A 101,441-nucleotide genomic window follows, 5' to 3' on the forward strand; every position below is an offset into this window, starting at 1 on the left:
GGCGCCGGGCAATCACACAAAGTCGTCATCATAGGCGTCGCCCGAAAACTCGTTAGAAACGCGAATGTCCTCAGCCAGGCAAACGGTCCGTGGACATCAGGTGCTCAGCCGTTGACCGCCCGAGACCATGATCCGGATGGAAACCAGGCGGTTTTTGCACTAACAGGGAAAATGGCTCTGGCAGACCGGAAAAATCAGATCGTCGCATCGCAAGGCTGTGCCCGGCGCCAGAACGGCCTGCCTCCGATGGCCCTTACATTCATTCCTCTGGCCGCATGAGAACAGCCGACCTTCCCTTTCTGGCCGAACACAGCGCGGATTTGGTGCTGCTGATCGATGCCTTGCCGGGAACCGGCAGGGCCGAAATCCTCACGGCGATGCGCCGCAAACTGGGCGGACCGGACGGGGGCTGCCAATGCTCCATGTTGTCGACAGAGGATCCGCCCGTCGTGATATCCGTCACCCCGGCGGTGATATGCGCCGGGGCCGACCAGGTGGCGAACCTGTCCGCGCTACGGGACATGGGTCACGTGCAGGAGATCGGCAACCGCGACCTGTTCCTAGGACCGGGACAGGATCCGCATTTCGCCAAAACCGGCGGCTGGCCCGCATTGTCCGACCACCTCGCCCAGGCGCCGCTGGATGACCGCGCACTGACAGAAAAAGCGGGCGCCCTGTTGCGGCAGACCCCCAGGGCCATTCGCGACATCGTGGCCCGGCTCTGCCGCGCCGAAGGCGGGTTTGACGACGCCGAACTGCCGGCGGAGCAGCGCAAGTTGTTGCATTGGCTGGACCCCCTCTCGGAATGTCGGGGCGGCACTTGGCGGATCCGAACGCCGGGACTGGCGGCAGTCCTGCGCGCGGCGACCGACGCCTGGTCCGCGGCAGCGCTTGCGGCACCACCCGCCCCCGGCGCCGCGAAAGCCGCGCGGATCGCGGCGCTGCTGCACGCCGGGGATCGCGCCGGGGCCCTCGATCTCCTGCACCGTGAAGGTGGTCAATATTTCATGCACTTGCACGGGATGGAGGCCGGGCGCCGGGTCGCGGATGCCTTCGGAGAGGATCCAGCGCCTGCGGTCATGGCCCTGCAGTTCATGATCGCCGTTAAATCCGGCGACATCGAACGGGCTGCCTATATCCTCTCGGGCTATGAAAACGGTGTGCTGCTCGACCTCGGGCGACGGATGCCGCGCGCCGGCGACGTGCCGGTGCCGCTGGCGTTCTGCCGGATCGAACTAGCGGTTTTTCGTGGCGAGGCACGGGGCTATCACATCACAGACGAGGCATCGGACCTGCTGGCCAGGACCGATCCGCGCGCGCACCTGATGCGTGGCGGCATCTACAACCTTCTGCTCGACCATCACATTCGCGGAGAACGCTTTGCCGCGGCCGAAGAGGCGGCCACGCGGGCGCTGGCGCATTACGAGGCGGCGGATGCGCCCTACCTGAGTTTCTTCATTCACCTGCACCGATCCATCATCAAGGTGCGCTCTGGAGAACCTGCCGCCGCGGCGCCGCACCTGCAGGCGGCGGAAAAGGCCCTTGCGAAAACGCCTTTTGAGATACCGCAGGACGCCCGTTTCCTGGCACTGATGCGCGCGGTCACCGCCTATGAGACGGGGGACGCGTTGCCGATGGTGGACTTTGCAGAATCCGCGTTCGAGGGGTTCGCCTACGGGGAGATCTGGCCCTCCATCGCCGCGCTGGCGCTGGCGCATGGCGCGGAGGCACTGCTTCAGGAGCGGGGGTTGCAAGCGGCGACTCATTATATCGACAGCTGGCGGGTGCCCGCCTGGCGCACGCGGAATTTCCAGGTGATGGTGGCCCAACGCAGGGTTGCCACGCTGCAAAGCGCGCGCCGTTGGCGCGAAGCTCGCCAGCAACTAGAAAGCATGGCATCGCGGATCGGGTTCCTCTGGATGGAAAGCTCCGGCGCCAATCTCGCCGATCTGCGCGCACCAGAGGACATCTCGCAAGCCCTCCTCTGGCTGCGCCAGCAGGTCTTCGAGACGCCGCGCAACCCGGCCCTGAACGAGCGGTTGGCGGCCATGATGGACAGCACGCATGTTTCGACGCGACAAAGGCTGTGCCTGCGCATCTGGAAATCCTGGGTGGATCGCCGCCAGAACCGGCCCGGCCAGGCCAGACGCGGGCTGGCGGACCTGTTGCAGCTCTGCGCCAGCCGGAATTCCTTTGCGCCGGTTCTGGAAGAACGCGCGTTTGTGCTGCCCTTGCTGGAAGATCCACGGGTCATGCAGCGCGAGATGATCGAGGCGCCCTTGCCGCGCAACCTGCGCCGTGGCGCTGTCATGGCGTTCGGAACCGGCCCCCTGTCAAGGCAGGAATGGCGCGCATTGCTGCTGCTGGGGGAAGGCTGTTCGAACAAGGACATTGCCCGCGAGATGGCGGTCAGCCTGCCGACGGTGAAATTCCACCTCAAGAATCTGTTCAAAAAGCTCGGGGTCAGTGATCGCCGAGAGGCCGTGGAAGAAGCCCGGCATCGCGGAATGTTGTCTGAGTAGGACAAAACCTACCCCTTTTTTTACAAAACCTACCCCCAACCTCTATGGATCGACTGCGGGTGCAGGCGTCAAACTGATCCAAAGCTGGATGGGAGACCCCGCAACATGACTTCTGGATTTGCAGAGTTCTTACTTCGGCGCATCGTCGGCTTTGCCGGTGTGCTGCTGGTCCTGGCTCTGATGATTTTCATTCTCGCCCGGGTGGTCCCCGGCGACCCCGCGCGGATCGCCCTGGGACCGACGGCCAGCGCCGAACAACTGGCCGAGCTGCGCGAGGAAATGGGGCTGGATGATCCGCTGCCGCTGCAATTCGTGAATTTCCTTGGCGGGGCCATACGCGGGGATTTTGGCAATTCGCTGATCTCGGGCCGGCCAGTGGCCGAGGAAATCGCCGGACTGTTGCCCGCGACGCTTGAACTGGTGCTGGCCACCTTGATCATCATGCTGGCGCTTGGCCTGCCTCTGGGGATCCTGGCGGCGCGTTATCGAAACAGCTGGTTCGACGCCGTGCTGCGGATCGTCTCGCTTGCCGGTGTGACGATGCCAAGCTTTCTCTTCGCCATTCTGCTGCAACTCGGCGCCGCCTACTACCTGACGGACTGGCCCATCCTCGGGCGCATGTCGCGCGAGTTCTCCGATTTCTCCGGCGCGACCGGGCTCCTGATCATTGACGGCCTGCTGGCCGGACGCCTGGACATCACGCTGGACGCGCTGCGGCACCTCGCCTTCCCGGCCCTGGCGCTGTCGATGTCCGGCATCGGGCAGATCATGCGGATCACCCGGTCCGCCATGATCGAACACCAGCGCCGCGACCATGTGCAAACCCTGCGCAGCTTTGGCGTGCCGGGCCGCATAGTCACCTTTCGCTACCTGCTCAAGCTCTCGGCCATCGCACCGCTGACCATCATGGGCCTCGAATTCGCCTCGCTGATCGGCAACGCCTTTGTCGTCGAGATGGTCTTTTCCTGGGGTGGGTTCGCCTCTGCCGGGCTGGAGGCCGTGATGCAGAAGGACCTGAACGCCGTGATGGCGGTGGTGCTGGTCTCGGGCTGCTTTTTCGTGGTGGCCAACCTGCTGATCGACATCCTGATCGGCCTGATCGACCCCCGCCTGCGCATGAAGGAGGCCCGCTGATGTCCGCAAGCTCCGAAGAAATCAAGGTGCTCTCCGCTCGCCGCATGGCCTGGATGCGGTTCAGCGCCAACCCCGTGGCGATCATGGGCGCGCTGATGGTCGCCTCGGTGATCCTGGCCGCCATCTTTGCCCCGGTGATCGCCCCGTTCCCGGACCACGCCGGGGCCGTGATCGACTTTCGCAACAAGCACGCGGCCCCCGACGCCACCTATCTGCTGGGGGCCGACAAGGTCGGGCGCGACATCCTGAGCCGGGTGATCTTCGGCTTTCGCGTCTCGCTCTTGCTGGTGGCCGGTGTCCTGATCGTCGCGGTGCCGATCGGCGGCGGCCTGGGCCTGTTGGCCGGCTATTTCTCGGGCAAGATCGAGGCCGTGATCACCGGCTTCACCAACGTGATGCTGGCGATCCCGCCGCTGGTGATGGCCCTTGCGGTGGGCAACGTGCTGACGCCCAGCCTGACCAACGCGATGATCGCGATTGCGCTGCTGTGGTGGACCTGGCACGCGCGGCTTGTCTACCGGGTGTCGAAATCCGTGGCGGCCGAGGATTTCGTCGAGGCCGCGCGCCTGGCCGGGGCCTCGCACTGGCACATCCTGACGCGAGAGATCCTGCCCAACTGCATCGCGGTGATCTCGGTCAAGACGACGCTGGATGCGGCTTTCATCATCCTCTTCGGCGCCACGCTCTCCTTCCTTGGCCTGGGCGTGCAGCCGCCGACACCGGACCTCGGGACCATGGTCGCCGACGGGCGGCAGTTCCTGCCGGAACGCTGGTGGGGCGTGCTGGCGCCGGGCCTGGCCATTTTCTACGCAACGCTCGGGTTCAACCTGCTTGGCGACGGGCTGCGCGACATGTTCGACGTGGAGGTCTGAGACATGGATCTGCTTGAAATCCGCAACCTCGATCTCTCTTTCACCAGCTACAAGCAAACAGCCCATGTTCTGAAGGATGTCTCGCTGAAGATCGCCGAAGGCCAACGCGTGGCGCTGATCGGCGAGACCGGGTCAGGCAAGTCGGTGACCTCGAAGGCGGTGCTGAACACTTTGCCGGGCAATGCCTCGGTCGACGCGGGCCAGATCCTCTGGCGCGGCGAGAACCTGCTGGACAAGACCGAGGGCCAGCGCGAGGCGCTGAAGGGCATCGAGATGTCGGTGGTGATGCAGGACCCGCTGTCCTCCTTCAACCCGGTCTTTACCATCGGGCGGCACCTCGAAGACGTGCTCTACTGGGCCGACCGCCGGTCCGGCCGCAAATCCACGAGCAAAGACAGGCGAGAGCGCATCGCGCAGACTCTGCTGAAGGTTCAGCTGGCCGACCCGGAACGGGTGATGCGCGCCTACCCGTCGCAGCTCTCTGGCGGGATGCGGCAGCGCGTTCTGATCGCCCTCGCCCTGATGAACAAACCGGCGCTGCTGATCGCGGATGAACCGGGCACCGCGCTGGACGTGACCACCCAGGACGAGATCCTGCGCCTGATCAACGAACTGGTCGCCGAAGAGGGCCTGTCGCTGCTGATGATCACCCACAACCTGGGCGTCGTCCGCATGACCGCCGACTACGTCTACGTCATGCGCAAGGGCGAGATCGTCGAACACGGGCCTTTGAACCAGATCTTCGACAACCCGCAGACCGACTATGCGCGGGAATTGATCGGGGCCATCCCGCCGCTCTATGGCGAGGGCGTCAAGGATCAGCCCGCCTCGTCCGAGCCGCCCATGCTGCAGCTCGAAAACGTCACCAAGACATTCACCGCCAAACATATCCTGCGGCCCGATCACGTCACCAGGGCGGTGCAGGACGTCAGCCTCGACATTCGCAAGGGCGAGATATTCGGCCTTGCCGGCGAAAGCGGGTCCGGGAAAACGACTGTCGCGCGGATGCTGATGGGCATCATGCAGGCCAGCAGCGGGCGCATCACCATCGACGGCGTGCCGCTCGAAGCGATGCAGGGCGGCCGCGTCGACCGCGCGCTGGCGCAGATCGTCTACCAGAATCCGGGCACCTCGCTGAACCCGAAACGCACGGTGGCGCAGACCCTGTCGGTGCCGCTGAACTTTTCGGGTCTGGAAAAGCGCGCGCACAGCCACCGCATGGAAGAACTGCTGGAGCTGGTCGGCCTGCCCCGACATTACCAGGCGCGCTACCCGCATGAATTGTCGGGCGGGCAGAAACAGCGCGTGGCGATTGCCCGGGCGCTGGCGGCCAATCCGCGGCTGCTGGTTCTGGATGAACCGACCTCGGCGCTGGATGTCTCGGTCCAGAAGCGGGTGATCAAGCTGCTGGAGGACCTGCGCGGCGAACTGGGGCTGACCTATCTGTTCATCAGCCACGACCTCTCGCTGATGCGCAACTTCTGCTCGCGTATTGCCATCATGCTGCGGGGCGAACTGGTTGAACAGGGCACCCCGCGCGAGGTCTTTGCCGACCCGCAGCACCCCTATACCCGCGCGTTGATCGCGGCGATCCCGGTCATCACCGATGCCGAGGAAGCCGCCAAACCGCTGGTCACACCTGAAGAAAAGCAAAGGTTCCTCGTGTCCTCGGCGGCATGAGAGAAGAGGAGAAAACATGGTTTTGAGACTGGGAATCGACGTTGGCGGGACCAATACCGACGCTGTGATCCTGCGTGGCCGCGAGGTGCTGGCAGGGGTCAAGAGCGCCACCACCGAAGATGTCATGAGCGGCATTTCCAACGCGTTGGAAGCCGTGCTGGAAAAGGCGGGGGTCGCCCGCGAGGCAATCGACGTCACGATGATCGGCACCACGCATTTCACGAATGCCGTGGTCGAACGCAAGGGGCTGGACCAGGTCGCGGCCATCCGGCTGGGCCTGCCCGCGACCGCCTGCCTGCCGCCGATGGTGGACTGGCCCGAGGACCTTGTCGAAATGGTCGGCGGGCACCGCTACCTGCTGCGCGGCGGCTATGAATTCGACGGGCGCGAGATTGCCGCGCTGGACGAGGACGAGTTGATCCGCATCGCCGGGGAGATCACCGAGAAGGGGATCAAGGCCGCGGCCATCTCCTCGGTGTTTTCGCCGGTGAACCGGGACATGGAGGAACGCGCCCGCGACATCCTGCAGGAACACTGCCCCGGCCTGCCGGTGGTCCTGTCCTGCGAGATCGGCCGCCTTGGCCTTCTCGAGCGGGAAAGCGCGGCGATCATGAATGCCTCGCTTCTCAGCCTGTCGGACCGCACGGTAGAGGCCTTCGGCCGCGCGCTGTCCGAGGCAGGCCTGACCTGCCCCTTCTACGTCACCCAGAATGACGGAACACTGATGGCTGCGGACATGGTGCGCCGTTTCCCGGTGCTGACCTTTGCCTCCGGCCCGACCAACTCGATGCGCGGGGCGGCCTTCCTGACGGGTGTGAAAGAGGCCATCGTGATCGACATCGGCGGCACGACGACCGATGTTGGCTCGCTGCATCACGGCTTTCCGCGGCAGGCGGCCACCGTGGTCGACGTGGGCGGTGTGCGCACCAACTTCCGGATGCCCGATGTCTTTTCCATCGGCCTGGGCGGCGGCACGATGATTACCGGCGATGCCGATAACCTTCAGATCGGTCCGAAATCCGTCGGTTACCGTCTGCCGCAAGAGGCGCTGGTCTTTGGCGGCAAGACGCTGACCACAACCGACATCGCGGTACGGGCCGGCATGGCCGAGGTGGGCGATGCCGCCAAGGTTGCGGAAATCGACCCGGCACTGGTCGAGGCCGCAAAGGCGCAGATCGCGGAGATGCTGGAAATGGCCGTCGAACGCAGCCGTGTCAGCCCCGATCCGATCCCGGTCATCGCCGTCGGCGGTGGCTCGATCCTGGCGCCCGACCGGATCGGCGACCTGGAGGTCCTGCGGCCCGAGAACTTTGCCGTCGCCAACGCGGTCGGCGCGGCGATTGCCCAGATCTCCGGCGAGGTCGACCGGATCTATGCGCTCGAAGGCACGACCCGCGAGGAATGTCTTGCCAATGCCGAGCGCGAAGCAAGCGATGCCGCGGTCTCTGCGGGCGCCAAGCCGGAAACCCTGATCGTGATCGAACGCGAGGACGTGCCGCTGGCCTACCTGCCCGGCAATGCCACCCGTATCCATCTCAAAGTCGTCGGTGAAATGGGAGAGAACCATGCGTGACTATCAAAGCCAATGCCGGGTCTTGACCGAAGAAGACATCGACGCGCTGGAGATCGGCTCGGGCATCCTGGGTACCGGCGGCGGCGGCAATCCCTACATCGGCAAGCTGCGAGCCCGCCAGGCGATCCGCGAAGGCCATGAGCTGAAGATCCTGCCCATCGAGGCGCTGGAGGACGATGCCAGGATCGTCGCGCTTGGCGGCATCGGCGCGCCGCTGGTCTCCTTCGAGCGCCTCAAGGAAGGGCGTGAAGGCGTCCGTTGCCTGCGCGCGCTGGAGGAACGGCTCGGGTTCAAGGCGGACGCGATCGGCTGCGAGGAGATCGGCGGCCAGAATTCGATGGAACCGCTGATCACCGCCGCCTTTGCCGGGCTGCCTGTGGTCGACGGTGACGGCATGGGCCGCGCCTTTCCCGAGATGCAGATGACCACCTATGCGATCTACGGCCATAATTCGACGCCCTCGGTCATGTGCGACCCGCATGGAAATGCGGTCTGCTTTGAACATGCCATCACCGAGAAATGGCATGAAACCATGGCGCGGGCCTGTGTCATTGCACAGGGCGGGGCCTCGGTTCTGGCCTCGGCCCCGATGAGCGGGGCCTTCTTCAAGGCGCACGCGATCCCGCACAGCTACACCCAAGCCATCGGCCTTGGCCAGGCGGTGCTGGACGCGCGCCGGGCGCATGAGGACCCGATCAAGGCGATCTGCGAACGCGAGGGCGGCAAGCATGTCTTCTCGGGCAAGATCAACGACCTCAAGCGGCACTTCGAACGCGGCTTCAACGTCGGCGTGGCCAGCATCGAGGGGCTGGACGATTGCCGCGGGTCCGTGGGTGAGATCACCATTCAGAACGAATTCCTGATCTTCCGCCGCGACGGAGAGATGCAGGCCTGCGTGCCCGACCTGGTGGTTGTCCTTGACCTGGATAGCGGCCTGCCGATCACCACAGAGGTTCTGCGCTACGGCCAGCGGGTCGCGGTCCTCGCCCTGCCCTGCCACGAGCTCTTGCGCACGCAGCAGGCGCTCGACGTGATCGGCCCCGCGGCCTTCGGCTTCCCGGAACTGGTCTACCGCCCACTTGCGGAAACCGCGTGATGGGGTTCACGGTATCCTCTGCCGACATGGAGGCCATCGCCCTTGGCGGTGCCTTCCTCGGCACCGGGGGCGGTGGCGATCCCTATATCGGCAAGCTGATGGCGCAGGCCGCGCTGGACGCGCACGGCCCGGTCACCGTTACCGACGTGGCGGAAGTGCCGGACGATGCGGTTTGCGTGCCTGTCTGCATGATGGGCGCGCCGACCGTCATGGTCGAGAAACTGCCCAACGGTGAAGAGGCCGCTGCCGCGCTTACCGCGCTCGAAGCGTATCTCGGAACCAAGGTCGATTACCTGATCTGCATCGAGGCGGGCGGCCTCAACTCGACCATTCCCTTTGCGGTCGCCGCGGCGACGGGGCTGCCGCTGCTGAACGGTGACGGCATGGGCCGCGCCTTTCCCGAATTGCAGATGGTCAGCTTTACCCTGCATGACATCAAGGCCTCGCCGATGGCACTGGCCGATGACAAGGGCAACACCTCGATCCTGAACGCGATCAGCAACCAATGGACCGAACGTCTTGCCCGCGCGCAGACGGTCGAGATGGGCGGTGCCGCGCTGGTGGCGCTCTATCCGATGAACGGGGCGCAGGCGAAACAGGGGCTGCTGCGCGGCACCCTGGGCCTGATCCGCGAACTGGGCGAGAGTATCGCCGCCGAACGGCAGGCCAACCGCCACCCGGGTGACGCGCTGATCCGCCGCTGCGGCGGGATGCAGCTGTGCACGGCGCGCGTGGTGGACATCGAACGCCACACTACCGGCGGTTTCGCCCGCGGACGGGCGGTTCTCAAGGGGCTGGACGAGGACCAGGGCCGCAGCTTCACCCTGGATTTCCAGAACGAATTCCTGTGCCTCGAAGACGGAGAGGGCCAGCCGATGGCCCTGACCCCCGACCTGATCTGCGCACTGGATGCGGACGGGGGCCTGCCGGTCACCACCGAAAAGCTGCACTACGGCCTTGGCCTGCGGCTGATCGGACTGCCGGCGGATCCCCAGTGGCGCAGCGCGGGTGGGCTGGATCTCGTTGGTCCCGGCTACTTTGGCTACAGCCACGCCTTCGCACCACTCGAAACACTCAACCCAACAAATACCAACACCTGAACAGGAGGTCTCTGACATGAAAAACCTACTTGCAGCAACGGCGCTTGCCGCGCTGACCGCCCTTCCGGCGGCGGCCCAGGACGACAAGGTGGCGATCACCGTCAATGCCGTGCAGATTTTCGGCACGATCGACCCGGCCAAGATCAACGACTACACGGAATACATGGCCGCCGTGAACCTTTACGACGCGCTGACCACCGTGGATGCGGCGGGCAACGTGATCCCGCAGCTTGCCGAAAGCTGGGACATCTCGGACGACAGTCTGACCTATACCTTCCACCTCAAGGACGGGGCGACCTTCTCCGACGGCACGCCGGTCGACGCGCAGGACATCCTCTATTCGATCCGCCGCCTGCTGGCGATCAACGAGGGTCCGTCCTACCTGTTCTCGGACCTGATCGACGCAGAGTCCGTGACCGCCCCCGATGACCGGACCGTGGTCATCACGCTCAACAAGGTCTATGCGCCCTTCATCTCGATCACCCCGCTGCTGCTGGCGGTGAACGAGGAGGCCGTCCAGACCAATGGCGACGATCCCTGGGGCGAGACTTTCCTCGCGGAGACCCCGGCCGGCGCCGGCCCCTACACCCTGTCCAGCTGGGACCGCGGCGCACAGATGACCCTGGCCCGCAATGAGGCCTATCACGGCGGCTGGCCCAACGCGCGGCCAATCGACGAAGTGCGCTTTGTCGTGACCCGCGACGAGGCCACGGTGCGCGCCCTGGCACAACGCGGCGATCTGGGCATCTCCTCGCAGTACCAGTCGACCGAAACCTACGAGGGCATCGCCAAGCTTGACGACTACGTCACGCTGACCACGCCCACCGCGACCGGCCTCTACATCAAGCTGAACAATCAGGTTCCGCCGACCGATGACGTCCATGTGCGCCGTGCCATCGCGATGGCGATGGATTATGCCACCGTGCGCGAGGTGATCTATCCGGGGGCACCGCTGCGTGGGCCGCTGTCGGACATCTTTGCCGCCGCCGTGCCCGAAGACGCCGCCGAACCGGTCTTTGACATCGCCGCGGCGCAGGCGGAACTGGCCAAGTCGAAATACGCGGGCCAGGGGCCGATTCAGCTGACCCATACCTATGTGTCCAAGACCGCCTTCGAGGAAGAAATCGCACTGCTGCTGAAATCGACCTTGGACATGATCGGCTTTGACGTGACCATTCAGCCGGAACCCTGGAACCGGATCACGGATCTGGCCACCTCGGTCGAGACCACGCCGCATACCACACAGGTGTTCTACGGGCCGACCTACCCCTCCCCGGACTCGGTTTTCTACGTCCAATACGCCTCCAGCGCCGCAGGCAACTGGGCCAGCATGGACTGGGTGCAGGACCCCGAGATCGACCGCTTGATCGAGGTGTCGCGCGCGGAAACCGACACCGCCAAGCGCAACGGCATCTACCAGGACATCTACCGCAAGCTGGTGGACGATCAGCGCTCTGTCTGGCTGCTGGCACAAGAGCGCCGCTTTTCCGTTCACAAGTGCCTGAAGGGCTATGAATGGGTGCCGATGCAGAGCTGGGACTTCGACTTTTCGCGGATGAGCTGGTCCTGCGAGTGATCCCCAAGGTCTGCCCGGTCGCCAGTGAAATGCGTGACCGGGCAGAGCCGTGACACGGCAACCGCCCCAGGGCCGAAGCCTGTGAGATCCGGTCGGCGCGAATGGCCCTTTCGCTAACAAGCGCCGCCCGGCCCCGGTCGCTGCTGCTAAGCCCCCCGCCGTGGCAAGGGGCCGCCAATGGGCAGCGACTCTGGGTCCCGTCAAACCGTCAGGACGATCTTCCCGATATGTGCGCCCTTGTCCATCCGGGCATGTGCCGCCCGAACGTCGTGCAATGCGAAGGTCGAATCGATCACCGGAATCGCCTTCCTGTCACGCAGCAGTGGCAAGACATGCTGCTCAAGTTCCGCGGCCAGTTCGGCCTTCATGCTCACCGGTCGGGCCCGCAGCGTCGATCCGATCAGCGCCAGCCGTTTGACCAGGATGGGGCGCAGGTCGAACGAGCCTTTCGATCCGCTGAGAAAGGCGATCTGTGCGATCCGGCCATCAACCGCCACCGCGTCGAAGTTCCTTTGCAGGTAGTCCGCCCCGACCATGTCCAAAACGACATCGGCGCCCCGGCCTTCCGTCGCCTCCAGCGTTGCCGCGACAAAGTCCTCGGTCTTGTAAATGACCACACGATCGGCGCCCAGGCCGACCGCCGCCTGCGCCTTTTCAGCAGACCCAACGGTTGTGATGACCTTGGCGGAAAAACACTTGGCAAGCTGGATCGCCGTGGTACCGATGCCCGAGGTTCCGCCGTGGATGAGTACCGTTTCCCCCGCGGCAAGACCGGCGCGTTCGAACAGGTTACTCCAGACGGTGAAATAGGTCTCGGGAAAGGCCGCGGCTTCGACCATCGAGATGCCGTCGGGAACCGGCAGGGCGTTTGTCTGATCCACGATCGCGAATTCAGCATAGCCGCCGCCCGCCACCAGGGCCATGACCCGGTCGCCGGGCTGAAAGCGGGTCACATTTGCACCGGTACTTTCCACAATCCCGGCCAGTTCAAGGCCCAGCACGTCCGAGGCCCCCGGCGGCGGCGGATAATTTCCCTGGCGCTGAACGACATCGGGTCGGTTGACGCCCGCCGCCGCGACTTTGACACGGATTTCGGTCGGCCCCGGTTCGGGGGTTGGGCGATCGACGAGGTCGAGAATCTCCGGCCCGCCTGCCCCGGATGCGACAACTGCTTTCATGATAAGTCCTTCCTTGGCCTGACATACTTTTCTAACGACATGAAATCACTGAGAAAATCGACTCTCTCGGCTCGCGATAGCGCCCATTTTGACGCCCTCCGCTGCCCGACATGCCGCGTTTTTCCGCAATAATCTCTTGCGACGAACTATCTTGATATGATAGATGTGTCAAATAATGATACATTGCGCTGACCAGGATCGCCCCATGCTGAAGAAAACCGACGACGTCAATTTCTCACTGTCCGCCTATCGCAGAATGTCCCTGATCCGGGGGATCGAGCGTCTCTGCCGGGAGTTCAGCTCCGGCAAAACCCCGGTGGCGATCGGGTCGATCCACCTCTGCGCCGGGCAAGAGGCGATTCCGGTCGGAACCGCCGAAGCTTTGCATCCCGAAGACCGTATCTCGGCAACCTATCGCGGCCACGGCTGGGCGTTGGAAGCCGGCATCCCCGCGTTCGAGGTGCTAAGCGAGATCGCCCACAAGGGAACGGGCATCAACGGCGGCCGGGCCGGTTCCGCCATGATGATCGCGCCAGAGCATCGTTTCATCGGCGAAAACTCTATCGTCGGCGCCGGTTACCCGATCGCCGCGGGCGTGGCGATGGCGCAGAAAATCCAGGGAACGGGCGGCATCTCGGTCGTGAGTATTGGCGATGGCGCGATGAATCAGGGCGCCGTGCACGAGGCGATGACCTTCGCGGCGCTCAACAAGCTGCCGGTGCTCTTCATCTGCGAAAACAACGGTTGGGCGGAAATGACCCGCTCCGACACCGTTTCACCAATGCCGCGCCAAGCACAACGCGCGCGGGCCTATGGCATGCGCTCCGCCACGGTCGAGGGCAACGACCCTATCGCTGTCCGGGACAGCGTCGCCTCCGCCCGCACCTATATCCTTGAGAAAGACGCGCCGGTATTCCTCGAATTCAACACGGTCCGGCTATGGGGGCATTACAACAAGGACCTGCAGCACTATCGCCCGCGGTCCGATGTCCGCGAGGCCGAAACCCGCGATCCGCTCGTCGCGCTCCGTACCCGGCTGGTGCAGGAGGGCACGATCTCCGAGGCCGAGCTGAGCCAGATCGACCAGGACCTGGAAAACGAGCTGGAACAACTGCGGACCGAGGTCATCGCCGCGCCCGAACCCGATCCGGCCACGGCGATGGATCACATCATCGGTGCTGCCCCCTCCCCGGTTGCTGCAGTCGCCGGCAGCGATGAGCCCAGCGAAACCACCTACGGCAAGGCCGTCGCTGCCGCGTTGCAGGCCGAACTCAACGCACGGCCCGAATTGCTGGTCTACGGCGAGGATGTCGGCGTCGGCGGCGGCATCTTCGGGTGCACCCGCAACCTGCAAAAGGAATTCGGCGCGACGCGGGTTTTCGACACCCCGATCTCCGAAAGCGCGATCCTCGGCTCGGCACTGGGCGCGGCGATGATGGGCCAGCGCCCGGTTGTCGAGATCATGTGGGCAGATTTCATGTTGGTCGCCCTCGACCAGATCATCAATCAGATGGCCAACCTGCGCTACCTCACCCGCGGCACCTGCACAGCACCACTGGTGGTGAGGATGCAGCAAGGGGTCACGCCGGGCTCTTGCGCGCAGCACAGCCAGAGCCTGGAAGCCCTGTTGTTCCATACCCCCGGTCTGCGCATCGGCCTGCCATCGACCGCACAGGATGCGCATGACATGCTGCGCGCGGCCATCGCATGCGACGACCCCACCATCATCATCGAATCCCGGGCGTTCTACCAACGCCAGGAAACCGTCGATTTCTCCGCCCCGGTGCAGCCCATTGGCGGCCTGCGGACGCGGCGCACGGGCAAGGACATCGCGCTGGTCAGCTGGAGCACCGGAATGCCTGTTGTCGAACTGGCCGCCGAACTGCTGGCCGACTCCGGCGTAGAGGCCTCGGTGATTGACCTGCGTTGGCTGTCGCCCCTGCCCGAGGCCGCGCTGATCAAAGAAATCCGCAAGGCCGGCAATGCGGCCTTCGTGATGCATGAAGCCAACCAGACCGGCGGCGTCGGCGCCGAGCTTCTGTGCCGCCTGCGCGAAGCCGGGATCGAAAATATCGGACGCTTGGGAACCCCCGACATGCGGATGCCGGCTTCTCCGGTTCTCCAACGGCAGGTTTTGCCGAATGCGGAAACCGTGGCCGCGCGCGTGCTGACCCAACTGGGAAAGGAATGATCCATGAGCATCGCCATCGATCTGACGGGCCGTCGCGCGATTGTCTGCGCCTCAAGCAGCGGCCTCGGGCGTGGATGCGCCGAGGCCCTTGCAAGGGCCGGCGCGTCGGTTGTCCTGAACGGTCGAGACGAGACACGCCTCAAACAGACGGCGATTGACCTGGTCTCGGCCGAAACTGGCGTGGATGTAATTCCAGTTGCCGGAGACATCACGGATCCCGACACCCAGGAAAGACTGCTGGAGGCCTGCCCGGAGCCGGACATTCTGGTGAACAACAATGGCGGCCCGCCGATCGGCGATTTCCGGACGCTCGACCGAGCCGACATGGAAGCGGGCTTGAGGGCCAACATGCTGGCGCCGATCGAGATGATCCAACGCGTGATCGACGGCATGGCCGCGCGCCGGTTCGGGCGCATCGTCAACATCACCTCGGTCACGGTGAAGATGCCTATATCGGGCCTTGACCTGTCCAGTGGCGCCCGCGCCGGGCTGACATCCTTCTTGGCGGGCATCGCGCGCGATGTGGCCGGGGACAATGTCACCATCAATCAGTTGATGCCCGGCTACTTCGACACCGAACGGTCACGCGGGGGGCTGCGTGCCCGCGCCGAACGCCTTGGGCGCCCAATCGAGGAGCTCGCGGCCGAACGCCTTGCGACCATTCCCGCCGGGCGCCTGGGGGCGCCCGCCGAATTCGGCCACGCCTGCGCTTTCCTGTGCAGCCCGCAGGCCGGCTTCATTACTGGTCAGAACCTGCTGATGGACGGGGGGATGTTCCGCAGCGCGTTCTGAGAACGACTTGAACCCTGATCTGGAGGAGAAACCATGACACTAACAAGACGACAATTCGCGGGCACGGGCCTCGCCCTTGCCGCGACACCCTTCCTGGGCAGCAGGCCGCTCCTGGCCCAGGGCAACCGCACCAAGCTGACCTATGCGACGCTCAAGACCGGCGTCAGTGTCATCATCAACGAGAACCTGAAGGCGAAGCGACCCGACCTGGACAACGGTCTGGAGATCGACATCACCAATGAATACACCTCGGTGTCGAGCTACTACAGCGACTTTATTTCCGGCACTTTCGAGCTGGGGATCGGTGCCTGGGATACCTACCTGCGCATGCACCGCAAATCCGTGCCCGCGAAGATGGCGACGACCTTCACCACCGGCGACATGATCAACATCGTCAGCCGTCAGGACGGACCGTCGAGCGTCGAAGGGCTGCACGGCAAGTCCCTGTCCGGCATCGCCGCCTCGGGCGCCTTCAACATGTGCAAGTCGGCGATCGCGAACATTTACGGCATGAAACTCGGCAAGGACGTCGTGGTCCAGAACGTGCCCAGCCCGGCCCAGGCGATGACGCTGCTGATGGCCCAGAACGTCGACGCGGCCTTGTCGTGGGAGCCGAATGTCTCTGCCGCGATGGCGAAAATCGACACTATGCGCCCGATCTTCAACCTTGGCGACGAATACCATGCCGCCACTGGCAAGGTCCTGCCCTATTTCGGCTGCGCCGTGCGCGATGAGGCCATCGAACGGGACGGCGACATCGCGGGCAAGGTCCACGCGACCTTTGCCCAGCTGATGGATCAGATCAATGCTGACCCGATGGAGGCGTTCACAATTGCCGCGCCGCACCTGAACCTCGATCCCGAGGTGCTCATGGGCGCGCATGAGGCCGGGCGGCTCAAGTTCGAGTCCTATTCGATGCTCGCAGATACGGGCCGCGACCTGATCCGGCAGGCGCAGGCCTTCATCGACAAGGACGGTGCAGAAATCCAAGACGGTTTCTTCGCTTCCTGATGGCATCCGTGCCAGGGCCGCAACCCGTTCGCGCGGGTTGTGGTCCGGCCAAACATAGGGTGGACCAATGTCATCCAACGACACCACAATGACCCGCACCACTGCGTCCGTCTTCAATTTCAGCAGTCTGATCAAGCGTGACCGTTTTGCCGGCCTCATCGTGATCCTGCTGATCATCGCGGCCCTGCAGGTCGCCAGCCTGTTCGCGCCCGACTATATCGCGCCGCCGCCACTGCTGATCGCTGAAAAGCTCTGGACACAGATCCTTCCCCTCTGGGACGAAATCCTCGTCACCCTTATCCGGCTTCTCGTGGCCCTGGTTTTTGCCATGGTCGTCGGCACGGTGCTTGGCGTCGTCATGGGCATGCTGCCCGGACTGCGCCCCTACATCCGTTCGCTGGTGGTCATCGACACCGGCATCCCGGCGCTGTCCTGGATGCTGATCGCGGTCTTCTGGTTCAAGGAACCGGAAATCCGGATCTTCTTCATCATGTCGGTGATCCTGATCCCCTTCTACGCGCTTAACGTCTTTGACGGCATTCGCGCGCTGCCGAAAGAATGGCTGGAAATGTGCGAAAGCTTCCGGCCCAGCCGCTGGCAGGTGCTGCGCTACCTGATCCTGCCGCATATCGTGGCCTACGTTTTCACCACCACGCGATCGGTGATCGGCTATGCTACGCGGATGGTGATCTTTGCCGAACTGATCGCGTCGGCGGTGGGGATTGGTGCCCAGATGGGGCTGGCGCAGGCCAATTTCGACATCGCCGCAGTCTTTGCCTGGACGCTGCTACTGGTGGTTCTCAACATCCTTTCCCAATCCCTGGTCGCGGTCCTTGAAAAGCGCGTCCTCAGCTACAGACCCGAAGTCGAGGTACGGTGATGAACATGCATGCAGATTTTTCGCCGGTCGAAACCCAGGAACCGGCCATCCTGATCGATCAGGTCAACAAGCAGTTCGGCGCCGTCACGGCCATCGAGAACCTGTCCTTTCACGTCAACCGCGGCGAGATCGTCTCGTTCCTGGGGCGCACTGGGGCGGGCAAGAGCACCGCGCTGAACCTGATCATGGGCAACATGAGCCCGACCAGCGGGCGCGTGCGGGTGATGGGCATGGATCCCAACAAGGATTTCCGCAAGCTGCGGCGCACGATCTCGGTCGGGTTCCAAACCGACCGGCTGCTGCCCTGGCGCACCGCGATCGAGAACGTGGAACTGGGCCTGCAGATCCTGCACTACCACAAGGCGGAAATCCGGGAAAAGGCCCGGGAATGGCTGGCGCGCGTCAATCTGGCGGATGCCGCGGATCTCTATCCGCATGAACTGTCGGGCGGCATGCGCCAGCGGGTCAGCCTGGCCCGGGCGCTGGCCATCGACCCGGAAATCCTGCTGCTGGACGAATGTTTCAGCCAGCTGGACCACGTCACATCGCAGACCCTGCGCTCGGATGTCAGCGCGGTGATCCGTGAATACCGCAAGACCTGCCTGTTCATCACGCACCGCATCGACGACGCCATCGAGATGGCGGACCGCATTCTTGTCTTGGGGGCGCCCGCGCGCCTTCTGCTGGAGGTCAGCCCGACGCCGGAGGACCGGACGGATCGCGACAAGTTCCAGCTGTTGCACGACAAGATCGCCGACGCGCTCGGCGTGGATTCCTGACACGGACCCGAGGAGGAGACCGACATGTTGACCGCAGAGAAAAACGCCATCCTGACCGAAACCGGCCCCGACCGCCCGATGGGCCAGCTGTTCCGCTTTTTCTGGCAGCCCGCCTTACTGTCGCGCGAATTGCCCGAACCGGATTGCCCGCCGCGGCGGGTCAAGATCCTGGACACCGACATGGTCGCGATCCGCGATAGCGACGGGCGTGCCCAGTTGATCACCCCGACCTGCCCGCACCGCGGCGCCAACCTGTTCTTCGGGCGCGTGGAAGAAGGCGGCATTCGCTGCGCCTACCACGGCTGGAAATTCGATGTCGATGGCAACTGCCTTGATATTCCCACACTGCCCGATAACGGCCAGCGCGAGAAGATGTGCAAGAAGATCAAGCTGAAGACCTATCCGACACGCGAAGCCGGCGGGCTGGTCTGGGTCTATCTCGGACCCGAGGAACTGATGCCCGAGATGCCCCAGTTCGACTTTCTCGACATGCCCGCTGACCAGGTCTACGTCTCGAAGAAATACCAATTTTCCAACTGGGCGCAGGCCTGCGAAGGCGCGCTGGACACCGCGCATTTCTCGTTCCTGCACATGCCGCTGGTCGGCGGCAAGATCAATTTCGGCAAAGATGCTTTCGTGGCCGAATCCTCGGCCGACGAACGGCGCATCGGCTGGATCCGAAACGACGGAGCGCCGCGCTTCTCGATCACCAAGCACGAGGCCGGGCTGGTCATCGGAGGGGCTCGCTACGCCGATGAGGGCGACACCTACTGGCGCATCAGCCAGTTCCTGATGCCCAACCACGGGCTCGCCCCAAACGCGTTTCCGGGCGAAAACATGCACGGTCAGTGCTGGGTACCAATCGATGACGAAACCTGCTGGATCTTCAACTACACTTGGAACCCGGACCGGAAGCTGGGCGAGGACGAGGTGGAGCGGTTCCGGAACGGCGCGTCGATCCACGCGGCGACGGACGAGAACTATGTACCGCTCCGCAACATCACTAATGATTTCCTGATCGACCGCGAGGATCAGAAAACCCGGACCTATACCGGCATCAAGGGCGTGTCGGAACAGGATGCTGCCATCCAGGAAAGCATGGGGCCGATCGTCGACCGGACCAAGGAGCATCTCAACTCCTCCGACCTGGGGGTGGTGCAGTTCCGCCGCTACATCCTCGACGCGGCCAAGGCGCTCGACAACGAAGGGCTACTGCCCACCGCCCATTCGCATCCGCAAAACTACCGCCTGCGGTCAGGCAGCCATGTCTGCAGCGACACCATCCCCTTCGACGACGTGATGGTGGAACGGTTCGGCCATAAGCTCGGTCTTGCCCCCGCCGCAGCACAGGACCAGGCAAAGGCGGCCGAGGTTGGTGCAGAATGACCGGACCTGTCAGCACAGTCCCGAATGATAGCAGCTTCCGGCGGCGACTAGCCGCCGGAGAGCCGGTGCTGGGGGTCTTCAACTGCCTCCCGGCTTTCCAAGTGTCCGAGATCCTCAGCCATTCGTCTATGGACTACATCGTCATAGAGGCAGAGCATGGCGCGACCGCCCTGCCCGCGATGCATGCGCAGGTGGCCGCCATCGCCGAGCGCAAGCCGGTCGTCGTCCGGGTCGCCTCGGACGAACCCGGAGTGATCAAGCCGATCCTCGATCTGGGCGTGACCGGGATCATGGTTCCCGACGTACGCAGTGCGGACGCCGCCCGCGACATCGTGCGCCAGACCCGTTTCGCCCCCGAGGGCACGCGTGGGATCGGTGGCAGCATCCGGGCGTCGCGCTATGGCATGGACAAGGGCTATTTCCGCGACGGTCCCGCCGAGCCGATCACCGTGATCCTCCAGATCGAAAGCCGCGAAGGCCTCGACAACATCGCCGAGATCGCCGCGGTTGATGGTGTCGATGCAGTTTTCTTCGGGCCGATGGATCTTTCGGCCCAGCTTGGCCACCGCGGCCGACCCGATGCGCCCGAAGTGGCACAGGCCATGGACGTGGCAATCCGACAGCTCGCCGGGACGGCGTGTGTCGCCGGCTGCCTCTGCCCGCCCGCCAAGGTCGGACATTGGCGCGACAGGGGCATAAGCCTGTTTCTGCTGGGCTCCGACATCGGCGCCCTGACCGCCTCGGTCGAGGCCATGGCCAGCAGTGTGACACGACCGGACAAGGAGGACGCGGCATGACGCAGGCGATGCAACTCGAAGCTCAGAAACTGTTGACCGAAGTTTACCAGGCCATCGACGAAGGCCGGTATTCCGACGCGGCAAAGCGATTTGCCGCGTCCGGCGAATGGCACCGCAAGGGCGAGGTCCTGGTGGGGCCGAAGCAGGTCGAGACCGCCTACGAGGGCCGCAGCCCGACCCTGCGCACCCGCCATATCCTCAGCAACATCCTAATCGACGAGACTCTGGACGGGGCGCGTTTCAACCTGTGCATCACGCTCTACGCGGGACAGTCGGAAACGGACGAGGTGCCGACGGTTCCTGGACCGGCGATGGTCCTGACCTCGCACGGTCAATTGACCCGCAGCGGCGGGCTTCTGAAGATCGCGCAAAAACACACTGTCCGGCAATTCGTCGTACAATCAGCCGGCGCATAAGGGGCAATTCATGAAGGGAACTCTGGATGTTCTGGTCGAAGCGATCGACCGAGAAACCCCCGAAATCATCAGCATCACCCTAGCCCCGGCCAATGGCGGTGCCCTGCCACCGTTCGATTGCGGATCACATATCGATCTGCACCTTTCCAACGGGTTGATCCGTCAATATTCGCTCTGGGGCTCCCCCGAAGACGGGGATCGCTACAGGATTGCGGTGAAGAAAGAGGCAAACTCCCGCGGCGGGTCACGCCATGTGCATGAAGCCCTGTCCGTGGGCGACATCCTGCCGATATCGTATCCGCGCAACAATTTCCCCATGACACCCGGGCCCGAGCGGGTCGTCCTGCTGGCCGGCGGTGTCGGGATTACCCCGATCCTGCCGATGGCCGAAGAGCTGGAGCGCAATGACACAGACTACGAGCTGCACTATTTCACCCGCTCCCCCGAGTTGACGGCCTTTGCTGATCACATTGCAAGTTCGCCGATCGCCGGAAGGACTTCGCATCACTTCGGCCTGGCCCCTCAAGAGGTTCAGCGCGAAATGGCGCGGATCCTTGCGCCCTATCGCCCGGGATCGCATCTTTACCTGTGCGGGCCGGGCCCGTTCATCGAGATGGTCGTGGCGGAGGCGGGCAGGAACTGGCCAAGGGATGCTGTGCATCTTGAATACTTCAGCGCCGCGCCGCCCGCGTCGACAGGCGGGCAAGAGGGCTTCGAGGTGTATCTCGCAAAGGCTGGCCAGAGCTTTGATGTGCCAGCCGACATGAGCATCGCCGAGGTCCTGCTGGAGAATGGTATCGGCATTGAACTGTCCTGCGAACAGGGCATCTGCGGGACCTGTCTCACGCGCGTTGTAGACGGTATACCTGACCATCAGGACATGTTCCTTTCGGAAGAGGAACATGCACAAAACGATCAGATGACGCTCTGCGTCTCGCGTTGCAAGGGAAACAGGCTGGTGCTGGACATATGAACAACGATATCAGCGAAGATACCGACGAACCGCTCGTGGGGATGCCAGCCAAGGACGGCAAGGATCAGCCCGCCGCGGTCAAGCCTCGGGTGCAATCCGTGGCGAGGGCCGCAAAGATCCTGTTTTGCGTCGCGGAAAGCGAAGCCGGGATGAGCGCGGCGGAAATCCGCGAAGCCACGGGCCTGCCGACCCAGGCGACCTATCACCTGTTGCAGACATTGCAGGCGATTTCCCTGCTGCGCCGAGGCAGCGACAATAGCTACGTTCTGGGGTTGCGCGTCGGTGACCTGATCGACGGGTTCCGCAATCATTTCTCCTGCCCGGACGAATTGCGCGGGATCGTCAAACGGGTGGCGGACAAGACCGGCGAAACCAGCTATGCCTCCGGTTGGTATGACGGTGACCTTGTCTCCCTGTCGGTCGAGACCGGTACCAATCCCATTCACGCCTCCACCGGACAGAAGCACCTGGGCGGTTTCACGCACGCCAGGGCGTCGGGCAAGCTGTTGCTTGCTCTCTCGGACAAAGCAGCGCAGGACGCCTTTTTCAGGAGCAGCGACCTGAAGCCCTTGACCGAGAACACGCTCACGACCCAAGAGCAACTGCTCGCCGATTTCGATGAAATTCGGCAGGTGGGGTATGCCCTTGATCGCGAGGAATACGCACTGGGGCTGACGTGCCTGGCCGTGCCGATCCGCCTTGCCGGAGACACCTATGCGCTTTGCGTTTCCGGCCCGACGGCCCGCATGACAAGGGATTTTAAGAAAATTCTGCAGATCGTCGACAATGAGGTCTCCCAGTATCGGTAGGTGGCCTTGAGTGTTTGATTTCAGCAACCACCGGACAGATTAGGGGGGGTGAACGGCGCTAGGGATCGCCAACTTATCCAGCACTGAGCGCAAAAGACCTGTCCGGGTTCAATCACACGGTCATTTCGAGGACATGGCCTGTGAACCGGCGCTTTGAGCATCTCGTGGCAGAGCTGAACCATGTCGTGCGTGGCAAGCGTTCCGAGCAGATCCTTGAAGGCTTCGATGGCATCCTGCAGTTGGACGGCTCCGGCTACGACCGGCTGGCGCGCCCTTCCCGCAATGGTGGCGCGCCGATCACGGTCGCGCATTGTTGGGGACACGCCGGGCACAAGCTCAAGGAGGTCTTCGACCGCGACGGTTCCGAGATCGCGGCAGAAGGCCTGCGCTGGATCTCCGAACTCTACCGCATCGAGACCGATATCCGAGGCATGGGTCCCGGTCAGCGCCTGTCTGCCCGCCTGGCCCACAGCGCACCTCTCGTCGCGGAGTTCGGCGACTGGCTGCAATCGCAACGCCTGCGGGTCTCTGCCAAGTCGCGCCTTGGCCGGAATCTGACCTACATCCATTGCCAGTGGGGCGGCCTGCAGACCTTCCTCCACGACGGCCGCGTCGAGATCGCCCCCAACGCAGTCGAGAACATGATCCGCCCCATCGCGCTGATCCGAACGAAAGCACTCTCCGCCGGACACGACAATGGCGGTCGAACCTTGGCTCGCATCGCTTCCTTGAGCGCAACCGTGAAAATCAACTGATGCGAACCCTTCGCCTATCTGAAAGCGCCCCACGAAGCCATTGCCGCCGGTCATCCCGCCTGCAGAATTGACGCGCTACTTTCCTGCAACTTCACCCCGTCAAGCTGAACACGTGTGAGGCAGAGACACCGCCATCACGTCTCCCCTGCCCTCTCCACCCAAATGTTCGCCGCAAAAACCACAAGGGGCGCACATGCTGACAGGCACCATCCGCAACCAGGTTGATCAGATCTGGAACGCCTTCTGGTCCGTCGAGGTTTCCAAATCGCTATGCTCAACGGCGAGATCTTTTACAGCCCGCGAGAGGCGCAAATCCTGATCGAACAATGGAGGAAACAATACAACACCGAGCGACCTCACAGCGTTCTGGGCTAGCGCCCGCCGGTCCCGGACATGATTTCCCCCAATGCACCAAAGGCCGACCATAAATTGACACTCGACGCGGACCAACCAAGTGAGGCCAGTCTATCCGAAATTGCGCCCTCGCCGAGATGTTCAACCATAAAATGCACTTTGGGGTGCCCCTAGATTTGTAGACGCTTTGCCCCCTTACTTTGAGCCGAGGAGGCGACCATGGGGACAAGCAACTACAGCGACGAGTTCAAGCGCGATGCGGTGCATCAGATAACCGTGCGCGGGTATCCTGTTCGGGAGGTGTCCCACCGTTTGGGCGTCAGCACGTATTCTCTCTACAAGTGGCTGAAGCTGTTCGAGGAACCTGTTGCGAAGTCCGGCGTGGACCATGAGGCCGAGAACCGGCGCCTGAAGCGCGAACTGGCTCGGGTGACCGAGGAACGCGACATCCTAAAAAAGGCAACGGCGTACTTCGCGCGCGAGTCCCAATGAAGTACGCCTTCATCCGGGCGCATCGCGGGGAGTTCGGCGTCCGGGCCATGTGCCGGGTGCTACGGGTCCACTTCTCCGGCTTCTATGCACGGCTCAAGGAGCGACTGAGCCATCGCGCGCGGGAAGATGCGCGGCAGACCGAACTGATCAGGCAGGCCTGGGCAGAGAGTGGCAAGGTCTACGGCTATCGCAAGCTGACCGACGATCTGCGCGACCAGGGGGAACGGATCTCGGAGAACCGCGTGGCACGATTGGCGTCACTGGCTGAGATCGTCGCGCAGGTCGGCTACAAGCGTCGTCCCGGCCGATATGGCGGCAAGCCCGCGGTCGTTGCCGAGAACAGGCGAGCAACGGTTCGAGGGTAAGCGCCCGATAGCTACCGCAGTGGCTGGCCTTTGACGCGGGCGATGATGTCTGGCTCGCCGACGATGTCCTCAAGGAAGCGGTGCCATTCCTCAACAGAGACCCGGGCTGACAGGAGCATGTCGCGGAGTTCGTCGATGCCTTGGTCCGTCAGAGCGGTAAGGTATTCTTCGCGACCGGTCTGGACGCTGACAATGCTGCCGTAGGATAGGTTGTCGTCGGTGCTGACGATGGCCTCGAGAAGATCCGGGTCTTCTCCGAGCACGCTGGCGACATGACTGATCGCGCAGACATAGGTCGTGGCAGCCATCAGGCCGCCGTGCTATGCGTCTGCCCAGCCGGCCTCCATTGCCAAGGCAGCAGTTCGTCGAGCCGGTTGATCTTGTGATCGTGGATGCGGTCGAGGACATCAGCAAGCCACGCTTGCGGGTCCAGCCTGCTCATTTTCGCCGTCTCGATCAGGGTCATGGCCCGGGCGAGGGTCTCCCCGCCGCTGTCGGAGCCAGCGAAGAGCCAGTTGCGGCGGCCAACGCCAATCGGGCGCATGGCGCGCTCGGCCGGGTTGTTATCGATCCCGATGCGACCATCCTCGAGGAACAGTTCGAATGAGGGCCAGCGGGAGAGCCCGTAGCGGAAGGCCTTCGCGGGATCGCCCTTGCCCGGGATGCGCGCCAGCTGGGCCTCGGCCCATGCCTTGAAGGCGTCGACCTGGGGGCGGGAGTGCTGCTCCCGTGCGGCCTTGCGCAGGTCGGCGGGTTGGCCGGCGATCCTCCGTTCGACATCGTAGAGCTTCCCGATCCGGTCGAGCGCCTCCCGCGCGATCTCGGACGTCGTAGCCTCCCAGACATCGTGGAAGTCACGCCGCAGATGTGCCCAGCAGGCCGCCTCACGGAACTGGCTGCTGCCGTCCGCGCGGCGCTCGTAGAGCTGGCCAAAGCCTGCATAGGCGTCCGCCTGAAGGATACCGCTGCTGTTTTGCAGGTGCTGACGCGGATGCTTGCCTTTCCGGTCCGGCGAGAAGCGGTAGACCACGCCTGGCGGCGCAGTGCCGGCCCTGGGCCTCTGGTCGGAGACATAGGCCCAGACCCGCCCCTGCTTGACCCCCTTGCCGAGGCCGCGGTCGCGACGGGAGCGGTCCAGGACGCGGATTGGCGTGTCGTCCGCATGCAGCACGGGCGCCGCCATGACTTTGGCCTCGATCCTCTCGATGATCGGCGCGAGCACCTTCATCGCCCGGCCGCACCAGTCCAGCAGTGTGCTGTCGGGCACGTCCGCACCCATGCGCGCGTAGATCTCGTTGAGGCGATAGAGCAGGACATGGTCACCGAACTTGGAGACCAGCACATGCGCCAACAGGCCCGGTCCGGCCATGCTGCCCGGAATCGGGCGGCTTGGCGCCGCAGGCTGCACCATCCTCTCGCAGCGGCGGGAGGTCCGGCATCCGCTTCGCCAGCCGGTTCATTGCGCTGTTCGGCGACAGCTATCAGCAGGTCTTCCAGCGCCAGCTCGAGCTGGGCGATCTCCCATTCGATCTTCTCCGAGGACTTGCCGAAGGCCTGTTTCTGCAACTTGGCGATCCGCAGGCGCAGCGCCTGGACCAGCTGTTCGTGGGCCTGAAGCGTAGCCCTCATGCGCGCATTCTCCGTCTGAAGCGCGACGATCATCGCCTTCAGAACGGTGGGGTCATCGGTGAGAATGTCGACGTCTTCGGACATGCCGACAGATACCACGCCGTGTCGTCAAGAACCAATAAAACAAGGGGAATCAGAGTGATTAATCACCCCACCCGTGCCGGCGGCGCACCCCAGTCCGGACGCCGCCAGTCGATCCCTTCCCAGAGCATGGCTAGCTGTGCCGAGGTCAGTCGAGAGATACCAGCCTCGGTGTTGGGTCAGGGGAAACGCCCGCGCTCGAGCACCTTGTAATAGAGGCAGAAGCCCTGGCCATCCCAGTAAAGCAGCTTCAGCCGGTCACCTTTGCGCCCACGGAACGCAAAGACCGCGCCGCTCGCGGGCTTCTGGCGCAGGACATCCTGGGCCATAGTCGACAGCCCCGCGATGCCCTTCCTCATGTCGGTGGCGCCGCAGGCCAGATAGACCCGGCCCCCTGTGCCCGGCCCGATCAAGCCGCGTCCACCGCCCGGATCAACCGGGTCAGCGCCTCTTCATCGATGCCGCTGTCGAACCTAAGGCAGCGACCGTTGCTCAGCCGCAGCTCGACCGGAACTGACCGAGACGGCGCGGGGGCGCTTCGTGGCTCCGGGCACGACCCGAAATCCACCGGCAGGAAAACGGTACCGCGATCCGGCGACCATAGGCCCTTCTTCTTCAGATCCCGCCGCCAGCCGTAGATCTGGGAGCGTGTGATCTCGTGGCACTGCGCCACCTGCGTCACCGAGGCACCGCCGAGGCCGACTTCCGACAAGATCTCCAGCTTCTCGTCTTCACTCCATCGCCGGCGCCGTTCGACACCCAGAACCTCGCCCAGCATGGCTCCTCCGAATAAGACACGTCGTTAAGCACGTCGTTATGCACGTGGGCGCGGTCCTCCGCCTCGACATCCTCGAAATCCGGCAATTGGCCGAGGTAGTCCCGCAGGATCTCGGCGGACAGGGTGGCCTCAAAACACTGCCGGCGCAGGGCCTGCGCGGCAGGTGCGTCGCCCAGGGCCTCCAGGATGCGCGCCTCCAGGCTGACCCGTGGCGGGGACATATCCTCCTCGTCCTCAACAAGAGCGCGCCGCCCCGGCTTGCGCACCCAATCCAGCGCCTCGGCACTGCGCCCGGCCTCAAGAAGCTGCGCCGCGATCCCCTGGGTGTCCTGCATGTGCGGGCGCTTTGCCGTTTCCAGCGCACGAGCAGATCGAGATCCCCCCGCGCTGCGGCGATGGTCTGGCGCATCTCGCCCCATTGCGAGGTCATGGAGTAATACCCACCCTCCGGCGCGCGCAACGCTTCCTCGGCCTGCCGCTCCGCGATGACCTCTTTCAGGTCGGCATCCCAGCGCGCCAGGCTGTCTTGCGGCAGATGCGGCGCCACGGCGGTGGTGACATCGGCCAGGTAGCCGTGTGTGTTTTCGCCCAGGGCAGTCATGGTCTTCTCGGGCAGCTGATCCGCCTCCGCAGGTGTCAGTCGCCGGGCCAGGTCGCCGATCGCCGCGATCGCCTGGTAATAAATGTCCTGAACACGGCCCGAGGACTCATCGACGCGCTCGAACACTTGTTCATGCGTGGCGATGAAGCGCAAAAGTCGGTCCACGGCCAACGCAGGCGCCGCGGCGCCCAGCTCGGAGGCAAGGGTATCAGTCAGGCTGCGCAGGTCATCGGCGAAGGCGCGGGCCTTGTCCCATTCAATGAAACTCCTGGCCCGCGCCAAGCCGGAGAGGCGACGGTCGACCAGCTTGGCAATCGCCTCTGGCCCGGACTTGCCGGCCAGTGCCGCCTTGACCTGCCGCCGGAACCCGGCGTTACGCTCTGCTTCATCCAGCACCAGCTGCGCGAGCTTCTCGGCGCCCAGGTCTTTCAGCTTGTCGGTGGTGAGGACGAGTTTGCGAGCCTTGGGTGGGTCTCGATGTTGGGCGGTTTGTCAAAGTACCTGCCTTGGCCTGATCGTTGGGGCAAGTCTTGAGGTTCGACTGACGAGAAGGGGGCGGGAGGATGGCGGGGCTGCGAACCGCAATCGAAGCTCAGGGCGATATCTGGCCGCAAGTGACACGCCGATCTGGCAGCATTTGCTTCGGCAGATGTGTGATGGCAGAGACCCAACTTGGTCCGCGACTCTTTATCGTCGCTCCGTCAGGCCCCGAGCATGTCGCATGGCGTCGTCTCCAAGCGCAAATGGCATGGCGGGAATTTTGGCGGGTGTGACCGCAACTGCCCAACTTTTCCATTTAAACTCAATACCTCTTGGCGGAGGCTGTGGGATTCGAACCCACGGGACGCTCTCACGCCCAACGGTTTTCAAGACCGCCGCATTCGACCACTCTGCCAAACCTCCGTGGCGCTCATCGATAGTGCGCCCGTTCCGATTCTGAAAGCGCCTCTCCGAAAATCCGCGTACAAACCCTTTGCAGGCTTTCCATGTGGGCTTTGACAGGGTATTCTTGCATGTGAATGGGGCCGTCAGAGCCCCTCTGAGGCAGTGCGCGACCGGGAAAACCCGGCGTGGGCCCGGGAAACAACCCGAGGCGCGACTAGGGCAAGAGGCAAGACATGAGCGGTAAATCTTCCAATCTTTCCAGGACTCTGCGTTTCTCTTCCGTGGGGGCCGTGCTCCTGCTGGCCTCGGGCTGTGCCGATGGGCAGATGCCGGGTTTCCTGCAGGCGAAAGACGCTGACGGCGATGTCGTTGCCCGCGCCAGCACCGCCGACAGCCCCCGCGCCGCACGCGATGTCGAGGCGCCCGAGGTCTTCGAGGCCAAGGAAGCCGGGCTCTGGGACGGGCGCCCCTCGCTGGGTGGCGTCTGGGTCGCGCATCCCGATGCCAAGGACCCCGAACGCGTCATCATCCGCAACCAGCAGAACGGCAAGTTCGTGATCGGCGCCCTGTTCCGCAAGGAACGCGAAACACCCGGCCCCCGCCTGCAGGTCTCCTCCGATGCCGCCGCAGCACTTGGCGTCCTGGCCGGGCAGCCGACCAACCTCGACGTTGTCGCCCTGCGCCGCGAGGAAGCGCCGGAAACCGATCCCGCCGCGGGCGACCCGCTGGCCGCGGCGCCCGGAGCCATGCCCGCGGCCCCCGAAGTCAGCGAAGGTGCGCTCGACCCGGTGATCGACGGAGCCGCCGCAGCCATCGACGGCGCCCCCCTGCCCCCGGCCCGTCCCGAACCGGCGGCACGGCCCGCCGCGAAACCCGCCGTGGTCGCCTCGGCCAAGCCGCCCGCTCCGGCACCGAAGGCCTCGAGACTGGACAAGCCCTTTATCCAGATCGGCATTTTCAGCGTTCAGCAGAACGCCAAGGACACGGCCACCTCGATGCGCCAGGCCGGCATGGTGCCGACGATCAAGACCTTCAGCTCGAAGGGCAAGACCTTCTGGCGCGTTGTCGTCGGCCCGGCCATGTCGGTCGACGAACGCGGCACGCTGCTCGCCAAGATCAAGAAGACCGGCTTTACCGATGCCTACGCGGTGACGGACTGAGCCTTCTGGCGGGACGATGCACCAGTCCCGCCCGTTTCGACCAAACCCGATCCCCGCATGTATTCGCACAAAGCTACTCTGTCGGCATTCTTCGTCGCGCCCCTGCCCCTTCTTTCACTGGCCTTCCTCACGCTGGCAGCGCCGACACAGGCCGCCGACATCACGATACTGAACGACCACCCCGAGGGATGCCACGCGATGCTCTCGGGGCAGATCGTGGATGGAGATACCGACCGACTGCGCGCCGTCGTTCCGCCCGGCCAAACCGCATTTGACCGCGCAGTGATCCACACACGCCTGTGTCTCGACAGCCCTGGCGGCAGCTTTCCCGAAGGGCTCGACCTGGCCGCCTATCTCCGCGAGACCGGGATCAGCACACATGTCGCCGCACAGGACAGTTGCCTGTCCACCTGCGCTTTGGCCTTCCTGGGAGGCACGCAATTCTGGGTCGAGGACGGTCTGACCCGCAATCGCAGCCGATCGATGCATGTCACCGCGACCTTGGGTTACACGCGCCGCAACTGAACGTGCCCGCCGGACAGTTTTCGGAAACGGTCGTCGGACAGGCCTTCGACGTGGCCATCCGCGCCTCTGCCGAGATCTTCGGCAGCCTGGAAGACCTGCGGATCAGCCGGGACTTCGCGCTTTCCGTCTTCGATGTCGCGGGACAGGATTTCTATTTTGTGGATACGCCGGACCGGGCGCGCGAACTCGGTGTGACCCTGACCGGGACCGGCCCTCTGCCAGAGCGTATCGACCATGATCGTATCCGCGATCTCTGCACGGCAGAGTTTCCATCCCTCGGACCGGCAAACTACCAGCACCCGAACAGCGGCACCCGTTTCGTCGGTGACTGAATACAGGACCTGCCAGACAGCACACGCGGCGCGCGGAACTGGGACTACCTGTCCGGCACAACCGCCGAGGGCACGCTGATGATTGATGCCTGCCAGGTCGAATGGAAGGCGCCGCACCAGATCTCTCTGCGGCTCTTTCGCGACATCCAGACGGATCGCGGCCAATGGGACGACCCGCAACCGCCCAGCGCGCGTTTCCTCGCCTCACAGCTGTCACGACAGGCCGACGGTTTCGGCAGCGCCCTGCCCGCGCTTGCCACCCCGATCGGCACGCGCCTCGACACGATTGCCGATCCCCGCCCCGGCGTGACCGACGCCCGCGTCGCCGAAGGCACCTGCGCGCCAATCGCCCAGGGCTACCGCGTGGTCGGGGTACAGACCTTCTCCAAATTGCGCGCCAACCCCGGATTCGGCGAACCCGGCGAAATGGAAGCCGGCAGGGATCGTGTCGTTGTCCCGCTGGACCGTAGCCTCGACGGCGCCGCCCTGCTCTCGGAAAAATGCGAGGCGGCCTGCCGCCCGGCCGACAGTGGGCGCCTGACCGCCGAAACCATGTCCGCGATGAACTCTTGCGCCCGGTCGAACGATGTCTGGTGGAAGGTCCGTACCGCCTCGGGCACCACAGGCTGGATGTCGTCGAAGTTTCTCTCACCCAGAGCCGCCTGCCCCGGCGATGAGCCGCCCGTCAGGGCACGGCGCGGCGTGACACGCCCGCCGCGATACGCGATAACGGGGCAAGAGCCTGAATCGAGCACAGGACAGGAGTCCCGAACGTGACCATCTTTGCCCGCAGCCTGCTGGCCTCCGCCGCCCTTGTGACGGCGCTTGCCACCCAGGCCCCCGCCTTCGACACCCGCGCCAAGGCGGCCTTTGTCATCGACCAGACCACGGGGACCGTTCTGTTGACCAAGCGCGCCGACGACGCGCTGCCTCCGGCCTCCATGTCCAAGCTGATGACGCTTTACATCGCGTTCGAGGCGATCCGCGAAGGCCGCCTGAAGCTTGACGAACGGCTGCCCGTCTCGGGCCACGCCATGTCCTTCGGCGGCTCGACCATGTTCCTCGATACCACCGACCGTGTCCGGGTCGAGGACCTCTTGCGCGGCATCATCGTCCTCTCGGGCAACGATGCCTGCGTCGTCCTGGCAGAGGCGCTCAGCCCCGACGGCACCGAGGCCGGCTTCGCCCGTCTCATGACCCAGCGCGCCCAGCAGCTGGGCATGACCTCCTCGACCTTCAAGAACGCCTCCGGCTGGCCCGCGCAGGGTCATGCCATGTCGATGCGCGACCTCACCCTGCTCGCCTCGCACATCATCCGCGACTTCCCCGAATTCTACCCGATGTTCTCGGAGCGCAAGTTCGAGTTCGACGGCCGCGCCCCCTCGAACGTCAACAACCGCAACCCGCTCCTTGGTCTCGTCGCGGGCGCCGACGGGCTCAAGACCGGCCACACGCAAGAGGCCGGCTACGGCCTCGTCGGCAGCGCCAAGAACGGCGAACGCCGCGTCGTCTTTGCCATCACCGGGCTGGACAGCACCCGGGCGCGCGCCGAGGAATCCGAGGCCATCGTCAACTGGGCCTTCCGCCAGTTCGCCGAACAGACCGTCGTGACCAAGGGCACCGCCATCGCCCAGGCAGAGGTCTGGATGGGCTCCGCCGAACAGGTCGGCCTCGTCTCGGACAAGGACGTCCGCCTGCTCTTGCCCACCATGACCCCCGGCGGCATCAAGGCAGAGGTCGTCTATACCGGCCCGATCCAGGCCCCCGTCACCAAGGGCCAGCAACTGGCCGAGCTCATCATCCAGCCCGAGGGCCTGCCGGAAACCCGCGTGCCGCTCTTTGCTGCCGACAAGGTGGATGCGGGCGGCTTTCTCGACCGGATGATGACCGTCAGCGGGCTGCTCATCAAACGCTTTGCGGAAGACGCCGAGGAGGCGATGTGACCACCCCGCCCCGGCCCTGGCCCGGTCTCTTCATCAGCTTCGAAGGCATCGACGGCTCCGGCAAGTCCACCCAGGCGCGCCAGTTGTACGAGAGCCTGCGCGCCGAGGGACATGATCCGCTGCTGACCCGCGAACCTGGCGGCAGCCCGGGAGCAGAAGAGATCCGCGCCCTGGTGCTGCAGGGCGACCCGGACCGCTGGTCTGCGGAAACAGAGCTTCTGCTTTTCACCGCCGCCCGGCGCGACCACATGGAACGGGCGATCCTGCCCGCGCTGCAGGCGGGCCGCACCGTGATCTGCGACCGTTTCGCCGACAGCACCCGCATGTACCAGGGCCGCGGCGGATTGCGTGACAAGGTCGACGCCCTGCATGACCTGATGATCGGCATCGACCCGGACCTGACCCTCTTGATCGACATGCCGGCAGAGGCCGGGCTGGCCCGCGCGAAATCCCGCGCCACCGACGAAGAGCGGTTCGAGGATTTCGGCCTCGACCTGCAACAGCGGATGCGCGACGGCTTTCTGGCGCTGGCGGCAGAGGCCCCGGCGCGGTTTCGCGTCATCGACGGCAACCGCGACATGGACAGCGTTGCCCGCGACGTCCGCGCCACCGTGCTCCGGGAACTGGCCCCCTCATCATGAGCGACACCGAAAACTTACCCGAACCCGACCGTCTCGACGGCGCGCCGCACCCGCGCGAAACCCCGCGCGTGATCGGCCAGGCCGAGGCGGAACAGGCTTTCCTGACCGCGCATAACTCCGGGCGCCTGCATCACGGCTGGCTGCTGACCGGCCCGCGCGGGCTGGGCAAGGCGACGCTGGCCTGGGAAATCGCGCGTTTCCTGCTGGCCACCCCGCCCGCCGGAGAAGATGACGGGTTGTTCGGCGCACCGCCGCCGCCCTTGTCGCTGCACATCGACCCCGAGCACCCGGTCGCCCACCGGATGCGTGCGCTCTCGGAACCCGGGCTGTTCCTGCTGCGCCGGGGGGGCGCGGGATCTGCCGACAGTGAACGCGACAAGGCCCTGCGCGAAGGCCGCTTTTCCGACTACATCCGCGTGGACGAGATCCGCAAGCTGCACGCTTTCTTCGGCCTTTCCGCCGCCGATGGCGGGCGCCGCGTCGTCATCGTCGACAGCGCGGATGAATTGAACACCCAGGCCGCCAACGCGCTCCTCAAGATGCTCGAGGAACCGCCCGCGCGCACCACGCTCCTGCTGCTCAGTCACCAGCCCGCGCGGCTCTTGCCGACGATCCGCTCGCGGTGCCGCACCTTGCGGCTCTCGCCGCTCAGCCCCGAGGACATGGCAGAGGCACTGGCGCAGGCCGGGGCCGAGGTGCCGCCGGACCAGGTCGAACCGCTGACCATGCTGGCCGAGGGATCGGTCGGCGCCGCCATGCGGCTTCTGAACAACGACGGGCTGGCGCTCTACCGCGAGATCCTGGGCTTGCTGGGCAGCCTGCCCGCGCTCGACCGGTCCCGCCTGCTGTCGCTTTCCGAGTCCTGTGCCGGCAAGGGCAAGGACGAAAGGCTGGACCTGCTGCTGACCCTGGCCGGACAACTGGCCGCCCGCCTCGCCCGCACCGGCGTCACCGGCCACCCGCCGCCACAGGTCCTGCCCGGCGAAGGCGAGGTGCTCAGCCGCCTCGCAGGCGATCCGGCGGCAGGCCGCCGCTGGGCCGACGTGGCCCAAGAGGCCGGCGACCGCGCCCGCCATGCCCGCGCCGTCAACATCGACCCGGCGGCCCTTGTCACCGACCTCTTCCTGCAACTGCAAAAAACCGCCTGACCAACCCGCTTTTCAGCAAAATTCGAAAGCGCTTTGGCCGGAGTGCGTCAGCCATCCTGACATTCAAGCCGCCCTTTCTGCATCGCAGCGCAAATCCGGAAAAATGTCCAGCCACGACCCAAGGCCAGCTCCGCTCATGCTGCAAGGCAGCATGAAGACACGCCTGCCGCCCGCCCTTTGGCATCGCCACGCCTCCCCCGACCCCACGAAGCCCGCATGGGGACCGGGCAAGCCCTTGCCGGGGGGCCGCCGCTCGGGAAAATGCCCCGCCCGGACCGTCTTGTACAAAATGCTGATTTCCGCGTACGTTTTGTACGTTTTGTACAAACCGGCCCCGACCCGCTCGGTCCCCGGCCTCGCATGCGCCGCGCCCTGGCCAATCTTGAAAACCGGTTGCCCATCGCGAACCGCGTCCCGGCTTCTTCTTGGCAAAAATACCCCAACACGCGCCGCAGGCGCGCCCGCGACATCTGCCGCAGGCGCGCCCGGCGGGGATCAGACGATCCCCCCCTGGATCAGACGCTCGGCAAGTTGCGCATAGGCCTGGGAAATCGGCCCGTCGCCCATCGCCACCGGGGTGCCTCCGTCGCCGCCCAGCCGCGTGTCCAGGTCGATCGGCAGTTGCGCCAGCAGCGGCACGCCGATCTCTTCCGCCTCGGCCACCACGCCGCCATGACCGAAGATGTGGCTGTCCTTGCCACAATGCGGACAGGTGAACACGGCCATGTTCTCGATCAGCCCCAGCACCGGCGTTTTCAGCGTGGCAAAGGCGTCCAGAGCCTTGCGCGCGTCCAGCAGCGCCACGTCCTGCGGCGTCGACACCACGATGGCGCCCGCCACCTCGGATTTCTGGCACAGCGACAGCTGCACGTCGCCCGTGCCCGGCGGCAGGTCGACAATCAGCACATCCTGCGTGCCCCAGTCCACCTGCATCAACATCTGCTGAAGTGCGCCCATCAACATCGGGCCACGCCAGACCACCGCCTTGTCCTCTGCCAGCATCGACCCGATGGACATGACGGTGACCCCATGCGCCTTGAGCGGAATGATCGTCTTGCCGTCCGGGCTGGCCGGCTTGTCCGTCAGGCCGAACATGCGCGGCTGGCTGGGCCCGTGAATATCCGCATCCAGAAGGCCGACGCGCTTGCCCGCGCGCGCCAGCGCCACGGCCAGGTTGGCAGAGACGGTGGACTTGCCCACCCCGCCCTTGCCAGAGCCCACGGCGAGGATCGTCTTGACCCCTGCCGGTTTCATCACGCTGTCCTGCGGTTTCGGATGGCCGCCCATCTTCAGTTGTGGCGGCGCCTTGGATTCGGTCGGCGCGCTCAGCACCACGCTGGCCGAGGTCACCCCGGGCACCGCTTCGGTCGCCTTCTGCGCAATGGCGCGCAGCGGCTCCATCTGCCGTGCCAGTTCCGCGCTCGGCGCCTCGATGACAAAGCGCACCACGCCGTTTTCGACGCGCAACGCTCGAATCATGTCTCTGGAAATCAGGTTTCCCCCATCCGGCAGATCAACCCGCTCCAGCGCCGCCTCGACCGCGTCCTTCATTTCCGACATGTCTTACCCCGTGGTTTTGCCATTTTCAGTGGCGCTTCCCTTGCGTTAGCGCAACCTCAGATCATGCAGCTGCACAGCAATCAACCTTAACTGCCAAGAATTGAACAGTTTTCATATGCACTTTCTGCATAGCAGAAATGACGCCGTGGCCATTGTGCAGTCGCAGCATTTGCCCCATCTTTGTCGCAACCAAGGCAACGCACAGACACTGAGGCACGGAAATAATGGCACATGCAACGGCGAACATCACCAATGCCCAAAGCGGTTTGGGCGCCCGCATTTCCGGGCTGGTCGCAACCTTTCAGGCACGCCGCGCCCGCCGCCGGGTCTTTAAACAGACCTACGCAGAGCTGGCCTCGCTGAGCAACCGCGACTTGGCCGATCTGGGTCTGGCCCGCAGCGAAATCTCTCGCATCGCGTGGCAGGCCGCCAACGAGAACTAAGCCTTTCAGGCGGGACGCTCCTCCTCCCAGTCCCTCCTGTTCTGGTGCCGGCTCCACTCTCCTCCCTTTGGAGCCGGCACCCAAAAGTTTCGGGGCATGACCCCAACACCATATGCGGGTCCTCCTCCCATTCGGCCCGCAGACAGAGCGGCGACACCTCTCCTCCTCCCTGGTGTCGCCGCACGAAATTCAAGGGTCGCATGACCCGAACGTGATGTCGGATCCCTCTCCTCCTCCCTGGGATCTCGCATATGCGGCGGTGCCTCTCCTCCTCCCTGGCACCGCCGCGCAAGAATTCAGGGCCAAACGGCCCACAGATATGTCTGGTCCCTCTCCTCCTCCCTGGGACCTTTCATACGCGGCGGCACCTCTCCTCCTCCCTGGTGCCGCCGCACCAGATTTCCGGGCCTCGCGGTCCGAACAACATGTCGGGTCCCTCTCCTCCTCCCTGGGATCTTGCATAAGCGGCGGTGCCTCTCCTCCTCCCTGGCACCGCCGCATCAGAATTCCGGGTCGCGCGACCCGATCAATTTGTCAGGCCCCTCTCCTCCTCCCTGGGGTCTTTCAATGGCAGCGGCGCCTCTCCTCCTCCCTGGCGCCGCTGCCCAAATCAGTTTCGGGGCCCCTCTCCTCCTCCCTGGGGTTCCGTAGCCTCAGCCCGCGATGCACTGCATCGCGGGCTTTTTTCTGCGCTTTGGTCCGCCCGTAGGATGGGTGCTTGCACCCATAGCCCGCTCCGCCGGGAGCACGCGGCCACCGGCCCCCTTCCCCTTGGCGCGCCCTTGTCGTAGACCCACCGCCAACACTGGACGAGGACAAGACCCATGCCGCTGGAAAAGAGCTTCAACGCCGCCGAGGCCGAACCGCGCCTCACCCAGAAATGGCTCGACACCGGCGCCTTCCGCGCCGGCGCCAATAAGAGCCGCGTCGAAAGCTTTACCATCATGATCCCGCCGCCGAACGTGACCGGCGCGCTGCATGTGGGTCATGCCTTCAACAACACCCTGCAGGACATTCTGATCCGCTGGCACCGGATGCGCGGCTTCGACACGCTCTGGCAGCCCGGACAGGACCACGCCGGCATCGCCACGCAGCTGCAGGTCGAGAAGAAGCTGAAGGCCGAAAGCAACCTGCGCCGCACAGACCTGACGCGGCAGGAATTCCTCGACAAGGTCTGGGAATGGAAGGGCCAGTACGGCGGCACCATCGTCAACCAGCTGAAACGGCTGGGCTGTTCCTGCGACTGGGATCGCAACGCCTTTACGATGGCCGGCGCCCCTGGAGACCCCAAGACCGGGCATGAAAACAGCCCCAACTTCCACGACGCGGTCATCAAGGTCTTTGTCGACATGTACGACAAGGGACTGATCTATCGCGGCAAGCGGCTGGTCAACTGGGATCCGCATTTCGAAACCGCGATTTCCGATCTCGAGGTTGAGAACATCGAGGTCGCGGGCCACATGTGGCACTTCAAGTACCCGCTCGCCGGTGGCGAAACCTACGAATATGTCGAGAAGGACGAGGACGGCAACGTTACCCTGCGCGAGATGCGCGACTATATCTCGATCGCCACCACGCGCCCCGAAACCATGCTGGGCGATGGCGCCGTCGCCGTGCACCCGGACGACGAGCGTTATGCCTCCATCGTGGGCAAGCTCTGCGAGATCCCGGTCGGCCCAAAGGACCACCGCCGCCTGATTCCGATTATCACCGATGAATATCCCGATCCGGACTTTGGCTCCGGTGCGGTCAAGATCACCGGCGCGCATGACTTCAACGACTACCTGGTGGCCAAGCGCGGCGGCATCCCGATGTACCGTCTGATGGACACCCGCGGCCAGATGCGCGCCGACGGCGAAGCCTATGCCAAGGCTGCTGAAATCGCCATGCAGGTGGCAGAGGGCGACCGCGCCCTGACCGAGGCCGAGGCGGATTCGATCAACCTGGTCCCGGATCACCTGCGCGGTCTGGACCGCTTCGAAGCACGCGAAAAGGTCATCGCCGAGATCACCGCCGAAGGTCTGGCGGTCATGACCACCTCCGACGATCCGCGCCTTGGGCCGAAACCCAAGCTGAAGAAAGGCGAGGAAGAACCGCCCGTCACGCAGGTGCCGCTGGTCGAGGCCAAGCCGATCATGCAGCCCTTCGGCGACCGTTCCAAGGTGGTCATCGAACCGATGCTGACCGACCAATGGTTCGTCGATGCGGAAAAGGTCGTCGGCCCGGCGCTGGACGCCGTGCGCAACGGCGACATCAAGATCATGCCCGAGAGCGGCGAGAAGACATATTATCACTGGCTGGAAAACATCGAGCCCTGGTGCATCAGCCGCCAGCTGTGGTGGGGGCATCAGATCCCGGTCTGGTACGGGCTCGACCTCTCCGCCAGGTCCGGCAAGCAATACGACCAGGAAAACGACGGCGTGCTCGACCTCGTCGAGATGCGCGAGCTTCTGGACGACCAGCGCCTGCTGATCGGTGAAGAACGCCACCACGCCGCGCATGATTTCGACGCCGTCCGCGCGAAATTCGAGGATGTCCTGGCGGGCCTGCCCACGCCATTGAACCACGCCCGCGTGATCGAGGTCGAGGACCGGAATACCGCCGTGCACCAGTTCGCCGAGGCCCTCGCCCAGTACGAGGCGACGCAGGACCCGACGCAGCTTATCTACCCGGTCTGGCGCGAATCCGACGTGCTCGACACCTGGTTCTCCTCCGGTCTCTGGCCGATCGGCACGCTGGGTTGGCCCGAGGACACCGAGGAAATGCGCCGCTATTTCCCGACCTCGGTTCTGATCACCGGCTTCGACATCCTGTTCTTCTGGGTTGCCCGGATGATCATGATGCAATTGGCCGTCGTGGATCAAAAACCCTTCCACACCGTCTACCTGCACCAGCTCGTCCGCGACGAGAAGGGCAAGAAGATGTCCAAGACCACTGGCAACGTCATCGACCCGCTTGAAATCGTGGACGAATACGGCGCGGACGCGCTGCGCTTCACCAATGCGGCGATGGCCTCCATCGGTGGCGTGCTGAAACTCTCAGTCGACCGGATCGCAGGCTACCGCAACTTCGGCACCAAGCTCTGGAACGCGTGCCGCTTTGCCGAGATGAACCAGGTCTTTGACACGCACAAGTCCAGCTCCGACCCGGCATTTGCCCCCACGGCCCAGCAGACGGTCAACCGCTGGATCATCGGGGAAACCGCGCGTGTGCGGGAAACCGTTGATGCGGCCCTGACCGATTACCGGTTCAACGACGCGGCCAACGCGCTTTACAGCTTTGTCTGGGGCAAGGTCTGCGACTGGTATGTCGAGTTCTCCAAGCCGCTTTTCGGCTCTGAGGACGCTCAGGTGGTGGCCGAGACCCGCGCCACGATGGCCTGGGTTCTGGATCAATGCCTGATCATGCTGCACCCGGTCATGCCCTTCATCACCGAAGAGCTTTGGGACACGCTGGGCACGCGCGACGGCATGCTGGTTCACACCGACTGGCCGACCTATAGCGCCGCCAAGGTCAGCGATGCCAAGGCCGATGCGGAAATGTCCTGGGTGATCTCGCTGATCGAAGGCGTGCGCTCGGCCCGGTCGCAAATGCATGTACCGGCGGGGCTTTATGTGCCGATGCTGGTCAAGGGCATCGGCGCCGAGGAACAGGCCGCCTGGGACCGCAACCAGGCGCTGATCCTGAAACTGGCCCGGATCGAGGGGCTGACCTCGGTCGATGACTTCCCCAAGGGCTGCGTGACGGTTCCCGTGGGCCAGGCCACCTTTGGCCTGCCCTTGGCCGACATCATCGACGTGGGCGAAGAAAAGGCCCGGCTGGAAAAATCGCTGGGCAAGCTCGCCAAGGAGATCGGTGGCCTGAAGGGTCGGCTGAACAACCCCAAGTTCGCCGAAAGCGCCCCGCCCGAGGTGGTCGAGGAAGCACAGGAAAACCTTGCCGCCCGGATGGGCGAAGAGGCCAAGCTGAAAGAGGCACTCGCCCGGCTGGCCGAAATCGGCTGAACCGGTTTGACCGCCGACCGGGCGCCTCCGGTGCCCGGTCACAGCTTCTTTGGTTTTCCAAATACCTCGGGGGAGTCGACCGCAGGGAGACGGGGGCAGAGCCCCCTCTCTTCCCCGCTGCCCGCGCGAACCTAGAACAGCGCCTGCGTCATCCGGATCAGCGTCGGCCCGTCCGCCTCGAAGGCCGCCGTCACCGCCCGCTGCAGCCCGGCCAGGCTCGCCGGTTCCACCGCTCCTGCCCCATAGGCCCGGGCCAACGCCAGAAAATCCGGGTTGCGCGCCACAACCGCGTTGGGCTCGATCTGGGCGCTCACCATGTTCTCACGGATCTCGCCCAGTGCACCGTTGTCCCAGACCAGGATCGGCAGCGGCAGGCCCAGTTCCACCGCCGTCCCCAGTTCAGGCAGCGTGTATTGCAGTCCATAGTCCCCGAGGATCGCACAGGTCGGCAAACCGGGTCGGCCGACGGCGCCACCGATGGCAGCAGGCAGCGCATAGCCCAGAGTGCCGAAGCCGCTGGGATGATGCCAGTGACCGGGCCGGGGCATGTCCCAGACCTCCAGCGCGCCATAGGCAAACTGGGTCATGTCGGAATAGATCATCGCCTCTGCCGGCATGACCGCCTGCAGTGCCTCTGACAGTTCCACCACGCCGGGCCGTTCCGCCCGGACCTGTGCCTTCCAGCGCGCCCGCGCCGCCGCCACCACTTCCGCGTCCCAGCACGGCGGACGGTCATCGTTGCGCGCCGGGATAGCGATGGTCATCGCCCGGATCAGCGCCGCGGCATCCCCGACAAGCCCAAGATCCCCGGCCCGCAAATCGGACAGGACCGCCGGATCCAGGTCCACCCGGATCATTCGCCCCGAATGACCCAGCTCGTCACGCCAGAGATCGACCTCGGACAGCTCCGTCCCCAGCGCGACCACCAGATCCGCTTGCGCGGCCACTTCCGCGCTTTCGGGCCGCGCCAGCGAACTGCCGAAGAACAGCGGCTGATCCGCCGGCACGATCCCCCGGCCTGCATAGGTGACAAAGCTGGCCGCCCCGGTCTGCTGCAACAGCTCCGGCACATGCGCCGCCCCCGAGACCGCACCGCCCCCAAAGATGAACAGCGGTTTTTCCGCCTCGCTCAGCGCGTCGATCACCGCGTAGATCTGGTCGTGGGTCAGATGCGGGCGCTCTGGCCGCAGAGGCGGTTCCGGGGCAGGCTCGGCCGGCGCGCCCAGGGCCGCGATCGGCATGTGCAGGGCCTTGGGCCGGGGCCGCGCGCTGGCGAACTCGCCAAAGGCGCGGTCGATTAAGGCATAGACAGCCGCGGGCTTCCCCGCCTCCTCGGACCAGTCGCAGACCGTGGCCCCCGCCGCGCGCTGGTCGCGCATCTGGTGCAGCTGTCCCCGCCGGGCCGCCGTTTCGTCCAGGCAGGAGGCCAGCGCCAGCACTGAAACGCTGTCGGAATAGGCCTGTCCCAGCGCCGTCATTGCGTTCAGGAACCCGGGGCCCGTGATCAGGTAGCAGACACCGGGCCGTCCGGTCGCCCGCGCATAGCCATCGGCCATGAACCCGGCGCCCTGCTCGTGACGGGCGAGGACATGGGTGATCCCGGCCTCCTCGATGCCACGATACATCTCGATGTTGTGCACGCCGGGGATGCCGAAGATCACCTCGACCCCGCGCGCCTTGAGAGAATGGCTGACCTGTGCGCCAAGGGGTTTCGTCATCATGCCCTCCAGAAGCCGATGGTAAAGAGTGCGAAGACCGCCAGGATTTCAAGCCGCCCCACCAGCATGGCAAAGCTGAGTATCCATTTCGCCGTGTCGCTGAGGCTGGAAAAATTGCCCGCCGGTCCGATCGTGTCTCCCAGTCCCGGGCCAATGTTGGCAATGGCGGTCGCTGCCCCGGACACCGAGGTGATGAAATCAAGGCCCGTCAGGCTGAGCGCGACGGACAGGACGCCCAGCGACACCACGAAAAAGACGAAGAAGCTCATGACCGAGCTCAAGACGTCCGGCCCCACCGGGCGCCCCTGGTAACGCGGCACAAAGACCCCGTGCGGCGCGCGGATGCGGCGCAACTGCACCCGGATCGAGGCAAAGAGCAACTGGTAGCGGAAGATCTTGACGGAGCAAGCCGTGGACCCGGCGCAGCCGCCGATCAGCCCGATGAAAAAGAACATGGCGATCAGGAAAGGTCCCCAACTCATGTAGTCGACGCTGGCATATCCGGTGCCCGAGATGATCGAGGTGATGTTGAACAGCGCCTCGCGCACGGCCTGTTCAGGATGATGCGGAAAGATCGACAAGAGCGTGATCGAGGTCACGACCACCAGGGTTCCGATGATGGCGAGAAAGGTCAGTACCTGGCTGTCGGACAACAGGACGAACCTGTGCCCCGCTACCATTTGGACGTAGCGCACGAATGGCAGCGCGGCGAGAATCATGAAGACAGAAGCGACATATTCCGCCGGCCCGGAGAACGTGCCGAAGCTGGCGTTGTAGTTTGAAAAACCGCCGGTCGAGACGGTGGTCATCGCATGCACCGTCGCGTCAAAGGCGTTCATGCCGCAAAGCAGGTAGCTGATCGTGCAGAACAGCGTAAGCGAGATGTAGATCGAAGAGATCGAGGCCGAAATCTGCGTCGCCCGGGGCAGGATCTTGCCCATCGTGTCGAAAGCCTCGGATCGAAAGATCTGCATCCCGCCGACCCGCAACTCCGGCAGAAAGACCATCGCGACGACGATGATCCCGATCCCCCCCAGCCATTGCAGCAATCCCCGCCACAGCAGCAGCCCCTTGGGCAATCCGTCAAGGTTCGTCAGAACGGTCGACCCGGTGGTGGTCAGGCCCGACATCGCCTCGAAAAAGGCATCGGTATAGCTGACCCCTGTGGCCCCCAGGACAAAGGGCAGCGCCCCGAAGACCGGCAGCGCCACCCAGACGCCCGTGGTCAGCAGGAACGTCTGTTGCAGGGTCAGCCCCTTCTTGACCGCGTTGGCACAGGACAAAGACGTCAGCCCGCCCGCCAGCATGGTGATGCTTGCGCTTTCAAGGAAGACCGGCCATTCACCCCGCCCCTCTGCCAGGTCGACCACGAGCGGCAGCAACATGCAGGCACCAAGGCAGGCGACCAGCAGGCCGATCACATAGGCGACGGGGCGAACATCGAACATGAGACGGAGCGTTGGCCCGCCGGTGCAGGACTGTCAAGCGCCCTGCGCACCCTTGCCGCAACGCCGTCCGTCAGGCGGCCAGAAGGTCGCGAAAGACGAAGGACAGGATATCGTCGCGCGCGATGCCCAGAGCGGCAAGTTCCGCGTCCGACGCGCATTCCAGGGCAATGATCTGCCGCAACTTGGCCCTGCGAAGCTGTCCCGGGTTCATCCCGAACCCCACTTCGGACAGGAAGACATCGATCCGGCTGTTGAGGGACCTGTGGCCCATCCCGATCTGAACATTGTCGCGTGTCATGACTGGAAACCTTATCCTGCGTGGCCGGTTTCCTCCCTGCGGTTTACCCTCTCACAAAAGAGGTAACCAATCCATGAAAGCGCCGAACGTTGCCGTGAGGCGCCAGTCGCTGCACAAAGGCGCGGCAGGGCCAGCGGCCCTGCCGCCTATTCCATCAGCCGACGTGAAACAGGGTCGAGAAGAGCTTGGGGTCCAAGCTTTCTGCCGCGAAAAGATCGCCCTCGGTCAGGACGGAGACCGCGTCGTGGCTGTGCAGGCTTTCCTGGTGGCTGGCGACCACGCGGTAATCCCCGACACGCGCGTCCGCCTGCAGCTGCTCCGCGAACAGACGGGCGGCATCCTCCACAAAGATCGGGTTGGCCGCGTTCAGTTCGGCAAAGGCCTGTTCGTCCTCACGCTTGACCATAACCTGCGTCTCTGTCGGGACGGCGCGGCGACACATGTCCACCACGTCCTCGAACCAGAGGCACTCCCCTTCCTTGACCTCGACGGAAATACGCGCAACCGAACGTTGCGAATGCGGCGTGGCCAGCTGCCCACGCGTCCGTCGCGCATGTTCCGACAATTCCAGAGAGCACGGGCAGGTCGAGGAATAGACATAGTCAAGGTGCATGACCTTGCGGCGCACGCCGTCCTGTTCCACCAGTTCCAGAGCAATGTCATAGTACTGGTAGCCCGACAGGCCCGACCGCAGGCTTTCGACCTTCATCGGAAAGGAGAAGCGCATGTTGATGCGGGCATCAAAGCTTTCCAGGTCACTCTTGTAATCGTCCAGCGCCGCCTCGATCACCTCGAAGCTGAAGGTCTTGTCCGCATGGGCATAGAAGGACCGCATGATGCGGCTCATGTTGATGCCCTTCTTGTCGGCCTCCAGGCTGACGGTGCCGGTCACGCTGGTTTCCAGGTGCAGGTCGCCATTGTCGCGGGTGTGATACTGGATCGGCAGGCGAAAGTTGGAAATGCCCACGTGCTGAATGGCACGATTCGCCCCACGAATCAGCGAGGACGGCCCATTCTGCAGGTCCGGCAAACCCGCCTTGTAGTCAGAATCGACGCTGAAATTGTCCGGGTAGGCACGCGACAGCGCCGGATAGGAATCCGGCGCCGAATCGGGTGCAAGACGAGCCACGAGGGGATCCAGCGCCTCGATCTCGGCGTCCTGCGCCTTCGAAGCCCAGCGACGCAGCAATTCCAGTGCTTCTGCCGCCTCTTCCTGGCTGGGCTTCCGATCGATTTCCGGTGTGTGGACGTTCATGGCCACCCCTTTCGAGCATGTCTTCGACGCTTAACCTAGGAATTGTTCACATCAATTCCAATCTCGAAATAGTATACGTCGCCAAGCGAAGCCCGGATCACTCGCGGGCGGCACATGGCCGTCAGACCGCGTCCAGCGCCTGCAGAACGTCCCGAACGAGATCCTCGGGGTCCTCGATCCCCACCGACAGCCGGATCATCCCGTCACCGATGCCCAAAGCCGCGCGTTGTTCGGGTTTCAGACGCTGGTGCGTGGTGGTCGCCGGATGGGTCGCGATGGATTTGGCATCGCCGAGGTTGTTCGAGATGATGACCACCTGCAGCGCGTTCAACATGCGAAAGGCTGCCTCCTTGCCGCCCTCGACCTCGAAGGCGATAAGGGTGCCGCCAGCGCCAAGCTGCTGTTGGGCAAGTCCGTTCTGCGGATGGCTGGCATGCCCCGGATAGATCATCCGCGATACCTTGGGATGATCCACCAATGCCTCCGCCAAGGCCACGGCGCCCTCGGTCTGGGCGCGGACGCGCAGTTTCAGCGTCTCCAGCCCCTTCAGCATCACCCAGGCGTTGAATGGGCTCATCGAACCGCCCGTGTGCTTCATGTAGGGTTCGACCACGCCGCGAATATGCTCACGGGTGCCAAGGATCACGCCGCCCAGGCAGCGGCCCTGCCCGTCGACATGCTTGGTCGTGGAATAGACAACCAGGTCAGCGCCTTGCGCGATGGCCTTCGAGTAGATCGGCGTCGAAAAGACGTTGTCAACGATGACCGTGGCACCCACCTTGTGGGCCAGGTCCGCGACCCCGGCGATGTCCACCAGTTGCAGTGTCGGGTTCGACATGCTCTCGAAGAAGACCGCCTTGGTGTCGGGGCGCAGCGCCGCTTGCCACTGAGACAGGTCCTCACCATCGACAAAGGTCACTTCGACCCCGTAGCGCGTCAGCACCTCTTCGAGAACGTAGAGACAGGAACCGAACAGCGCCTTGGCGGAGACGACGTGATCGCCGGCCCGCAGCATCGAGGTCAGCGCGCCGCTGACCGCCGCCATGCCACTGGCACAGGCGAATCCGTCCTCGGCCCCTTCCAGAAGCGCCATGCGCTCTTCGAACATCGCCACGGTAGGGTTGCCGTAGCGGGCATAGATGAATTCGTCTTCGCCCGCCTTGAGAAAGCGCGCCTCCGCCGCCTCGGCAGTGTCATAGACGAATCCCTGCGTCAGGAAGATCGCTTCGCTGACCTCGCCCCACTGGCTGCGTTTGGTGCCGCCGTGCACAAGGTTCGTCGCCTTGCCGTGCGCCTGTTTCTCTTCGATGCTCATGGGTCCACTCCCAACAAAAAAGCCCCGATCGCGGTCAAGCGAAAGGAGCCTTCCGTCTGACCTCTTTAGCGGAATTTCAAGGGGCGATGCCCTCCGTGGCCCGCAATCCGGTAACAAATCGCCACGGGCGTTGGCATAGAGACGTTAAGATCACATTGCAAGGGCGTCACGACGTTGTAACCCGCTCTTCACGATACCGTCGCAGCATTGAGGTAGGGCCACGCACAAGATGTAGTGGGACGCTGCCATGCCAATGCTACGGATCACAGTCATCGAACATGAGGCCCGCCTGCATGGCGGCACTGCCCCCCTGCTGCCCGCGCTCGCCGATGCGCTGGCAACCGATTCCGGGCCGGTCACGATCATGGTGCATGGCTACAAGTACCAGCCCGGCCACCCCGTGCACTGTCCACATGCCTCGTTGATGTCCCCAGCCCCGCGCGCCAAGGACCGCCGGGTCGTCAGCTGGCCCGACCGTCTGGGCCTTCAGGGGCGTGTCGCCATATCCTTTGGCTGGCAGGCGCGCGGCTCGATCTGGGCGGCACACCGTCGCGCAGCTTTGGCGGGAGAGGCGCTGGCGGCGCTTGTGCGCGAGGTTCGCCGCCTGGCCCCGCGGCGCCCGGTCAATGTCATCGCCCACTCGCTTGGTGCCCGGGTTGCCCTTGCGGCAGTGCGTGCAGGCGCCCCCGGCACCATCACCCGCGCCGTCCTTCTGGCTGCGGCGGAATACGGCGCGGTGGCGCGTTATACGCTGGACAGCGCAAGGGGCTGTCGGACGCAGGTCCTGAACGTCACCAGCCGCGAAAACGACCTGTTCGATTTCATGCTGGAACGGTTGGTGCCTCCGACGCATCCGGGTGACCGGATGTTGGGGCATGGTGGCGTAGACCTGCCGCAAATGGTGACGTTGCAGCTCGACGATGAACAAAGCTTAACAGCCCTGCGCCGCCTGGGCTTTCCGATCGCACCACCGCAACGCCTGATCTGCCACTGGTCGCCGTACCTGCGCGAGGGCGTCTTTCCGCTCTACCGCGCCATCCTGAGCGGCACCCTACCGATGGACGACCTTCGGGCGGTCCTGCCCACCGCCTGCGCCCCACGCTGGTCGCGTTTGCGCCCACGGTTGCCGCGCCCGCAACCACCATTGGTGCCCGCCGAGTAACCCGCCGCTGCCTCATATAGGGCAACCTGCCCGTATTGCAGGCAGATTTCACATGTCTCCGGTTGCCTCTCCGGCCTTCCCCGGCCCAATATGGAAGAGTAGCCAACCAGCGGAGAAGCGTGTGGACTCCTTTCTTTTTCAGGCTTCTGTCTTTCTTCTTGCCGCAGTGATCGCTGTGCCTCTCGCAGCGCGCCTGGGGCTGGGCTCGGTACTTGGCTACTTGCTGGCCGGACTTGTGATCGGACCCGGACTCGGGCTGATCGTGGCGACGGACGACATCCAGCATTTTGCCGAATTCGGCGTGGTCATGATGCTGTTCATCATCGGGCTGGAGCTGGAACCCCGCGCGCTCTGGGACATGCGGCATCGTCTGATCGGCCTCGGCGGATTGCAGATCGTGCTGACCACTTCGGCCATCCTCGCCGGGGGCATGGCGCTTGGCTTGGCCTGGCCGACGGCCCTGGCCGTGGGCCTCGCGCTGGCGCTGTCGTCGACTGCCATCGTGCTGCAGACGCTAAATGAAAAGAACCTGATGCAGACCAATGGCGGGCGATCCGCCTTTTCGGTTCTTCTGACGCAGGACATCGCGGTGATCCCGATCCTGGTCATCCTGCCGCTTTTGTCGATACCCGCCTTCGTCAGTCCGGGAACCTTCCTGCAAGAGAACTCCGACCACGGAGATCACGGCACAGACGCGCATCACGCGGCCATGTCCCTGGTCGAAGGCCTGCCCGGCTGGGGTGCTGCGCTGGTGACGCTGGCAGTGATCGCCGCGATCATCCTTGCCGGTGTCTATGGGGCCCGCCCCCTGTTCCGTTACATCCACGCCGCGCATCTGCCCGAGATGTTCACCGCCGTCGCCCTGCTGATCGTGATCGGCATCGCCTTTCTGATGATGCTGGTCGGCCTGTCTCCGGCGCTTGGCACCTTCCTGGCAGGGGTTGTCCTTGCCAACTCCGAGTTCCGGCACGAGCTTGAATCGGACATCGAACCCTTCAAGGGTCTGCTGCTGGGGCTGTTCTTTATCACCGTGGGCGCCGGGATCGATGTCGAGTCGCTGTTGCGCGAGCCCATGACCATCCTCGGGCTGGCGCTGGCAGTGATCCTGGTCAAGGGCATCGTGCTTTATGGTCTGGGGCGCGCCTTTGGGCTGCGCAAGCGCGGGCTGTGGCTGTTCACGCTGGGCCTGGCCCAGGCCGGCGAGTTCGGTTTTGTCCTGATCTCCTTCGGTCGTCAGCAAAGCGTCTTTTCCGCCGATCTCGGCGGTCGGCTTTTGCTGATCATCGCCATGACCATGTTGATCACCCCCCTGCTCTTCCTTCTGTTCGACTATCTCAACAAGGGGTTCAGCAAGCTCACCGAAAGCGCCGAGGAAGACGCCATCGACGAAGAAGGCCCGGTGCTGATCGCGGGGATCGGGCGCTTTGGCCAGATCGTCAATCGTCTCGTGCGTTCTGCGGGGCACCGTACCGTGGTGCTTGACCATGACATCAAGACGATCCAGCTGATCCGGCGGTTCGGGGTCAAGGGCTTCTTCGGCGATCCCACGCGGCCCGAACTCTTGCACGCCGCCGGGATAGATTCCGCGCGTGTCTTGGTGGCAGCCCTGGACGATCCCAAGGCCACGACCAAGCTGGTGGCCTATGCCCGCCGCATCCGCCCCGATCTGCACATCGTCGCCCGCGCACGGGACCGGACGCACGTCTATGCGCTCTACCAGGCGGGGGCAAATGACATCGTGCGCGAGATGTTCGACAGCAGTCTTCGTGCCGGCCGGTACGTTCTGGAAAACGTCGGTATGAGCGAATTCGAAGCCGCCATTGCGGAAGAAACCTTCTATCACCATGACCGACGTACCATCCGCGAGCTGGCCCAGCTCTGGGATCCGTCGATTCCCCCGGCCGAGAACGCCGCCTATGTGGCCCGCTCGAAGGAGTTGGAACGCGAGTTGGAGACGGAACTCTACACCGCGCTCACCGAACGCGGAAAGCAGGACGCGGCATAGGCGGCAACCGGAAACGAAAAAACCGCGCCCCGGGGGACGCGGTCAGTTCATTTCCGTTTCGCAGGTCGCTTACGCGGCGCGCAGACCCAGAACTTCGTCCACCTGCTTGGCGGCGGCGGCCTCGTCGCCGGAAACGGCGGCGATTTCGCGGGTCAGACGCTCCAGCGCGGCTTCGTACAGCTGACGCTCAGAATAGCTCTGCTCGCGCTGGTCGTCGGCGCGGTGCAGGTCGCGCACCACCTCGGCGATGGCGATCAGATCACCCGAGTTGATCTTCTGCTCATACTCCTGGGCGCGGCGCGACCACATCGCGCGCTTGACCTTGGCCTTGCCCTTGAGGGTCTTCATGGCCTCGTTCACAACGTCCGGGGACGACAGCGACCGCATTCCGACTTCGGTGGCCTTGTGCGTCGGCACGCGCAGGGTCATCTTGTCCTTCTCGAAGGAGATCACGAAGAGTTCGAGGCTGATCCCGGCGATCTCCTGCTTTTCGATGGACACGATCTGGCCTACGCCATGCGCCGGGTAAACCACATAGTCATTGGGACGGAAGTCGTTTTTCTTGGTCTTGGTCATATAGGTCGTTCCTCGCAACTCATCAGTTGACTAGGCGACAAAAAAGACGACCGGGGATCGCTGGATTCCCGCTCATCTCATGTCATACAGTCTGGTTATGCCCCGTAGGGACGTCGGGCGTTACGCCCCGAACGTGCAGTCATCATGTGAACAACATGTATAGCATAGAATACGAAAGCATCCTAGCGCCCTCACGAAGTGAGGTTTACCAGTTGAATATCAGGGATTTAGGCAAGAAATTCCATGCCCTGCCAAAAGCGACGGAGCGAATCGTTCTTAACCGCCCTCGCCCGGTGTCTCGGAGAAGTACTTCTCCAGCTTGCCGCTTTCACCGTCACGTTCCTCGGCCTCGGGCAGCGGATCCTTCTTGGAGATGATCACCGGCCAGAGTTCCGCGTACTTGCGGTTGAACTCGACCCATTTCTCCATGTCCGGCTCGGTGTCCGGGCGGATGGCGTCGGCAGGGCATTCCGGCTCGCAGACACCGCAGTCGATACATTCGTCGGGGTGGATCACCAACATGTTCTCGCCCTCGTAGAAGCAATCCACAGGGCACACCTCGACGCAGTCGGTGTATTTGCAGGCAATGCAAGCATCGTTGACGATGTAGGTCATGAGCTTCTGGTTCCTCGCGGCGCGCTTTTGCGCCTAGCTAATCCAGCGGTCCGGATCATTCAAGCGCCGAGGGGCGCGACTTGTCCAATGCGCGGCGGTCTTTCTTGGTCGGGCGACCGCCGCCCTCATAGCGCGGCGCCCGCGGTTCACGCTCGCGTGGCTTGGGCGGATCGAGATCCTCGTAGAGCGCCTGCGCCTCAGGCGCAGGCCCGCGCCGCTCTCCGGGCGCGACAATTCGGATCACCCGCACGTCGCGTTCCTTGGGGAAGGTCAGGATGTCCCCCGGCCCCACCATGAAGGCAGGTTTCGCCACCGGCGAGCCGTTCACACGGCAATGACCGCCCGATACAAGCTTGGCCGAAAGCGAGCGCGTCTTGAAGAACCGCGCATGCCAGAGCCACTTGTCTAGGCGGATCTTGGCGGGGCCTTCCCCCATTCAGGTCTTGTCCTTGAGCCCCATGAGCGCTGCCGCAAAGGGGTTGTCCGGATCAATCGGCTTGTCCTTCTTGGGCGGGCGCGCCTCGAACTTGCGGCCACCACCGTCGCGCGGCGGCTTGCCCTTCGGCTTGCCGCCCTTGCCACGGGGACGGTCGCCGCCCTTGTTGTCCTGCCGGTCGCCGCGCTGCGGACGTCCGCCGCCCTTGGCGCCGTCGCCGCCGCGCGCATCGCGCCGGGGCTTGCCCCCGCCACGCCGCTGGTTGCCGCGATTGCCGCCCCAGGTGAAGGAATAGAAGATCTCAATCTCGGGACCGGCCAGCGCCTCGTCCGGGGCCTCGCCCGGGGTCAGCTCTTCTTCGGGCGTCTCGGACACCGGGCTCTCGGCCACGGGTTCAGCGGGCTCGGCGGAAACCGGCGCCTCGCCCTCGTCTTCCAATTGCGCCACCGGCGCGGCCACATCGGCCGGCTCCGGCGTTTCACCTGCGTCCGGGCTGACGCCTGCGGGCTCTTCGCCCGCTGCGTCCATGACCGGCTTGTCGTCAGCCGGCGCCCCTGCCTCACCTGCAACCACCGCATCGGCGGGTTTGACCTTTTCGCGCTCTCCCTTTTCGGCGCGATAGCCCAGGCCCTGCATCAGGTCGGCGAACTGTTCCAGCGTCATGCCAGTGATCGACAGCATGTCGGCCTTGGCCTCGAATCCGCCGCGGCTGTCCTCGGCGCGCAGCATGTCGGCCAGACGTTCCAGCATGTCGATGCGGATCGCCCGGGCGCCGGATTTACGGTAGCCCGCCAGCGTGTAATGCTGCGCCGGCACCTCGTCCATGTTCGGCACCGTGACCAGCCCCGGCGGCGGCGCCTCGGGGAACTCGTCCAGCCCGTTGGCCAACGACCACAGCACCAGCCGCAGCCGCGTCGGCGCCGGTTTCAGCAGCAGCGGCATAAAGATCGTGTATTGACCGAACCGCACACCGTGCTTGCGCAGCGAGCCGCGCGCATCCTGGTCCAGCGCCTTGACGTCATCGGCCACCTGCGACCGCGGGATCACGCCCATCTGTTCGACCATCTGGAAGGCAAATCCGCGCGCCAACCCGGTCAGGGCCTCGTCGTCGCGCATTTTCAGCAGCGGCTCGAACAGCGCCGCGATCTTGCGGTCCATGAAATGCTGCAACCGGCGCGTGACCTTCTCGGCCACGTCATGCCCGGCCTCGTCGTCGACGAATGCCACCACGCGCGGCTTGAGCGGATCGTCGCCCTTGGCCAGTTTGCCGACCGCCTGGTCGCCCCACATCAACCCACCCTGTTCGGTAAAGTCGATCTCGGTATCGGGCGCGTTGTAGAATCGGTCGGCGCGCAGGTGGAAATGCGGTGTCAGCGCCTGCAGGCTTGCCTGGCGCAGCGTCTTGGCCTCCTGGCCTGTCGCATCCTTGTCCTGCCGGAACCGGAACCCCTCGAGCCTGCCGACGAGATGACCTTCGACGGTGACTTCACCCTGATCGTTCACTTCGGCCAAGAGGGCCTCCTTCTGTTTCAACCGGCGCAGTAGAACACTGGTGCGCCGGTCTACAAATCTCTGCGTCAGACGCTCGTGCAGGGCATCCGACAGGGCGTCTTCTACAGCGCGCGTTCGCCCGCGCCAATGGTCTTCGTCCGCGACCCAGCCCTTTCGCTGAGCCACATAAGTCCATGTGCGGATATACGCCAGCCGTTTCGACAATGTGTCAATGTCGCCATCGGTCCGGTCGATCCTGTTGACCTGTCGGGCCAGGAAATCATCGGGCACGCGTCCGTTTTGATGCAAGTGCCCAAAGATAACGCCCAAAAGGCCCGCGTGTTCCGCCGGCGAAATTCCGCGGAAATCGGGGATTCGGCAGACATCCCACAACAGTTGCACCGATGCCGTGTCCGAAGCCCGGGCGCGCACCTCTGCCTCGGAGGCCAGGGCACGCAGCGCGCGCAGGTCATCGGCCTCGCGCGCCTTGGTCAGCATCTCGTGGTCCGGCGAGGCGTCCAGGCTGGCATCCAGCGCGTCGATGGATCCGAAGCGGAGCGCGGAACTGCGCCAGTTCAGTTTCTTCAGCGGGGTGAAGGAATGGTTGCAGATCGCCTCTGCCCATTCGTCCGGGATCGGCCCCGTATCGCCGGTGACGCCGAAGGTGCCGTTCGACATGCCGCGCCCTGCCCGCCCCGCGATCTGTGCCAGCTCGTTCGGTTGCAGCGGGCGCATCCGCCGCCCGTCGAATTTCGTCAGCGAGGAAAAGGCAACATGGTCGATGTCGAGGTTCAGGCCCATGCCGATGGCATCTGTCGCCACCAGGTAATCCACCTCGCCATTCTGGTAGAGGTCGACCTGCGCGTTGCGTGTCCGGGGTGACAGCGCCCCCATGACCACGGCCGCCCCGCCCTTCTGCCGTTTCAGCAGTTCCGCGATGGCATAGACATTGTCGACGCTGAAACCGACGATGGCGGTCCGCGCCGGCAGGCGGCTGATCTTTTTCGAGCCGGTATAAACAAGCTGGCTCATCCGTTCGCGACGGACGTATTCCACCCCCGGCACCAGCGCCCCGATGGGTCCGCGCATCGTGTCGGACCCCAGGAACAGGGTCTCATGCGTGCCGCGCATCCGCAGCAGGCGGTCGGTAAAGACATGGCCGCGTTCTGGATCGGCGCAAAGCTGGATCTCGTCGATTGCGACGAAATCCGTGCCCATGCCCTCGGGCATCGCCTCGACCGTGCAGACCCAGTATTTCGCCCGTGGCGGAACGATCCGTTCCTCGCCCGTCACCAGCGCCACCACAGACGGGCCGCGGATCGCCACGATCTTGTCGAAAACCTCGCGCGCAAGCAGGCGCAGCGGCAGTCCGATCACGCCGGTGCGATAGCCAAGCATCCGCTCGATGGCGTAGTGGGTCTTGCCTGTGTTGGTCGGGCCGAGAACGGCCGCGATCCGGGAATTCTGGGCCATTGGGCCGCCTATGTCTCAGGCGCCCCGCACCTGTCGGCGCGGCGCCTCTCTTGCCTCGTCAGAGCGTGATGCCGATGGCCCTGCGCTCGAGCCGCTCCATCGCCTTCTGGACGTCGGGATCATGCGGCCTGAGTTCAAGTACCTTCTCGAAGGCGCGATAGGCAAGGGCCGGTTTTCCGACCTGTTCATTGATCGCCCCGACCCCGCGCAGCGCCGCGAAATGGTTTGGATTCAGCGCCAGAACCCTTTCCAGGGCGTCCATCGCCGGGCCGAACTTCTCGGCCCCGAAATAGGCCAGCGCAAGCCCGTGCCACCCTTCGGCGAAATCCGGCGCATGGTCCGTCAGGGCGCGGAAATGCTCGATCGCGGCCTTGTGGTTCTTGACCTCCAGCGCATCACGCCCGCGCTTCAAGAGCAGGTCCATGCTGGCCGAACCTGACTTGGACCACTCGGCGATCAGCTGGTTTTCCAGCCGCTGCGCGGCGGTCGCGGTCTCGGCCTCCTGCAGCTCTGCAAGCAGCTCTGCCGAGCGATCTTCCGCCCTCCCGAGGGAGGGTAGGGAAATCATGACTAGGGCGCAAAATGCCGCGAGGATACGTTTGTAATCCATATGTGCCGTCCTCATAACTTGGGCTGAGTGTAGCGTCTGAACGCCAGTTGGCCAGCGCACGATTATGAGAGCAAGCTTTAGGAGCGAAAATGAGCGACACAGTCAACGCGGCCGTCAAAGCCCTGAATGAAAAAATGGGCGGAAACGGGTTCGACGGAACCGCGAAAATGACCATTGAGGACGAAGGCAGCCTGATCATCGACGAAAACGGCGCACATGCCGGTGACGAGTCCGCAGATGTGACCATGACCGCCAGCGCCGACACCTTCCTTGCCATTGTCGAAGGCGATCTGGACCCGACCTCGGCCTTCATGTCCGGCAAGCTTGCCATCGAGGGCGACATGTCCGCCGCCATGCGCCTCGCACAGGTCCTGGCCTGATGAACGCCGTTCCCGCGCCCTTCCACGCCGATCTTGCAGAAGGTCCGGCAGACGCCCGTGCCTGGTGGATGACCACCTCGGACGGGCTGCGTGTGCGCATCGCGCATTATGGCAGCAACGGGGCGCGGGGCACGGTTTTCATGTTCCCCGGCCGGACCGAATACGTCGAGAAATACGGCCGTGTCAGCCGCCATCTTTCAGATGCCGGCTATCATGTCCTTGCCATCGACTGGCGCGGACAGGGGCTGGCCGACCGGATGCTGGACGAACGCCGCACCGGCCACGTCGGCGTCTTCGAGGACTACCAGCGCGATGTCGCCAGCATGGTGCAACTGGCCGACGACCTCGGCCTGCCCGGCCCGCGCCACCTGATCGGCCATTCGATGGGCGGCTGTATCGGGCTCCGCGCTGTCTCTGACGGTCTCGACGTGGCCTCCTGCGTGTTTACCGGCCCGATGTGGGGCATCCGCATCGCCGACCCGGTCCGCCCCGCCGCCTGGGCGATCTCGCGGATGTCGAAAACCGTGGGCCTGGGCCATCTCTTTGCACCGGGCACCGGGGCCGACAGCTACATCGCCTCCAACGCCTTTGACGACAACCTGCTGACCACCGACACCGAGCAATGGGATTACATGCGCCGCCAGGTGCTGGCGATCCCCGAACTGCAACTGGGCGGCCCCTCGTTACACTGGCTGCACGAGGCGCTTGCCGAAACCCGCCGCCTGGCCCGACGTCCCTCTCCGAAACAGCCCTGCATCTGCTATTGCGGCACCAACGAACGTATCGTCGACATCGACCGCATCCGCTCGCGCATGGCGCGATGGCCGAACGGGCGCCTCGACATGGTCGAGGCCGGTGAGCACGAGATCCTGATGGAAAGCCCGCATATCCGCGAACGCGTCCTGTCCGAGATCGTCGCGCATTTCGACAGCGCAACAGACCGGACCGCCCTGCGCGCCTGAGGCAACCTCCCGAAAATCCGGCACTGGCCCGACGGCGGAAACCGCCTATCCTCAGCCGCATGAGCCAGCCCGTCCTCACCTTCACAGATCGCGGCATCTACTGCCCCGCAGGCGATTTCCATATCGACCCCTGGCGCCCGGTCGACCGTGCGCTGATCACCCACGGCCATGCCGATCACGCCCGCCCCGGCCATGCCGCCTACCTGGCCACGGACGGCGCCCTGCCCGTCATCCGCCACCGCCTGGGCGAAATCGCGGCCGAGGGCATCGCCTATGGCGAAGCGCGACAGATCGGCGGCGCGCGCGTCTCATTTCATCCCGCCGGCCACCTGCCCGGCTCGGCCCAGATCCGGGTCGAGGTGGATGGCCAGGTCTGGGTCGTCTCGGGCGATTACAAGGTGGTGGACGACGGCCTGTCGGAACCTTTCGAGCCGGTTCCTTGCCATGCGTTCATCAGCGAATGCACCTTCGGCCTGCCCGTCTTCACCTGGCCCTCGCAGAAAGACGTCGCGGCGGAAATCAACGCCTGGTGGGCCGCCAATGCCGCCGAGGGCCGCACATCCATGCTGGGGGCTTATTCGCTGGGCAAGGCACAGCGTCTCATGTCCATGCTGGAGCCCCAGGGCCCGATCCTGACACATGGCGCTGTCGAGGCTACGAATGCCGTGCTGCGCGCGCAGGGCTACCCCTTGCCAGAGACCATTCAGGTCACGCCCGACACCGATGTAAAGGCCTTGAAAGGCGCTCTTGTCATCGCGCCGCCTTCGACCCTGGGCAGCACATGGGCGCGCAAATTCGGCCCCGCGTCGACCGGCTTTGCCTCTGGCTGGATGCGCCTGCGCGGCATCCGCCGCCGCCGGGGCATGGACCGCGGGTTCGTCATATCCGATCATGCCGACTGGCCCGGCCTGCAAGAGGTCATCAAGTCCACGGGCGCGGAATCCATATATGTCACGCATGGTTACACGGAAATCTTCTCGCGCTGGCTGAACCAGCAGGGCTATGATGCCGCCATCATCCCGACAGAGTTCGGAGGCGAAGATGACGCCGAGGGCGGGACCGCGTCATGAAACGCTTTGCCCGGCTGTTCACCGAGATCGACCAAACCACGAAAACTACCGTCAAAACAAAGGCCTTGGCCGATTACTTTACCCAGGCACCCGAGGCAGACAAGCTCTGGTGCATCGCGCTTTTCTCGGGCCGCCGCCCGAAACGGGCCGTGACCACCACCAACCTGCGGGAATGGGCGGCCGAACGGGCGGGCATCCCCCTTTGGCTGCTCGAGGAATCCTATCCCATCGTCGGCGACCTGGCCGAAACCATCGCCCTGGTCCTGCCTCCTCCGGCGCAGGCCTCAGATCACAGTTTATCACATTGGATCAATGCGCTGCGCGGCCTTCATGATGTTTCCCTGGACGAGCGGAAACCGCGTATCCTGAACGCCTGGGACCAGCTCGACACCACCGAACGGTTCCTGTTCAACAAGCTCATCACCGGCGGCTTTCGGATCGGCGTCAGCCGCAAGCTGATGACCCGCGCCCTGGCCCAGGCGACCGGCCAGGACGAGGCAGTGCTGGCGCACAAGCTGATGGGCGGATGGACACCCGAAACCACCAGCTACCACGCCCTGATCGAGGCAGAGGACCCTGCCGCCGACCAGAGCCGTCCCTATCCCTTCTACCTCGCCTACCAGCTGGACGAGGCGCCAGTAACGCTTGGCGCCCCGGAAGACTGGCAGGCGGAATGGAAATGGGACGGCATCCGCGGCCAGTTGATTCTGCGCGAGCAGGCCCATCACGTCTGGTCACGCGGCGAGGAACTGATGACCGATCGTTTCCCCGAATTTGCCCGCGCTGCCGACTTCCTGCCACCCGGCACCGTGCTGGACGGCGAGATCGTGGCCTGGGAAGGCACGCAGCCCATGCCCTTCAGCGCATTGCAACCGCGCATCGGGCGCAAGACGGTGCCGAAGAAACTGCTGCGCGAGGCGCCGGTGATCCTGCTGGCCTACGATTTGCTGGAAGAAAACGGTGCCGACCTCCGGGATGTACCGCTCTCCACGCGCCGTGCACGGCTCGACGCGCTCTTGGCCGACCTGCCCTCCGACGCGCCGGTGCGGGCCTCTCCCGTCGTGCCTTTCGCAGACTGGTACGCACTGGCAGTGACCCGCGCGAAGGCCCGTGATTTCCGCGCCGAGGGCCTGATGCTGAAGCGCCGCGACAGCCCCTATCTGTCGGGCCGCAAGAAGGGTGACTGGTGGAAATGGAAGTTGGACCCGCTGACCGTCGACGCGGTGATGATCTACGCCCAGCAGGGCCACGGTCGCCGCGCCAACCTGTTCACCGATTTCACCTTTGCCGTCTGGCAGGGCAACGAACTGGTCCCTTTCACCAAGGCCTATTCAGGGCTGACGGACAAGGAATTCGACGCGATCACGGCCTGGGTGCGCAAGAACACCCAGCAACGCTTTGGTCCCGTGCGGCAGGTGCGCCCCGAACATGTTTTCGAGATCGCCTTTGAGGGCATCCAGCCCAGCCCGCGCCACAAGTCGGGCCTGGCCCTGCGGTTTCCGCGCATGTCGCGCTGGCGTCACGACAAAACCCCGCAGGACGCCAACACGCTGGACGATCTGCGGGCGCTCCTGGCAGCCTACGGCTGACGGGAAAGTCACATCAGGACCAATGTCCGGTTTTCCCGACTGGCAGCTAAAGGGACATTGTGGGTACATGGCCCGGCATTCTGAACTGGACCTTGCCGACATGCTTCGCCCCCTCCTGCTCTGCCTCGGGCTATTTGCGCCCGCTGCTGCCCATGCGCAGTCCTTCAACATCGAGGGGACCGTCGCGATCAGCGCGCATGACTACCGCAACCTGTCCGGCATCGGTGTGATCGATGCCACCGCGTCGATCCCGCTCAGCCGCAACCATCCTCTGACGCTGGAATTCGGCACCTATCTCTTTGGGCTGGATGGCAAACGGCCGCATGAGACCTACGCCGCTTTCGCCTGGAACGACACCTGGCGCGCGGGCGTCGTGCGTCCGGCCTATGACCAGGTACTGCCCTCGGTCTTTGCCCGTGCGGCGCCCTATCTCGCCTATGAGCGCGCAGAATACACCCGCGCCCATGCCACGGTCGAGGCCATGCGCCGCACCGCCGTGCCCTGGGGACTGTCCTGGCAACAGAGCTATGGCCGGACCGATGTCGCCGTGTCGCTGCACGACGCGGTCAAGGGCAGCTTTCGTGCCGCCTCTGTGGCGGTGACCTACAACGGCGATGGCTGGCAACTGGCAGGCGCGGTGGAAACCGTGACCTCGCGCACGATGGATCACCACGGCATCAACGCCAAGCTGGGCGCGCGCTTCGACATCGGTCGCGCGGATTTCGGCGTGACCTGGCTGCACCCCGAGGTCAACGACAAACCGGACGCGATCGCGCTGGACCTCGTCTTTCCCGTGACCACGAAACTGGACATGATGGCCTTTGGCGAGTTCACCGACGGCGGCAAGGACGATGCTTATGGCATCGCGCTGGACTACAAGCTGCGCCCCGATACAAGCGTCCTCTTCGCTGCCACCGATGGACGCGGTGGCAGCGGTATTCACCTGACGCTCGAACGGCGGTTCTGATCCCGCTGCATCGTCAGTTTACCCGGCAGGCCTCAGCCGCAGGACGCGTCGAAGCCGATCATGCCTTCGCCGATCCCGGTGACGCGCAAGGTGCACGACTGGTCCCCCACATCGACACCCAGGCTGCTGTCGGCGGCAACGCGCTGTGTCTGGACTCCGTTCACGGCGATCCGCGCCTCCTGACCCTCGCTGTCCACGCTGGACACGAAGACACGCAGGGCACCGTCGGCAAGGCTGACCGTGTGACCCGGCAACACGCCATTATCGGGGGCCGCGACAGTCACCGCAGGCGGGATCACCCCGCAGTCAGACCCCAGCGTCACGCCCCGGTCACTCATCGACGCAACCGTGACCGAACAGTCCCGGCCATCCATCGACACAGGGGTCGAGCCACCGGCCCCAAGCGTCACCAGCGATCCGTTCACCGACAGCCGCACGGACCCGCCCGCCGGGTCGATCCGAGACACAAAGGCCCGCACCGCGCCATCGGCGAAAAGCGCGGTATCGCCGACGCCCAGCGCATCGGCAGAAGCCATGCCGCTGTCGGGTTCCGGCACTTCCGCCGCATCGGGTCCGGCATCAGCCGGCGCGGCAACAGCGGCGGCGGCCACGCGTGTGGTTTCCTCGATCCCCTTCGACAGGTCGGCCAGCGACGTCTTGATCGTCTCGGCCTGCGCCGCCGAGGTCTTGGCAATGTCGTCCCCCAGCTTGGTCCGCAGGTCGTCCAGCTTGGTGGTCATCTCCTTCGACAAGCCCGCCGTCAGCGCCGACATGTCGGGCGCGTTCTCGGCCAGACCCGTCTCAAGCGCGTCCAGCCGTTTCTGCAAGGCGGCCAGCTGTTCCCCATGCGCCTTGGCGGCCTTTTCGGCCGCCTCCTGCGCAGGCACCACGGTATCGTCGATGACCTTGCGCAGGTCGGCGGGGCTGTCCGACCCGCTGAAGGCGACGCCGGCAAGGACCCCGATCACGAGGCCGCCTGCACCCAAAAGCAGTGAAGCATTCGACATGCTGAAATCTCCTCCCTGAATTCGATTGTTGGTTCTTTCCTGACCCAAGCTTAGCCAGACTCCGCCGCCGATCCGAAATCTTTTCTGCGTCAAGCCCTCCAAAAATATGGGGCGCCGGTTGCCTTCGCGCGGGCCTGCCCCCTATGTGAAGGGAAACGACAAGAGGGTTCTCCATGCACACGTTCGCCAAAACACCGCTTTTCGACGCCAACGCCAGTGCCGGGGGCAAGAACCTGGGCGATCTGCCCGAATGGGATCTGACCGATCTCTATGCCTCTCCCGACGCGCCCGAGCTGAAACGCGATCTCGACTGGCTCGAAGAGGCCTGCCGCAGCTTTGCCGAGGATTACGAAGGCAAGCTCGACACGCTGGATGCCGACGCCTTCCTGACCCTGGTGCAGCGCAACGAGCGGATCTCGACCATCGCCGGGCGCATCATGTCCTTTGCGGGCCTGCGCTACTACCAGCTGACCACCGACGCTGAGCGCGCCAAGTTCCTCTCTGACTGCCAGGAGAAGATCACCAATTACACCACCCCGCTGGTCTTTTTCTCGCTCGAGGCCAACCGCCTGGGTGACGACCACTACGAGGCGCTCTTTGGCGCCAATCCCGATCTGAACCGCTACAAGCGTGCCTTCGACCGGATGCGCGCCATGAAGCCCTACCAGCTGTCGGACGAGTTGGAAAAGTTCCTGCACGACCTCGGCGTCGTCGGCGACGCCTGGGAACGGCTTTTTGATGAGACCATCGCCGGGCTGACCTTCGAGGTCGACGGCGAGGAACTCAACATCGAGGGCACGCTGAACCTGCTCACCGAGCAGGACCGCGACACGCGCGAGGCCGCCGCCCGAGAACTGGCCCGTGTCTTTGCCGAGAACCTGCGCACCTTCGCCCGCGTGCACAACACGCAGACCAAGGAGAAGGAGGTTCTGGACCGCTGGCGCGGGATGCCCACGGCGCAGACCGGCCGCCACCTGTCGAACGACGTCGAACCCGAGGTGGTCGAGGCGCTGCGAAACGCGGTTGTCGACGCCTATCCGCGCCTGTCGCACCGCTATTACGAGCTGAAACGCAAGTGGCTGGGCCTCGACACCATGCAGGTCTGGGACCGCAACGCGCCCCTGCCGATGGAGGCCACGCGCACCGTCACCTGGGACGAGGCGCGCGAGACGGTGATGAACGCCTACAACGCCTTCGACCCCCGCATGGGAGAGATCGCCACCCCCTTCTTCGACAAGGGCTGGATCGACGCGGCGGTGAAACCGGGCAAGGCGCCGGGTGCCTTCGCCCATCCCACGGTGACCGAGGTGCACCCCTACGTCATGCTCAATTACCTGGGCAAACCGCGCGACGTGATGACGCTGGCGCATGAACTGGGCCACGGCGTGCACCAGGTGCTGGCGGCAGGCCAGGGCGAGATGCTGTCCTCGACGCCCCTGACGCTGGCCGAGACCGCCAGTGTCTTTGGCGAGATGCTGACCTTCCAGCGGATGCTGGAGTACGCCAAGGATGATCAAGAGCGCAAGGTCCTGCTGGCCGGCAAGGTCGAGGACATGATCAACACGGTCGTCCGCCAGATCGCCTTCTACGACTTCGAGTGCAAGCTGCACGAGGCCCGTCGCGGCGGCGAGCTGACCCCGGACGACATCAACGCGCTCTGGATGTCGGTTCAGGCGGAAAGCCTCGGCGGCGCCTTCGAGTTCATGGAAGGCTACGAGACCTTCTGGTGCTACATTCCGCATTTCGTCCACTCGCCCTTCTACGTCTACGCCTATGCCTTTGGCGACGGTCTGGTGAACGCGCTTTACGCCGCCTACCAGGAGGCGCCCGAGGGCTTCCAGGACAAGTATTTCGACATGCTCAAGGCGGGCGGATCGAAGCACCACAAGGAATTGCTGGCACCCTTTGGACTGGACGCGAGCGATCCGAAGTTCTGGGACAAGGGGTTGAGCATGATCGAGGGATTCATCGATCAGCTTGAGGCGATGGAGGGGTGACAGCCGGGAAACTGTTTCTGATCTGCGCGATACCGGGAATGGTTGGCATCATATGCTTCCAACAACTGCAGGTTTGGGACAAAAAGGGCGTTGCGCGTAGCCTGGACGCGCAATTGTCCTTCTTTGCCGAGGCTGCAAATCTCAATTGTCTTCGCGCAAATCAGATCAAAGAGTTGGCCCGTGCTCGGCGATGGCACATCGCCGAGCCGGACCCTCGGTTTTACAATAGCGGTCCCGTCCGCGCTGATGCTTCCATGCGCATTTTTACGGAACCGCCGATGCCTTTTTCCAAGGAAACTGGCATCCGGTTTCTGTTCGACGAAAACGGATGCTGGATTGTCTCTTAACTCGACACAATCACAAAGAGCCAAAGGTGCTCTGGAGCTCGTTCAACAGGCGTGATGAGGCACATGGACTTCATTGATCCATCAATCTGTGTGCCAACTCGCCCCCCCTTTAATCCAGCTCCGTCCACGGCCAGGGTTTCACCTCCGACGCCCCGGTTTGGTAACGCGCCGCCTTGGCCATCCATATCCCAAGGTCCGTGCCGAATTCCGCCAGCCTTTCGTTCGGCTCGTGCTTGTTGACCAGCAGGATGCTCGCCTGCACCACCGTCGCAACGGTCAGCACCGTCTGCGCCAGGCTCAGCATCAGCCAGATCAGCACCATGTAGAGCAGCCGCATCCCCATCGGCTCTGCCTCGACCTCCGGCTGCTCTCCGTGCAGCCGTCCCTCGATCCTGTCGTCGTCGTTCGCCATGACACCCCCGTTCCACCGATACGATGGGCAAAGCCTAACCACGCCTTGCCTTGCCGCCAAGAGACAAGGATCGCCCTTGCCAAGCCCGCCGCCAATCGGGTCAGATCGCGGCCATGTCCCAGCCCGAAAGTCCGCCCATGCCCATCCCCTTCTTTGACGGCCACAATGATTTCCTGTTGAGGCTGATGAAGTCCCCCGCCCCGCGCGAGGAGACTTGGCTGGGCACCTCCGCCGGGCATATGGATCTGCGGCGCATGAAACAGGCCGGGTTCGCGGGCGGGCTCTTCGCGATCTTCGTGCCGCCGGTGCCGGACGGGGCACCGCCGCCCGACTTCAAGACGCTCATGGCCGAACCGCCCTATGCCCTGCCGCTGCCACCCGAGATGGACCACGCGACCGCCCAGCCCACCGCGCTGGAGATGGCGGGCCTGTTGCACTGGATGGCGCGTGCCGCGCCCGATGACTTTGCCCTGTGCCGCAGCGCGCATGAGATCGACGCAGCAATGGAAAGTGACCGCATCGCCGGCGTCATGCACATGGAGGGCGCCGAGGCCATCGGCCCGGATCTCGACGCGCTTTACCTGTTTCACGATATGGGGCTACGCTCGCTGGGGCCTGTCTGGAGCCGCCCGACGATCTTTGGCCACGGCGTGCCGATGGCCTTTCCCGGCACACCGGACACAGGCCCCGGCCTGACCGACCGAGGCCGCGAACTCATCCGGCTGTGCAACGAGCTGAACATCCTGATCGACCTGTCCCACATGAACGAGGCCGGCTTCGACGACGTCGCCCGCCTGTCCAAAGCGCCGCTGGTGGCCACGCATTCCAACGCCCATGCGCTCTGCGCCTCGCCGCGCAACCTGACGGACCGGCAATTGCACGCGATCCGCGACACGGGCGGCATGGTGGGGTTCAACTATGCCACCTTCTACATCAATGCCGATGGCCGCGCCGATGCCGGCACGCCCTGGGAAATGATGTTGCGCCACATCGACCACCTGATCGAAACCCTGGGCGAGGATCACGTCGGGCTGGGGTCGGATTTCGACGGCTGCGTCCTGCCCGACCTCATCGGCGACGTCACCGGCGTACAGGGCCTGCTGGGCGCCATGTCGGCGCATGGCTACGACGATGTGCTGATCGCCAAACTGGCCCGCGACAACTGGCAAGCCTGCCTTGCCCGCACCATAGGCTGAGTCACTTCAGCTGGCTGTCCTTTGACCCGCGGCGGTTGATGCCCCCGCGCTGTGCCGAACGGCCATCGCGTTCGCTGGCGCAGTCGATACACAGCTTGACCCCCGGGATCGCCAGGCGGCGCTTTTCCGGGATCTCCTCGCCGCAGTCGGCGCATTCCTTCAGGCTGTCACCCTGCGGACCGCGGCGCAGCTTCATCCGTTCCAGTTCCTCGGCAATGCTGGCCTCGATCTGTTCGCTGACCGCGCCGTCCCGGCTCCATCCGCCTGCCATGTCACACCTCTTTGCCGCCCAGGGCCCCATCGCAACAGTCCAGCACAAAAGCCCCGACCGGCGCAAGATGGGCTGCGGCGCCGATCCCGGTCTTGACCGCCCTGCCGCTGCGCTACCTCCAGTGCAAAAGGAGTGCCCGTAATGATCCGACTCGCCGCCCTGTTCCTGTCCGCCATCATCGCCCTGCCCGCCTGGGCTGCGCAGGGCTTTACCTTTGCCAGTATCGACGGCGGCACCCTGTCGATGGACGATTGGCAGAACCGCCCAATTCTGGTGGTGAACACCGCCTCGCAATGCGGGTTTACGCCCCAATATGACGGCTTGCAGGCGCTGTACGACCGCTACCGCGACCAGGGCCTGGTGGTTCTCGCCGTGCCCTCCGACGATTTCCGGCAGGAACTGTCCTCGGCGGAGAAGGTCAAGGAATTCTGCGAAGTGAACTTTGGCCTCGACATGCCGATGACCGACATCACCCATGTGCGCGGGGCACAGGCCCATCCCTTCTACCGCTGGGTCGCGGATCAGACCGGGTTCAGCCCGGCCTGGAATTTCAACAAGATCCTGATCGGCGCCGATGGCACCGTCCGGGCCACCTTTGGATCGACGACCAGACCACTGTCGGCCAAGATGACCCGCGCCATCAAGGAGGCGCTGAACTGAAAACGCCCCGGCCATAGGACCGGGGCGCGTGTTGTCTGGCAGGGCCAAGCCCGGGGATCAGGCGCTCAGCAGCGCGTAGATCTCGTCCTTGAGGGCGGCGCGCTGCTTGCGCAACTGCTCTTCCGCCAGTTGCTCCATCGGCTCGACGTTGGTTTCGGCGCGGTGCACCTGGCGGTTGACCTCATGGTACTCGTCCGCAAGCTTGGCGAAATGCGCGCTCGACTGTTTCAGAGCGTGCATCTTGTCGGTGAATTCCGGAAATTCCTCCGACAGTTCATGCGGCGTGTGGGACATTGGCGTCTCCTTCATTTGTGTCCGCCCTCCAATTTGCACAGGCGGCGGGCACAGACTTTGACGCGGATCAAACCTGATCGCCGCATACGCTTTTTAGCGAAAAGAACCGGTCAGCGCAGCGCCCGGCGCCAGCCGGCCGCCCGGGCTTCCTGCTCGGAACAGAACCAGCGTTCGCCCTTGTCCATGCTGATCCGGGTGGCCTCGTACCAGGCCTGCCCCGGAACATGATAGATCCGAGCGCCGGAGTTGGTCGAGATGTTGCCCTTGATCCTGCAACCTTCGGGCGCAGAGGCCAGGCGCTGCGCTGCGTGGCCCCGACGGGTATCGGAGCGGAAGGCAGAGGGCGATTTCACACCCGTTGCATGCAGCCCGGCCTTGCGCCGGGCGGCGATGCGTTCCTGCGGGACATAAGCCTCGGAGTAGCGTTCATAGGCAAAGGCAAGGCCGCTTTCGACCAAGGTTTCGCCAAGGTCCTTGCCATCGACCCGACAGCGCGCCACGACGCGGTCATAACGGTCGCGATCCAGCTCGACGCAGGAGGCGGTGCGGCCCTCGTAGCGGGCGCGGACCTCGCCGCTGACCCAGGAACCGCACCCCCACATCGGCGCCCCGCCCCCGCCGCATCGCTGGCCGTTTTCGGGGGCATCGATGCCGTGCAGGCGGATATTGGTCTGTCCGATGGCGACCGTGTCACCGTCGATCACCCGCAAAGGGCCATTGAGATCGGCAGAGGCAGCGGTGGCGGTGGCAGCAAGAACAAGAGCGAAACAAAATCTTAACATGCCGTTAAGATCGGCACGCTCCTGTCCCGTTTCAAGACAAAAGTTAACGAAAGGTTAACCGCCGATGAGGGCGGTTAACATGTCTTAACGCTGCGCGTTCTCCCAGTCCGGGTGAACCCAGGGTTGCGCATTGTCCGGCAGCAGGCGGCGGCCCAGCACATGATCGGCGATCTTTTCGCCCACCATGATCGAGGGCGCGTTGAGATTGCCGTTGGTGATGCGCGGAAAGATCGAACTGTCCGCCACCCGCAACCCGTCCACGCCGATCACCCGCCCCTCGGGGTCGACCACGGACCGCGGATCATCAGCCCGGCCCATCCGGCAGGTGCCGCAGGGGTGATAGGCGCTTTCGGCATGTTCACGGATCACCGCGTCAAGATCCTCGTCCGTCTCTGCCTCGGCGCCCGGCTGCAATTCCTTGCCGCGATAGGGAGCAAATGCCTCTTGTCCGAAAATCTCGCGCGTCAGGCGGATGCAGCGGCGGAAATCCTGCCAGTCCTCTTCCGTGCTCATGTAGTTGAAGAAGATGCGCGGCGCCTCCTCGGGGTCGTTCGACCGCAACGTAACCTCCCCCCGAGAGGGTGAGCGCATCGGCCCCACATGCGCCTGAAACCCGTGCCCTTCGGGCGCCACCTGGCCGTCATACCGCACGGCGATGGGCAGGAAGTGGTACTGGATGTCGGGATATTGCACCCCGGCCTGCGAGCGGATGAAACCGCAACTCTCGAACTGGTTGGACGCCCCCGGCCCGCTGCGGGCAAACAGCCACTGCGCCCCGACCCAGGCCTTGCCTGCGAAGCTCCAGTATTTCGCCAGGCTGACCGGCTGCGTCGCCGCCATCTGGACATAAAGCTCGAGGTGGTCCTGCAGGTTCTGCCCCACGCCGGGGCGATCCGCCTGCACCTCGATGCCCTGTTCCGCCAGCTGCGCCGCCGGTCCGATCCCCGACAACATCAGCAGCTTGGGCGAGTTGATGGCGCTGGCCGCCAGGATCACCTCGGCCCGGGCCTGGATCACCTCGACCTTGCCGCCACGCGACACCTCGACCCCCGTGGCGCGCCCCTCGTCAAAGACCACGCGCCGGGCCAATGCCCGCACCAGCTTTGCCCCCTGTTTCAGCGCGGGCCGCAGGTAGGCCTTGGCCGCCGACCAGCGTTCGCCCTGCCAGACCGTCATGTCGAAGGCGCCAAAGCCTTCCTGTTGCTCGCCGTTGTAGTCGCCGGTGACCGGATAGCCCGCCTGCCGCCCGGCCTCGACGAAGGCCTGCACCAGTGGGTTGTCGCGGCGCCCGCGCGTGACGTGCAGCGGCCCACCCTGCCCGCGCCAGGCCGGATCGCCGCCGTGGCCGCCGTCGTGCCAGTCCTCCATCCGCTTGAAATAGGGCAGCACGTCAGCATAGCCCCAGCCGTCGCAGCCCTCCTCGCGCCAGTGGTCATAGTCCAGCGCGTGCCCGCGCACATAGATCATGCCGTTGATCGAGGACGACCCGCCAATGACCTTGCCACGCGGACAGACCAGCCGCCGCCCGCCAAGGTGCGGTTCCGGCTCTGTCTGGTAGCCCCAGTCGTAGCGCGCCATGTTCATCGGGTAGCTGAGCGCCCCCGGCATGTTGATGAAGGGCCCCCAGTCACTGCCGCCATGCTCGATGACGATCACCGATTTGCCCGCCTCTGTCAGGCGCCCCGCCACGGCACATCCGCCCGAACCGGCACCGACGATCACATAATCCGCTTCCATTTCCCTCACCGCTGGTGATTTTGCCGGGGACAGGGGCACGGCGCCCACTTGACAGGCGCACCGCCTGTCCCCTTATTCCAGAACGCCCGCCACTGGCCGGCACATGTCTTTCGCCGCATGACCGCCCGCGCGGTCCATGAGCGACCTCTCGAAAGTCTGACCCGATGCATGGGACGCGTTTTCCCTCCGGCGATCCGCAGGCCGACAGGCGTGCCGAATTTGCCGAAACCCTGGCCCACCTGGGCGATGCCGCCGGCGCCATCGAGGCCCTGACCGGGGCGCTGGAGCTGGCCCCCGGATGGGCGGCGGGCTGGTTCCGCCTCGGCGAATACCTCGAGGCCACGGGCGACACCGAGGCCGCCGTCACCGCCTACAACCGCGCTTGCGCCGCCGACCCGGCCGATCCGCTGGGCGCCGGGCTGCGCCGCGACCTCCTGCGCGACGTGCCGCTGGCCGATCGCCTGCCGCCCGCCTTCGTGGAACTGCTCTTTGATCAATACGCGCCCCGGTTCGACCGCGCGCTGGTGGATCGGTTGGGTTATCGCGGCCCGGAACAACTGGGCCAGGCGCTGGACCGGGCCGGGATTATCCGCGTGGACCGCGCGCTGGACCTCGGCTGCGGCACGGGACTGACCGGCGCCGTTCTGCGCCCGCGCAGTGGCTGGCTGGCGGGCATAGACATCTCTGCCGGGATGCTCTCCGAAGCCCGCGAAAAGGCGCTTTACGACCGGCTGGACCAGGCGGACATCACCGCGCTGGAGATCGGCGAAAGCTTTGACCTGATCGCCGCGGGCGACGTGTTCAACTATATCGGCGCGCTGGAACGCACCATCGGCTGGTGCGCCGGATCGCTGACCCCGGGCGGCACGCTGGTCTTCAACGTGGAACAGGGCGACGGCCCCGTAACGCTGCACGAAGGACGCCGTTTCCGGCATTCCCGCGCCTATGTCACGGGCCTTCTGGACGAGGCCGGCTTTGCCCGCGTCTCCTGCACGGAGTGCACCCTGCGCCACGACCGTGGCGCGCCCGTGGCCGCGCTGACCGTTCTGGCCAGCCTGCCCGGATCGACCGTCACCTACCAGGGCGACGGGGAAAGCGAGGTTCCGGCCTGACCGTCCTGCCGGGTGGACAGGCCGCATCACTCCCCCCGTGGAAAACGCTTGTTTTCCTCCAGCACGTTGAGATCCATGTGGTTGCGCATGTAGCGCTCGCTGGCCTTTTGCAGCGGCTGGAAATCCCAGGGGTAATAGCCGCCCTGCCGCAGCGCCTCGTAGACCACCCAGCGCCGTGCCTGGCTTTGCCGGACCTCGGCGTCGAACCGCCCCAGGTCCCAGCGCCGCGCCGACGCCGTGCGGAATTCCTCCATGATCTCGGCCTGTTCCGGCGCCTCGGCCAGGTTCACCAGCTCATGCGGATCGGCCTCGAGGTCGAAAAGCTGTTCCGGGTCCAACGTGCAATCGGTGTATTTCCACTTGCCCCGCCGCAGGCAGACCAACGGCGCATATGAGGCCTCGGCTGCATATTCCATCGCCACCGGCGAGACACGTTCGCCGCCCCGCATCACCGGCACCAGGCTCTCGCCTTCGGTCCAAGGCATGACCTCGGACATGTCCACACCCGCCAGGTCACAGAGCGTCGGACAGATATCGATGTTCGACACCGGGGCCGCGACCTGCGCGCCCTCCATGCCGGGCACCGAGATCATCATCGGCACCCGGGCCGACCCTTCGTAGAAGGACATCTTGAACCACAGGCCCCGCTCGCCCAGCATGTCGCCGTGATCCGAGACAAAGACCACGATGGCCTCCTGCCGGGTGTCCTCCAGAACCTGCAACAGCTGCCCGATCTTCTCGTCCAGGTACGAGATATTGGCGAAATAGGCCTGGCGCGACCGGCGGATGTTCTCCTCGGTGAGGTCGTAGCTGCGCCAGTCGTTGGCGTCGAAGATCCGTTTCGAATGCGGGTCGTGATCCTCGTAGTCCATCGCCGGGACCTGCGGCAGCAGATGGTCGCACTCCTCGTAAAGATCCCAGAACCGCTTGCGTGCCACGTAGGGGTCATGCGGATGGGTAAAGCTGACGGTCAGGCACCAGGGGCGGTCATCGTTGCCGCGCGCCAGGTCATAGATCTTGGCCGAGGCGTTATAGGCAACCTCGTCGTCGTATTCCATCTGGTTCGAGGTCTCGGCCACGCCCGCGCCCGTCACCGAGCCCATGTTGTGATACCACCAGTCGATGCGCTCTCCGGGCTTGCGATAGTCCGGCGTCCAGCCGAAATCGGCCGGGTAGATGTCGGTGGTCAGACGTTCCTCGAATCCATGCAGCTGGTCCGGCCCGACGAAATGCATCTTGCCGCTGAGGCAGGTCTGGTAGCCCGCCCGGCGCAGGTGGTGCGCATAGGTGGGAATGTCGCTCGCGAACTCGGCGGCGTTGTCATAGACCCGCGTCATGCTGGGCAGCTGCCCGGACATGAAACTGGCTCGCCCCGGCGCGCAAAGCGGCGAGGCGGTATAAGCGTTGGAAAACCGCACCGAACGCGCCGCCAGTGCGCGCAGGTTGGGCACATGCAACCAGTCCGCCGGCCCGTCGGGAAACAGCGTGCCGTTCAGCTGGTCGACCATCAGGATCAGGATATTCGGCTTGGTCATTGGGTCCTCATCAGGGCATGGGCGGTTTCGGTCACGTTCTGCGCGGCCCCCGAGACGCCCTGCCCGGACAGGGCGGCGCGCAGGTAGACGCCGTCGATCAGCGCCGCGATGCGGTCCGCCACCACCTCGGGGGCCTCGGTGCGCCCGCGCAGCGCGTGCACCAGGTTCGAGTGAAGGCGCCGCTGGTAGACCTGTAACAGGCGCGCCGCCTCGGGTTCGCGCAGGGCCAGAACGTAAAAATTCAGCCAGGCGGACACGGTTTCGGGCTGAAAGAAGCTCTCCGCGAAATTGGCCGCGATCAGCGCCTCCAGCCGCCGGTCCTGCGGGGCCTTGGCCAGGGCCGCGCGCACCTCGGTTCCGTATTCGGTCAGGATGTGGCGCATGGCGGCAAGGAATATCTGCACCTTGCCGCCGAAGTAGTGATGCGCCAGCGCGCTGGACATGCCCGCGCGGCGCGCGATCCGCGAGACGGTCACGTCGAGGCTGCCGGCCTCGCCGACCTCGGCCACCGTCGCCGCCAAAAGCGCAGCGCGCCGTATGGGTTCCTGTCCAATCTTGGGCATGGCGGCAGGATGGTTTTTATTGACTGGCGAGTCAATCAAGAATGCCCCGCACCCTGCCCCGTCGTCGGCCAAGGGAACGGGCCGAAACCCACAAGGGATTTCGGCCCGTTCCTGATTGCGCCCTAGGCTGCCCGCGTCAATCCACGCGACTATAGGTCAGGATATTGCCCCGCCCCGGGTTGATCAGTTCCAGCCGGTCCGCCGTGACCTCGCCCAGATGCACGCACCAACTGTCCTGCGTCTCCAGCTCTGTCCGGGTCCAGCCGATGCCCTCGAAGGGGGCATCGGGACAGGTGCCGCCCAGGGTCATCCATTGGTGCCCCGAAAACGCGCCATTGTAATAGTCGTAGACATCCGCGCCCCGGATCGTCATGCGCGAGGCCGGATCGTCCAGCGATTGCCACTCACCCTGCATCAGGTGGCGTTCCTCGGAGAAAAAATCGCCGTCAAAGACCTCTGTCACCCGGCCCAAGGCGATCTCGACCGTGATGTCGCCGTAGGCGATCATGTCGCCTTCGAGTTCGACCGCCAGCGGCATGGGCCAGTATTGCAGGTCATCCAGCAGGGCATCCGCCGTGCCCGCGCCATAATAGGCGTGATAGCGCCAACCCTCGACCTCGAAACTGCAATAATCCAGCCCGTCGATCAGCTCGCAGCCGGTGAATATGCCATTCTGCGTAAAGGGTTCGCCCAGGCTGCCGCGGGCAAAGGGGTGCAGGCTTTCCAGCGGGGCTTCTTCGTCCGACAGATCCGCAGCCCCCTTCGGCGCCACCGGCGCCGGTCCGTCCGCCACCAGGGTCAGCGTGAAGTCCGCGGCGTTCCCGGTGTCCACCTTGCGAAACCGCGTCTTGTCATATCCACGCGCGGCGCAGTCCTTGTCGCCCGCGATAGTGAAGGGATCGGGCGTGCTGCAAAACGAGAACGGCCCGTCGAAATCGCCGCCCGGCGTCGTTGCCCGGTAGTAGAAATAGCGCCGCCCAAGGTCACGGCCCATGACGGGCTTGCACTCTCCCGGGGCCAGTTGCCACCAGCCTTCGGATGTCCAGACCCCGCCCGGGGCCTCGTACCCGATGGCCACGCTGTGCCGCAGGTCCGTCGCGTTGCAGACCTCAAGGCCCGCCTGCGCCGCCAACGGCAACGCCCCCAGCACCAGCCCCGTGGCGCCCGAAATCCATCTGTTCATGCCCGTCCTCCCGTTTTTACGGGTCACATCAGGCACATGCGCTCGACACCCTGTCGAGCCTTTTTGTCCGGGATCAGAGTTTCAGGGTGCCCAGCAGCTGGTTCTGCGGCAAGCGTGCCACTTCGACGCCGCTATCGGTGCGCCGCAGGTTGTAGCCGTATCCCCGCATCCGGAACCGCCATTCAGCCTCGGACAGGACCTTTTCCCGCTCACTCATCAGGAAGTCCTGAATTTCATCCATATTCTCGGTCATCTTTCCCTCTGCAAACATTCCTTTCACTCCTCAAATGCTGCCTCTGATTGCTTGAAGCATCGTTAAGGAATGCGGCGCGATTGCGCCCGGATGGCGGAGATTTGACGATCCGTGGACAATTCCCCGGGAAATCAGTTCTTTGTTTCCGACACCAGCGGCGTGACCCGGCGTTTCAGAACCGCCTCGCGCCAGGTGATAAAGACCACGGCGGCCAGAATCAGCGACCCGCCCGCGATCACCCAGGGGTCGACCGGCTCGGCGAACAGGACTGCGCCCAGCACGACCGCCCAGACCAGTTGCAGGAAGGTCACCGGTTGCGTCACCGTCACCGGCGCGGCGGCAAAGGCCAGCGTCATCGTATAGTGCCCCGAGGTGGCAAACAGCGCCACGCCCAGAAGGATCAGCAGTTCCCACCAGGTCGGCCAGACCCAGACCGCGATCGCCAAGGGCGCCAGACCGATGGTCACCCCCAACGACAACAGCACCACCACCACCGCCGCGCTGACCTCGCCCGACAGGATCTTGGCCAGCAGGTACGACCCGGCAAAGAACAGGGCCGCCGCCAGCATGGCGAAATGCCCCGGGTCCAGCTCGCGAAAGCCCGGTCGCAGGATCATCACCGCGCCCAACAGCGCCGCCACGATGGCCATGACCCGCCGCAACGCCAGGCGCTCACCCAAGAAAAAAACCGCCAGGACCGTCACGTAGACCGGGTTGAGATAGTTCATCGCCGTCACCTCGGCGATGGGAATGCGCGTCATGGCATAGAACCACAGCACCACCCCACCAGTGTGAAACAGCGCCCGCAACGAAAACAGCCGCCACAGGCGCGGCGTCAGGCGCACCTGCATGAACTGCCCGGCCATCGGCAGCAGAAAGACCAACCCCAGGACATAGCGCAGAAAGGCGGATTCCTGCGCCGGAATGCGCTGCCCCAGCGATTTGACCAATGCCGTGACCGCGACAAAGCACAGCCCGGTCACCACCATCCAGAAAACACCCCGTGCCGGGGTCTGCACCTTGTCAACCATGCCCTTGGCTTAGACCATTGGACGGCGGGCACAAGGGGGGTCACATCCAGAGCAGCTTGGCCGCGATGGCCCACATGGTCAGGCCCACGACAAGATCCAGCACCCGCCAGGCCCGCGGCCGCGCAAAGATCGGCGCCAGCGCCCGCGCCCCGTATCCCAGCGAAAAGAAGAACACGAAAGAGGCCGTCATCGCCCCAAGCGCAAAGGCCAGCCGTGCGTCATACTGGGCCGAGACCGCACCCAGCAGCACAACCGTATCCAGGTAGACATGCGGGTTGAGCCAGGTCAGCGCCAGGCAGGTCAGCACCGCCGCCCGCAGGCTTTGCGCCCCCTCGCCGGCGGCCAGCGCCTCGCCCCCTTTCCAGGCGGCATAAAGCGTCTTGGCCCCGTACCACCCAAGGAAGGCGGCGCCAAAGATCCGCATCCCCCATTCCAGCCCCGGGACCGCCTCGGCCAGTGCGCCGAACCCGGTGACCCCGGCAGCGATCAGCGCCGCGTCCGAGATTGCGCAGACCAGGACCACCGGCAGCACATGCATCCGCCGCAGCCCCTGCCGCAGGACAAAGGCATTCTGCGCCCCGATCGCCAGGATCAGGCTGAACCCCAGTGCAAACCCCGCAATCGCCGCTTCCATACCCGTGCCCCTCGTGACCCGACCCGCCTGATGGCCGGAATTGCCGCCCAGATCAATCCCGAACGAAGGCAGCATTGACCCCCCGCGCGAAATCCCGAAAATCCCAATTCAAGGGAGAAAGCGCATGTGCTGGAGCGAAACCGCAACCTACTCGATGGCCGCGCTTGGGGCGGCTGCCACCTTCGTCACCTGGCGCAAGGGCGAACCTGCGGGGATCTGGGGCACCCTTGGTTTCTTCACCGCGATGGAGGGGTTGCAGGCCTGGGGCTATGGCGTGATCGACCAATGCGGCACGCCGGGCAACACGACGGTCACGGTGCTGTCCTACCTGCACATCGTTCTGCAACCCATTGTCGTCAACCTCTTCTGCATGGCCCTGGTCGGCCCCGCCATCGACCCGCGCACAAGGCGCTGGGTGCTGGGGCTGGCCTCGCTCGCCTCGCTGACCTTGCTGGCGCGCCTGCTCCCCGCGCCCTGGCTTGGGGTCTGTCCGCCCGGGGTGCCGCTCTGCGGGCCCGAGTTCTGCACCATCTCCGGCGACTGGCACCTGGGCTGGAGCATGCAGCTCAACAATTTCCTCAGCCTGTCGCACTGGCTGGGCGGCATCGGGCAGTTCCCGGATTACCTGCTGGCCTGCCTGTTGCTGCCCTGTCTCTACGGCGCCTGGCGCTTTGCCCTTCTCAACGGGCTGGTGGGGCCGCTGATTGCCTCGGGCCTGACCAGCAACCCCAACGAGATGCCGGCGATCTGGTGCCTCTTTTCCGTGATGCTGGTGCTGATCGGGATCAGCCCGCTGGTCCGCCGACAGGTCTTTCCCCCCGCCACACCGGCCTGACCATGCTCAGCGCGGGCGCCGCCCCGGCGGATGAAAGAGGTATTCCGCCAGCAGGCCCAGCTTGAACGGCAGCCGCCCCTTGCGTTCGACCAGCTGTTTCAGCGTCATCCGCCGCCGCCGCACGATGGCCCGGGCGATGCGGAATTCCGCCCGCCGCTTGCGTTCCAGCACCGAGGCCGGCAAGAGCCGCTTGAGCCCCTTCCACAGCCAGCCCAGCTGCAGAAAGGCCAGCGCCTTGAACAGGCCCTTTTGCAGGCTGGTCCAGGTCATCCGCACCGTCGCGCCAAAGGCCGCCACCAGCCAGAGCGGCAGTTGCACCGAGAACAGGATCAGCCACAGCCCCATCGACGTGACCGACAGCGCCAGGGTGGCAAAGAGGATCACCAGCCAGGCCACCGCCCTCTCGACACGGCTCAGCCCGTTGAACCAGTCCATAAGCCGCGCGTATCGCTGCTGCACGATCTGCAGGTAGCCTTTGACCAGCAACTGGATCCGCCGCAGGATCGCCTTGCCCAGCATCAACGGCACGACAGAGGTGGTGATCCATTTCTTGATCAGCTCGACGCGAAAGAACATCGCGCCCTGGGTCTTGAGCCAGCTCAGGATCACCGGCAGGTCGAGCCCGGCAAGCTTCTTCAGCAGCACCTTGGCCTGGGTCAGGATCAGCCCCAGCGCAATCAGAACCTCGTGTCCGAAATACCAGGTCGCGGCGCCGGACAGCGCCACGAAAACCCCCAGCAATATGAGCGCCCGCAAAAGCATACCCCGGCTTAGGCGGTTTCAAGGCCGGGTCGCAAGGCGGCTGTGCCCTACCCGGCGCGCAGGGATCCGTAGGATGGGTGATCCTCACCCATCCTTTCCCCGAAGAGGCCATCCGGCAAACAGTCGATCTTGCGCGGGACCCGCCCCAGGGGCAAATCCCGGTGCAACGAGGAATAGGGCCAGTCCTCGGCCTGCGCGACCAGCCCGTGCCGCACCGGGTTGCCCCAGCAAAAATGCAGATGGGTCCGGAAATCCGCCTCGCCCCGGATCGCATGTTCCCAGAACCGCCGCTGCCAGAGACCGCGTTCGCCCTTGCGCCGCTTGGAATGGCTCCGCCGCCCGGCCAGCCCGCAGGCCAGCGAGAACCGCGTCTTGATCAGGCGCCAGCGGGTCGAGAAATCCGCGTCCCCCGGTGGCAAGGTCCAGATGGCATGCAGGTGGTCCGGCAGGACAACCACCGCCTCGGTGCGAAACGGGCGGTCCCTGCAGGTCATGGTCCAGGCCGCGCGCAGATCGTCGATGTAATCCACCAGCGCCCCGGACCGGCGGTCCGAGAGGTTGACAGTGAAGAAATAGGTCGCGCCGGGCAGGCGCAGGCGGCGATAGCTGGTCATGACACCAGCCTCGGACAGAGCGGTTAAGGATGGGTGAACACCACCCATCCTACGAACATCCGTCTCCACCAGCAAAAAAGCCCCCGCCAAGGCGGGGGCCATCCTGCCGCAGGGCATGACGGTCAGGCGTTTTCCAGCTGCGCCATGACCTCGTCGGAGGCTTCGAAATTGGTGGTCACGCGCTGGACGTCGTCATCATCCTCCAGCGCCTCGACCAGCCGCATCAGCGACTGCATGCCGTCCAGGTCCAACTCGGTCGTGGTCGTGGGCTTCCAGACCAGCTTGGTCGACTCGGACTCGCCCAGGTCGGCTTCCAGCGCGGTCGACACCTCGTTCAGGTCGGTGTCCGCGCAATAGATCACATGCCCGTCCTCGGAGGATTCAACATCTTCGGCGCCGGCCTCGATCGCCGCCATCATGACGTCATCCGCGTCGCCCGCATCCGCCGGGTAGACGATCTCGCCCTTGCGCTCGAACATGAAGCCGACAGAGCCGGTTTCCCCGAGGTTGCCGCCGTTCTTGGTAAAGGTCGACCGCACGGTCGAGGCGGTCCGGTTGCGGTTGTCGGTCATCGCCTCGACGATCACCGCCACGCCGTTCGGGCCATAGCCCTCATAGCGGATTTCCTCGTAATCCTCGGCATCGCCACCGGTCGCCTTCTTGATGGCGCGTTCGATGTTGTCCTTGGGCATCGACTGGCCCTTGGCCTCTTTCACGGCCAGGCGCAGGCGCGGGTTCTTGTCGGGATCGGGATCGCCCATCTTGGCGGCGATGGTGATCTCCTTCGAGAGTTTCGAGAAGATCTTGGCCCGGATCTTGTCCTGACGGCCCTTGCGGTGCTGGATGTTTGCCCATTTGGAATGGCCGGCCATGTCGCGTTGCCTCTTTTCGGGTGCTTGGAATATCCGCGCCTCTATAAGTCACGCCTGCCCCCCTTGCCAAGTCCGCGCGCCAAGTCCGGGTCATGTGGCGTTGCGCGCCGCGCGTCCCTGCGGTAGCGCAAGGTCATGAGCCGATTCCTCCTCCTCCAGCTGCGCCCCGAACCCGAGGCCAGCGAGTCCGAGTACCGCGCCATCCTGGACACCTCCGGCCTGAGCGCCGATCGCGTCCACCGGATGCGCCTGGAACAGGAGGATCTGCCGCGCGACATGGACCCGGGCGACTATGCCGGGGTGATCGTCGGCGGCGGCCCCGGCTGCGTCAGCGACAGGCCCGCGGACAAGGACCCGGTGGAACGCCGCATCGAAGAGTCGATCCTGCGCCTGATGCCCCGCATCACCGCCGAGGATATTCCCTTCATGGGCTGCTGCTATGGCATCGGCATCCTGGCCCACCACCTGGGCGCCGAGGTGGCCAAGGGCCGGTTCAACGAACCCGTGGGCGCCGTGACCTGCTATACCACGCCCGAGGGCGCCAAGGACCCCCTGACCGCCGGCCTGCCCGAGCAGTTCGACGCTTTCGTCGGCCACAAGGAAGCGGTGCAGAACCTGCCCAAGGGCGCGGTGCACCTGGTCTCGTCCGGCCCCTGCCCCTACCAGATGATCCGCTACGGCCAGAACGTCTACGCCACCCAGTTCCACCCCGAGGCCGACGCCGCCGAGTTCGAAACCCGCATCCGTATCTATCGTCACAAGGGCTATTTCGCGCCCGAAGAGGCAGACGCCCTGATCGAGATGTGCCGCGCGGCAAAGGTCACCGAACCGCCCCGCCTGCTCGAGGGTTTCGTGGAACGCTACGGCTGACGCCGCCGCCCCTAGAGCGGCCAGAAATAGGGGATCAGCACCGCCGAGAGCACGCCAACGCTCAGGTTCAGCGGCAGGCCGACCTTGAAGAAATCCGAGAACTTGTAGCCCCCCGGACCATAGACCAGCGTGTTGGTCTGGTAGCCGATGGGCGTGGCGAAACTGCACGAGGCCGCCACCATGACCGCCACCACCAGCGGACGCGGGTCCACCCCGATGGCGCTGGCCAGGCCGATGGCGATGGGGGTCACCACCACAGCCACGGCGTTGTTGGACACGGTTTCGGTCAGGATACTGGTCAGCAGGTAGACCGCCCAGATCACCAGCGGCGCCGGCAGCTTGGCCATCAGGGGGGCCACCACGCCCACGATCAGCCCGACCGCACCGCTGGCCTCCAGCGCGGCACCGATCGCCAGCATGGCAAAAATCAGCGCCAATAGCTGCCCCTCGACAAAGGAAAACGCCTCGTCCGCGTCGATGCAGCGGGTCAGCAGCACCACCGCAACGGCGACCACCGCCAGCGCCAGGATCGGCGCCACGCCCAGCGCCGACAGCGCCACGATGCCGCCCAGCGCCCCCAGCGCCACCGGCGCGTGGCCCCGGCGAAAGGCACGGGCCGAAGGATGCGCCACGTCGACAAGATCCATCTCGTCCGCCAGACGCTTGACGTCCTCTGCGTTGCCCTCCAGCAGCAGCGTGTCGCCCACGCGCACCACCAGGTCGTCCAACTGGCGCCCGATGTTCTGGTTCCGCCGGTGCACCGCCAGCGGGTAGACCCCGAACCGGCGCCGCAGGCGGAGCGCGCCCAGCGACCGGCCCACCATCTTGCAACCGGGCGTGATCAGCACCTCGACGGTGGTCGTTTCCTTGCTCGACACCTGGTCGACGCGCTTCAGCTCCTTGTTGCGTTGCAGCGACAACAGCTCGGTCATCTGCGTGCGCAGCACCACACGGTCACCCAGTTGCAGCTTTACCCCCTGCAGGTTGCGGCGCAGCGATTCATCGCCCCGGATCACGTCGATCAGCCGCACGCCGTCGCGCTTGAACAGCTGCACGCCCAGCACCTCGCGGTCGATCAGGTTCGAATCCGGCGGGATCACCGCCTCGGTAAAGAACTTCATCCGAGAGCGATCCGACAGCATCCCCGCCATCGAGGTCCGCTCGGGCAGCAGGAACCGCCCCACGAAATAGAGATAGATCATCCCCCAGGCCACCAGGATGATCGCCAGCGGCGTCACCTCGAAAATGGTGAAGGGTTGCAGCCCCTGGGTGCGGGCCACCCCGTCGACCAGCAGGTTGGTCGAGGTCCCGATCAGCGTCAGGGTGCCGCCCAGGATCGCCGCGTAACTCAGCGGGATCAGCAGTTTCGACGGCGCGATGCCCATCGTCTTGGCGATCTGCACGAAGATCGGCAGCATCACCACCACCACCGGCGTGTTGTTCATGAAGGCCGAGGCGACGATCACCACAAGGAGGATGCCGCCGATGGCCCGCTTGGGCCGCAATGCCACCTGTTCCTGCGCGAAGCCCGTGAAGGCATCCAGCGCCCCGGTCCGCACCAGCGCCCCCATCACCAGGAACATCGCCGCGATGGTCCAGGGCGCCGGGTTCGACAGCACGTCCAATGCCGCGTCATAGGGCAGGACGCCCAGCACCAGCAGCACCGCGACACCGCCAATGGCCGTGACCTCTGTCGGATAGGTTTCACGGACGAAAAGCACGAACATACCGATCACCACGGCAAGCGTCATCACCGCCTGGCTTGTCTGGCTCAGCTCGATCCCGATCATGTATTGCTCAGCCTATCGCCCGCACTCAACCGGCCGCATTCTGACCGCTTGGCGGGACAGGCACAAGCGGTTTACGCTGCGGCTGCACAAGGGCCATGCCCGCCATCATCAGCGCCAGCGCCACCCAGACCCAGCCCGAGTAGGCCTCGGCCAAAAACAGCATCGCCCAGCAGACACCGAACAGCGTGACAAGATAGCTCACCTGCGCGGCAAAGACCGCGCCCGCCCGGCCCACGAGCCAGACATAGGCGGAATAGGCAAAGGCATGCAGCGCGGCGCTGGCGATCACCGCCTTGTCCGGCCCCGTCAGCGGCAACACCGGCGTGATGAACTGTCCGCTGGCCAGCGCCAGGGGAAGGCTCAGCACGACCCCCAGGATCGAAGCGCCGGTCAGCACCTGCACCGCATCCAGCCCCTGGGTGCCCCATTTCGACACCATGTTGCCTTCCAGCGCGTAACAGGCCGAGGAAATCAGCGCGACCGCGATCCAGACCGCCTGCGTCCCTGCCGGCAGGCTTGCCTCGGGCAGAACCAGCACCGCCACGCCGCTCAGCCCCAGCAGCAAGCCCAGGATGCGCCGCGGCTCCGGCCGGTCGATGCCCAGCGCCAGGGCAATCGGAAGGGCGAACATGGGCACCGAACTCAGCAGGATCGACAGCACGCCGGAAGGCAGATGCACCGCCGCCTGGTAAGAGGCGATGCCCGGCACCACCGTACCGACCACGGCGATGAACAGATACAGCCGCAGCGCCGGGGCGTGCATGGGCAGGCGCTTGCCACGCAACACCGTCAGCGCGCCCAGCAGCAGCCCCACCAGCACCGTCTGCCAGAAGATCAGACCGAAATGACGATAGCCCTCCGACACCGCCACCTTCATCAGTGGCTGCGTCGCCCCCCAGGCCGCGCCCGTCACCACCAGCGTGGCAAAGGGCAAGAGGCGGCTCATGCGGGGCCGGCGGGCGCCAGCCGCCCACCCTGGCGGACCATCTGCACGGAAACCGCCTTGCCGGTCATGTCATCGGTCTCGACATAGACGCCCGACAGGGTGGCCTCGCCCAACGCCGGGTTGAACCGGCCCTTGGCCATGCCATTGACGAACCGGCGCAGCGGTTCCGCCGGGTCCATCCCGATGACGCTGTTGTAATCTCCGCACATGCCCGCGTCCGACTGGAACGCGGTGCCGCCCGGCAGGATTTGCGTGTCCGAGGTCGGCACATGGGTATGCGTCCCCACGACAAGGCTGGCGCGCCCGTCGCAGAAATGCCCCATGCCCATCTTTTCCGAGGTGGCCTCGCAATGCATGTCGACGACGATGGCCTGCGCCTGCCCGCCCAGCGGATGCCGTTTTAGCGTCTCGTCCACCGCCGTGAAGGGGTTGTCGTAGTTGCGGCTCATGAAGACCTGCCCCAGGGCCTGCACCACCAGCACCTTGCGCCCGCGCGCATCCTTGTACAGCGCCGCCCCCCGTCCGGGTGCCTGCCGGGCAAAGTTCAGCGGTCGGATGATGCGTGTCTCGCCCTCGATATGGGTCAGCATCTCTTTCTGGTCGAAGGCGTGGTCGCCCAGGGTGATGACATCGGCCCCGGCCTCGAAGATCGCCTTGGCATGCTCTGCCGACAACCCGTGGCCGTTGGTCGCGTTCTCGCCGTTCACGATGACGAAATCCAGCCGCCAGTCCTTGCGCAGGGAAGGCAGACGCTCCGTGATCGCCTGCCGCCCGGCGCGGCCCATCACGTCACCTAGAAAGAGTATCTTCATGGACGACATGGGTAATTCGGACGTCCGCGAAAGTTAAGCCCGAATCGTTCCACGCGAAAGGAGATGAAAAGGGGGCTCTGCCCCCGTCTCCCTTCGGTCGACTCCCCCGGCGGTATTTTTGCCAAGAAGAAGCCACAGGCGCGCGCCTTGTGTTTCTTCTTGGCAAAAATACCCAAACCCGGTCCGCCAAGGGCGCCGCGCCGCGGTTTCAGCGACACTCCATCACGGCGGTCAGCATCTCGGGGCTGTAGGGATCGCTGGCGTAACGCTCGAGGCCACCGGCCGCCAGGTCCACCACCATCACGTGCCGCCAGTCCCCCGAAGGCAGGACAATTTCCGGCCCCTCGCCGCAAACCCGCAGTCCGCCGACGGTGTAATCCCAACCGATCCGGTGGTTGGAAAACCCTTCGGCGGCAGCCACTTGGGTCAGAGTGCCGTTCTGGTAGCGCCAGATGCGCAGGGTCTTTGCCAGGTGGGGCCGATCGACATAGGCAATCTCGATGGCACCATCGCCGTCAAGGTCCGCCGCGCCCACGGGCGCAAGCCAGCGAAAGCGCTGGCCGATGAAAGGTGTCGCGGCCAGCGGCTGCAGGTCGCCCTGCCGCACCTCCCAGATCGCCAGCCGGGCGCCGCGGTCCGCGTGGCTCTCGACCGTCACCACCTCCGGCACCCCGTCGCCGGTCACGTCCCAGAGCCTCGGCGCGATGTCCTCGAAGACCAGCGGGGCCTGCCATCGGCGGCGCAGCACGCGTCCGTCCGACAGGGTCACCGCCAGCGTGTCATACTCGATCTCGTCACCCAGAACGCCATGCGGATAACGCGTCACCTCGCCCTCGTACCGGGCGGCAACCGCCTCTTGCGCCACGACCGGGGTCAGGCCCGCCAGCCACAGGCACAGCGCCATCCACGCGCCGCGGGCGGGCGCACGCCAGGGGCGCCACGGCACACGCGGCGCCCGGGCAGGCATCAGATCTGCTTCTCGGGCATCTGCACGACAAGCCCGTCCAGCGCATCGCTCACCCGCAGCTGGCAGGTCAGGCGCGAGCGCTTGGCATCGGGCTCATAGGCGAAGTCCAGCATATCCTCTTCCATGTCCTCGCGCGCGGGCAGCTTTTCGACCCAGTCCTCGGCCACGTAGACATGGCAGGTCGAACAGGCGCAAGCGCCGCCGCAATCCGCCTCGATGCCGGGAATGTTGTTGTCGCGCGCGCCTTCCATCACGGTCAGCCCGGTGGGCACCTCCACGACATGTTCGGTGCCGTTGTGCTCGATATAGGTGATCTTTGCCATTTCACCGCTCCGTCTTGATCCGTCCCCTACCTAGTGGGGACGCCCCTGCCCCGCCAGTCCCATTTGCGTCAGCACATGGACGGAATCCGATATTTTTGCCGCACGTCCCCGCGTGTGCCGCACCTGCCGATGACAATTGCGGCAGGAGGGCTTGGTCGCCCCCGCCGCATGTTCTACATTCGTTCACATGACCTGGCCGCAGCCCCCCTCTTGCCTGATCGCCAGCCGCCTGGGCGAACCGCCCAACGGCGCCCGCGTCACCGTGGCCGGGCTGGTGATCCTGCGCCAGCGTCCCGGCACCGCCAAGGGGGTGATCTTCATCACGCTCGAGGACGAGACCGGCGTCGTCAACGTCATCGTCTGGCGCAAGCTCTACGAACGCTTCCGCCGGGCGGTGATCGCGGGGCGCATGTTGCGCGTCACCGGCCGCGTCCAGCGCGAGAACGGCGTCACCCATGTCATTTCCGAACAGATCGAGGACATCTCGCCCCTGCTCGACCGGCTGCTGGACACGCCCTGAGGCAGGGTCCCGCGCGCGCCGCCGCCAGCCTCTAGGCAGACCGGGCCAAACCGGCTATCCTGCCGCAAAGAAAAGGCACTCCAGAGGCCCGAGCAGTCATGTCCCGTTTTTCCCGGCCCCGGGCCGCCCCGCTGGTGGCGCTGGTCCTGTTGGCCGCCTGCGACACCCCGCAATCCGTCAGCCGCGAGGCGCAAAGCCCTAATACCGCGCCCCCCCTTGCCGAACATCTCGACGATGGCACCTGCCAGGCCCGCGACCTGCGGCCGGCCGTCTACGAACATGTCATGGGCGAGGTGCAGGTGGTCCAGGCCGAGATCGCCGAGGACGGCACCGTGATCCGCCCACCGATCTACCGCAGGGCCCCCGTGCCCAAGGTGGTGCGCGAACGCGCCGAGATCACCTTCGAGGCCCCCTGCCCCGAGGAGATGACGCCCGAGTTCATTTCCTCCGTACAGCGGGCGCTGGCCGCCCGCGGCTATTTCTCGGGCAATATCTCCGGTAGGATGGACGCGCCGACCACGGCAGCGGTGCGCACCTACCAGTCCGAACGCGGACTGGAAAGCGCGCAACTCTCGCTGGAAACCGCCCGCGCGCTGGGGCTGGTGGCGGTCGAACTGCCCGAAACCTGACCGCGCGGCCCCACGAAAGGACACCTGACATGAGCAGCATCGGCATCGTCGGAGGCTCGGGGATGCTGGGCCGTGCCATCGCGCAGGCCTGGCTGGAGAGCGACGCCGTCGCGCCCGGCGACCTCTGGATCGCCAACCGCAGCGGAACGCGGGGCGATCTGCCCGCCGAGGTCACCGTCACCGACGATCCCGCCGCGCTGGCCGGGGCCTGCGACACGATCCTGATCAGCATCCCGCCCGCCGGGGTGCCCGACCTGCACCTGCCCGCCGGGGACAAGCTGATCTTTTCGGTCATGGCCGCCGTCACGATCGCGGACCTGCAGCGCCTGACCGGCAGCCCCCGGATCATCCGCGCCATGTCCAGCCCCGCCGCCGCGCGGCGGCTGGCCTATTCGCCCTGGGTCGCGGCCCCCGGCGCCAGCGAGGACGACCGCATGGTCGTCCGCCGCCTGCTGTCCGCCTGCGGCACCGAAGACGCGCTCGAGGACGAGGCACAACTGGATCACTTCACCGCCCTCACAGGGCCGGTGCCCGGTTTCGTCGCCTGGTTTGCCGCCGCCATGACCGAACACGCCGAGGCGCAGGGCATCCCGCCCGAGGCCGCCGACCGCGCCATCCGGCAGCTCTTTCGCGCCAGTGGCGAGATGTTGGCCGAGGATCCGCCCCGCGCCGCGGATCACGTCCGCCAGATGCTCGATTACGCCGGCACCACCGCAGCCGGACTGCAGGTGCTCGAGGACAGCCCCCTGCGCGGCGACATCTCAAAGGCGCTGAGCGCCGCCGCGCAAAAGGCCCGCGACATGCGGCCCTGAGGACCCAGGCCTCCCTCTCCCGGAACGCAAAAGGGGCGGCCCGACAGGCCGCCCCTTGTCATGTCCAAAGGTCCCCGACCGGCTCAATTCGCCGCCAGGCCCAGCGCCATGAAGCGCGGGTCGCCGCCGCCCCGCCGCACCAGCAGCAGGATCGACTTGCGGCCCTCGTCGCGCGCCTCGGCGATGCGGGTTTCCAGGTCCTCGATGCTGGCCACGGCCTGCTGGCCCGCCTCGGTGATGATGTCACCGGCGCGCAGCCCCTTCTCGTAGGCTTCCGAGGCCGGGTCCACGTCCATGACCGCCAGGCCCTGCATGGCTGCGGGCAGGTCCAGCTCACCGCGGATCGCATCGGTCAGCGGGCTGAGCGTCAGGCCAAGCGTTTCCATCTTGGCCGGCGGCTCGTCCGGGGTCGAGGGCGCGGCAGCCGGCACGGCGGTCTGCGCCTCTTCACGGCGGCCGAGCGTGACCTTCAGGGTCTGAGTTTCGCCGTCGCGGTTGACGATCACGCGGACGGTCTTGCCGACCGGCGTATTGGCCACGACACGCACCAGCTGGCGGGTGTCGACCACCTCGACCCCGTCGAAGGACACGATCACATCACCGGCGGCCACACCGGCCTCTTTTGCCGGGCCTTCCGGCACGTCGGACACCAGCGCCCCCTTGGCTTCCGCCAGGTTCAGCGCGTCGGCCATGTCTTCGCTCACGTCCTGGATGCGCACGCCCAGCCAGCCACGGCGGGTCTCGCCGTATTTCTGCAGCTGGTCGACCACGTTGACCACCACGTTCGAGGCCATCGAAAACCCGATACCGATGGAGCCGCCGTTGGGCGACAGGATCGCGGTGTTCACGCCGATCACCTCGCCGTCCATGTTGAACAGCGGCCCGCCCGAGTTGCCGCGGTTGATGGCCGCATCGGTCTGGATGTAGTCGTCATAGGTGCCCGACAGCGCCCGGTTGCGGGCCGACACGATGCCCGCCGAGACCGAGAACCCCTGGCCCAGCGGGTTACCCATCGCCATGACCCAATCGCCGACGCGCATGGTGTTGCTGTCGCCAAAGGGCACGGCGGTCAGCGGACGGTCCGCCTCGACCTTGAGCAGGGCGATGTCGGTGTTGGGATCGGTGCCGATCAGTTCGGCGGGCAGTTCGAAGCCTTCGAAGAACTCGATGGTGATCTCGTCGGCGCCTTCGATGACGTGGTTGTTGGTGACGATGAACCCGTCTTCGGAAATCACGAAGCCGGAGCCAAGCGCCGAAGAGCGGCGCGGACGGTCGGGTCCGCCACGGTCCTGAAAGTCACGAAAGAAATCTTCGAAGGGCGAGCCTTCGGGCACGATGCCGCGCGGGCCGGACCGGCCGGCAACGGTGGTCGAGGTGGTGATGTTGACCACGGCCGGACTGATCCGTTCGGCCAGGTCGGCAAAGCTGTCCGGAGCGCCGCGGGCCGTGGCCATGAGGGATTGCGAAACGATCAGGAACATCGACAGCGTCGCCAGCCAGAACAGCCTCAGCGGTGTCTTGTTTTCCTGCGTCAGAGCGAGGGATTGCGGTTTCAATGGGGTCTCCTTGTCTCTGCCAGTCAGCAGACGCGCAGGTCACGCGATGCCGCCTGCCTCCTATCGATCAGTGTGACAAACATAGGTGCGCAGGCGCAACACCAAAGGGCTGAAATGCAGCCTCACCGGGTTGTGAGCAGGCGTGCAGGCCGTGGATCGGCGCTTTTCCGCTTTGTGCAGGGGCGGAAGGGGGGGGCGTGCGGGTTGGGGAGACCTGTCAGTTGGAAAAGAAATGAACCGCCCCAGTACCGCCATCAATGGCTCGCACAGCGGACGGCGGCTAAGAGCCCCTTGTTGACCACATTCTGCAATGCAGCCAATGTCGGCCTTCAAGTGTTGGGGTTTGTCAGATGGGTTCAGTAACACTTAGGATAGCGAGCTGTGCATTATTCTTCACGGCTTTTTCGACGTGGGGCTATCCAAGTTACGCACAGAGTTTGGTGCAGGATTTTGACGACCTTTTTGAACGCTGTCGCGCATCCATCGAAACCAGCTCGGTGTTTGATAGCGAAGGGCTCCAGCGGCGGAACGTTCCCGAGCGACATGCGCGGGATTGGGGAGTATCTTTAGCCCAAGAGGCTTGGGGCGTCGCTGGGGCAGAACTGTACGTTTTGCTTACAGAGTGGACTTCTCGCGATGGTACAATACGTAGACTTTGCGAAATTCGACTGGCCAACGAAGAGAGCCTGCTGGGGCCGGGTGAACAGGCGATGCTGCTAAGACAGTTTCTGATCCTGCAAGTCGAATTGATCGGAGCCGGAACCCATGAAATTGACAATCAACTGTCTCCAATACCGCCACTGGTAAATGCTGCATTCCGTCTGCTGGATAGGAACCCAAATGGATGCATTGTTAGCAACAGCTTTGCATTCTCACCCGACGGACGGTTCTTTTCAGCAGGGTCTGGTGAACAAGCCTTAGAACCCTGTAGAGCCGAGTAGACCGGCAGTTCCAGTTTGATCTGCTCGAAACACAATAGCGGTCATTTGGCTGAGCAAGCCGAATGACCGAAAAGTCCCGCTTCGCTGACATTTACGCAGAGCGCAAAGATCGACAGCTCCCCCGCCGCAAGACCCAGACCGCCCCCTCTCAGAACAGCCCGCCCCGTGCTAGCCACAGGACGATCAGACCGGTGACCAGCGTCAGACCGCCCAGCAGGCGGCGCTGTTCCAGGCTCATCTCGCGGAGCGCCTCAAGCAGGCGCTCCACAAGCTGAGGGGCCAGTGCATAGACCAGCCCCTCGATCACGAGGACCATTCCGATCCCCATCAGGATGTCCGACCCGCTCAATTGTCGACGGGTGCGGCGTCGGCCTCGGGGGCCTCCGGCGCGGGCGCCGGATCGCTCGGTTCCGGGGCCGGGTCGCTGGGCGCCGGGCCTTCGGGGGCCGGGTCCTCGGCGGTTTCCGGCGCGGGCGCGTCAGGCGCCACCGGGCTGGCCGTAGGCGACGGCAGCGTCGGTGCCAGGAACGGATCGCCGGAGGCCACTTCGCTCTTGAAGTAGTTGAAGAACTGGCTGTCCGGCGTCATCACCATCGTCGAGTTGCCGCCCTTCAGCGAGACCTCGTAGGCCTGCAGCGAACGGTAGAAGGCAAAGAACTCGGGGTCCGCACCATAGGCCTCGGCAAAGATCCGGTTGCGCTCGGCGTCGGCCTCGCCTCGGATCACGTTGGCATCCCGGTCCGCTTCGGAGAGCGTCTCGACCACGGTCCTGTCAGCCAGTGCACGCACGCGCGCCGCCGCCTCGTTACCGCGAGCGCGTTCGTCCGCCGCCTCGCGTTCACGCTCTGCCCGCATCCGGTCAAAGGTGGCGTCAAGGTTCTGCGACGGCAGGTTGGTCTGCTTCAGCCGCACATCCACAACTTCCAGCCCCAGGGAAAGCGCCTCGGCCCGGGCGCTATCGCGGATCCGGTTCATCAGCTCACGACGATCCTCGGACAGGATCCGGTCCGATGTGACCTGGTCGGCGCCCAGGACTTCGCGGATCTGCGCGTTGAGGATGCCGGTCAGGCGGTCCTCGGCGGTGCGCAGACCGCCCACGCCGACGGCCTGCCGGAACTGGACCACATCGGCGATCCGGTAGCGGGCAAAGGCATCGACCACCAGGCGGCGGTCATCCGAGGGCGTGACCTCGATGGTCTGGGTGTCCAGCGACAGGATACGGTCGTCGTAGCGGACAACGTCCTGGATCAGCGGGATCTTGAAGGCCAGACCCGGCTCTTCCTTGACGGCCCTGATCTGGCCGAACTGCAGCACCAGGGCCTTTTCCCGTTCATCAACCACGAAGATCGACGACAGGAAGACCACGATGGCGATCACGAAGACCGGCAGGAGATAGGTTACCTTGCGCATCACTGGTCACCTCCGCTGTTGCGACGCAGCTCGTTGAGGGGCAGGTAGGGCACCACGCCGCCACCGGCACCGCCGCCGCTGGTCACGGTATTGTCGAGGATCATCTTGTCCACGTCGCCCAGCACCTTTTCCATCGTCTCGATGTAAAGACGGCGGCGCGTCACTTCGGGCGCCAGCGCGTATTCCTCCTGAACAGAGGTAAAGCGCGCGGCCTCACCCACGGCCTGGTTGACCACCTGGGCGCGATAACCCTCGGCTTCTTCGCGGATCTCGGCCGCCTTGCCTCGGGCCTCGGCCACGACGCGGTTGGCATAGGCATCGGCCTGGCGTTCCAGCCGGTCACGTTCCTGTTCCGCCGCCTGGACGGCGCGGAAGGCGTCGATGACCTCGCGCGGCGGGTCGGCGGTGTCGAGGTTGATCCGGACGATGCTGATGCCGGATTCGTACTCGTCCAGCGTCGCCTGGATCTGTTCACGCGCGCTGTCGGCAATGGCGCCCCGGTCGCGGTTGAGGATCGGCGCCAGGTTGGACGCGGCGATGATCTCGCGCATGACCGATTCAGACACCGCCTGCACGGTCAGCTGCGGGTCGCGGATGTTGAACAGCAGTTGCGCCGGGTCCGAGATATTCCAGACCACCTGGAAATCGATGTCGACGATGTTCGCATCGGTGGTCAGCATCAGCCCGTCGTTGCCGCCACGGCCGCCGCCAATCGTCTCGGTCCGTTCCGAGGTCACGTTGACCACCTCGTAGGTGACAAAGGGCCAGGGGGCAAAGTTCAGGCCCGGGTTGCCGACGGCGAATTCACGCCCCAGCAACAGCTCGACCGATTTTTCCTCGGGCCGCACGGTGTAGAAGCTGCCAAAGGCCCAGAGGCCCAGCAGGATCGCAACACCGATGGCCACGGTTCCGCGGGTCAGGCCGGGTCCACCCGAGCCACCGCTGCCACCGCCGTTGCTGCCATTGCCGCCGCCGCGACCGCCCATCAGGACGCGCAGCCGCTCCTGGCCCTTCTTCATCAACTCGTCGATCTCGGGCATCTGGTTGTCGTCGGGACGGCGGCCACCGCCGCCACCGCCGTTGGGCGGACGATGGCCGTTGCCGCCTCCGCCCTGGTTGCCACCGCCGCCCCCCCAGGGGCCGCCGCTGTTACCTGCCATGAACTTCGGTCCTTCCTCGTCTGTCGGATTGCCTTGTAACCTGTGCGCCCCGGCTGCGAATTCAAGCGCTCCGCATCGGATTGCGCATGGTCACGATCTCTTCGGACATGGTCGGATGCACCGCCACCGTCCGGTCAAAGTCTTCCTTGGTCGCGCCCATCTTGATCGCGATGCCCGCCAGCTGGATCATCTCGCCCGCGCCGGGCGCGACGATGTGACAGCCCAGCACCTTGCGCGTGGCCTTCGATACGATCAGCTTCATCAGCACCCGGTCGGGCCGGTCGGCAAAGGCGGTCTGCATCGGCCGGAACGAGGTACAATAGACCTCGATCTCCTCCTGGTCGCGCGCCGCCTCCTCGCTCAGGCCCACCGTGCCCATCTCGGGCTGGGTAAAGACCGCCGAGGGGATCAGCTCATGATCCACCGGCGTCGGGTTGCCCTTGAACACCGTTTCAACAAAGGCCATGCCCTCGCGGATCGCCACCGGCGTCAGGTTCACCCGGTCGGTCACGTCACCGATCGCATAGACCGAGGGCACCTTGGTCTGGCTGTAGGCATCGACCTCGATGGCGCCGTTGCGGCTCAGCCCGATGCCCAGCTCCTCCAGCCCCATGTCCGCCGTGTTGGGCGCGCGCCCCGTGGCAAAAAGCACGGCGTCGAAGTCGCGGATATTGCCGTTGGTCGCCTTGACCCGGATCGGTCCGCTGCCCGGCGCATCCTCATGGGCACCGCCGAACTGGCTCGCCTCGACCGGCGCCGCCTCCATGCCCTGCGCCTCGGGGCTGTCGGCGCGGTGCATCTCGACGATGTTCGTGCCGGTGTGCAGGTCGATGCCGCGTTCCTTCATCGCATCGGCGATCAGCCCGCGCGCCTCTTCGTCGAAGCCACGCAGGATCTGCGCCCCGCGATAATACTGCGTCACCTCGACCCCCAGCCCGTGCAGGATGCAGGCGAATTCGCAGGCGATATAGCCGCCCCCCACGATCAGCACCGACCGCGGCAGCCGCTCCCAGTGAAAGATGTCGTCCGAAACCTGTCCCAGGTGCGCGTTGGGCATGTCGGGCCGCACCGGGCGCCCGCCGCTGGCGATCAGGATGTGTTTCGCGGTCTTCACCTCGCCATTCGACAGCTCGACCGTATGCGCATCCTTGAGCCGCGCCCGCGCGTCAAAGCTGTCCACGCCCGACCCGGACAACAGCTTGCGATAGACACCTTCCAGCCGGTCCAGTTCGGTCTTCAGCTGGGCATGGAACCGGCTCCAGTCAAAGGCGCCATCGGCAATGTCCCAGCCATAGGCGCGCGCCTCGGCGGGCATGTGGGAATACTCGCTGGCAAAGACCATGAGCTTCTTGGGCACGCAGCCCCGGATCACGCAGGTGCCGCCGTAACGGTCCATCTCGGCCAGACCCACCTTCGCGCCCGCCTCGCCCGCCGCCACCCGGGCCGCGCGCACGCCACCCGATCCGCCGCCGATGACAAAGAGATCATAGTCGAAATCGCTCATCCATCGCTCCTGCAATACCGCGGGCCAAGGTATTTCACATGGACCCCGCGATGACCAGACGGCGATTTTGCCGGCGGGCCGCGTGGGTCCCGGCAGATGACCTTGACCATGCAACGCCCGCTCCCACATCCTGCGCCGCAAGGACTGACAAGTTTCGGGAGCGCTGGGATGATCGACGGGCTCTACATTCTCCTCGGACTGGCGGCGATGGTCGTCGGAGGCGACCTCCTGGTGCGCGGCTCCGTTGCCGTGGCGCGCGGGCTGCGCGTGCCGCCGATGATCATCGGGCTGACCCTTGTCGGCTTCGGCACTTCCGCGCCCGAGCTTGTCACCAGCCTGCAGGCCGCGCTCTCGGGATCGCCGGGCATCGCCGTCGGCAACGTACTGGGCAGCAATATCGGCAACGTGCTCCTGATCCTCGGGATCGCGGCACTGGTAAGCTCCATCGCCGTCGACCGTCGGGCGCTGATGCGGGATGGCACGATGCTTTTGCTGGCGACGGGGCTGGCGCTCTGGGCCTTGACCAGCGGCGAGATCGGGCGTCTTGCAGGGGCCGGTTTCATCGTTGTCCTGGGTGCCTATCTGACCGCCACCCTTGTTGCCGAGCGCCGCCGCAGCACCGCTGCCCGGGCCGTCTACACGGGTGAGGCCGACCTGCTGCCGGCCCGCCCGCAACACCTGTGGCCCGCGCTCCTGATGGCGCTGGCCGGGCTGGCGCTGACCATCTTCGGCGCCCGCCTGCTGGTTAGCGGCGCGGTGGGCCTGGCCGCTGCGGCGGGCGTGTCCGAAACCCTGATCGGCCTGACGATCGTCGCCATCGGCACCTCGACGCCGGAACTCGTGACCTCGGTCATGGCGGTGCGCAAGGGCGAAGGCGAGGTCGCCTTCGGCAACATCATCGGCAGCAACATCTTCAACCTGCTCGGCATCCTCGGCGTGACGGCGCTGGTTGCGCCCGTCCAGGTCCCGGCAGAGGTGCTGGAACTGGATATCTGGGTGATGCTCGGAACAACCCTGTTGTTGCTTCTCTTTGCCGTCACCGGCGCGCGCGTCTCGCGCGGCGAGGCGGCGGTGCTGCTGGCGGGATACGCGGCCTACCTCGGCTGGCTCATCCTTCAGGCCTGATCGGCTCCTGCGACCACGCGTCCATTGCCGCCCCCACCCCGGCAGGCGTAGCTCTTTGCCCATGAAACCCAAGCTGCTGACCACCCTGCCCGGCTATTCGCGGGCCGATCTGACGCGCGATGCGCTGGCGGGCGTGACCGTGGCGATGGTCGCCCTGCCGCTCAGCCTGGCCATTGCCATCGCCTCGGGCGCCGATCCCGCCAGCGGGTTGGTCACGGCCATCATAGGCGGCTTTCTCGTTTCGGCCCTCGGTGGCAGCCGGGTGCAGATCGGCGGGCCGACGGGGGCCTTCATCGTCGTGGTCTTCGCCACCATCGCCCAGCATGGCTATGACGGGCTGGTGCTGGCAACGCTCATGGCGGGGGTGATCCTGCTGGTGGCGGGCGCCCTGCGCGCCGGGCGGCTGATCGCCCTGGTGCCCGAGCCCGTCATCAACGGCTTTACCATCGGCATCGCCATCATCATCGCCACCAGCCAGTTGAAGGACCTCTTCGGCCTGACGATGGAGGAGGTTCCGGCCGAATTCCTGCCCAAGCTCGCCGCGCTCTGGGCCGCGCGCGAAACGATGAACACCGCCGCGCTGGCCTCGGGCCTGGCGACGATGGGGCTGATCGTTCTCCTGCGCCGCCTCTGGCCGCGCTTTCCCGGCCTGATCCTCGCCGTGGGCGCGGTCTCTGCCACGGTCGCGCTTTTGGCCCTGCCGGTCGACAGCATCGCCAGCCGCTTCGGCGCCCTGCCCCGGGGCCTGCCCATGCCCGCCTTGCCGGAAATCACCCTGGCGCGGGTCACGGAACTGCTGCCTTCTGCCTTTGTCATCGCCTTCCTGGCCGGGATCGAGTCGCTGCTCTCGGCGATGGTGGCCGACCGCATGATCGCGGGCCGCCACCGCCCCAGTGCCGAGATGCTGGCCCAGGGCGCCGCCAACATCGGGTCGTCGCTCTTTGCCGGGCTGCCGGTCACCGGCGCCATCGCCCGCACCGCCACCAACGTCCGCGCCGGTGGACGCACGCCCGTCGCCGGGCTGGTCCATGCGCTGACCATTCTCGTGGTGATGTTCCTCGCCGCCCCGCTGGCCGGCGGCATGGCCATGCCCGCGCTTGCCGGCCTGCTGATCCTGACCGCCTGGAACATGTCCGAGCCGCACAAATGGCGCAGCTACCTGTCAGAGCGTCCCTCCGACGTCGCGCTCCTGCTGCTGACGCTGGTACTGACGGTGCTGACCGATCTGACCGTGGCGATCGCGGTCGGCGTCGGGATTGGTCTTGCCCTGCGGCTGGCGCGGCGCGATGTGCCCCCGGCAGAGTGGGACCCCAGGGACCGCTAGACGCGTTGCCTCGGCGCCGCGTCGCGGGGCAGGCTGCTCGAGACGCGTGGATCATGAAAACGCGCGGCAAAGCGCCGGTTGATTCAAGTCAATGTATTCCCCTGTCCGCTCTGTTTCACTCCCCTGCACACCGCTGGCGTCCCGCTGCAACAACGTGAGCCCGTTTGGCGGTCACTCGATACAGGAGTTTACCTTATGAAAAGTCGAAACAGGTTTCTCGGATCGGTAAGTGGTTTGCTCATTGCGTTTTCCGCGGCCGCCGTTCTGACGACCGCATCCGTGTCCCCCGATGTCGCATACGCCCAGGGTAACGGCGGCGGAGGCGGCGGCGGAGGTGCTGGCGGCGGTGGCGGAGCTGGCGGCGGCGGTGCTGGCGGCGGCGGTGCCGGGCCCGGCGACCGTGGCCCGGACAGGGACCTGGGCGTTATCTTCCGCGACATCACCGGCGGCGGTGGCGGCAATGCACCCGTTGTCGTCACCGACGAGGCTGAACGCGGGACCGGTCGCCCGGCAACGGCGGGACCCTCCAGTGGCGGCGGCGGCGGTGGCACCGCAGGCGGCCCGCCGGCGAATACCGGTCCGGACAAGGGCGATCTCTTCGGCGACCTCTGGGTGATCCTGCGCGACGAGAACGGCGTTCCGATCCTGACGGACGACGGGTTTGTTCAGCCGCTCGACGCCGAGGGCAACCTGATCGCACTCGACGAAGAGGGGCATCCGCTCGACGAGACCCTGACGGTCGAGGTCGAACTTGGGCGGCTGAATGTCGGTCGCGCCCCCGACAAGGTCCTGGATACCCGGGCCGCCGAAGTGATCGAAGTGCTGTCCAGCGCGACCGCGATCACCACGGATGCCGCGGGGCGCCTGGTGCTGACGCTCGATGGCGTTGAAAAGACCATCGACTCGCCGCTGGAAAACCTGGCGATCTACGTTTCACTCCTGACCACGGGCAGCATTCCGGGTCTTACGCCCGATGACCTGGTCGGGACGGAGTTCGATTTCCTGGTCGACGGAACGTTCACCACCGCGGACATCGAGGCCGCTGCCGCTTTCCTCGCAGCCGCGACGGACAAGACCGGTGCGTTCACCTCCGACGAGATCGCCTACATCGACGCCTTCCTCGGGATCAATACGACCACCTCCGGCGACGTGACCTATTCGGTGATCGACTACTCGGATTTCTCCTATGACCGGTCCGACACCTACGATGGTTTGACAGCCTCCGTTCTGGTCGAGCAGGACGACGGGTCCTTCGTGGTCGAAACCGTCGATATCTACGACACGGTGTTCGGGGGAACCGATGCCTCGGACTCCGGCTCGCTGGATGCCTTCACTCTGGCCGCGGATGACGCGCGGGCAGTGATCGAATTCATCCACGAATACGCCGTGCCTGAATCGATGGAATGAAATCGACCGGCCGGGCTGTCACCCGACTGCCCGGCCACTTTGTACAAAATGCTGGAAACAGCGTACGTTTTGTACAAAACGTACAGACTGAACGGTTCACTTTCCGACCGTCAGACCCGGGTCAGATGTCGCGAAAGATGTTGTCGTCCTCGACGAAATCCAGCTGGCTTTCGCTCACCGTCCCGGCGTTGATGTCGCGGGTTTCCACCCGCCCGTCGCCATAGCCGATGATGACCTTGTCGCAGATGTCGATGAACAGCCCGTTCTCCACCACGCCGGGGATCTGGTTCAGGACCATCGCCAGTTGCCGGGCATTCCCGATCCGGCCCAGGTGCAGGTCCAGGATGTGGTTGCCCTCGTCGGTGAAGAAAGGCCGTTCGCCGTTCATCCGCAACGTCGTCTGGCGTCCCATGACATCCATCGACACCAACGTTTCCTCGATCAGCGCCTGCGTCGTCTGCCAGCCAAAGGGGATCACCTCGACCGGAAGCGGGAAATTTCCCAGCCTTTCCACTTCTTTGGCGGCATCGGCGATGACGACCATCTGGTCGCTGGCCGTGGCCACGATCTTTTCCTGCAACAGCGCGCCGCCGCCGCCCTTGATCAGGTTCAGATCACCATCGAACTCATCCGCACCGTCGATCGTCAGGTCCAGCCAGCGCGCCTCGTCCAGCGAAACCACCTCGATCCCCACGTCGCGCGCCAGGTCCGCCGTCCTGCTCGAGGTCGGCACCCCGCGAAAGCGCAGCCCCTCCTCGCGCACCAGTTCCCCAAGGCAGCGCACCAGCCAGGCCGCGGTCGATCCCGTGCCCAGCCCGACCCGCATGCCCGACTCCACCAGGGACGCCGCCTGTTTCGCCGCGGCGAACTTGGCCTTGTCGATCGGGGACAGCTCTCCGGTCATGGATCTCTCCTTGGGTTCGCGGGCGTCACGGCGCCGTTATAGGCGCCGCCGCCCTTTCGGGCGAGGCAAAACTGCCAAGCCCTTTAACGGATTCCCCCCCGCAAGCGGGCTTACAGCCGAACGCGCACCGGATCGAACCCCAGCAGGAAGTCATTGGCAGCGCCGGCTTTGCCCGGTAGCGGCTTGCAGCGCGCCTTGACCGTGCCCAGGTCGGTGTTGCGCGGCGCCCGGGTGAAGTAGCTCAGGTCTTTCAGAACCTTGGTGTTGCCGGCCTTGACCCAGCCCTTGCGAAAGACGGTCTTGGTCTTGCGATGGGCAAAGCTGGTCGAGGCGCTGCTGGCTCCACAGACATAGGTCACACCCCGGATATCCAGAACCGCCCAGGCAAACTCGACCTTGCCGAGAGCGCTGTCCCAGTTCAGCTCATTGACCGAAAACGAGTTGTTGATCGGGACTTCGACCAGCCCTTGCTGCGCGGCAGCAGGCAGTGCGCCAGCCAGAACAAGGGCGGTTGTGACCAGGGCGGATTTGAACATGCGAACCATCGCGACTCTCCAATACAAAAGGAATTTCCTGCAAAGCGTTAGGCCCCGCCCTGCGTGGACGCAACCCCGCCTGGCCAATTGGCGTGCCGGCTGGGCGCCCGGCGCGTTGCTATTGCCCGACCAGGACGCCTTCGGCCCGGGCATCGCCCGAGGGCCTGCCGTCCGGCGATCCGCCTGGCTGCTCTTCAGAGACCACCAGACGCGCCCCATCCAGCCTCTCCGCCAACGCCGGGGGGACCGCGACGAGTGTCTCGGCGTCACGCAACAGCGCCAGCGACACCGGCGCGCCATCCTCGGGCAGCAACCAGAGCTCCAGCACGCGCCCCTCACCTGCATCGCCCTGCCGGAGGGTCACGGTCAGAACGCCTGTCGCGGGCGCAAACCGCGCGTCCAATGCCAGCCCCTCCGCCCCGGCAAGATCCGCACCCAGCGTGGGCGCCGGCGTCTCCAACAGGCCGGAGGTCAGCACGACCCAGGCAATCGCGGCCCCGGCGACCGCCCCCACGAGATAGGGCAGTACCTGACGCCACACCGGGCGACGATCCTCGGCGCCAAAGACCTGCCCTTCGATCCGGCGCAAAACCTGCGGCGGTGGCGTTTCGGCGGGGATGATGTCGGTGAAACTGGCGAAGTACTCTGTCCAGGCCGCCACGTCCTGCTGCAGGTCCGTGTCGACGGCCAGTTGCGCCTCGAAGGCGGCGATTTCCGCCTTGGGCATCAGCCCAAGCGAATACTCGGCCGCGCCCGCCTCGGCACCGCCGGGCAGTCCGGTATCCAGCTGGGCGTTCATCGGCTCAGGCACTCACGCACCTGGACAAGGTCGGTCCGCACCGCCGCGCGCAACGCAGTCTTCGAGGTTCCCGCACTCCTGGCCAGGTCATCGTAGGTGGCGCCGTAGAGATAGGCATGGCGCAACATGTCGGCCCGGGCGCGCGGCAGTTCCCGCAGGCAGACCTCCAGCGCGCGGGCCTCGTCCCGCATTCCGGCCAGGTCCTCTGTCTCCGGGCGCGTGGCATAAAGACGCTCCGTGATCTCCAGCGGCCCGGCCATCCGGCCCGCCGCCCGTTCCACGCCCAGCCGCGCGATGGCCGCATCGCGGGTGATCGTCACCAGCCAGGTTTCGGGCGCCGCCAGCGCGCCACGATACTGGCCCGCGTCCTTCCACACACCGGTGAAAACCTCTTCGAGAATGTCCTGCGCCAGCATTTCATCACGCAGAATGCGCAGTGCGAGGCCGTAAAGCCGCGGGGCCATCGCGGCGTATAGCCTGCGAAAGGCGCCACGGTCGCCACCCGCCACCTGGCTCAGCAGGGCCTCGATTTCATCCTGCGCGGTCATAGGGATCGTCTCACCACTTCCTCTTGCCACTCCTGAAGATATGTTGCACCTAACGCGAAGCATTCGAGCTTTGACAGAGGGACGTGGGAACAATGGCGGACGGCACGATCGATATCAACGCGAAACCGACCGAGGAAATCTCTGTCCGTGAAGTCTTTGGCATCGATACGGACATGATCGTACACGGTTTTCCCGACCGGACAGACCGTGTGCCGGACCTCGATTCCACCTACAAGTTCGACCCCGACACGACGCTGGCGATCCTTGCGGGCTTTCGCAACAACCGCCGCGTGATGATCCAGGGCTATCACGGCACCGGCAAATCGACTCACATCGAACAGGTCGCAGCGCGGCTGAACTGGCCCGCGGTGCGCGTGAACCTCGACAGCCATATCTCCCGGATCGACCTGATCGGCAAGGACGCGATCAAGCTGGTGGACGGCAAGCAGGTCACGCAGTTCCAGGAGGGCATCCTGCCCTGGGCCCTGCGCAACCCCACCGCCATCGTCTTTGACGAATACGACGCCGGCCGCGCCGACGTGATGTTCGTGATCCAGCGGGTTCTGGAAACCGACGGCAAGCTGACCCTTCTGGACCAGAACGAGGTCATCACCCCGCACAAGTATTTCCGCATCTTCGCGACGTCGAACACCGTGGGCCTGGGCGATACGACAGGCCTCTATCACGGCACGCAGCAGATCAACCAGGGCCAGATGGACCGCTGGTCGCTGGTCGCGACGCTGAACTATCTCTCGATCGACGCGGAAACCAACATCGTCCTCAGCAAGGCGCCCCACTACAACACCGAGAAGGGCCGCAAGACGATCCGCCAGATGGTGACCGTGGCCGACTTTACCCGTCGCGCCTTCATGAACGGCGAGTTGTCGACCGTCATGAGCCCGCGGACCGTGATCGCCTGGGCCACCAACGCCGAGATCTTCCGCAACGTCGGCTATGCCTTCCGCGTGTCCTTCCTGAACAAGTGCGACGAGTTGGAACGCCAGACCGTGGCTGAGTTCTACCAGCGCTGCTTTGACGAGGAACTGCCGGAAAGCGCCGCCAGCCTCAGCTTGGTATAATAGGCGAGATCCTGTTTGACGCTGTTAAGCGTCACGTTTAGACGAAGGGCGCTCCATTCAGATGGGGCGCCCTGTTTTGTCAGTATTGGAACCCTCTTACATGACCTTCCGAATTCGGATCTCCGCGGCCTGCGTCGCGGCCCTTGCGCTTGGCGCCTGCAATTCCGCAACCACATCGCCGGAACCGGTCGCAAAACCGCAAGTCAGCGCCAAGAAAACGGCACGGGAGAACCGCAAAGCCAATAACGAGATCTGGGCGAGCCGGTCTCCCATCAAGATCAACGGCGTGACCTACTCCGTCGCGGTCGCACCGGAAAAGGCCTATGCTCTGGTCGGATGGGACTCTTCGGCAAAGACCATCAACCTTGTGGACCTCGAAGCGGCGGCAAGCAGGATCTCGGGATGCAAAGCCAAGGACGAGTCGATCCTGTCGTTCTTGTCCGGCCCTCAAAACACCCCGATCAAGACAGAAATCCTGAATAAGAACAAATTCCTTCGGGTGTCCCTGTCATGCTGAGATTTCTGTGCATCATCCTTCTGGCATGCCTCGCCGCCGGATGTGTTCCCAAGGGTGACCTGCTGTCGGAATCGATTGCGGACGTGCGCGACCGACCGCTGACCTATCCCGATTACCCGCGTGGCAATGTCACCTATCTCAGCTTTTCCGCCGCGCATGGATTTCAGGTCAATTATATCCGCGGCGACGGGAAAGCGTGGCTTTGGTATCCAGGCAATACGGTTGTCGTACCGGAAATGTGGAAAATCGAAGGTGGTGGGACGTCCCTTTGCTGGAGCCATCCATCCAACAGCTATAATCCGGTTACAAGGGAAACGGGCGGAGGTTTCACCTGTTCGCCCCGTCTTTTTACGGCGCGCACGGTTGTCGCCCATTTGCCCGGCGACCCCTTCAAGCTTTCCAGCGGCAAGATCCCCTATCGGCTCGGGAAATGCGATGCACCGAAGGCTTTTTCCTTCGACCGGACACGCTTTCACTGTTGAGGGGGCGGAACGGCAAGCACCCAGACCTGATTACGGACGCGCATCCAATGCATAGGCCCTCGCGTTCTGCGTTCCTTTCGGCGAGTTCAAGGTTCAATGGGGTGTCCAGGCGGCTAAACCGGTGACATGGCGCGCTTGGGTTGGCTGCTCTCCCGTGGCGGGCGCGCTTGACGTGCATGTGGCCGACCTGCTGACTGGACGCAAGACCCTAGGCTCAGGACTCGTTCTCCCTCAAAGCCAGAAGATGACGGTCGCGGCGAGAGCTATCGCCGAGAAGAAGGTCTGCGGGCATCGGTCGTAGCGTGTCGCAACGCGCCGCCAGTCCTTGAGCCTGCCGAACATGATCTCGATGCGATTACGGCGTTTGTATCGCCGTTTGTCATACTTTACCGGCGTCTTCCGTTTCTTCCGGCCCGGGATGCAGGGGCGTATCTTCTTGTCCTGCAAAGCTTCTCTGAACCAGTCGGCATCGTAGCCACGGTCTCCGAGAAGCCATTTCACGTTGGGCAGCCCGCTGACGAGCGCACGCGCCCCGACGTAATCGCTGACGGG

The 101,441-nt window shown here is 64.9% G+C and carries 97 protein-coding genes, 1 tRNA gene and 5 pseudogenes; 54 read left to right on the top strand and 49 right to left on the bottom strand.

Annotation, left to right across the window (positions count from 1 at the left end; all coding sequences use genetic code 11):
• The 9 genes from BLQ71_RS26705 to BLQ71_RS22065 all read left to right on the top strand — a co-directional run.
• On the top strand, window positions 1-279 hold a 279-nt coding region (locus tag BLQ71_RS26705), incomplete at its 5' end, for a hypothetical protein (protein WP_211318931.1).
• Window positions 276-2,522, top strand: a complete 2,247-nt coding sequence (locus BLQ71_RS22030; RefSeq protein ID WP_074623279.1) for a helix-turn-helix transcriptional regulator — start codon at window positions 276-278, stop codon at window positions 2,520-2,522. The genes BLQ71_RS26705 and BLQ71_RS22030, both read left to right, overlap by 4 nt.
• 105 nt (window positions 2,523-2,627) lie before the next feature.
• Window positions 2,628-3,656 (top strand): ABC transporter permease, encoded by a 1,029-nt coding sequence (locus BLQ71_RS22035; protein WP_074623280.1) that lies wholly within the window; start codon window positions 2,628-2,630, stop codon window positions 3,654-3,656.
• Complete coding sequence (locus BLQ71_RS22040; RefSeq protein WP_043141401.1) at window positions 3,656-4,528, top strand: ABC transporter permease; 873 nt, start codon at window positions 3,656-3,658, stop codon at window positions 4,526-4,528. The genes BLQ71_RS22035 and BLQ71_RS22040 overlap by 1 nt, the downstream gene beginning before the upstream one ends.
• A 3-nt stretch (window positions 4,529-4,531) precedes the next feature.
• Complete coding sequence (locus BLQ71_RS22045) at window positions 4,532-6,208, top strand: dipeptide ABC transporter ATP-binding protein (RefSeq protein WP_074623281.1); 1,677 nt, start codon at window positions 4,532-4,534, stop codon at window positions 6,206-6,208.
• Between the two features lie 16 nt (window positions 6,209-6,224).
• Window positions 6,225-7,781: a hydantoinase/oxoprolinase N-terminal domain-containing protein gene (locus tag BLQ71_RS22050; protein WP_074623282.1), complete on the top strand. Its 1,557-nt coding sequence runs from the start codon at window positions 6,225-6,227 to the stop codon at window positions 7,779-7,781.
• Entirely contained in the window at window positions 7,774-8,877 is a 1,104-nt protein-coding gene (locus tag BLQ71_RS22055; protein WP_083242191.1) for an S-methyl thiohydantoin desulfurase family protein, read from the top strand. The genes BLQ71_RS22050 and BLQ71_RS22055 overlap by 8 nt, the downstream gene beginning before the upstream one ends.
• Complete coding sequence (locus BLQ71_RS22060) at window positions 8,877-9,977, top strand: S-methyl thiohydantoin desulfurase family protein (protein WP_074623283.1); 1,101 nt, start codon at window positions 8,877-8,879, stop codon at window positions 9,975-9,977. The genes BLQ71_RS22055 and BLQ71_RS22060 overlap by 1 nt, the downstream gene beginning before the upstream one ends.
• A 16-nt stretch (window positions 9,978-9,993) precedes the next feature.
• Complete coding sequence (locus BLQ71_RS22065; protein WP_074623284.1) at window positions 9,994-11,553, top strand: ABC transporter substrate-binding protein; 1,560 nt, start codon at window positions 9,994-9,996, stop codon at window positions 11,551-11,553.
• Between the two features lie 200 nt (window positions 11,554-11,753).
• Here the strand turns inward: BLQ71_RS22065 and BLQ71_RS22070 are convergent, their stop codons facing one another.
• On the bottom strand, window positions 11,754-12,731 hold the full coding sequence (locus BLQ71_RS22070) for an NAD(P)H-quinone oxidoreductase (protein WP_069208469.1): 978 nt from the start codon (window positions 12,729-12,731) through the stop codon (window positions 11,754-11,756).
• 205 nt (window positions 12,732-12,936) lie between these two features.
• Here BLQ71_RS22070 and BLQ71_RS22075 point away from each other — a divergent pair, with 205 nt between their 5' ends.
• The 13 genes and pseudogenes from BLQ71_RS22075 to BLQ71_RS26905 all read left to right on the top strand — a co-directional run.
• Window positions 12,937-14,922: an alpha-ketoacid dehydrogenase subunit alpha/beta gene (locus BLQ71_RS22075; protein WP_043141380.1), complete on the top strand. Its 1,986-nt coding sequence runs from the start codon at window positions 12,937-12,939 to the stop codon at window positions 14,920-14,922.
• 9 nt (window positions 14,923-14,931) lie between these two features.
• Entirely contained in the window at window positions 14,932-15,714 is a 783-nt protein-coding gene (locus BLQ71_RS22080) for an SDR family oxidoreductase (RefSeq protein WP_175459254.1), read from the top strand.
• Between the two features lie 33 nt (window positions 15,715-15,747).
• The gene (locus BLQ71_RS22085; protein WP_043141375.1) at window positions 15,748-16,725 is read left to right on the top strand and encodes an ABC transporter substrate-binding protein; all 978 of its coding nucleotides are present in this window, start codon (window positions 15,748-15,750) and stop codon (window positions 16,723-16,725) included.
• An 88-nt stretch (window positions 16,726-16,813) separates the two neighbouring features.
• On the top strand, window positions 16,814-17,605 hold the full coding sequence (locus BLQ71_RS22090) for an ABC transporter permease (protein WP_198543985.1): 792 nt from the start codon (window positions 16,814-16,816) through the stop codon (window positions 17,603-17,605).
• Window positions 17,606-17,610: 5 nt separating this feature from the next.
• Window positions 17,611-18,384 (top strand): ABC transporter ATP-binding protein, encoded by a 774-nt coding sequence (locus BLQ71_RS22095; RefSeq protein WP_069208487.1) that lies wholly within the window; start codon window positions 17,611-17,613, stop codon window positions 18,382-18,384.
• A gap of 24 nt (window positions 18,385-18,408) precedes the next feature.
• Entirely contained in the window at window positions 18,409-19,770 is a 1,362-nt protein-coding gene (locus tag BLQ71_RS22100) for a Rieske 2Fe-2S domain-containing protein (RefSeq protein ID WP_074623286.1), read from the top strand.
• The gene (locus tag BLQ71_RS22105) at window positions 19,767-20,567 is read left to right on the top strand and encodes an HpcH/HpaI aldolase family protein (protein WP_083342338.1); all 801 of its coding nucleotides are present in this window, start codon (window positions 19,767-19,769) and stop codon (window positions 20,565-20,567) included. The genes BLQ71_RS22100 and BLQ71_RS22105 overlap by 4 nt, the downstream gene beginning before the upstream one ends.
• Window positions 20,564-20,983 (top strand): nuclear transport factor 2 family protein, encoded by a 420-nt coding sequence (locus tag BLQ71_RS22110; RefSeq protein ID WP_043141373.1) that lies wholly within the window; start codon window positions 20,564-20,566, stop codon window positions 20,981-20,983. Before BLQ71_RS22105 ends, BLQ71_RS22110 begins: the two co-directional genes overlap by 4 nt.
• Before the next feature lie 10 nt (window positions 20,984-20,993).
• Window positions 20,994-21,956 (top strand): PDR/VanB family oxidoreductase, encoded by a 963-nt coding sequence (locus BLQ71_RS22115; RefSeq protein WP_069086685.1) that lies wholly within the window; start codon window positions 20,994-20,996, stop codon window positions 21,954-21,956.
• On the top strand, window positions 21,953-22,765 hold the full coding sequence (locus BLQ71_RS22120; protein WP_083342339.1) for an IclR family transcriptional regulator: 813 nt from the start codon (window positions 21,953-21,955) through the stop codon (window positions 22,763-22,765). The genes BLQ71_RS22115 and BLQ71_RS22120 overlap by 4 nt, the downstream gene beginning before the upstream one ends.
• 191 nt (window positions 22,766-22,956) lie before the next feature.
• Window positions 22,957-23,628 (top strand): annotated as a pseudogene (locus tag BLQ71_RS22125) (IS66 family transposase); the annotation flags it as partial.
• Between the two features lie 162 nt (window positions 23,629-23,790).
• A pseudogene (locus BLQ71_RS22130) lies at window positions 23,791-23,895 on the top strand (integrase core domain-containing protein); the annotation flags it as partial.
• A 198-nt stretch (window positions 23,896-24,093) separates the two neighbouring features.
• Window positions 24,094-24,707: pseudogene (locus BLQ71_RS26905) on the top strand (IS3 family transposase); the annotation flags it as partial.
• A gap of 35 nt (window positions 24,708-24,742) precedes the next feature.
• Here BLQ71_RS26905 and BLQ71_RS22145 read toward each other — a convergent pair.
• From BLQ71_RS22145 to BLQ71_RS22175, 7 genes and pseudogenes are all read right to left on the bottom strand, one after another.
• Complete coding sequence (locus BLQ71_RS22145) at window positions 24,743-25,039, bottom strand: hypothetical protein (protein WP_074623289.1); 297 nt, start codon at window positions 25,037-25,039, stop codon at window positions 24,743-24,745.
• Window positions 25,039-26,444: pseudogene (gene tnpC / locus BLQ71_RS22150) on the bottom strand (IS66 family transposase). Before tnpC ends, BLQ71_RS22145 begins: the two are co-directional and overlap by 1 nt.
• Before the next feature lie 176 nt (window positions 26,445-26,620).
• Window positions 26,621-26,854, bottom strand: coding sequence for an IS66 family insertion sequence element accessory protein TnpB (gene tnpB, locus BLQ71_RS27170; protein WP_373286053.1), 234 nt, complete (start codon window positions 26,852-26,854; stop codon window positions 26,621-26,623).
• Window positions 26,851-27,153, bottom strand: coding sequence for a hypothetical protein (locus tag BLQ71_RS22160; RefSeq protein ID WP_229754954.1), 303 nt, complete (start codon window positions 27,151-27,153; stop codon window positions 26,851-26,853). The genes tnpB and BLQ71_RS22160 overlap by 4 nt, the downstream gene beginning before the upstream one ends.
• Window positions 27,120-27,554: a DUF6880 family protein gene (locus BLQ71_RS27175; RefSeq protein ID WP_133066190.1), complete on the bottom strand. Its 435-nt coding sequence runs from the start codon at window positions 27,552-27,554 to the stop codon at window positions 27,120-27,122. Before BLQ71_RS27175 ends, BLQ71_RS22160 begins: the two co-directional genes overlap by 34 nt.
• A 59-nt stretch (window positions 27,555-27,613) precedes the next feature.
• Window positions 27,614-28,216, bottom strand: a pseudogene (locus tag BLQ71_RS27180) (DUF6880 family protein); the annotation flags it as partial.
• A 417-nt stretch (window positions 28,217-28,633) separates the two neighbouring features.
• Window positions 28,634-28,723, bottom strand: a tRNA-Ser gene (locus BLQ71_RS22175).
• A gap of 215 nt (window positions 28,724-28,938) precedes the next feature.
• On the opposite strand from BLQ71_RS22175, the gene BLQ71_RS22180 reads away from it, so the two are divergent.
• The 7 genes from BLQ71_RS22180 (at window position 28,939) to BLQ71_RS22210 (ending at window position 34,454) form a co-directional block, all read left to right on the top strand.
• Window positions 28,939-29,865, top strand: coding sequence for an SPOR domain-containing protein (locus BLQ71_RS22180; protein WP_074623292.1), 927 nt, complete (start codon window positions 28,939-28,941; stop codon window positions 29,863-29,865).
• A gap of 57 nt (window positions 29,866-29,922) precedes the next feature.
• Window positions 29,923-30,390 carry a hypothetical protein gene (locus BLQ71_RS22185; RefSeq protein WP_074623293.1) on the top strand — a complete coding sequence of 156 codons (468 nt, stop codon included), beginning with the start codon at window positions 29,923-29,925 and terminating at the stop codon, window positions 30,388-30,390.
• Window positions 30,391-30,392: 2 nt separating this feature from the next.
• Window positions 30,393-30,722 carry a hypothetical protein gene (locus BLQ71_RS22190; protein ID WP_074623294.1) on the top strand — a complete coding sequence of 110 codons (330 nt, stop codon included), beginning with the start codon at window positions 30,393-30,395 and terminating at the stop codon, window positions 30,720-30,722.
• 78 nt (window positions 30,723-30,800) lie between these two features.
• The gene (locus BLQ71_RS22195) at window positions 30,801-31,499 is read left to right on the top strand and encodes an SH3 domain-containing protein (RefSeq protein ID WP_074623295.1); all 699 of its coding nucleotides are present in this window, start codon (window positions 30,801-30,803) and stop codon (window positions 31,497-31,499) included.
• Window positions 31,496-32,665: a D-alanyl-D-alanine carboxypeptidase family protein gene (locus tag BLQ71_RS22200; protein ID WP_052244281.1), complete on the top strand. Its 1,170-nt coding sequence runs from the start codon at window positions 31,496-31,498 to the stop codon at window positions 32,663-32,665. Before BLQ71_RS22195 ends, BLQ71_RS22200 begins: the two co-directional genes overlap by 4 nt.
• Window positions 32,662-33,306 carry a dTMP kinase gene (gene tmk / locus BLQ71_RS22205; RefSeq protein ID WP_074623296.1) on the top strand — a complete coding sequence of 215 codons (645 nt, stop codon included), beginning with the start codon at window positions 32,662-32,664 and terminating at the stop codon, window positions 33,304-33,306. The genes BLQ71_RS22200 and tmk overlap by 4 nt, the downstream gene beginning before the upstream one ends.
• Window positions 33,303-34,454, top strand: a complete 1,152-nt coding sequence (locus BLQ71_RS22210) for a DNA polymerase III subunit delta' (RefSeq protein WP_074623297.1) — start codon at window positions 33,303-33,305, stop codon at window positions 34,452-34,454. The genes tmk and BLQ71_RS22210 overlap by 4 nt, the downstream gene beginning before the upstream one ends.
• A gap of 495 nt (window positions 34,455-34,949) precedes the next feature.
• Here the strand turns inward: BLQ71_RS22210 and BLQ71_RS22215 are convergent, their stop codons facing one another.
• Complete coding sequence (locus BLQ71_RS22215) at window positions 34,950-36,014, bottom strand: Mrp/NBP35 family ATP-binding protein (RefSeq protein ID WP_074623298.1); 1,065 nt, start codon at window positions 36,012-36,014, stop codon at window positions 34,950-34,952.
• A gap of 224 nt (window positions 36,015-36,238) precedes the next feature.
• On the opposite strand from BLQ71_RS22215, the gene BLQ71_RS22220 reads away from it, so the two are divergent.
• Both BLQ71_RS22220 and BLQ71_RS22225 read left to right on the top strand, forming a co-directional pair.
• Window positions 36,239-36,457, top strand: a complete 219-nt coding sequence (locus tag BLQ71_RS22220) for a DUF1127 domain-containing protein (protein ID WP_043137743.1) — start codon at window positions 36,239-36,241, stop codon at window positions 36,455-36,457.
• Between the two features lie 824 nt (window positions 36,458-37,281).
• On the top strand, window positions 37,282-40,461 hold the full coding sequence (locus tag BLQ71_RS22225) for a valine--tRNA ligase (RefSeq protein ID WP_074623299.1): 3,180 nt from the start codon (window positions 37,282-37,284) through the stop codon (window positions 40,459-40,461).
• A 131-nt stretch (window positions 40,462-40,592) separates the two neighbouring features.
• Here BLQ71_RS22225 and BLQ71_RS22230 read toward each other — a convergent pair whose 3' ends face one another.
• The 5 genes from BLQ71_RS22230 to metZ all read right to left on the bottom strand — a co-directional run bounded on the left by BLQ71_RS22230 (window position 40,593) and on the right by metZ (window position 46,495).
• Window positions 40,593-42,179 (bottom strand): 5-guanidino-2-oxopentanoate decarboxylase, encoded by a 1,587-nt coding sequence (locus BLQ71_RS22230; RefSeq protein ID WP_074623300.1) that lies wholly within the window; start codon window positions 42,177-42,179, stop codon window positions 40,593-40,595.
• Window positions 42,179-43,627: a TrkH family potassium uptake protein gene (locus BLQ71_RS22235; RefSeq protein ID WP_043137749.1), complete on the bottom strand. Its 1,449-nt coding sequence runs from the start codon at window positions 43,625-43,627 to the stop codon at window positions 42,179-42,181. The genes BLQ71_RS22230 and BLQ71_RS22235 overlap by 1 nt, the downstream gene beginning before the upstream one ends.
• Window positions 43,628-43,697: 70 nt before the next feature.
• Window positions 43,698-43,925: a hypothetical protein gene (locus BLQ71_RS22240; RefSeq protein ID WP_043137751.1), complete on the bottom strand. Its 228-nt coding sequence runs from the start codon at window positions 43,923-43,925 to the stop codon at window positions 43,698-43,700.
• A gap of 154 nt (window positions 43,926-44,079) precedes the next feature.
• Window positions 44,080-45,180 carry a GTP cyclohydrolase FolE2 gene (gene folE2 / locus BLQ71_RS22245; RefSeq protein WP_074623301.1) on the bottom strand — a complete coding sequence of 367 codons (1,101 nt, stop codon included), beginning with the start codon at window positions 45,178-45,180 and terminating at the stop codon, window positions 44,080-44,082.
• A gap of 121 nt (window positions 45,181-45,301) precedes the next feature.
• A complete protein-coding gene (metZ, locus tag BLQ71_RS22250) occupies window positions 45,302-46,495 on the bottom strand; it encodes an O-succinylhomoserine sulfhydrylase (protein WP_074623302.1) in 1,194 nt (397 codons plus the stop codon).
• 253 nt (window positions 46,496-46,748) lie between these two features.
• On the opposite strand from metZ, the gene BLQ71_RS22255 reads away from it, so the two are divergent.
• Both BLQ71_RS22255 and BLQ71_RS22260 read left to right on the top strand, forming a co-directional pair.
• Window positions 46,749-47,657 (top strand): T6SS effector phospholipase Tle3 domain-containing protein, encoded by a 909-nt coding sequence (locus BLQ71_RS22255; RefSeq protein ID WP_083342341.1) that lies wholly within the window; start codon window positions 46,749-46,751, stop codon window positions 47,655-47,657.
• Window positions 47,658-47,778: 121 nt separating this feature from the next.
• On the top strand, window positions 47,779-49,662 hold the full coding sequence (locus tag BLQ71_RS22260; protein WP_043137762.1) for a monovalent cation:proton antiporter-2 (CPA2) family protein: 1,884 nt from the start codon (window positions 47,779-47,781) through the stop codon (window positions 49,660-49,662).
• 69 nt (window positions 49,663-49,731) lie between these two features.
• Here the strand turns inward: BLQ71_RS22260 and BLQ71_RS22265 are convergent, their stop codons facing one another.
• The 5 genes from BLQ71_RS22265 to BLQ71_RS22285 all read right to left on the bottom strand — a co-directional run bounded on the left by BLQ71_RS22265 (window position 49,732) and on the right by BLQ71_RS22285 (window position 54,863).
• Window positions 49,732-50,238, bottom strand: coding sequence for a CarD family transcriptional regulator (locus BLQ71_RS22265; RefSeq protein ID WP_043137763.1), 507 nt, complete (start codon window positions 50,236-50,238; stop codon window positions 49,732-49,734).
• Window positions 50,239-50,514: 276 nt separating this feature from the next.
• The gene (gene fdxA / locus BLQ71_RS22270; RefSeq protein ID WP_043137766.1) at window positions 50,515-50,853 is read right to left on the bottom strand and encodes a ferredoxin FdxA; all 339 of its coding nucleotides are present in this window, start codon (window positions 50,851-50,853) and stop codon (window positions 50,515-50,517) included.
• Between the two features lie 55 nt (window positions 50,854-50,908).
• The gene (locus BLQ71_RS22275; RefSeq protein WP_074623304.1) at window positions 50,909-51,289 is read right to left on the bottom strand and encodes an RNA-binding S4 domain-containing protein; all 381 of its coding nucleotides are present in this window, start codon (window positions 51,287-51,289) and stop codon (window positions 50,909-50,911) included.
• Entirely contained in the window at window positions 51,290-54,253 is a 2,964-nt protein-coding gene (locus BLQ71_RS22280) for a helicase-related protein (protein ID WP_074623305.1), read from the bottom strand.
• A 58-nt stretch (window positions 54,254-54,311) separates the two neighbouring features.
• The gene (locus BLQ71_RS22285) at window positions 54,312-54,863 is read right to left on the bottom strand and encodes a tetratricopeptide repeat protein (protein WP_308421271.1); all 552 of its coding nucleotides are present in this window, start codon (window positions 54,861-54,863) and stop codon (window positions 54,312-54,314) included.
• 89 nt (window positions 54,864-54,952) lie between these two features.
• Between BLQ71_RS22285 and BLQ71_RS22290 the strand changes: the two genes are divergently transcribed.
• The 5 genes from BLQ71_RS22290 to BLQ71_RS22310 all read left to right on the top strand — a co-directional run bounded on the left by BLQ71_RS22290 (window position 54,953) and on the right by BLQ71_RS22310 (window position 59,831).
• Window positions 54,953-55,243, top strand: a complete 291-nt coding sequence (locus BLQ71_RS22290; RefSeq protein WP_043137772.1) for an SCP2 sterol-binding domain-containing protein — start codon at window positions 54,953-54,955, stop codon at window positions 55,241-55,243.
• On the top strand, window positions 55,243-56,205 hold the full coding sequence (locus BLQ71_RS22295; protein WP_043137775.1) for an alpha/beta fold hydrolase: 963 nt from the start codon (window positions 55,243-55,245) through the stop codon (window positions 56,203-56,205). The genes BLQ71_RS22290 and BLQ71_RS22295 overlap by 1 nt, the downstream gene beginning before the upstream one ends.
• 59 nt (window positions 56,206-56,264) lie before the next feature.
• Complete coding sequence (locus tag BLQ71_RS22300) at window positions 56,265-57,275, top strand: ligase-associated DNA damage response exonuclease (RefSeq protein WP_074623306.1); 1,011 nt, start codon at window positions 56,265-56,267, stop codon at window positions 57,273-57,275.
• A complete protein-coding gene (locus BLQ71_RS22305; RefSeq protein ID WP_074623307.1) occupies window positions 57,272-58,864 on the top strand; it encodes an ATP-dependent DNA ligase in 1,593 nt (530 codons plus the stop codon). Before BLQ71_RS22300 ends, BLQ71_RS22305 begins: the two co-directional genes overlap by 4 nt.
• A gap of 67 nt (window positions 58,865-58,931) precedes the next feature.
• A complete protein-coding gene (locus BLQ71_RS22310; protein ID WP_074623308.1) occupies window positions 58,932-59,831 on the top strand; it encodes a hypothetical protein in 900 nt (299 codons plus the stop codon).
• 32 nt (window positions 59,832-59,863) lie between these two features.
• Here BLQ71_RS22310 and BLQ71_RS22315 read toward each other — a convergent pair whose 3' ends face one another.
• Window positions 59,864-60,838, bottom strand: a complete 975-nt coding sequence (locus BLQ71_RS22315; protein WP_074623309.1) for a hypothetical protein — start codon at window positions 60,836-60,838, stop codon at window positions 59,864-59,866.
• 173 nt (window positions 60,839-61,011) lie between these two features.
• Between BLQ71_RS22315 and BLQ71_RS22320 the strand changes: the two genes are divergently transcribed.
• Complete coding sequence (locus BLQ71_RS22320; RefSeq protein WP_074623310.1) at window positions 61,012-62,835, top strand: M3 family oligoendopeptidase; 1,824 nt, start codon at window positions 61,012-61,014, stop codon at window positions 62,833-62,835.
• A 456-nt stretch (window positions 62,836-63,291) separates the two neighbouring features.
• Here BLQ71_RS22320 and BLQ71_RS22325 read toward each other — a convergent pair whose 3' ends face one another.
• On the bottom strand, window positions 63,292-63,594 hold the full coding sequence (locus BLQ71_RS22325) for a DUF4389 domain-containing protein (RefSeq protein ID WP_074623311.1): 303 nt from the start codon (window positions 63,592-63,594) through the stop codon (window positions 63,292-63,294).
• Between the two features lie 137 nt (window positions 63,595-63,731).
• Between BLQ71_RS22325 and BLQ71_RS22330 the strand changes: the two genes are divergently transcribed.
• Window positions 63,732-64,790 carry a dipeptidase gene (locus BLQ71_RS22330; RefSeq protein WP_074623312.1) on the top strand — a complete coding sequence of 353 codons (1,059 nt, stop codon included), beginning with the start codon at window positions 63,732-63,734 and terminating at the stop codon, window positions 64,788-64,790.
• 1 nt (window position 64,791) lies between these two features.
• On the opposite strand, the gene BLQ71_RS22335 is transcribed toward BLQ71_RS22330, so the two are convergent.
• On the bottom strand, window positions 64,792-65,061 hold the full coding sequence (locus tag BLQ71_RS22335) for a DksA/TraR family C4-type zinc finger protein (protein WP_043137795.1): 270 nt from the start codon (window positions 65,059-65,061) through the stop codon (window positions 64,792-64,794).
• Between the two features lie 141 nt (window positions 65,062-65,202).
• Between BLQ71_RS22335 and BLQ71_RS22340 the strand changes: the two genes are divergently transcribed.
• Window positions 65,203-65,721, top strand: coding sequence for a glutathione peroxidase (locus BLQ71_RS22340; protein ID WP_074623313.1), 519 nt, complete (start codon window positions 65,203-65,205; stop codon window positions 65,719-65,721).
• A gap of 57 nt (window positions 65,722-65,778) precedes the next feature.
• On the opposite strand, the gene BLQ71_RS22345 is transcribed toward BLQ71_RS22340, so the two are convergent.
• The 3 genes from BLQ71_RS22345 to betA all read right to left on the bottom strand — a co-directional run bounded on the left by BLQ71_RS22345 (window position 65,779) and on the right by betA (window position 68,534).
• Window positions 65,779-66,015, bottom strand: coding sequence for an HP1242/YdcH family protein (locus BLQ71_RS22345; protein ID WP_043137800.1), 237 nt, complete (start codon window positions 66,013-66,015; stop codon window positions 65,779-65,781).
• A 110-nt stretch (window positions 66,016-66,125) separates the two neighbouring features.
• Window positions 66,126-66,797 carry a thermonuclease family protein gene (locus BLQ71_RS22350; RefSeq protein WP_074623314.1) on the bottom strand — a complete coding sequence of 224 codons (672 nt, stop codon included), beginning with the start codon at window positions 66,795-66,797 and terminating at the stop codon, window positions 66,126-66,128.
• Between the two features lie 84 nt (window positions 66,798-66,881).
• Entirely contained in the window at window positions 66,882-68,534 is a 1,653-nt protein-coding gene (betA, locus tag BLQ71_RS22355; protein ID WP_074623315.1) for a choline dehydrogenase, read from the bottom strand.
• A 164-nt stretch (window positions 68,535-68,698) separates the two neighbouring features.
• On the opposite strand from betA, the gene BLQ71_RS22360 reads away from it, so the two are divergent.
• The gene (locus BLQ71_RS22360; RefSeq protein ID WP_074623316.1) at window positions 68,699-69,646 is read left to right on the top strand and encodes a class I SAM-dependent DNA methyltransferase; all 948 of its coding nucleotides are present in this window, start codon (window positions 68,699-68,701) and stop codon (window positions 69,644-69,646) included.
• A 26-nt stretch (window positions 69,647-69,672) separates the two neighbouring features.
• On the opposite strand, the gene betC is transcribed toward BLQ71_RS22360, so the two are convergent.
• From betC to BLQ71_RS22390, 6 genes are all read right to left on the bottom strand, one after another.
• The gene (gene betC / locus BLQ71_RS22365) at window positions 69,673-71,181 is read right to left on the bottom strand and encodes a choline-sulfatase (RefSeq protein WP_074623317.1); all 1,509 of its coding nucleotides are present in this window, start codon (window positions 71,179-71,181) and stop codon (window positions 69,673-69,675) included.
• Window positions 71,178-71,744 carry a choline-binding transcriptional repressor BetI gene (gene betI / locus BLQ71_RS22370; RefSeq protein ID WP_043137809.1) on the bottom strand — a complete coding sequence of 189 codons (567 nt, stop codon included), beginning with the start codon at window positions 71,742-71,744 and terminating at the stop codon, window positions 71,178-71,180. The genes betC and betI overlap by 4 nt, the downstream gene beginning before the upstream one ends.
• 136 nt (window positions 71,745-71,880) lie before the next feature.
• Entirely contained in the window at window positions 71,881-72,927 is a 1,047-nt protein-coding gene (locus tag BLQ71_RS22375) for a DUF1036 domain-containing protein (RefSeq protein ID WP_074623318.1), read from the bottom strand.
• Between the two features lie 73 nt (window positions 72,928-73,000).
• Window positions 73,001-73,180 (bottom strand): hypothetical protein, encoded by a 180-nt coding sequence (locus tag BLQ71_RS22380; protein WP_229754953.1) that lies wholly within the window; start codon window positions 73,178-73,180, stop codon window positions 73,001-73,003.
• Window positions 73,181-73,311: 131 nt separating this feature from the next.
• Entirely contained in the window at window positions 73,312-74,211 is a 900-nt protein-coding gene (locus BLQ71_RS22385; RefSeq protein ID WP_074623319.1) for a DMT family transporter, read from the bottom strand.
• Window positions 74,212-74,251: 40 nt separating this feature from the next.
• Window positions 74,252-74,845 carry a LysE/ArgO family amino acid transporter gene (locus BLQ71_RS22390; RefSeq protein WP_043137817.1) on the bottom strand — a complete coding sequence of 198 codons (594 nt, stop codon included), beginning with the start codon at window positions 74,843-74,845 and terminating at the stop codon, window positions 74,252-74,254.
• Window positions 74,846-74,969: 124 nt separating this feature from the next.
• Here BLQ71_RS22390 and BLQ71_RS22395 point away from each other — a divergent pair, with 124 nt between their 5' ends.
• Complete coding sequence (locus BLQ71_RS22395; RefSeq protein ID WP_043137820.1) at window positions 74,970-75,680, top strand: DUF5765 domain-containing protein; 711 nt, start codon at window positions 74,970-74,972, stop codon at window positions 75,678-75,680.
• Window positions 75,681-75,686: 6 nt separating this feature from the next.
• Here the strand turns inward: BLQ71_RS22395 and BLQ71_RS22400 are convergent, their stop codons facing one another.
• The 3 genes from BLQ71_RS22400 to BLQ71_RS22410 all read right to left on the bottom strand — a co-directional run bounded on the left by BLQ71_RS22400 (window position 75,687) and on the right by BLQ71_RS22410 (window position 77,928).
• Entirely contained in the window at window positions 75,687-76,406 is a 720-nt protein-coding gene (locus tag BLQ71_RS22400) for a hypothetical protein (RefSeq protein ID WP_139168484.1), read from the bottom strand.
• Window positions 76,407-76,489: 83 nt separating this feature from the next.
• Entirely contained in the window at window positions 76,490-77,056 is a 567-nt protein-coding gene (locus BLQ71_RS22405; RefSeq protein ID WP_074623321.1) for an REP-associated tyrosine transposase, read from the bottom strand.
• Window positions 77,057-77,178: 122 nt separating this feature from the next.
• Window positions 77,179-77,928 carry a YebC/PmpR family DNA-binding transcriptional regulator gene (locus tag BLQ71_RS22410; RefSeq protein WP_069209437.1) on the bottom strand — a complete coding sequence of 250 codons (750 nt, stop codon included), beginning with the start codon at window positions 77,926-77,928 and terminating at the stop codon, window positions 77,179-77,181.
• Window positions 77,929-78,063: 135 nt separating this feature from the next.
• Here BLQ71_RS22410 and BLQ71_RS22415 point away from each other — a divergent pair, with 135 nt between their 5' ends.
• Window positions 78,064-78,798, top strand: coding sequence for a glutamine amidotransferase (locus BLQ71_RS22415; protein WP_074623322.1), 735 nt, complete (start codon window positions 78,064-78,066; stop codon window positions 78,796-78,798).
• An 11-nt stretch (window positions 78,799-78,809) separates the two neighbouring features.
• Here the strand turns inward: BLQ71_RS22415 and BLQ71_RS22420 are convergent, their stop codons facing one another.
• The 5 genes from BLQ71_RS22420 to BLQ71_RS22440 all read right to left on the bottom strand — a co-directional run bounded on the left by BLQ71_RS22420 (window position 78,810) and on the right by BLQ71_RS22440 (window position 83,636).
• On the bottom strand, window positions 78,810-80,588 hold the full coding sequence (locus BLQ71_RS22420) for an SLC13 family permease (RefSeq protein ID WP_074623323.1): 1,779 nt from the start codon (window positions 80,586-80,588) through the stop codon (window positions 78,810-78,812).
• 25 nt (window positions 80,589-80,613) lie between these two features.
• Complete coding sequence (locus BLQ71_RS22425; RefSeq protein ID WP_074623324.1) at window positions 80,614-81,534, bottom strand: DMT family transporter; 921 nt, start codon at window positions 81,532-81,534, stop codon at window positions 80,614-80,616.
• Complete coding sequence (locus BLQ71_RS22430) at window positions 81,531-82,346, bottom strand: TIGR00282 family metallophosphoesterase (protein WP_074623325.1); 816 nt, start codon at window positions 82,344-82,346, stop codon at window positions 81,531-81,533. Before BLQ71_RS22430 ends, BLQ71_RS22425 begins: the two co-directional genes overlap by 4 nt.
• 208 nt (window positions 82,347-82,554) lie before the next feature.
• Window positions 82,555-83,313: an FG-GAP repeat domain-containing protein gene (locus tag BLQ71_RS22435; protein ID WP_074623326.1), complete on the bottom strand. Its 759-nt coding sequence runs from the start codon at window positions 83,311-83,313 to the stop codon at window positions 82,555-82,557.
• Window positions 83,313-83,636, bottom strand: a complete 324-nt coding sequence (locus tag BLQ71_RS22440; protein WP_043137834.1) for a 2Fe-2S iron-sulfur cluster-binding protein — start codon at window positions 83,634-83,636, stop codon at window positions 83,313-83,315. The genes BLQ71_RS22435 and BLQ71_RS22440 overlap by 1 nt, the downstream gene beginning before the upstream one ends.
• Before the next feature lie 187 nt (window positions 83,637-83,823).
• On the opposite strand from BLQ71_RS22440, the gene BLQ71_RS22445 reads away from it, so the two are divergent.
• From BLQ71_RS22445 to BLQ71_RS22455, 3 genes are all read left to right on the top strand, one after another.
• Complete coding sequence (locus BLQ71_RS22445) at window positions 83,824-84,156, top strand: OB-fold nucleic acid binding domain-containing protein (RefSeq protein WP_043137836.1); 333 nt, start codon at window positions 83,824-83,826, stop codon at window positions 84,154-84,156.
• Window positions 84,157-84,254: 98 nt separating this feature from the next.
• Window positions 84,255-84,785: a peptidoglycan-binding domain-containing protein gene (locus BLQ71_RS22450; RefSeq protein WP_052244287.1), complete on the top strand. Its 531-nt coding sequence runs from the start codon at window positions 84,255-84,257 to the stop codon at window positions 84,783-84,785.
• A 29-nt stretch (window positions 84,786-84,814) separates the two neighbouring features.
• Complete coding sequence (locus BLQ71_RS22455; RefSeq protein ID WP_074623327.1) at window positions 84,815-85,597, top strand: pyrroline-5-carboxylate reductase family protein; 783 nt, start codon at window positions 84,815-84,817, stop codon at window positions 85,595-85,597.
• Window positions 85,598-85,680: 83 nt separating this feature from the next.
• Here BLQ71_RS22455 and BLQ71_RS22460 read toward each other — a convergent pair whose 3' ends face one another.
• On the bottom strand, window positions 85,681-87,153 hold the full coding sequence (locus tag BLQ71_RS22460; RefSeq protein WP_088702484.1) for a DegQ family serine endoprotease: 1,473 nt from the start codon (window positions 87,151-87,153) through the stop codon (window positions 85,681-85,683).
• A 350-nt stretch (window positions 87,154-87,503) separates the two neighbouring features.
• Here BLQ71_RS22460 and BLQ71_RS26145 point away from each other — a divergent pair, with 350 nt between their 5' ends.
• Entirely contained in the window at window positions 87,504-88,094 is a 591-nt protein-coding gene (locus BLQ71_RS26145) for a hypothetical protein (protein WP_133066192.1), read from the top strand.
• Window positions 88,095-88,242: 148 nt separating this feature from the next.
• On the opposite strand, the gene BLQ71_RS22465 is transcribed toward BLQ71_RS26145, so the two are convergent.
• The 4 genes from BLQ71_RS22465 to BLQ71_RS22480 form a co-directional block, all read right to left on the bottom strand.
• Window positions 88,243-88,422 (bottom strand): DUF2065 domain-containing protein, encoded by a 180-nt coding sequence (locus BLQ71_RS22465; protein WP_052244320.1) that lies wholly within the window; start codon window positions 88,420-88,422, stop codon window positions 88,243-88,245.
• A 17-nt stretch (window positions 88,423-88,439) separates the two neighbouring features.
• Window positions 88,440-89,504: a protease modulator HflC gene (gene hflC, locus BLQ71_RS22470; protein WP_043137850.1), complete on the bottom strand. Its 1,065-nt coding sequence runs from the start codon at window positions 89,502-89,504 to the stop codon at window positions 88,440-88,442.
• Complete coding sequence (gene hflK / locus BLQ71_RS22475) at window positions 89,504-90,664, bottom strand: FtsH protease activity modulator HflK (RefSeq protein ID WP_043137851.1); 1,161 nt, start codon at window positions 90,662-90,664, stop codon at window positions 89,504-89,506. The genes hflC and hflK overlap by 1 nt, the downstream gene beginning before the upstream one ends.
• 61 nt (window positions 90,665-90,725) lie before the next feature.
• Window positions 90,726-92,168, bottom strand: coding sequence for an FAD-dependent oxidoreductase (locus tag BLQ71_RS22480; RefSeq protein ID WP_074623328.1), 1,443 nt, complete (start codon window positions 92,166-92,168; stop codon window positions 90,726-90,728).
• A gap of 168 nt (window positions 92,169-92,336) precedes the next feature.
• On the opposite strand from BLQ71_RS22480, the gene BLQ71_RS22485 reads away from it, so the two are divergent.
• The 3 genes from BLQ71_RS22485 (at window position 92,337) to BLQ71_RS22495 (ending at window position 96,024) form a co-directional block, all read left to right on the top strand.
• Window positions 92,337-93,293 (top strand): calcium/sodium antiporter, encoded by a 957-nt coding sequence (locus BLQ71_RS22485; RefSeq protein ID WP_074623329.1) that lies wholly within the window; start codon window positions 92,337-92,339, stop codon window positions 93,291-93,293.
• A 61-nt stretch (window positions 93,294-93,354) separates the two neighbouring features.
• Window positions 93,355-94,617 (top strand): SulP family inorganic anion transporter, encoded by a 1,263-nt coding sequence (locus tag BLQ71_RS22490; protein WP_074623330.1) that lies wholly within the window; start codon window positions 93,355-93,357, stop codon window positions 94,615-94,617.
• Between the two features lie 279 nt (window positions 94,618-94,896).
• Entirely contained in the window at window positions 94,897-96,024 is a 1,128-nt protein-coding gene (locus BLQ71_RS22495; RefSeq protein ID WP_162846291.1) for a hypothetical protein, read from the top strand.
• Window positions 96,025-96,145: 121 nt separating this feature from the next.
• On the opposite strand, the gene rpiA is transcribed toward BLQ71_RS22495, so the two are convergent.
• From rpiA to BLQ71_RS22515, 4 genes are all read right to left on the bottom strand, one after another.
• On the bottom strand, window positions 96,146-96,928 hold the full coding sequence (rpiA, locus tag BLQ71_RS22500; RefSeq protein WP_043137859.1) for a ribose-5-phosphate isomerase RpiA: 783 nt from the start codon (window positions 96,926-96,928) through the stop codon (window positions 96,146-96,148).
• 110 nt (window positions 96,929-97,038) lie between these two features.
• Window positions 97,039-97,473, bottom strand: coding sequence for a hypothetical protein (locus BLQ71_RS22505; protein ID WP_074623332.1), 435 nt, complete (start codon window positions 97,471-97,473; stop codon window positions 97,039-97,041).
• 109 nt (window positions 97,474-97,582) lie between these two features.
• Window positions 97,583-98,275, bottom strand: coding sequence for an anti-sigma factor (locus tag BLQ71_RS22510; RefSeq protein WP_254780734.1), 693 nt, complete (start codon window positions 98,273-98,275; stop codon window positions 97,583-97,585).
• Complete coding sequence (locus BLQ71_RS22515; RefSeq protein ID WP_074623334.1) at window positions 98,260-98,811, bottom strand: sigma-70 family RNA polymerase sigma factor; 552 nt, start codon at window positions 98,809-98,811, stop codon at window positions 98,260-98,262. The genes BLQ71_RS22510 and BLQ71_RS22515 overlap by 16 nt, the downstream gene beginning before the upstream one ends.
• A gap of 92 nt (window positions 98,812-98,903) precedes the next feature.
• Between BLQ71_RS22515 and cobS the strand changes: the two genes are divergently transcribed.
• The 3 genes from cobS (at window position 98,904) to BLQ71_RS22530 (ending at window position 100,889) form a co-directional block, all read left to right on the top strand.
• Window positions 98,904-99,890: a cobaltochelatase subunit CobS gene (gene cobS, locus BLQ71_RS22520; protein ID WP_043137864.1), complete on the top strand. Its 987-nt coding sequence runs from the start codon at window positions 98,904-98,906 to the stop codon at window positions 99,888-99,890.
• A gap of 100 nt (window positions 99,891-99,990) precedes the next feature.
• Window positions 99,991-100,407 (top strand): hypothetical protein, encoded by a 417-nt coding sequence (locus tag BLQ71_RS22525; RefSeq protein WP_043137866.1) that lies wholly within the window; start codon window positions 99,991-99,993, stop codon window positions 100,405-100,407.
• The gene (locus BLQ71_RS22530; protein WP_083342342.1) at window positions 100,401-100,889 is read left to right on the top strand and encodes a hypothetical protein; all 489 of its coding nucleotides are present in this window, start codon (window positions 100,401-100,403) and stop codon (window positions 100,887-100,889) included. The genes BLQ71_RS22525 and BLQ71_RS22530 overlap by 7 nt, the downstream gene beginning before the upstream one ends.
• A gap of 231 nt (window positions 100,890-101,120) precedes the next feature.
• Here BLQ71_RS22530 and BLQ71_RS22535 read toward each other — a convergent pair.
• The coding region (locus BLQ71_RS22535) for an IS5/IS1182 family transposase (protein WP_074623335.1) at window positions 101,121-101,441 on the bottom strand (321 nt) is incomplete at its 5' end.

The organism is Antarctobacter albus, from assembly GCF_900101505.1.
Taxonomy (GTDB): domain Bacteria; phylum Pseudomonadota; class Alphaproteobacteria; order Rhodobacterales; family Rhodobacteraceae; genus Antarctobacter; species Antarctobacter albus.

Bases quoted from the DNA above. Each gene is read 5' to 3' on its own strand.
- BLQ71_RS22030 (WP_074623279.1), top strand. From the start codon at position 276: ATGAGAACAGCCGACCTTCCCTTTCTGGCCGAACACAGCGCGGATTTG.
- BLQ71_RS22035 (WP_074623280.1), top strand. From the start codon at position 2,628: ATGACTTCTGGATTTGCAGAGTTCTTACTTCGGCGCATCGTCGGCTTT.
- BLQ71_RS22040 (WP_043141401.1), top strand. From the start codon at position 3,656: ATGTCCGCAAGCTCCGAAGAAATCAAGGTGCTCTCCGCTCGCCGCATG.
- BLQ71_RS22045 (WP_074623281.1), top strand. From the start codon at position 4,532: ATGGATCTGCTTGAAATCCGCAACCTCGATCTCTCTTTCACCAGCTAC.
- BLQ71_RS22050 (WP_074623282.1), top strand. From the start codon at position 6,225: ATGGTTTTGAGACTGGGAATCGACGTTGGCGGGACCAATACCGACGCT.
- BLQ71_RS22055 (WP_083242191.1), top strand. From the start codon at position 7,774: ATGCGTGACTATCAAAGCCAATGCCGGGTCTTGACCGAAGAAGACATC.
- BLQ71_RS22060 (WP_074623283.1), top strand. From the start codon at position 8,877: ATGGGGTTCACGGTATCCTCTGCCGACATGGAGGCCATCGCCCTTGGC.
- BLQ71_RS22065 (WP_074623284.1), top strand. From the start codon at position 9,994: ATGAAAAACCTACTTGCAGCAACGGCGCTTGCCGCGCTGACCGCCCTT.
- BLQ71_RS22070 (WP_069208469.1), bottom strand. From the start codon at position 12,731: ATGAAAGCAGTTGTCGCATCCGGGGCAGGCGGGCCGGAGATTCTCGAC.
- BLQ71_RS22075 (WP_043141380.1), top strand. From the start codon at position 12,937: ATGCTGAAGAAAACCGACGACGTCAATTTCTCACTGTCCGCCTATCGC.
- BLQ71_RS22085 (WP_043141375.1), top strand. From the start codon at position 15,748: ATGACACTAACAAGACGACAATTCGCGGGCACGGGCCTCGCCCTTGCC.
- BLQ71_RS22090 (WP_198543985.1), top strand. From the start codon at position 16,814: ATGACCCGCACCACTGCGTCCGTCTTCAATTTCAGCAGTCTGATCAAG.
- BLQ71_RS22095 (WP_069208487.1), top strand. From the start codon at position 17,611: ATGCATGCAGATTTTTCGCCGGTCGAAACCCAGGAACCGGCCATCCTG.
- BLQ71_RS22100 (WP_074623286.1), top strand. From the start codon at position 18,409: ATGTTGACCGCAGAGAAAAACGCCATCCTGACCGAAACCGGCCCCGAC.
- BLQ71_RS22105 (WP_083342338.1), top strand. From the start codon at position 19,767: ATGACCGGACCTGTCAGCACAGTCCCGAATGATAGCAGCTTCCGGCGG.
- BLQ71_RS22110 (WP_043141373.1), top strand. From the start codon at position 20,564: ATGACGCAGGCGATGCAACTCGAAGCTCAGAAACTGTTGACCGAAGTT.
- BLQ71_RS22115 (WP_069086685.1), top strand. From the start codon at position 20,994: ATGAAGGGAACTCTGGATGTTCTGGTCGAAGCGATCGACCGAGAAACC.
- BLQ71_RS22120 (WP_083342339.1), top strand. From the start codon at position 21,953: ATGAACAACGATATCAGCGAAGATACCGACGAACCGCTCGTGGGGATG.
- BLQ71_RS22145 (WP_074623289.1), bottom strand. From the start codon at position 25,039: ATGGCTGCCACGACCTATGTCTGCGCGATCAGTCATGTCGCCAGCGTG.
- BLQ71_RS27175 (WP_133066190.1), bottom strand. From the start codon at position 27,554: ATGCAGGACACCCAGGGGATCGCGGCGCAGCTTCTTGAGGCCGGGCGC.
- BLQ71_RS22180 (WP_074623292.1), top strand. From the start codon at position 28,939: ATGAGCGGTAAATCTTCCAATCTTTCCAGGACTCTGCGTTTCTCTTCC.
- BLQ71_RS22185 (WP_074623293.1), top strand. From the start codon at position 29,923: ATGTATTCGCACAAAGCTACTCTGTCGGCATTCTTCGTCGCGCCCCTG.
- BLQ71_RS22195 (WP_074623295.1), top strand. From the start codon at position 30,801: ATGATTGATGCCTGCCAGGTCGAATGGAAGGCGCCGCACCAGATCTCT.
- BLQ71_RS22210 (WP_074623297.1), top strand. From the start codon at position 33,303: ATGAGCGACACCGAAAACTTACCCGAACCCGACCGTCTCGACGGCGCG.
- BLQ71_RS22215 (WP_074623298.1), bottom strand. From the start codon at position 36,014: ATGTCGGAAATGAAGGACGCGGTCGAGGCGGCGCTGGAGCGGGTTGAT.
- BLQ71_RS22220 (WP_043137743.1), top strand. From the start codon at position 36,239: ATGGCACATGCAACGGCGAACATCACCAATGCCCAAAGCGGTTTGGGC.
- BLQ71_RS22225 (WP_074623299.1), top strand. From the start codon at position 37,282: ATGCCGCTGGAAAAGAGCTTCAACGCCGCCGAGGCCGAACCGCGCCTC.
- BLQ71_RS22230 (WP_074623300.1), bottom strand. From the start codon at position 42,179: ATGACGAAACCCCTTGGCGCACAGGTCAGCCATTCTCTCAAGGCGCGC.
- BLQ71_RS22235 (WP_043137749.1), bottom strand. From the start codon at position 43,627: ATGTTCGATGTTCGCCCCGTCGCCTATGTGATCGGCCTGCTGGTCGCC.
- BLQ71_RS22240 (WP_043137751.1), bottom strand. From the start codon at position 43,925: ATGACACGCGACAATGTTCAGATCGGGATGGGCCACAGGTCCCTCAAC.
- folE2 (WP_074623301.1), bottom strand. From the start codon at position 45,180: ATGAACGTCCACACACCGGAAATCGATCGGAAGCCCAGCCAGGAAGAG.
- metZ (WP_074623302.1), bottom strand. From the start codon at position 46,495: ATGAGCATCGAAGAGAAACAGGCGCACGGCAAGGCGACGAACCTTGTG.
- BLQ71_RS22255 (WP_083342341.1), top strand. From the start codon at position 46,749: ATGCTACGGATCACAGTCATCGAACATGAGGCCCGCCTGCATGGCGGC.
- BLQ71_RS22265 (WP_043137763.1), bottom strand. From the start codon at position 50,238: ATGACCAAGACCAAGAAAAACGACTTCCGTCCCAATGACTATGTGGTT.
- fdxA (WP_043137766.1), bottom strand. From the start codon at position 50,853: ATGACCTACATCGTCAACGATGCTTGCATTGCCTGCAAATACACCGAC.
- BLQ71_RS22275 (WP_074623304.1), bottom strand. From the start codon at position 51,289: ATGGGGGAAGGCCCCGCCAAGATCCGCCTAGACAAGTGGCTCTGGCAT.
- BLQ71_RS22280 (WP_074623305.1), bottom strand. From the start codon at position 54,253: ATGGCCCAGAATTCCCGGATCGCGGCCGTTCTCGGCCCGACCAACACA.
- BLQ71_RS22285 (WP_308421271.1), bottom strand. From the start codon at position 54,863: ATGGATTACAAACGTATCCTCGCGGCATTTTGCGCCCTAGTCATGATT.
- BLQ71_RS22290 (WP_043137772.1), top strand. From the start codon at position 54,953: ATGAGCGACACAGTCAACGCGGCCGTCAAAGCCCTGAATGAAAAAATG.
- BLQ71_RS22295 (WP_043137775.1), top strand. From the start codon at position 55,243: ATGAACGCCGTTCCCGCGCCCTTCCACGCCGATCTTGCAGAAGGTCCG.
- BLQ71_RS22300 (WP_074623306.1), top strand. From the start codon at position 56,265: ATGAGCCAGCCCGTCCTCACCTTCACAGATCGCGGCATCTACTGCCCC.
- BLQ71_RS22305 (WP_074623307.1), top strand. From the start codon at position 57,272: ATGAAACGCTTTGCCCGGCTGTTCACCGAGATCGACCAAACCACGAAA.
- BLQ71_RS22310 (WP_074623308.1), top strand. From the start codon at position 58,932: ATGGCCCGGCATTCTGAACTGGACCTTGCCGACATGCTTCGCCCCCTC.
- BLQ71_RS22315 (WP_074623309.1), bottom strand. From the start codon at position 60,838: ATGTCGAATGCTTCACTGCTTTTGGGTGCAGGCGGCCTCGTGATCGGG.
- BLQ71_RS22320 (WP_074623310.1), top strand. From the start codon at position 61,012: ATGCACACGTTCGCCAAAACACCGCTTTTCGACGCCAACGCCAGTGCC.
- BLQ71_RS22325 (WP_074623311.1), bottom strand. From the start codon at position 63,594: ATGGCGAACGACGACGACAGGATCGAGGGACGGCTGCACGGAGAGCAG.
- BLQ71_RS22330 (WP_074623312.1), top strand. From the start codon at position 63,732: ATGCCCATCCCCTTCTTTGACGGCCACAATGATTTCCTGTTGAGGCTG.
- BLQ71_RS22335 (WP_043137795.1), bottom strand. From the start codon at position 65,061: ATGGCAGGCGGATGGAGCCGGGACGGCGCGGTCAGCGAACAGATCGAG.
- BLQ71_RS22340 (WP_074623313.1), top strand. From the start codon at position 65,203: ATGATCCGACTCGCCGCCCTGTTCCTGTCCGCCATCATCGCCCTGCCC.
- BLQ71_RS22345 (WP_043137800.1), bottom strand. From the start codon at position 66,015: ATGTCCCACACGCCGCATGAACTGTCGGAGGAATTTCCGGAATTCACC.
- BLQ71_RS22350 (WP_074623314.1), bottom strand. From the start codon at position 66,797: ATGTTAAGATTTTGTTTCGCTCTTGTTCTTGCTGCCACCGCCACCGCT.
- betA (WP_074623315.1), bottom strand. From the start codon at position 68,534: ATGGAAGCGGATTATGTGATCGTCGGTGCCGGTTCGGGCGGATGTGCC.
- BLQ71_RS22360 (WP_074623316.1), top strand. From the start codon at position 68,699: ATGCATGGGACGCGTTTTCCCTCCGGCGATCCGCAGGCCGACAGGCGT.
- betC (WP_074623317.1), bottom strand. From the start codon at position 71,181: ATGACCAAGCCGAATATCCTGATCCTGATGGTCGACCAGCTGAACGGC.
- betI (WP_043137809.1), bottom strand. From the start codon at position 71,744: ATGCCCAAGATTGGACAGGAACCCATACGGCGCGCTGCGCTTTTGGCG.
- BLQ71_RS22375 (WP_074623318.1), bottom strand. From the start codon at position 72,927: ATGAACAGATGGATTTCGGGCGCCACGGGGCTGGTGCTGGGGGCGTTG.
- BLQ71_RS22380 (WP_229754953.1), bottom strand. From the start codon at position 73,180: ATGACCGAGAATATGGATGAAATTCAGGACTTCCTGATGAGTGAGCGG.
- BLQ71_RS22385 (WP_074623319.1), bottom strand. From the start codon at position 74,211: ATGGTTGACAAGGTGCAGACCCCGGCACGGGGTGTTTTCTGGATGGTG.
- BLQ71_RS22390 (WP_043137817.1), bottom strand. From the start codon at position 74,845: ATGGAAGCGGCGATTGCGGGGTTTGCACTGGGGTTCAGCCTGATCCTG.
- BLQ71_RS22395 (WP_043137820.1), top strand. From the start codon at position 74,970: ATGTGCTGGAGCGAAACCGCAACCTACTCGATGGCCGCGCTTGGGGCG.
- BLQ71_RS22405 (WP_074623321.1), bottom strand. From the start codon at position 77,056: ATGACCAGCTATCGCCGCCTGCGCCTGCCCGGCGCGACCTATTTCTTC.
- BLQ71_RS22410 (WP_069209437.1), bottom strand. From the start codon at position 77,928: ATGGCCGGCCATTCCAAATGGGCAAACATCCAGCACCGCAAGGGCCGT.
- BLQ71_RS22415 (WP_074623322.1), top strand. From the start codon at position 78,064: ATGAGCCGATTCCTCCTCCTCCAGCTGCGCCCCGAACCCGAGGCCAGC.
- BLQ71_RS22420 (WP_074623323.1), bottom strand. From the start codon at position 80,588: ATGATCGGGATCGAGCTGAGCCAGACAAGCCAGGCGGTGATGACGCTT.
- BLQ71_RS22425 (WP_074623324.1), bottom strand. From the start codon at position 81,534: ATGAGCCGCCTCTTGCCCTTTGCCACGCTGGTGGTGACGGGCGCGGCC.
- BLQ71_RS22430 (WP_074623325.1), bottom strand. From the start codon at position 82,346: ATGAAGATACTCTTTCTAGGTGACGTGATGGGCCGCGCCGGGCGGCAG.
- BLQ71_RS22435 (WP_074623326.1), bottom strand. From the start codon at position 83,313: ATGCCTGCCCGGGCGCCGCGTGTGCCGTGGCGCCCCTGGCGTGCGCCC.
- BLQ71_RS22440 (WP_043137834.1), bottom strand. From the start codon at position 83,636: ATGGCAAAGATCACCTATATCGAGCACAACGGCACCGAACATGTCGTG.
- BLQ71_RS22445 (WP_043137836.1), top strand. From the start codon at position 83,824: ATGACCTGGCCGCAGCCCCCCTCTTGCCTGATCGCCAGCCGCCTGGGC.
- BLQ71_RS22450 (WP_052244287.1), top strand. From the start codon at position 84,255: ATGTCCCGTTTTTCCCGGCCCCGGGCCGCCCCGCTGGTGGCGCTGGTC.
- BLQ71_RS22455 (WP_074623327.1), top strand. From the start codon at position 84,815: ATGAGCAGCATCGGCATCGTCGGAGGCTCGGGGATGCTGGGCCGTGCC.
- BLQ71_RS26145 (WP_133066192.1), top strand. From the start codon at position 87,504: ATGGGTTCAGTAACACTTAGGATAGCGAGCTGTGCATTATTCTTCACG.
- BLQ71_RS22465 (WP_052244320.1), bottom strand. From the start codon at position 88,422: ATGGGGATCGGAATGGTCCTCGTGATCGAGGGGCTGGTCTATGCACTG.
- hflC (WP_043137850.1), bottom strand. From the start codon at position 89,504: ATGCGCAAGGTAACCTATCTCCTGCCGGTCTTCGTGATCGCCATCGTG.
- hflK (WP_043137851.1), bottom strand. From the start codon at position 90,664: ATGGCAGGTAACAGCGGCGGCCCCTGGGGGGGCGGCGGTGGCAACCAG.
- BLQ71_RS22480 (WP_074623328.1), bottom strand. From the start codon at position 92,168: ATGAGCGATTTCGACTATGATCTCTTTGTCATCGGCGGCGGATCGGGT.
- BLQ71_RS22485 (WP_074623329.1), top strand. From the start codon at position 92,337: ATGATCGACGGGCTCTACATTCTCCTCGGACTGGCGGCGATGGTCGTC.
- BLQ71_RS22490 (WP_074623330.1), top strand. From the start codon at position 93,355: ATGAAACCCAAGCTGCTGACCACCCTGCCCGGCTATTCGCGGGCCGAT.
- rpiA (WP_043137859.1), bottom strand. From the start codon at position 96,928: ATGACCGGAGAGCTGTCCCCGATCGACAAGGCCAAGTTCGCCGCGGCG.
- BLQ71_RS22505 (WP_074623332.1), bottom strand. From the start codon at position 97,473: ATGGTTCGCATGTTCAAATCCGCCCTGGTCACAACCGCCCTTGTTCTG.
- BLQ71_RS22515 (WP_074623334.1), bottom strand. From the start codon at position 98,811: ATGACCGCGCAGGATGAAATCGAGGCCCTGCTGAGCCAGGTGGCGGGT.
- cobS (WP_043137864.1), top strand. From the start codon at position 98,904: ATGGCGGACGGCACGATCGATATCAACGCGAAACCGACCGAGGAAATC.
- BLQ71_RS22525 (WP_043137866.1), top strand. From the start codon at position 99,991: ATGACCTTCCGAATTCGGATCTCCGCGGCCTGCGTCGCGGCCCTTGCG.
- BLQ71_RS22530 (WP_083342342.1), top strand. From the start codon at position 100,401: ATGCTGAGATTTCTGTGCATCATCCTTCTGGCATGCCTCGCCGCCGGA.